The sequence below is a fragment of the Candidatus Woesearchaeota archaeon genome, from assembly GCA_030651135.1.
In the GTDB taxonomy this organism is placed as follows: Archaea; Nanobdellota; Nanobdellia; order Woesearchaeales; family JACPBO01; genus JACPBO01.
On record JAUSCS010000006.1, the window covers coordinates 57,672 to 170,473 of the forward strand.

Consider the following 112,802-nt stretch of genomic DNA (forward strand, 5'->3'; position numbering starts at 1 on the left):
TTTTAAAAATAGTCCTTCCTTCACTAATAGCGGATACTATTGTGCTAAAGTTATCGTCTTTCAATGTTAAATCGGCAACTGAACGGGAAACATCTGTACCGTTCTTTCCCATAGCAATCCCTATATGCGCCTCTTTTAAGGCAGGTGCATCATTAACCCCGTCTCCTGTCATTGTGACAATCTCTCCATTGGATTTTAATGCTTTTACTATTCTTAGCTTGTGTTCTGGCTTAACTCTTGCAAAAATCGAAATTACACTTATTACTTTTTTCAGCTCATCATCAGTAAGATTATCCAATTCACTGCCTTCCATTATTTTTCCATGCAATCCTATCTCTTTAGCAATTGATAATGCAGTTTCTTTGTTGTCACCAGTTATCATCTTCACTTTGATTCCTGCACTATGACATTGGCTGATGGCATCTTTTACCCCTTCACGAGCAGGGTCTTCCATTCCTGCGAAACCCGAGAATACCAAATCTTCTTCAAACTGATCTTTTGCAAATGTATTTACTTTTTTATAGGCAAAGGCTATAGTTCTCAGCGAATTAGAAGTCATCTTCTTATCAAACCACAGTATTTTCTTTTTTTCAGCTTCAGATAATTTGGAAATTGTCCTGTTTTTTTGAATGAATTTGCATTTTTTAATTAAATATTCCAATGCACCCTTGGAATAAACAACTTTCTCCTTGTTTATTTCGCACAATACTGACATCATTTTTCTTTCAGAATTAAAGGGAATTTCTTGAATCCTGTTGAATTTTATGTCCTCTTTAAATAATCCCGCCTTTACTCCCATAATTGAAAGTGCAGATTCGGTAGGAGAGCCAATTGTTCTGAACTCCATGTCATTTCCAGTTCTTTCTATTATTGAATCATTGCATAAGACTGCATTATATACCAAATCTCTTAAAGCAGTTTCATCATTGGCATCAATCCTTTTATGATTATGCAAAAAGTCTCCTTTTCCTTCATAACCTACTCCTGTAACCTCATAAATAGTGTTATTTGCAAAAACTTTTCTGACAGTCATTTCTCCTTTGGTGATAGTCCCAGTTTTGTCAGAACAAATAATTGTTGTTTCTCCTAGTGTTTCTATTATGGACATCCTATTTACTATGGCATTTTTTTTGGCCATATGATGCGCTCCTGTAGCCAAGGTTGTTATTAGAACTACAGGAAACCCTTCTGGAAATGCTGACACTGCCAATGCAATGACTAAAATCAAAACACTCAAGATTGCTTCTTCATTCAATACTGCGCTTCTTGAAAGCATAATTAAGCCTGTCAAAACTGAGATTACTATTGCTAAAACAACCATATACTTTGCAATCTTATTAACTTTTTTTTGAAGAGGCAATTCTTTTTCAATAGAAGAGATTAAACCAGCAATTTTTCCAAATTGTGTATTCATTCCAGTATGCATAACTTTGGCTACACATCTGCCATTGACAATATATGTTCCCATAAAAACCAAGTTTTCATCAATATACTTTTTCTCAGAACCTATTTTTTTGCTTACTTCTTTTGACTCCCCTGTTAGAACAGATTCATTTACGCGCAATTCTTTTTCTTCAAGCAATAAGCAATCAGCAGGAATCTTTTCGCCATTTCTTAGAAGTATCATATCCCCTGGGACAAGATTCATAGATTGAATCTCCTGCTCTTTTCCATCTCGGATTACTATTGAAACAGGAACAATCATGTCTTTCAATGCACTAATCGTCCTCTCTGACCTATACTCTTGGATAAATCCAGTAAATATAACCATAAGAATTATCACAAGAATAGTATACGCTATGACAGATTTGCCTACGAAAAAAGAGATAAGCATTGCAACAGTAAGCAGATATACCATAAAATTACTTTTAATCTGCCTCAATAGAATTTTTAAAGGGGTGGTTTTAGAAATATTTCTAAGTTCATTCACACCATATTTCTCAAGCCTTTTTTCAGCCTCTTTTTTAGTTAAACCTTTTTTCATCAGCATAATGCACGTATAAAAATAGGAGAATTATAAACCTTTCTTTTTCCGCAGAAAGGGCCCCCTCTTTTTCGTTTTAGTTCGTTATTGTTAAAATTGTCTCCTATCAGTTCGTGCCACTAAAATTTAATTGTGTAAAACGCGAGTTATTCCACCGATCTCAGAATCAAACAATGATTAGTTACCTAATAGTAGTTAGCAAACAGAAAGCTTTATATAGTAGTGCAAATGCATTAAACACAGAGCATTGACTATTCACGAGAAAGCACTTGATCATTTTCATGAACATTTCGCTTTTTCTAGTAAGTGCTGAATAAACATATAAAAATAAACATACGAATATACATGAGGTAAAAAATGAACTTATTTGAAGATTTTGGACTAAGCAGCCAGCTAATCGCAACAATTAAAAAATTAGGATTTACTGAGCCAACTCAGATCCAAATGCAATCCATACCCCACATTATGGCGGGAAAGGATGTAATAGGCGAATCAGCAACTGGTTCTGGAAAGACATTAGCTTTTGGCTGCGGAATTGCAGAGCATATAAGCCCTGAAGCAGGCTTGCAGGCATTAATACTCACTCCGACAAGAGAGCTTGCAGAGCAGGTAAAAGAATCATTAAAGCAGATCTCATACCATAAAAAACTTAATATTATTTCTGTTTATGGAGGGGTTTCCATTAGCCCGCAGATCAGCGAGCTGCACAGAGCAAATGTGGTGGTTGCAACTCCTGGAAGGATCTTAGACCATCTTGAGAGAAGAACAATCAATCTGTCAAAGGTTAAATTACTGGTGCTAGATGAAGCAGACCGCATGTTTGACATGGGATTCATAGAAGATGTAGAGCAGATTATCAGGGCATGCCCTGCTAAAAGGCAGACTCTATTTTTTTCTGCTACAATTTCAACGCGCGTAAAAGAGCTGGCCAATAAATATATGATCAAGCCAGTAGATGTTTCAGCTGAAAATATGGTTGATCCCAGCAAGCTTAAGCAGGTTTATTATGATGTTTCAAGAAATATTAAGCTGTCATTGCTCGTGCACTTATTGAAGAACGAGGATTCCAAGCTGGTCATGGTTTTTTGCAATACAAGGAGAACAACTGATTTTGTTGTAAAAAATCTTAAGGCAAACAATATTGATGCGATTGCCATTCATGGCGGCTTATCGCAGAACAACCGTACAAGAACTATTGGACTGTTCAATGACGCCAGAGTTAGTGTATTGGTATGCACTGATGTTGCTTCAAGAGGCCTGCATATTGACAATGTTTCCCACATTTATAACTATGACATTCCAAAAGACTCGAAAGACTATGTTCACAGAATAGGCAGGACTGCCAGGGCAGGAGAGTCAGGAAAAGCTATCAGTCTTTTGAGCGAGTATGATTATGACAACTTTTCCAGGGTTATGAACGATTATCATATATTCTCAATTGAGAAATTAGAAAAGCCGTATCTGGAAAGAATAATTTCCATCCGGACAGACAATTTCAGAAGGCCGCAAAGAAGAGAGCAAGGGTCTTACGGACGCAGAAGATAATGTCAGAAAATTAATTAGAAAATAAAAGAAAGAATTTATTGAAATATAACTTCTTAAACAAAACAAAAGAAAAAATTAATTAAAAAAGAAATAAAAATCTATTTCTTCTTCTTGCCCATCATCACAACGCCGATTATGATTGCAATCACAATTATTATCACTATCGTCCACACAATCCATGCATTGCTTGGCCCTGCTTCTGCTGCAGGTGTTGTCGCTTCTGGCGCTGCTGGCGGTGTTGTTGGTGTAGTTGGCGTTACTGGTGTTGTAGGCGTTACTGGTGTTGTTGTTGGTGTAGTTGGCGCTGCTACAGCGGTCTTTGCAACAACGGCAAAGTAGCTGAAGCCAGGCGATGCTGCTTCATAATAAACATATTTGTCGCTCTCTGTTGTCTTCTTCGTTGATAAGTCATTCCATTTATTGTCAGCATATCTTGCCAATACAATATCGGAGTCTTTTGCGCCCTTTTCAGTAAGCCATGTTTTCTCAACCCTGAACTGCATCTTTACTGCACCTATTGCTGCATCTGCAAGATTTGTCTTTGTGACCTGCAAGTTCTGGTATACAGTTCCTGCTGGAGCGCCTATTGCTGCTGGCGCTTCTGTAACTTTCTCAACTTTGATATTCACATTGTCAGCATTTGCTGTTACTGCAACCTGCACATTTGTGAATGCTATGGTCTCAGTTGTAATCGATATTGTCTTTGTTGCTCCAGATGATATGGTGAAGACAAATGATTGAGCTGTTGCTGTCGATGTTGATGGTGTGGTTGTTCCAGTGCTACTGCTGCTCGATGTCGTTGTTGTTGTAGTTGTTGCTGGAGCCGTATAGTTCAATGTAATTGTTACATTGTTCCCTGGCCCTACAGTTTCGTTTTCATTTCCATTATCGTCAATTGATGTTACAGCATAGAAGTATCCTGCTGTGGCTGTTACAGTATCAGTGGTTGTGTTTGTTGTTGTAGTTGTTATATTAGCTATATTTATCCAGCACGTTGTGTTGGTTGCGTTTCTGCATGTTGGTTCAGCTGTTCCTCTGTAAATCTTGTATTTTAATCCTGCAGTGTCATTTGTGCCAGTTATATCCGCTGTCACAACGCTCCATGTGAGGGTTGCTATTGCACCAGATCCGCTTACATTCAGATTCGTAACCTGCGCGGGCTTTACAGTGTCATTGACTGTTGCATTCTGAACTGCGCTGTCATTGTAATTTCTAGCTTCATCATAGCACCTTACTTTGTAATAATAGTTTGTTCCGTTTACAGCGCTGGTATCGTTATAATATGATACGCCCGTTAAAGATGATGCCAGTGTAGAGAACGATGAATTTGTAAGTGCGCTATTGGTGCTTCTTAATATGTCGATCCTTGTTGAATTAAACACGAGATCATTGCAATTACTCCAATTTATCACCACATGGCCGTATAGTGTAGCATTCGGCAGGAATGTAGCATTTGCTGGGTTTATCGTGTCAATGAAAATCCATGCTCCTTGTGATGCGTTTTGGTTTCCTGTCAAGTCCCGTGCTGTTACGTTTACTGAGTAATTTGTTGCTGTTGCAAGCTCATATGTTGTTAAGTTGCACATTGTTAGTGTTGTTCCGGTTGAGCCTGAGCAGAACACTCCTCCTGCCCCAATAAGGCTGGTATTTGTTGTATAATTATATGTAAATCCCTTTATTGTCACATTTATGTACGACAAATTAAGCCCGCCTGCATCATAGATGCTGAAGTTCAATGCTGTTGTGTTGTCATTTGTGAAGTTTCCGAATGGATATGTAGGATAACCATATGTTACTGATGGTCCTATTGAATCATTGACTTGTACAGTGAAGTTTGCCGTATTCACACAATAGCCTACTGCATCGCACAATTGCGCCCATAAAACATTTGTTCCGTTCCATGTGCTGTTTGTTGTTATGGAAAAGTTGATGGATATCATGCCCATTGTCAAGTTGCTTGTTGTGTTGTACAAATATGTTTTGTTGTAGATTGCACCATTGAGAAGCAAGGTTATGTTGTCTGGGTTTGCTTCTGTGAAATTAATGCTCATGTTAATGTAATCTCCTACAAGAGCCGATGATGGTGTGAAGTTCCAAGTAATTACTGGTACTATTGTATCAAGCACGAAGTATGTTGTGTTGCTTCCATTCCAATAGAATGTGTCATTCGCAAACACAGTAAGGTTATTCATACCCTCTGCCATAGTAAATATTGTGAGAGATGCCTCGTAATTCTTGGTTGTTATTGCTGTTGTGTTTGCTCCTTCATCAAGCCTCCACCATATTTTATTGATGCGGTTGTCTGTTACTGTCCAGTTCAAGGTAATTGTTGTTGAATTCGTGTAAGAGCTGTTCTTTGGCTTGTTAATCTGTACAAGCGGTGCGATACTATCTAGTGTAAAGTTAAATGTCAGGCTCGTGTTTGTATTTGTCGCGTTATCCCAGCAAGTTATGCTCCATGTATGGTTTCCCTGGCCAATACTTGCACGGGTGTAATTCGGAGTGATAGTTGTGCCGTTTGGAGCCGCTATATTGCTTATATTAACAAAGCTGTCAATCGTAAGGTTGCATGTCAGATTCGATGCCATATTGTCGATTATAGTCCAGTTAAAGTTAACTGCTGCAACTGTCAAGTTTGCTGTCTGGTTTGGCGCATTCAAAATTATTTCCTGTGACTTCGTATCCACAAGGTAGAAGGACGTATAATTCTGTATATTGCCCATCCAGTCTTTTGCTGTTATATTAACAGTATAGTTTCCATCTACCGATGAATTGGTTGTAAACCAGCATATCCTTGACATGTTGTTGCCTGTTGCTCCATTTGCACACGTGATATTTGCAATTGCGCTTGATGCATTGAACGGATAGCTGTAATTATACTGAGCCCCAACTATTCTTGTTATTGTTACATTTATCGAAGAGTCATTTATACCGAAGTCGCCTGCATCTCCAAGATCTGCTACTGTGAAGTTGATTGTTGTTGTGTTGTCATTTGTCCATGTTCCATTTGATGTCGGAGCATTCATAGTTATGTTTGGCGGTGTTGTATCATTTACTCCACCTACACCAGAGAAGTGGTCTAGGAAAATAAGCGTTCTTCCTGCGGTGTCATTGACAAAGCATCCCTTGTCTGTCGGTATTATGCCCGATTTATTTGCTATATTTGAAGTTGTATCTCCGCAAGGAGCTAGTCTTGTGTATATTGGCGCAGCCAGATTGACGCCGCTTGTTGAGTAATTGATGTAATATATTCTCTGGCCCTGATATGTCATATTAATTATGCCATATTCGTACATGCTGTCTTGAAGGAAGCCTAACATATTGAGCGTAGCATAGCTTTCGTTGCTCATACTTCCTCCTGGTGGCGGAATAGATGGCTGTGAAGCATTAGATGACATGTTCTGCATGTTGCTCATGTTTGCATTTGAAAGTGTAAAGTTCCATATCATTATTTGAATGACATCAGCTGTTCCAGCTACAGACCTATTGAACTTCCATACATATTGGTTCGAAGCTGGGTTCATTGTTCCAGTTGCCCTGGTAAGCGTTCCATTTGTTGCCAATGTAGATACAGTAAGCTCCATAAGTCCGCTTGCAGTTCCTCCTGCTGCGCCTCCAGTCAACATTAATGGCAACGCTGTCTCCATCTGCGTAATGTTTGCTGCAGTTAAGAATACTGCATAGCTCTTAGATGCTGTGTTATTTGCTGCATCCTTCAAGACAAAAGTAACGTTGTGAGCCCCGTTATAAAATTGGAATTCTGGTCCTAATAAAGCTCCAGTTGGTCCAGGTATTAAGACAGGTGGAGCTCCTCCCGGGCCTCCGCCAGTAAGGTTTTGGTCTAGAGGGGGGTTTGTTATGGATGTCCCATTAGATATGGAGCCGTTAACTTGGAGCATGGTGTTTAAATTATTTATTGAAAAGTTCTTTGTCAGCATAAAGCCTGCTGCCTGGTCAAGAACAATTGTTCCATTGAGGATTGATGAATTATCAACAATTGTATAGTTGAACATCATGTTTGCATTTGATGAATTGATTATATTGGTGATAGCAGTTCCATTCCATGCTAAATCCGCAAGGCCTCCAAGAGCACCGCTACTAATAGCGCCACCAATAGCAATACCTGTCCAGTTTACATAAATTGTTGGCGGAGTGGTATCAATTGTGAACGTCATGTTGACTCCGGAAACATTTGTTTCAACCGGGTCATTTGTTAAATAGTGCGTGCAGTTCAATGTCCAATTATAAATTCCATCTGCACCTACATTAAATCTGATAGTTGTAAGAGTTTGATTTAAAGCAACCGTCCTGTTGTCTCCGGTTGTATTGCTTCCAACCACGCCCCATGCAGCCCATGAAGCTGTATTGGCGCCCTGCAACAAAACTGAACAATTAAATTTTGTATCGTTTCCTGTAACGCTGAATGTCACATTTATACTTGAATTATAGTTAAAAAGAGAGCCATTCCCAGGCGCAAAAGAACTGGTATTTATGACAATATTTGCGCTTGCATAGCTCACGCTAAGTAAACTGATTAAGACGGCAACGAGAATGAACATTGAAAACTTAACTGTATACCGCCCGACTATGTCAGAAACTAACTCTTTACCCATTTTATCACCTTTTTTAACAGCTATCAACCCACTTAACCTCTTAAAAATGATTTATTTAATGTTTAGAGAAAGCGTTCATATTTAAATATTTCGGTTTTTAGGCCTTTTTCGACCCTTTATATGCTTTGTGAAGCAAAAGTCTATACGCAAATAACGAAAACCGCACTAATCCTCAGGCTAAAGCCAGAGGTATTTGTCGTGCGGTTTTCGGGATTGAAAATTGTCGGGCTGAAGCCCGAGGTATTAAACCGGCAATTTTCAATAAAAATTGAAAGAGAAAAAATGAATAAAATATAAACTCGCAATTTAACTTTACAAAAAGCGAAAGTTTAAAAACAATTGATTTTTCTTTATCGTGGGGTGTATAAGTTTGTTAAAATCGCTAACGGAAAATATAAAAAACTTTTACGATAAAAAATACAAAGTTCTGCTATTTATAATGCTCGCTGTGCTATTGGCTGCGATCATCCAGGTGGTTTATCAGGCAGCAACAACAGGAGATTTCATCAACAAAGGCATATCCTTAAAGGGCGGCCTGTCATTGACTATATTTTCTGAAAAACAGATGGGCGCAGCAGAGATTGAAAATTACTTAAGACAATCATTCACCAAAGCCGAGATTAGTGTAAGAGTCCTGGGAAGCGGCGGAAAGCAGACAGGCATAATAATAGAGGCATCCGGCGTTGATGAAAATGAACTGCTCTCATCCTTGCAGGATAAAATCGGCCCGCTGTCAAAAGACCAGTACACTGCTGAAGAAATGGGCTCTTCCCTTGGCCAGAGCTTTTTCAGGGAAACTATAACAACCATGATTTTTGCTTTTGTGTTGATGGGCATAGTTGTATTCATTTACTTCAGAAACCTTGTTCCATCATCATTCGTAATATTGTGCGCTTTTGCAGATATTGTCATGCCTTTGGCAGTAATAAATCTTCTCGGAGTTAAAGTTTCAACAGCAGGCATTGCAGCATTTTTAATGCTGATAGGTTATAGCGTTGATACTGATATACTATTAACAACAAGGGTCCTAAAAAGGAAAGAAGGAAGTATTTTAGTCAGGACTTTGGATGCAATGAAAACCGGCATGACAATGTCCTTAACTTCTTTTGCTGCAGTTGTTGTCGCATTCATATTCACAAATTCAGAAACAATAAAGCAGATAATGCTCATATTGGCAATAGGGCTTTTGTTTGATATAGTAAATACATGGATCACAAACGCAGGAATATTAAGATGGTATTTAGAATGGAAAGAAAAGAAGAGAGCAGGAAATGAATCTCAACAAGCCTAAGAAATTAATAAAGAACATCAGGGTAATAATATTATTGATCGCCATATTGGCAGCCCTATTCGCCATCAGCTTTAACCCGTGGAATGAAGGTGCTGCAATAAGAAACGTCATTCCAAACAGCTCTGCAAGCATGGCTGGAATAAAAAGCCCCTCTCCGAATCTCGCTCCAATGGCCAGAGAAAGGGTAATATCAATAAACAATATCCCTGTCAAAACTGTTGATGATTATTATAATATAACTAATGCGTTCGGCTACAACATAACATTTGCATTAAAGACTAACAAAGATTTTTACACACTAATAACAAAGCCGAAATTAAGCATAACGATTCTTAATGAGACTGAAATAAAAACAATAACAGAGGAATATTTTAATGCAACACTAAACAAGACAGTAAACAGGACTTATACAATTGAAGCTCCAAAAACAATTACAAAAATTATCGGCGTAGAAGACATCGGATTGGGAGTTTACCCTGCTCCTAAAACAAACATAAGAAAAGGGCTTGATCTGCAGGGCGGTGTTCGCGTCCTTCTAACTCCGGAGGAAAAGCTTTCTGCAGACAATATGGCTATATTGCTGGACAACATGAAAGAAAGGCTTAATGTTTATGGATTGAGTGACATAGTTGTTAGGGAAGCCGGAGATTTGTCAGGCAACCAGTTCATCTTGGTTGAGATTGCCGGCGCTAATGAAGAAGAAGCAAAAAATCTTATAGCGCAGCAGGGAAAGTTCGAGGCAAGGATAGGCAACGACACTGTTTTTAAGGGAGAGAAAAAAGATATCACCTATGTATGCAGAAGCGCAGACTGCGCAGGAATCGATCCAAATGCCGGCTGCAGCCAGTTTTCCGGAGGATGGTCATGCAGGTTCTGGTTCAGGATATCATTGAGCCCGGATGCGTCGCAGCGCCAGGCAGATCTTACAAGAAATCTTACAGTAAAAGTTACAGATGCCAGCGCATCATCCAGAGAGCAGTATCTTGATAAGCCATTGGACTTGTTCCTTGATGGAACGCTTGTTGACAGCCTGAATATAGCGCTTGGCCTGAAAGGCAAAGCAGAAACAGATATTGCAATATCCGGATCAGGAGTCGGCGCAACGCAGCAGGAAGCAATTAACAATGCATTGCAGAATATGAAAAGATTGCAGACAATATTAGTGACAGGAAGCCTTCCGGCAAAGCTTGAGATTGTAAAAACAGACAATATATCGCCTGCCTTGGGCGAAGAATTCCTGAAAAATGCCATCTTCATGGGCTTAATTGCTGTTTTGGCAGTTGTTGCTGTGCTCGTAATTGTTTACAGAAAATTATTAATTGCATTGCCGATAATGTTCACCTGCCTTGTTGAAATTTTCCTTGTGCTTGGCCTTGCAGCAGTGATTGGGTGGAATGTTGACCTGGCCGCTATTGCCGCCATTATTGTTTCTGTCGGAACCGGTGTTGATGATCAGATTGTCATAACAGACGAGATACTTAAAGGAGAAAAGTCAGAGGCTGCTTATGACTGGAAGAAGAGAATCAAAAATGCGTTTTTCATAATATTCGGAGCTTATCTGACATTGATCGCTGCAATGACTCCCTTATATTTTGCAGGAGCAGGGTTATTGAGAGGCTTTGCTTTGACAACAATACTTGCAATTTCAATCGGCGTGTTTATAACAAGGCCGGCATATGCAGTAATAGTCGAAGCATTGCTAAAGGATTAAATGAATGTTTATCCAATAAATTAAATGAAAATTACACCTATGGTGCCGACGAGGCAGGGGTTGCTCCCTGCGGGATGCCGAGTAGGGCATTTTCGAGCTTTGCGAGAAAATGACCGTAGGCACCACAGATGGGTGGAATTTTCTAAGAATAAAATTAAAACTTTTAAAGGTGCTTGATGGCAACAAAAGCATGGGCAATCATACTGATATTCATCGTTACAATTCTTACATCAGTTGCCCAGATTCTCTATAAATTGGGCGTCAATAAAATTGATTCTTTCAGCTTTTATTCAGTAATAACCAACTATATATTAATAGGCGGCCTACTGGTATACGGCATTGCAGCCATTCTTATGCTCATTGCCTTTAAAGGCGGCGATGTTTCTGTCCTTTATCCCATAATTGCAGCAAGCTACATCTTTGTCGGTTTGTTGTCGATCTATTTTTTCGGTGATGCCATGAATATGCTTAAATGGCTCGGTGTTTTATCAATTTTATTCGGAGTTATTTTCATAAACCTTAAGCCAGCAGGAGGGAAAAAATAAAATGGGTACGCAGTTATGGGCAATCGGCCTTGTGATATTGGGCACAGTCATTGCAGCATTAGCTCCAATACTCTGGAAAAAGGCTTCAAATGAATTTTCAGGCATAAAAGTATACATGAATTGGAAATTTATTGGCGGAGTTGTATTATACGGCCTCGGCACAGTTGCATTCATTCCTGCATTGAAAGGCGGCGAATTATCTGTGCTCTATCCTTTTGTATCGCTGAGCTATGTTTGGGTCAGCTTGCTGTCAATAAAATTTTTAAAGGAAAAAATGACTTTGCTCAGGTGGATCGGCATAGGATTGATTATTTTAGGTGTTAGCTTTATCGGGATTGGGAGCTGAAATGAAAACAACTGTTGTTTCATTAGGCGGTTCATTGATCGTTCCAGACAGCATAGATGTTGGTTTTTTAAAAAATTTCAGAGCTCTTGTTTTAGGCTTTATTAAAAAAAACAATAAAATAATAATTGTATGCGGAGGCGGAAACGTAAATAAGAAGTACAACACTGCAGCAAAACAGATAACCGATATTGATGATGATGATCTCGACTGGCTCGGCATAGCCTGCACAAAATTAAATGCAGAGCTTGTAAGATGCATCTTCTCTGATCATGCTTATGAAAAAGTTGTCAATAACCCGACTGAAAAAATAAAAACAAATAAAAGAATAATTGTTGCATCAGGCTGGGAGCCAGGACATAGCTCTGATTATGACAGCGTATTGCTTGCAAAAAATTTTGGATCAAAAACAATAATTAATCTGACAAATATAGACTATGTTTATGACAAGGATCCAACAAAATTCCCGGATGCAAAGCCAATAAAGGAAATGACGTGGAAAGACTACAGAAAGATTGTCGGCGATAAATGGACTCCAAGGCTGAACGCCCCATTTGATCCCATTGCATCAAAAGAAGCTGAAAGATTGGGGATAAAAGTTATGATTGCTAATGGAAAAAATCTTGATAATTTAAAGAATATATTGGATGAAAAAGAATTCATCGGAACATTAATCTGTTAATGGATATGGCACACATCAATATTGAAATCAAGGCAAAATGATTTGATCATGGCCGTATTAAAAAAATCTTAAAATGAAGCAAACAATAGTCTATTTTGTCAGGCATGGAACAATTGAAAATCCCGGAACAATACCGGGGGATTATGATTTTAACTTGAATTCAAAAGGAAAAGCTGAAATTCAAAAAGCGGCTAATTGGCTAAGCAATAAAGATATATCTGCAATATATTCAAGCCCGATAAAAAGAACTCTTGAGAGCGCGGAAATAATCCAAAAGAAGTTTTTGAGTCTTAGAATAAATAAATCTTTTGAGATCAGGGAATGGATTAGGCCCTGGAGAGGAAAAGCCTATGAAAAAGTCATTAAAACAAGAGAATGGCAGGTATACCTTAACAATCCTACAAAATTAACTGGCTACCAAGATCTTAAGGGGCTATCAAAGAGGATGTTAAATTTTTTAAAAAAGCTATTAAAGAAACATTCAGCAAAAGAAATTGTTTGTGTTACACATCGAGACCCAATCGTGGCATTAAGATTAAAGCTTGAGAGAAAACCTCTAGATTTACTAAACAAGATTAGTTGTGAAAGAGGTTCCATTAATATTCTTTATTTTAATGGCGGTAAATTAAACAAAATAAGATACGTAGAACCAGAATGATTTCACCTAAAGAATAGAAATTTGTTTTTATACGCAATCTGGAATGAATATCTAAGCCATCAATCTATGCTCTATTGTCTTATTCACTTTATGCCCATTGCCAATTATTGTACTGCTTATCTTGCCGTTGTTCCATGAATCATGGCCTGATCCCTTGAACTTCATCTTTATATGCACTTTTCTTCCGCAGCCGCAGATTAAAGTTTTATAATGCAGATAACCTTTAAATTCAGAATCCCAGATTTTGTCTTTTAAGCTAGAGCCGCAGTACAGGCATGTGTCCTGCTGAGCTTCTGATCTTGCGATATGATGCGGCATATCTTGCGGAAAAGGCAGTGTTTTATAAAGTTTGTGAAATTGAAATCGTCAGGTCTTTTACTCTCTTATAAAATCATAAATCTCTTGTTGCTTTTCTGAATTCAGTGAAATATGAACTTCGCCCGTGGATTGCTTTGTTTTAATAAAACCTTTCTCGATCAGATCTTTTATAGCATCGTCAGTTTCTTTTGCACCTCTTAAATGTGTTGGAATGCACTTTTTGAGGTTAGTTAGCTCAGTATGCCTGCCGCCCCAAATGCCCAAGTTGACTAATTTTCTTAAGAATCGTTTCATTATGAAAATTTTGTCCATTTAAAAAATAAGGAGATAAAACATTTATAAAGTTTTGTTCTTTATTTGAAACGTATATGTTCCAAAATAGAAACATTTAAATATGAGCTCTTCTACCTAAGTATAATGGAAGAAACAATATTCACAAAAGCAATTGGAAACACGCCTAAAATAAAGGTATTGGAATTTTTGATAGAAGGCAGAGAATTAGATTACTCCATTTCCGATATTGCAGAAGGTGCTGGCATAGGAAGAACCACCTTATTCAGAATATGGGACGACCTAATAAAATCAAATGTAATAAAACATACAAGATACATTGGAAATGCCAAGCTCTACAAATTAAACATTGCAAATCCTTTTGTAAAGAAATTAATTGATTTGTTTGACACATTAGTCATCGCGCCATTGAACAAAAAGAAAATCGAAGTGATGCATTAAATAAATTTTTATTGTTTTGTTTCCTTTTCAACCCATTTTCCATATTCTTCATTTACATCAACATTCATCTTCATAATGCACGGCACTTCATAAGAATGGATCTTCTTGACTTCTTTCTTTATTTTCTCATAATTTTCATCTATTGTTTTAGCCAATACAACATATTCATCTGTTTCTTCTATCTTGTCTTTCCACCAGTAAAAGCTTCTGATCGGAAACATATTAGTGCATGCTGCAAGCCTATTCTTAACCAGATGCATAGAGATCTTTCTTGCTTCTTCTTCATCTTTGCAGGTTATGTAAATCAGCATCATGGCTGTAAAGTTATTTCCATTGTTTTTATAGTTTTTGATTTTGTCCGAAAAATACAACAATATTTAAAAACAAGCCTCTATTCTAAAGGGAATATGGAAACCATCATTTACACAAGCTGCATCGGGGCATTTGCATTTGACCAGAACTTCAATCTAGTTGATAAGCTGGAGTTTGAGGATATAAAAAATATTGACTTCAGTGAATGGCTGAATGAAGAAAAAAACTTAATAAAGAAATATTCAAAAAACAAAGTGTTCTTCCTTGGTTTAAAAAAAGAGAAAATGCCCAATGTTATTCTGACGCAGGACATCAGAAAATTAGAGGCAGTATCGGAATTTTTAATGAAAAATAATTATTCCGGCAGGATAAGGGAGATCTGCATAAATAGGACAAAAGAAAAGGTCAAGGACTCTGTAACAAGCGATCTTCTCATAATCCAGGCAGTGAGCAGCATATCTGAAATTGAAAAAACAACAAGCACTTTAGTGAAAAGATTAAGGGAATGGTACGAGCTGCATAATCCTGAATTCTCGCGCTCAGTTGAGGATCACCAGAAATTCATCGAAGCTATCTTAAAGAAAAATAAAAAAGAGCTGCTGGGCGAAATAAAAGTCAAAATAACAATGGGGGCTGATTTTGAGAAAGAGGATCTGGATGCCATGTTTAATTTGGCAAAAGAGCTTGAAAATATTTATGCCTTAAAAAACAAGCAGGAAGAATACCTTGAAAAGATAATGAAGAAAGCAATGCCTAATGTCACAGAAATAGCAGGCTCATTTATCGGAGCGCAGTTAGTTGGGCATGCAGGCTCTCTGCAGAGGCTTGCTGAGATGCCTTCCTCTACATTGCAGCTGTTGGGAGCTGAAAAGGCATTGTTCAGGCATTTGAGAAACAAGAAAGCATTGCCTCCAAAATACGGAGTGCTGCACGAGCATCCTTTAATAGCAAAAAGCAAGAGATCAATGCACGGCAAAATAGCAAGGGCATTGGCTGATAAGATCTCATTGGCTGCAAAGCTTGATTACTTCAAAGGAGAGTTTATGGGAGATAAATTAAGGAAAGCGTTGGAGGAGAAGTTTAAATGAAGCCAACAAAATTCCCTGGAATATTTTTTGAAGAAACAGACGGAAGAAAAACATTCTACACTAAAAATCTCACTCCGGGAAAGCAGGTTTATGGTGAAAAGCTTGTTGCAGAAAGCGATATTGAATACAGGGAATGGGATATAAGAAGGAGCAAGCTTGCTGCTGCATTGATCAAGGGCATTGACCAGCTCGGCTTCAAGGAAGACTCTAAAGTTCTCTACCTTGGAAGCGCAACCGGAACAACTGTTTCGCATGTTTCCGATATTTGCGATAAAGGAATGATCTTTGCAATAGATTTTGCTCCCAGGGTAATGCGGGATCTGATGTTTTTGGCTGAGCGGAGAAAAAACATAATTCCGCTATTGGCAGATGCAAATAAGCCAGAAGAATATTACTCGTTTATTCCGGCAGCCGACATCATTTACCAGGATGTTGCCCAGAAAAACCAGGTTGAGATATTCCTGAAAAACATTAATTTGTTTCTGAAAAGCGCAGGCTATGCAATAATCGCTGTGAAATCAAGGTCAATTGACGTGACAAGAAGCCCGAAAGAAATATTCTCCATTGTCAGAAGAGAGCTTGAAAACAGCCTCATTGTTGTTGATTACAGAGTTCTCGATCCATTTGAGAGGGATCACTGCATGTTTGTCTGCAAGAAAAAAAATGCTGCCTAAAAAGATAATTGGAAAACGGATTTATTTAAGGCAATTAAAAAAATCAGATGCAAAACAGCTGGTTAAGATATGCCATGATAGGTCAATCCACAGATCCACCCGCGTGCCCTACCCTTACAGATTAAAAGATGCTCTGGCATTCCTGAAAAGAACAAGCGCAAGAAGAAAACATAGGAGTGAAATTGTTTTCGGGATAATCAGCAAGGAAACAAAAGAGTTGATGGGCACTGTTTCTTTTGTAAGAACGAATAATAGAGACAACAAAACAGAGATAGGCTATTTGATCGGAAAAAATTACAGAAATAAGGGCTATGTGAGTGAAGCTGTAAGATTGTTGCTTGATTTTGGCTTCAGAAAAATGAAATTCCACAAAATCTATATAAATTGCGCAAAAGAAAACAAGGCATCGAAGCGGGTTATTGAAAAAGTTGGCTGCAAAGAGGAAGCTTTATTAAAAGAAGATATTTTTGTAGGAGGAAAGTACCATGATTGTTATATCCACAGCATATTAAGGAAGGACTGGTTAAAATGCCATTAAAGCTTTTCAACACATCGATAAGGAAAAAAGAATTATTCAAGCCAATAAATAAAAATGAAGTAAAAATGTATTCATGCGGACCAACGGTATATAATTACCCGCACATCGGCAATTACCGGGCTTATTTGGCTTCTGATCTATTAAGGCGTTATCTGGAATATAAAGGATTTAAAGTAAAGCAGGTCATGAATCTTACAGATGTCGATGACAAAACAATAAGGGACTCGCAGAAAGAAGGCATAACGCTTGATGAATTCACAATAAAATACAAAAAAATCTTCTTTGATGATCTTGAAACATTAAACATTGAAAAGGCAGAATACTATCCTGAAGCCACAAAGCATATCAGGGAAATGGTTGAACTAGTCAAGGCATTGCTAAAAAAAGGCCATGCTTACAAAGGCGAAGATGGGTCAATCTATTATGATATCTCAACATTCAAGGAGTATGGAAAATTGGCCCATATCAAAGTTGATGAATTAAAAGCCGGAGCAAGGGTAAAGCATGATGAATATGCAAAAGAAGAAGCATCTGATTTTGTTTTGTGGAAAGCATGGGACGAGCATGACGGAAATATTTACTGGCAGAATGAGCTTGGAAAAGGAAGACCAGGCTGGCATTTGGAATGCTCTGCAATGTCAATGAAATATTTGGGAAAAACATTTGACATCCACACAGGCGGCATTGATCTTATTTTTCCGCATCACCAGAATGAGATTGCGCAAAGCGAAGGAGCAACTGGAAAGAAATTCGTGAATTACTGGCTCCATAATGAATGGCTTCTTGTCGAAGGCAAAAAGATGTCAAAGTCATTGGGAAATTTCTACACTTTGAGGGATGTCATAAACAAGGGCTACAAGCCGAAGGCAATAAGATATTTGTTGATCTCAAATCACTACAGGCAGCAGCTTAACTTTACTTTCGATGAATTGAAATCTGCAGAATCAACAGTTGAAAAGTTCAGGGATTTTATTTTAAGCTTAAGAGATTACAAAGAGGTAAAAAAGGAAAATAGTAAAAAAATAAAATTATTGATAAAAAAATCAAAAACAGGGTTTGAATCTGCAATGGACGATGACTTAAACATTTCAGTTGCATTATCGCATATTTTTGATTTCATGAGAGAAATAAATATTTTGTTAACAAACAAGGAAATGAGTGAAAAAGATGCAAAAGTGATCCTTGATTTCATTTTTTCAATTGACAAAGTGCTTGGCATAATGGAAGAGAAAGAAGAAGTGCTGCCTTCTGCAATTAAAAAATTAATAGAAGAAAGGGAAACTGCAAGAAAAAATAAGAATTGGGCAGAAGCAGACAGAATAAGGTCAGATCTTGCCAAAAAAGGAATTCAATTAATGGATACTCCAGAAGGCGCAAGGTGGAAGAAGATATGATCAACTGCATCAACAAAACAAAAAACGAGAAAGAATGCACATGCCCTGACACAGACTGCGAAAGGCACGGGATCTGCTGCGAATGCATAAGCTATCACAGAAAACACGGTGATGGGCCTAATTGCTTGTTATGAAAATGAAAACTTCAATCAGGAAAGGCTTTGGTTTCGGATTGACATCGGGCATTATAACCACTCTCGGCTTGATTGTTGGCCTTAATTCCAGCACTCATTCTTCATTCGTCATTATCGGCGGCATTCTTGTGATAGCAGTAGCAGATGCCTTTTCAGATGCATTAGGAATGCATATGTCTGAGGAATCTGAAAACAGGCACACAACAAAGCAAATCTGGGAATCCACAATCTCAACCTTATTCTCTAAGTTCATTTTTGCATCAACGTTCATAATCCCGGTTTTATTATTTCCACTATCCACTGCAATAATTGCCAGCATACTTTGGGGCCTGTCATTGATAGCAATATTCAGCCACTACATAGCCAGAAAGGAAAAAACACAGCCTTACAAAGTGATCATAGAGCATCTTGCTATTGCTATCATGGTCATAATTATAACACATTATGTCGGAGATTTTGTGAAAATTGTTTTTGGCGGATTATAAATCAATAACATTCTCAAAATCAATCTTAGAATCCTTCTTCAATTCTTCATAAATCATTTCCTGAACTTTTGCCGTAGCAATTATATCTTTCTCAACCTTTTTGAAATCTTCTTTTGAAATCTTCCCTCTTAAGATCATCTTCTTAACCGGCTCTTTCAAGGAAATCTTCTTCTCGGATTTTGCCTGCCTTGCAGCTTCAACAGCATAACACACTAATTCGCCTATTTTTTCAGCATTTTCATCAATCAGTTTTTTATCGCATTCAGGCCACTCTGAAATGTGTATGCTTTTTGCTTTCTCTTTGTCCGCAAAATATGTCTGAAAGATTTCTTCTGTAATGAAAGGCATTATTGGCGCCATGAGTTTTAATATTGTCAATAATGACATGTATAACGTATACTTGGCAGATTCAACAGCATCTTTTGAATAAGTCCCTACATTATACAACCTGTCTTTTATAATTTCAAGATAATAGTCGCAGAAAACATGCCAGAAGAAGTTTTCTGTTTCAGCTTTTGTTTTTGAATATTCATATTCATTAAATGATTCAGTGGCATTTTTAATGATCTTGTTCAATTTAGACAGCAGCCACCTGTCAATCATCTCCAATTTTATATTTTTGCCTTTTTCATATTTTTCCAGATGAATAAAGCAGAATTTTGATGCATTCCATAGTTTTATTGTGAATTTCTGGCCTGTAACCAAATCTTTCTCCTGGTAAGGCAGATCCTCTCCTAATTTAGAGCCAGCTGCCCAGAATCTAAGGCAGTCAGCGCCATACTTGTCAACCAAAGACTGCGGCTCAACAACATTTCCCTTGCTTTTTGACATCTTTTTGCCATGCGGATCCTGCGCATGCCCTGCAATCATGACATCTTTCCAGGGGTTTATTTTGTAATGCAATTGCGATTTAACAACAGTATTGAAAAGCCAGAATGTTATTATATCATGCGCCTGCGGCCTTAATGACATCGGATAAAGCCTTTTCTGTATTTTTTCAGGCATCAGCTCAATTGCGAGCCTTGGCGTCAGTGATGATGTTGCCCATGTATCCAAAACATCTTTTTCTGGAATAAATTCATCACAGCCGCATTTAGGGCATTTTTTTACAGGCGGATTGTCTTTCAGAGGATCAACCGGCAATTGCTTCTCCTCAGCTAAAATTACTTCATTGCATTTCCTGCAGTACCATAATGGAAACGGAACTCCAAAGAACCTCTGCCTTGAAATACACCAGTCATACTTAAGGCCATGAACCCAGTTTTCATATCTTACTTTCATATATTCCGGGTGCCAATTAAGCGCATTTCCCCATTTTATCATCTCGTCCTTCAGGTCAAGATATTTGATAAACCATTGGTCTGTTGTCAGTATCTCAATATCTGTGCCGCATCTTTCATGAACATTAACCACGTGCCTTATAGGCTCTATTTTTTCAATCCTTTCTTCTTTTTTCAGGTCATCTGTAACAGCGCTCCTTGCCCGCTTTATAGCCATTCCTTTGTATTTTCCTGCTTTTTCATTTAATGTCCCGTCTTTATTTTCAATCTCAATAGCAGGGATTTTTTCTCTCTCAAGCCATACTACATCATCCATATCGCCAAAGGTGCAATGATAAACAGCTCCTGAGCCAAAATCCATTGCAACATCCCTGTTTGCTTTTATCGGAACCTTTCTGTTGTAGAATGGGATAATTGCTTCTGCTCCTATGAACTCCTTGTATCTTTCGTCATCAGGGTGCACATGAACCATTACGCATGCCCCCATCAGCTCTGGCCTTGTTGTTGCTATTATTATCTGCTTTTTTATTGTCGTATCGAATTTCATGTATATTAATTGAGAATCCTGTTCGCTGTCTTTCATTTCTACCTGGGCTATTGCCGTCTGGCATTCAGGGCACCAAAAGAACGGCGTCCTCTTTCTGTATTCTCTGCCTTTTTTGTATAGGTCTATAAAGCTTTTTTGAGATATTTTCTGGCAATGCTTGTCTATCGTAGTATAAAATATAGACCAGTCGCAGCTTATGCCTATTCTTTTCCAGTCTTGCAGATATGAAGGCCTAAGCTCCTTTTCTAATGTTTCAAGAACCAGATTTATGAATCCCTCCCTGCCTAAAGCAACATCCTTTACTTTCTTTTCTTGTTCTATTAGCCTTATTGTTGCCAGCCCGTTATCATCTGTTCCGAAAGGATAGAAAACATTCTTGCCGAGCATTCTATGGAATCTTACAACAAAATCCTGCTGAGAATAGCTGAATGCATGCCCAAGATGCATTTTCCCGCTGACTGTTGGCGGCGGAGTGTCAATTGAATAGATCTCCCTCTTTTCATCATTTGGATCAAACTTGTAAATTCCTTCCTTCTCCCAGTATTCATTCCATTTCTTTTCAGCTTCTTTGAAGCTGTAGTTCTGCGGTAGTTCCATAGCAATAGAATTTAATCTGTTGTTTTTAAAGATTTTGAAAAATTTATGGTTTATTTTAGAAATTTATCAATTATTTTCTTAGCTTCATCAATATCACGATATTCAGCAAGTGTAATTTTTGGACAACCTGCAATCATAGCAGACACCATTTTTACAGCTTGCGGGTGGTACAGGCACAGAACGCGCTTGTTGTTTTCCACAGCCCTGCCTATTTCATACCCCACTCCCAAGCTCGGAGTTGACACTTCTGCGATTAAAATATCTGAAGAAAGAATCCATTTTAAATCCCTGTCATGAATATGGCCGTCTGTTATTCCGTCTTCATCAAAAACTTTAAGGTTTTTATCCCCTACATGCTCGGTAAGGACCTCTCCATGCTGTTTAAGATGATCTATCATCTGAAGATACAGGTCAACATCATGCCTTCCGCCGCGGATTGATCCTGCAAAGTAGATTTTCATAAGACATTATGAAAAAGAACATCTATATAAAATTAATCAAAAATTCATCGCCATTCCGTTTATCATCTTAGGCACAGAATTGTTATACTGCATAACCAAAAATGATTTTTTTAGCTTTTTTGTTTTACAATATAACAAAGCTCAGCAATCTAAAAATTCATCGCCATTCCGTTTATCTTCTCAGCCATCCTGAAATAAGTTATTGTCTTGTCTCTCTGTATGTTGTTTATCCTGTCCTTTACGCTTGATAAGAACTTGGTCATCTTGTCTATGATCTCTTCATCATTCAACCTTACAACAACTATTCCGCCAAGAGGCCCTTCCTCATCGTCAAAGCTCTTCTCCTTGATCGACTTCTTCATCTTTGACAGGATGTAAAGCGCCAGATCCCCTGGATTTCCTATCTTGTCCTTTTTAAGAAATTGTTTTTCCTGCCCGTTATTGTCTATTGTTATTTTAATGTCCATAATGGTCTCCCTTGGAGAATAATTGCAGATCTCAATTTTCTTGAATTTAACATCTATTGTTTTCATCTTGCCCTATGTTTGTTTTTATTTCATTGTTTATATGCTTTATTATTCTGCATTTCACATATTCCAGTATAAAAACCTTAATAAACAAACAGTCATTACTTCCCTTATGGAAGAGTTGTGGGCCAATAAATATCTGCCGAAGACAATTTCTGATGTTCACGGCCAGGATGCAGCTTTAAAGCAGCTGAAGGACTTTGTCTTTAATTTCAAAAACAAGAAAAAAAGGGCTGCCATCGCTTACGGCCCGGCAGGAAGCGGAAAAACAGCTGCTGTCTATGCAATTGCAAATGAAATTAATTTGGAGATTGTTGAAACAAGCGCTGCTGACTTCAGAAACGAAGAGCAGATCAACCTTAAAGTCGGCAATGCAGTGCATCAGATGAGCTTATTCTCAAAAGGAAAAGTTATTTTGATTGATGAAATTGACGGATTAAGCGGCAATGAAGACAGGGGCGGAATACAGGCAATAATAAAATTGATTGAAAAAACAACCTTTCCCATAATCCTGATTTCAAATGATCCATGGGGCAACAAATTCAGCTCGTTAAGGAGCAAATCAGAGCTTATTCAGTTTAAATCTCTGGATGTTTCAGATGTTTTTAATGTTCTCAAAAAAATAGCTTCAAAAGAAGGCATAAAGTATGAAGAGCCTGTTTTGAAGAGCCTTGCAAGAAGAGCTGCTGGCGACTTAAGGGCAGCAATAACTGATCTTCAAATGCTGGCAGATGAAAAGAAAGAATTGGTTAAGAAAGATGTGGAAGATGTTGCAGAAAGAAACAAGCAGGAATCCATACTTAATGCGCTTGTAAAGGTGTTCAAGATCAAAGATGCTAATATCGCTGTAACAGCATTTGAAAATGTTGACGAGGATATTGATAAATGCTTTCTATGGGTTGATGAAAACCTGCCGAAAGAATACACTGATCCTGAAGACCTGGCAAATGCTTATGACATGCTCAGCAAAGCAGATGTTTTAAGAGGCAGAATCTCAAGATGGCAGCATTGGCGCTTCCTCGATTATATAAACACTTTATTAACAGCAGGTGTTGCTGTTTCAAAGAAGCAGAAAAACAGCGAATTCATAAAATACTGCCAGACAACAAGGATCCTCAAATTATGGCACGCTAAAATGAAATACATGAAAAGGAAGGACATAGCGAAAAAGATCGCATTGAAAACACATTCTTCGCAAAAAGAAATAATCAAGGATACGCTGCCTTATATGCAGGTCATATTCAGGAAAAACAAAAAAGAAGCAGAGAGGATTGCAGATTATCTCGATCTAAATGAAGAAGAAAAAGATTGGTTGGGAAAATAAAGCGAACTATAGACATTCTGTCAAAAACCACCCATCATAGATGGGTTGCATGTAGCTACGTTACATCGTATCAGGTGGTTTTTGAGCATGCTCAGAATTTTCCACATACAAAAAAGTTGGCTTTCTGCCACCAGTCAAAGACTGGATGGAAAATTCTGACATTTATACTTCACCTAGCATTATCTATCACTTCAATAATGTCTCTTTCTACCTCTTCGGCTTCCTGTCTACTTATTTCTGGGAAGAATTGTGAGATTATAGTCGGCTTCATCCCCATTATTTTCACTTTTCCTTCATCCTCCAAAACATTGATTTTACAAGGCATACAAAGAGAGGATAGTTTGTTCTTGTTCAAGAATTGATTGGCATATTTTCCAGAACAGATTTCAATGATCTTTAACGGTTTCTGTTTAAATCCCTTTACCGCCAATATTTCTTTGTAGTCATATACTTGGAATATTGCCCAACCTTTATTTTCTACAGCCTTTCTTACTGAAACAACTGCTTCATCAAAACTCTTTTCTGTTTCAACTATATGTGCAAAATCTTCTATTTTCATTTTTCACCTGCCTAATTCTCTCTTCATTTCTTCATACTGCTTTTTTGTAATTTCTCCAGAAGCATATCTTCTCTTCAGGATTGTTAATGAATCTGACCAATTCTCCTTGGATTGACTTGCATTGATTAAGGTAACTATGAGCCAAATGATAAGCCCCCAGAAGAGCAACATAAACAAAAATCCAAAACCCATCATGCCATAGCCGCCCATTCCAAATCCTGAGAAAAGAAACAACAGAATAACTGCAGCAATTACAACCCATAACAATGTATTTTTATCTTTTTCCATCACTATCGCCCCATTAGCTCTTTTTTCATTCTAACATCTTACAAATTCTTGACAATTCTTCCATTTTCCTTTAATTTTTCAGTCAAAACTTCCCTTATGATATCAAACGCCTTAATGATTTTTGGATTTGTGAGTTTGTAATAGATATTTTTGCCTCGTCTATTTGATGTAACAATGCCTTTAGACTTCATAATAGACAAATGCTGAGAAATATTTGATTGACTTAATTTTGTTTTCTCTATCAATTCAGTGACTGAAAATTCTTTATCTCTCAATAGGTTCAATATCTCCAGCCTAATTGAATTTGAAAACACCTTGCACATTTCAGCATGAATTTCGTATAACTCTTTCATAATAGCATATTAGAATATTCTTATATTTAAATATCTTTCGGTTAAGAACGATGGAGGGGGCATATAAAATTTTGAATCAGCATTTAAAGAAAACTGGCGATTTTACCTTAAATGGATCAGTATAGGCATTATTTTTGCTTCTATTGTGGCTTTGACAAGATATTACAAATAATTAAATCATATCCAGCAGACTTGACAGCTCAAATAAAAGCAAATTTTAAATACCCCTTCTGTTTTCAAACGTGCTATGGCATTGACAATCGCTGACATGGCAACATTCTGCAAGAGGAAAGGCTTTGTTTATCCTGATGCGGAGATCTATGGCGGAATGGCTGGATTCTGGGATTACGGCCCATTGGGAGTTGAATTAAAAGGCAATATAAAAAAAGAATGGTGGAAAACATTTGTCCAGCAGAGGGAAGATGTCTTCGGAATTGACGGAGCAATAATAACAAGCGCAAAAGTATGGCAGGCATCCGGCCATGCTGACTGCTTTACAGACATCTTGGTTGAATGTAAAAAATGCCATGCAAGAATCAGAGGCGATTCATTGGTTGCAGATCTTCTCAATATCGCTGCAGAAGGATTGTCAGCTACAGACATTGACAAATTAATAAAAGACAACAACATAGACTGCCCAAACTGCCATGATGATTTTGAGAATGCAAAGCAGTTCAATTTGATGTTCAGGACAAACATCGGTCCAATTGAAAACACAAATTCTCTTACTTATCTAAGGCCGGAAACAGCGCAGCTCATCTTTACAAATTTCAAATTAGTCCAGGAAAACTCAAGGGCAAAGCTGCCTTTCGGAATAGCGCAGATGGGAAAGGCATTCAGGAATGAAATAAGCCCAAGAGACTTCTTATTTAGGTCCAGGGAATTCGAGCAGATGGAGATTGAATTCTTCACTCATCCGGATAAAACAGACGAATGTATTTTCTTCAGCGAAGTCCAGGGCATGAAAGTGAATGTTTTAACAGCAGATGCCCAGAAAAAAGGCGGGCAGCACAAGGAAACAACAATAAGCGAGCTGGCTGAAAATAAGCTTGCAAACAAATGGCACGCTTACTGGTTAGCATCATTCTACAAATGGTTTACCGATTTGGGCATCAAAAAAGAAAACTTAAGATTAAGGGAGCATAAAGAAGAAGAATTAGCTCATTATGCCGGAGCATGCTTTGATATCGAATACAAATTCCCATTCGGCTGGAAAGAGATACACGGAAACGCTGACAGAAAGCAGTTTGACCTGAAGCAGCACATGAAATTCTCGAAAAAGGATCTGGGTGTTTTCGATGAAGCTACAAAGCAGAAGGTTATTCCGTCTGTTGCATCTGAGCCCTCGCAGGGAGTTGACCGTGCCTTATTGGCATTCATGTTTGACGCATACGAATACGATAAAAAGAGAGAGAATATTGTTTTAAAGCTGCATCCAAAATTGGCCCCAGTAAAAGCAGGCATCTTCCCATTAATCAAAAAAGAAGGCCTTGACAAAAAAGCAAAAGAAATCCTGAATGATTTAAACAAAGAATTCAACTGCTTTTATGATGAATCAGGCAGCATAGGAAGAAGGTATGCGAGGCAGGACGAAAACGGAACTCCGTATTGCATCACAGTTGATTTTGACAGCCTGAAAAACCACGATGTCACGCTAAGAAACAGGGATGATACAAAGCAAATAAGAGTAAAAATCAAGGATTTAAAAGAAACACTAAGACGGCTGGTTAATTCTGAGCTTGAATTTGAATATGCAGGCCACCCATTGAAATAGATTCAGCTCCTATATGCTTTATATAGGGAGACATTTTACCATTCTTTATGCAGGGCTTGGCTATTGTGAACAAAGGCATTGAAAATACTGCCGCTTTGGAAATTAAGGAATTGATTAAATCAAGCCCTGAAATAAGGGAAAGCTGTGTTATTTTCGGCATTAAAGATTTTGATGATCTGGCCAAATTATGCTATACAGCCCAGAGCGTCAACAGGATTCTCTTTTTATTGGATTCTTTTAAAATAAATTCTGTTGAAGATATCAAAGAAAGGATTGAAAAAATAAACTTTGATAAATTTTTAAATAAAAACAGGACCTTTGTTGTAAGATCTGAAAGAATCGGCGAGCATAGCTTTACAAGCTCCGAGATTGAAGCAGAAACAGGCGAATTCATCATTGAAAAAATAAAGAAAGACAAAAAATACACTCAAAAAGTCGATCTGAACAATCCAGGTATTATTGTTTTCGTCTACATCTATAATGATGACTGCTACATGGGCATAGATTTTGCAGGAAGAGAGCTTGATAAAAGGGATTATAAAATATTTTCAGCACCTAATTCATTAAAGGGAACAGTTGCATATGCTCTTGTAAGAATCGCCGAATATAATAAAAAAGAAATAATTTTAGACCCATTCTGCCTGAGCGGCGAGATTCCAATAGAAGCAGCGATGTTTGCCAATAACTTTCCGGTCAATCATTTCTCAAGAGACAAGTTTGCATTCAATAAGTTTTTGAAATTTAATTTTGAGAAGATCGATAAAAAAATAAAAAAGGCCAGATTAAAAATAATGGGCTTTGCTTCGCTTACAAATCTCAAATCCTGCCAGAAGAATGCGAAGATTGCTGGAATTGAAAAATCAATCGGCATTACAAAGATAGATGTTGACTGGCTCGACATAAAACTGAAGAAAAACTCAATAGATAAGATAATAAGCTATCCCCCCCAGATAAGCATTGCAAGAAACAATGAAAAAGACATTGAGAAAATATACAAAGAACTATTCTACCAGGCAGAATATATCCTGAAGAAAAAAGGCATGGCTGTTTTATTGACAAGGAAAGATGAACTGCTGAAAAAATATGCCGAAGAGTATAAATTCAAGCTGATCAATGAAAAGACCATTATGCAGGGCAAAGAGGAAATGAAAGTTTTGATATGGGAGAAATGAATCAGAATGTATAAAATTCTCAAAGAAGACCCAAAAACAAAAGCCAGAATAGGTAAATTAAAAACAAGGCACGCTGCAGCTGAAACTCCATTTTTCATGCCGGTTGCGACAAAGGCAAGTGTAAAATTAATAACATCTGACGAACTTAAGGAGATGGGTGCAAAAGCGATAATCTGCAATTCTCTTGTCTTGTTTTTAAGGCCTGGCCTTGAAATAATAAAAAAAGCTCATGGCCTGCACAAGTTCATGAATTTCAATGATGTGATTTTTACAGATTCTGGAGGGTTTCAGACAGCAGATAAGTCATTTGCACCAGTTATAACAAACAATGGAGTTTTGTTTAAAAGCCCTTTTGATGGGGTGCCTCATCTTATAACTCCTGAAAAAGCAGCCAATATACAGGAAGAGCTTGGCTCAGATGTTGCAATGGTATTAGATGATATGCCTCCTTACGGGAAAAGCAAGGACTATGTTATTGAATCGCTAAAGAGAACTCATGACTGGGCATCAAGGTTTAAGAACTTTCACAAAGATTCAAAACAATTGGTTTTTGGCATAACGCAGGGAGGAACTTTCAAGGATCTGAGAAAAATAAGCTGCGAATTGATTTCAAAGCTCGATTTTGATGGAATTGCATTAGGCGGATTGTCAATTGGAGAGCCAAAAAAATTAATGTACGGAATGATTGATTACTCTGAAAGATTTCTGCCAAAAGACACGCCCCGCTATCTGATGGGAGTTGGATCGCCAGAAGACATCATTGATTGCGTCAGCCACGGCATTGATGTTTTTGACAGCTGTATGCCGACAAGGAATGCAAGGCACGGAACATTGTTTACGTCGAATGGCAAAGTCCTGATTGAGAATAGGGAATATAAGGAGGATTTTCGCCCATTAGATAAAAACTGCGATTGCTATGTCTGCAAAAATCATACAAGAGCATATCTAAATTATCTGATTAGGATGAAAGAGCCGACAGGATTAAGATTGGTAAGTTATCATAATGTCTATTTCGTACAAAATTTAATGAAAGAGATCAGGACAGCAATAAAAGAGAACGGGTTTGAAAAGTTCAGGAAAGAATTTTTGAAAGGGTATTTGAAAAAGAAATAGATATGATCATTTTTCTCCAAAAACCAAAAGGTTTATATAGGGGTATACCATACCATATGGTGTGTCAGAACTCATATTCAGCCACAAGCACAGGGATAAGAATTACATAGTTGAAATCGACATTTACAAGGTTGAAAAAGATGAGTTTCACCCAGAGGGATTCCAGTATTCGCTTGCTTTGATTAAAGACGGAAAAAGAATATTGGGCTATGACAATCATGAAAGAAAAGGCCACCACATTCACAGAGGCAATATGGAGCTGCCTTACGATTTTGTTGACGAATGGAAATTAGTTGAAGATTTCCAAAAGGAAGTTGAAAAAATAACAAAAGGCGAGGTAAAATGAAAATCAAAAACATAACAGTCGAGGTAAAGCCGCTTAAGGATGTTCTGAAGGAAGCGGCTGAAGCTATGAGTGAAGTTAGAAAAGGAAAAAGTATAAAGGCCAGAAAAGGGCTTAGTTTTGGCAGCGTGGAATCCTTCAGGGAATTTTTTACTCCGAGAAGAATCGAGCTGCTGCAGGTTATAAGGCATAAACATCCGAAATCGATCTATGAATTGGCTAAATTAACAAACAGGGATATAAAGAGCACAGCAGTTGATATTAAGATTCTTGAAAAATATGGCTTAATAGATACGAAAAAGGTGCATGTTGAAGGCGGTGTAGGTTACAAGGTGATGCCTGTCTTTGATTACGACAAGCTGACAGTTGACATTGCTGTGTGATATGTATTAAATTCTGTAAACATCGGAATCTGTTAAACGCCCCGAGCGAAGCGACGAAGAAGTGCGAACGCAGGGGTTCAGTAAAGTTTTTATAGAAGGTCATCTATTGACGTATTATGACATCGTTTTTAGCAAGAGGAAAAAGAACAAAAACTAAGCGACCTATTAGTTTTAGAACTTCAAGTGGTCAGAGAGTTAGTTTTGGAGCCAGAAGAAGACCAAAAAGAAGAACAAGAGTTAGTTTCTAAAACCTAAATTGGGGCATTTTATTTGATTGTTGTATTCCAAAAGGATTTGCAGGTTTTCTTGGACTTTTTCTAGTTTTGGATTTCTTTGTACTTTCACTTTCAGATTTAGGGAAATATTTTTTGTATCTTTCGGGATAGATGTTTTTCATATAAACTTTCATGTTAGTTTTCGACATCCCTAGATTACATTCAGTACAAACAAGTCTGGAATTTTCAGGGGTATAAGTCCCGCCAGATGCTCCAGCCTTAATTCTCCCAACGTGGACAGCAGGAGACCAACTAAGGCTTTCCCCACAACAAAAACATTTTCCCTTATATTTATCAGCTCCCCACCAACGTTTTCTTATCTTATTTCTCGTTGTTGAAGGACACTTCTTTTTACTTTTAGAATTAGGTTCCCAAACATTCATAGGTCTTGTTCCAAAATCAAATAGGTTTCTTGGCATAATAGTTCACCTCTATCTTCAACATAAACTAACTGGTATTTAAATATTTCTTCAAAATTTTTACAAAATCCTCACATCTCCTTTATACAGCTGCCTGAATTTCTCAGCATCATTTGCAGATCCGACAATTGCTCCGTAATGCATCGGCACTGCTATCTTCGGATTTATGATCTCAGCAGCCTTTGCCGCTTCCTCTGCGGTCATCACATAAGTTCCAGAAACCGGCAATAATGCGACATCGATATTTGTGATGTTTTTCATTTCAGGGATCAGATCAGTATCTCCAGCGTGATAGATCCTCTTCCCTTTGATTGTTACAATGAAGCCGACCCATTCGTTTTGATTCTGGTGAAACGGCAGCCCTGGTGCCCTGAACTTGTTTACATTATAAGCGGGAACTGTCTCTATAGAAACATTGCCGATTGTCAGCTTTGCTCCGGGCCTTACAATTTTCACTCCCTTAATTCCAGAAACAACAGTGGACAGCTTTGACTGGCAGTCTGCAACTGTAACTATTGTTGTATCCTGCTTAACAAGCTTCTGTATGTCTTTTATAGAGCAATGATCATAATGCTCATGCGTTATCAGAATAATGTCTGCTTTTTCATCTGTATTCACATTAAATGGATCAATATAAATTGTATCGCCATCAGTTATCTTAAAGCCAGCATGGCCAAGATGCTCAATTTTGACACCATCTATGTTCAGTACATTCGACATATTGCTCACCACATGATTTTCTATTTTATTTTTAGCACAGCCAATGAAAAATATAAAAAGTATCAAAACAAAAATTAAAAATACATTGTTATATAAGTAATTTGCCATTTTTCATTATGACTTTTCCATCAACTTCTATTGTTGGCCTCTTAAAAACCCCATCCAAGTGTACAGGCACATTTACTTTGCCGCCATATGACGCATTGTTGCCCAATGCAATATGCGCAGTCCCAAAAACTTTTTCATCCTCTAAAACATTGCCTATGATCTTCGCCTTGTCGTTCATTCCAATGCCGAGTTCAGCGATATTATATGCATTTTTATTTTTAATCTTTTCCAGTTCTTTTTTCAGCTTTAATGTAGTTTTTCCGCCTTCAATCTTCACAGCAAATCCATTCTTAACAGTTATTCTTACAGGCTTGTCAACTTTTCCCAAAATAGAAGCGTCAACAATAAAAACGCCATTTGATTTTCCTTCATTCGGAGACAAAGAAACCTCACCTGCAGGAATATTTCCCCATGTCCCTTTTTTAATGTAAAGCCCAGCAACATCCCCGTGCAGTTGCCTGTTTTTTATATTCAATGCAATGTTTGTTCCCAATTTTGTTTTTATTTTCACAATTTTCTTGTTTTTTAAAAAAGAAATCAGCTTTTTGCTTCTTTCAGAAATCTTTGAATAATTAACAGAAGCTGCTCTTAGAAACATATCATCATTTATACCGGGCATTGAAGCAAGCCTTGCTCCTTTTTTAGTTGCATTTCTTCTTGCTTTTGTATGAGACAGGGATTTTGTTGTTGCAATCATTATTATACTGTGCTTCAGCATCTCTTTTGCAGCATGCAAAGGCGGCTCTTCTCCATGCTGCTTTCCAACCGGGATCTGCAGCAATTTTGCCTTAGAAATTCCTGATGCAGCCTTGAACAAGGCATCTGCGATGCTTTTCTTATTTTCATCAAAAACAATCAGGCAGGAATCCTTTTTAGCCAGGCCCATGCATTTTTTAAGTATTTTCAACGCTGCTTTTTGCAAATCATTTTCTTGCAACATCATACTCCATTTCTTCCAGCTTTTTAAGGTTCCACTTTATTTGGTCTGCCTTTTTCCTTAAATCACCGTTTCTTAAATCAAACTTCAAGAATTCGCCATAAATTTCATCAACAAGATCCTTTATTTTCTTAGCTTCGCTATACCTTTTATTTATCACGTCCTTCACAGCTTTTCTGACCAATTCGCCAGTCAGATCGCAAAGCCCCATCAGATAAGCTGTAGTTTCAGCTCCGAGCTCTTTTCGTGAAGGCATCTTATTATTCTTAACAAACTCATAAAATACAACAGCTTCAACAAGCTCCTGCATTGCAACAGCATCCATCTCAGTATCATAAAACTTCAAGGGCAGTTTCTTTGCTTTTTCCTTTATCTCTTTTACCAGCGCATCAGCAGAACTTATATCGTCCCTTTGCACAGCATAAATTATCTGCTTGGAAAGCTGTATTATATCTCTGGATTGCCTTATTGTCTTCTCTCTTTCTTCATCAAATTTCTTCAGTTCTTTAATTATGTCTTCAAATTCTTTTTTATTCAGCATTTTATATCAAAATGCATAAAATCTCCCCTCTTTATAAACCTTTTTAAAAACGAAAAGTTTATATACGAACTATAATAGTAAGACACTTAAATATGGCAACCTCTACATTTCGCGGAATAATAGAGTTTTTTGACAAAATAGGCATTTACGATGTAGTTCTGCCTTTCCTGCTTGTATTTACAGTTGTCTTCGCAATTCTTGAAAAAACAAAGCTTTTCGGAACAGAAGATGTTGGAGGAACAAAATACACGAAGAAAAACCTCAATGCAATGATGTCTTTTGTTGTTGCTTTCCTTGTTATTGCTTCAACAAAGCTTGTAGCAATAATAAACCAGGCATTGGGCAATGTTGTAATATTCCTCATCATCATCCTGTCATTCCTGCTTTTGATAGGCTCGTTCTTCAGCGAAGATGAAAAAGTATTTCTTGAGAAAGGCCCCTGGAGAACAACATTCATGATTGCGACTTTAGTGGGCATAATACTGATTTTTCTGGCAGCAATACCTATGGACTCGGGAGGAAGCTGGCTCGAATGGTTCTGGGATTGGATGAATGATCACTGGCAGAATGACTGGGTTGCAGCGATAATTTTCATAATTGTAATAATTATCTTCATCGCCCTGATAACAAGAGGGGGCGGCGGGAAGAAAAAAGAGGAAAAGAAGGAATAAAGGAGGTTAAAATGGTAAGTGGCGTTTTGGCAGATGTTATAATGAGGCTTGAAGATTTGGGCTTAACTGATGTTTTGCTGCCTTTCTTGCTGATCTTCACAATAATATTTGCGATATTTCAGAAATCAAAGATACTTGGAACTGACAAGCAGAATTTTAATGTGATCATAGCATTGATAATTTCCTTGCTTGTTGTTATACCGCACGTTACTGATAGCTATCCTGTAAATGCAGATCCTATCCAGATAATAAACCAGTCAATCCCGAATGTTGCTGTTGTTATAGTGGCAATATTGATGGTGCTTATGCTGATGGGTGTGTTTGGGGTTGAGTTTACATGGGCAGGCAGGGTCACAGGCGGAATAGTGATCATAGCATTGATAATTGTAATTGCGATTTTTGGAAAAGCAGCAGCATGGTGGGGGGAAGGAGTTTCGCTTCCGTGGTGGCTCAACTGGCTGGAAGATCCAAATACCCAAACACTGGTTGTGGTCCTTATTGTGTTCGGCATCATAATCTGGTTCATCACAAGAAGCGGAGAGCGAAGTCAAGGAACTGGATTACTTGAAGAATTCGGTAAATTGTTCAGTAGAAAGTAAACATGGCAGATATTTTATCCGGATTTAACCTGCTGGCGAATTTTTCCAGCATTTTTTCTTTTATTTTCATCCTGATTATTGTTTATGCTGTCGCAGAGTACACAAAATTCTTCGGAGACAACAAAGGCATACATGCAATATTGGCATTGTGCATTGCGGTAATAACTTTGATGCTATCGGGCGTTATTGCAGTCATAAATTTAATTGTTCCCTGGTTTGCCCTGATGTTTATTTTCGCAGCGCTCGTAATAATGGCTTTCAAATTCTTTGGCGTAAGCGATGAGAATCTTCTTAGCACAATAGTCGGAAAAGATAAGGTTGTTTTATGGTGGATAGTAACTATTGCTGCCATAATAATCCTTGGAGCACTCGGCAGGGTGTATTTCACAAGCGGCGGCTTGATTGAGCCAAGAACAAACGAATCAATGATAGTAGGCACAAACGCAACAAGTGTCAGCACAATCGGTCAGGGAGCATTCTGGGCAACGCTGTTTCACCCAAAGATCTTAGGCTTGATACTTATACTGCTGATAGCATCATTCACAATAAGGCTTCTAAGCGGGTATGAGAATAGATAAATTATTTCTTAGTGCTCTTTTCTTTTGCCTTGTCAGTTAATCTGGAAAGCTCTCCAATGCTTTCAGTCAGCTGAGGCAGCACTTTCTGGAACACTTTGTCCATTGCCTTCACTTCAGCCCCGACATTCTGGATATTTTTATCGTATTCCTCAACCTTTCCTATTATAGTCTGGTGGATTGTATTAAGGTTGTTTCTCAGGTCATCAATCGCCTGCTCTGATTTGTTGATTCTCGCTTCAGTCTTTGTTTTCCATTCAATGACTTTGTTTATGTTCTTTACAAGCTCGTTCCATTTTTCATCAATTATTGCCTCTGCGAGTTCCTCTATTCTTTCAACATCAGTTGCAGCCTGCATTTGAGGCTGCTGCATGAATTCCTGCTGCGGCATCTGCATTTCTTGCGACATGGGATTTTCCAGAGGAGGCATCTGATAAGGCCGGGCAGCTTCTACGCTCCCCTTTATATCTGCCTGCGACATTGCGTCAAATATCTGGTCAGAAGCATAGCCGTCTCGCTGCAATGCCTGTATTGTCTGGTCATTTGAAAGCCCTTGCGCCCTCATATTGAGAACTTGGTCAACAGGTATTAGTGGCGGTGCTTGGGAAGCTGGTTTTTTGCCGAAAAGAGGCATTGTCTATCACCTTTTTTTGAATATATTTTAAATATAAATACCATTACTAATATTTGTTTAAATAACTTTCTATTCTTTGCTTTGTTCTAGATTTGCATCTAAAATCTCTTTTACAATTTTTTTAACTTCATTTCTCGTAACAAAATTAAGCGGCTGCCAAAGCTCTATATATTTCTCAAGCACTCTGACATCTTCATCTTTTGCGCTGGACCGCAGCTCTTTTATTACCTCAAGCATCTTTTCTTTTACGTCTGCTATTTCGTGCTTTATATCGAGTATATCTGCATTTATTGCTTTAATCTCATCTGCAAATTTCCTGTTTGAAGACAGCATGTTTTGGTCGCTGACCTGGACTTTTTTTCTTAAATTGATGTAGCTCTCCTCCAAACTTCTTAATCTGCTGCTCATTCCCGTAAGCTGCATTATCATATCAGAAGGCGCGCTAGGCGCAGCTTTTCCTTTTTTTTGATCCATCCCGGGCGGAGGAGCCATTCCAGTTACAGGCCCCATTCCAGGAGGAATCATGTTTCCATTCGGCATAGTAAAGTTATGATGGCTGTTGGTATTTATATTTTGCGATTATATGATGTCAGTTGGCCTCGCACGTCTTCCCAGTCCAGCATCTGTCTGCTCCGCAGTCGCAGCCGTCTGTCATTGCAGTTGTGCAAAACAATGGTTCCTTGCTTCTCTCCAGAGAGCATGAATCAATGCAGCCATTGCTGAATATTTTCCATTCGCCGCTGACTCTTGCGCATTCAGCTCTAGGATCATCTAAAACGGTTGAGCCATCTATTTCGGTTTTTTGCTGGCATCCGCTGATCATACTAACTGCAAAAACCAGGCCCAGCAACCAAACCGAAATTGATTTTTTCATGTTCTCTTTTTTTTGATTTCTGCTCTTGCCTTATCCACAAATATCCACTCATCAGGCCATTCTTTCTTCATTACTCCATCACTCATATTGATTGAAGGCAGGTAATTATGGTGCCTTCTTATGGTGTCTGTTACCCTTGTTGTTATCACTTCTTTCACTGCATCTTCTCCGATTTTTTCTCTGATGTGGTGTATTATTCTGTTGCTGAATTCATCTACTAATTCGCTCTCAGTCTCAGCATCTAAAATCAGAATTAAAGCCAAATGTCCGTCTTTCTCACCCAGATAAGACAGCGAGATATAATCTGCATTAAAACTCATCCATTTTTTGTCATACTCAACGCTTTCCAGATATTGCTGCCTTGTTACACCCAACTTAAACTTGACAATATAGAGCTGTTTTGCCTTGAACATTCCAGTTCCATGCTCGCCTGTATCAAAACTTGTGAAATAGTTTAGCAACCCCTCTTTTTCTATTTTTTTTCTTTTCCTGTTCACAGTCATTACAGGCACATTTGTTTTCTTTGCAATCTGGTTATCACTTATTCTCGTATTTTTTATGAGTTCTCTCACAATTTTTACTTCGCTTTGGTCTAATTCTCTCATTTTAGCTAGTTTTTTGTTATGTTTGTAACAAAATAAGAAGAGCAGATATATAAATGTTATTGTCATAGACTATATGTACAAATGCACATTGATTACAATAAATGGGGACAGCATACGCTAGCAGAGGCCCGTTATAATGGAAGAGAATCTGCAATACATATCAGGATCCCTGCTAAAACTGTGATGGAAGCAAGAAGCTCCTTCAAAAGCAAAGATATTATTCAATTTGAGCCCCATATCGATTTAAAAAAACAGCCTTATCAATTCCACATTTTCAACGGAACAAACGGAGACTCGTATATCGCCAATGTTCCTTTTGAATATATCAAGCATCTGCTCTGGTACCTTCACAAAAATCAGCCAGAAAGGGATATGATGCTTAAAACTAACAAGGTTATTCAATTTAATGATTTTAAGAAAGAGCACGAATTTGTATTTTCAAAAAATCCGGGAAAGGTTTGGCTGCATGTCGGCCATGAAAAATATGGCTTGTTTGATCTTACAACTAAAGATAGATTTTTCATATTGCAGCTCCACAGGGCAACTCTTTATGGAACTTTCTTAAGGGATTTGGATTACATCTTCAAAGAGAAAGATATCAGCGATGCTCTGCCTAATGATGTTAAATGTGATGTAGAAAAAGGGGTTTCATTGAGGAATGCTGTTGAGCGGTCACTTGATCTTCGCGCTGACGGCGAATACACAGTCCATTCTGTACTCGAATCCCTGAGCTTAATTGTCGACGAAGAAGATCCAAGATTGAAAAAAAGCAGATTACAGGTCTGCAAAGAGCACAACCCCGAAATATACTGGACTGATTACAAAGGGAGGAGAATATACAGACTAATTGATCCTGGGCACCCTGAAAAAGACAGGATTAAAAAAGAACTTGAAAACATTGTTGAAAAAGAATGCCCGATTTGTGAAGAAGCTAAGCTATTAGTTTGACTTTCTCCCCGCCGTTGATTGCGTTTATTATGATCTGCCCTATCTTGTTGTCTTTCTTTATCTTTATGATCCCTGTTTTCCCCACCTTTGCCGTCAATAGAAAATCATCGCCGACATAAACATCCACATCCTTGTTCTGCATCGTGATGTCAAGGTAGAAAATAACCATGTTCTTTTTTATTCTTACATCATACTGCAATTGGCGCTTCTCTGTGTTCTCCGCTGCATTGCCTGTTTCTTTTTTAGCTCCTAATTCCTGCACATCAATGCTGATCCCAAGCCTTTTCTCAATCTCCGAAATAGTTTTTCCTTCCTTGCCGATTATCCGTGCAATATTATTCTCAGGAACTCTGACAATGCACTTTCCCTCGCTGACAATATCCACTTCAACATCATCTGCATATCTCCTTAATTCCTGCATTATTGTTCTTGCAGCAAGCTCATGCGTTGCTGATCTTGACTGCACGCGCACAGGAACAACAACAGTTTCCTCTCCATAGCTGTAAAGCTCGTATTCCAGCTTTTTAGTTTCAAAATCTGTCACAACAACAACCGGCCTTGCCAAATCAGCTTCTGTCATTCCTGAAGGAACTTTGACAACCATCTGCAGGCCTAAAACTTTGTTTATGAAGCCGTTTTTAATGAAAATAACAGTATCAATGATCTGCGGAATGACTCCGAGCTCAATTCTTCCGACAAATCTCTGTATTGCATCTATGGGATTTGTTGCATGCACAACACCTGCCATTCCAACTCCCGCTAATCTTAAATCAGCGAACAATTTAAAATCACTCGTATTTCTCATTTCATCAAATATGGTATAATCCGGCCTTGACAGCAAAAGAACATCATGTATTTCCTGGGCATCTCCGTGCGAGATCGAATACTGCGTTATATTGTCCGGCAGAATCAAGTCGCGCGGAGCTTCAACAGTTTTTATTATCTTGTTTTGGGATGCGTAATATTCTGCAAGCGCCATTGCAAATGTTGATTTCCCCATTCCTGGGGCGCCGGCAATCAAAATGCCTTCTGCCTGCTCTGCAACCCTCTGCTTCAGCTTGTCGCTCATTTTATAATCATCAAGATTCAGTTTTTTAACCGGCTTTACAGCAGTTATCTCCCACCCATCTGAGAATGGCGGCTTTGTGACAACTACCCTGAACAATCCGAGCTGCACAATTGTGCTTCCAGGCCTTTCAATCTCAATAAAGCCGTCTTTCCTTATTCCTGCTTCCTCGATTATCTCCCTGCTTATATCCTGGATATCATCCCTTGTCAAAAGTTTCTCGCCTATTGCAATAAACTGCCAGTTTCCAGGCATTCCCTTTTTCGCAAAAGGCAGCACATTCTCCCTCAGATGGACAGACATTGTTGTTTCATCAAAATAACCTTCGAGCCTTATTTTCTTGATCTGCTGCTCAAGTTTTACATAAATTGTTTTTATGCTCTTTGTTTCAGCAATCCTTGACTGTATCTTATCTGATGTGAACAAAGTGCCGTCAGCTTCATAGGCAAGATCGCGTATCATCGCATCTATCTCTCCCAAAGAAGCGTATTTTATCTCTGCTGCGCTTGGCTTCTTTCCGGAGAACTCTAATTTAAATCCGAGCTTTAAGGACAGCTCCTTTATCTTCTGAAGCTCTTCAATTCCAAGGAAACCCATTGCCTTGTTCTGGTTTGCCTGATGCTCAAGCTCTGCAATAACCGCTTCATGAATTATGATCGTTTCAGGGCTTATTTCGCCTTTGTTTATTTTTTGGGAAACTAAGCCTTCAATTATCACAGATGTGTCTGGAATTAGTTTTTCGATTATGTTATTGCCTTCAGTTTTTTCTTTTTGAATTGATTTTGTTTTTTCTTTGGCCATATTATCTGGTTTTATTGTTTTGTTTATTAATGTTTTTATTATTTAAAAAAATTTAAAATAAATCTCTGAAAAACATCCTTATCTTCTGCCACAATGTAAGATTCACAAGCCTTATCTTGAACTCCTTTTCTTCCCTGTAGCTGCTGCCTTCTTTGTCCTCATAAGTTATTATTATTTTGATCGTATTTTCCTTTGAAAGCTCTGCTCCCTTAACTCCGATCTTGATCTTCTGGTCATTTGCAAGCTCTCCTAATTGCCATTTCTGCAGATCCTTATTTCTCCAGTAATCTACTGCAGCATTTTTTGGATTTGAGAGCGAATTTTTCTTTATCAAAAATGAAATATTGGCAATATCATTGAATTTCATCTCTGCAGGATATTCCAGATCATCTATCGATAAAGAAGGCTTGTCCAAGCCCATAATCTCCAGATAAGCTGCTTTTGAAACATCGTCATTGTTTGCTTCCACAGTTATTGTATTTTTTCCAACTCTATCAACAACAACTTCAAAAAGTATTTCTTTTTCCTCGCTTATTCCCAGATTCAGGGTTCTGCAGTCATCTTTGACACATACATTAAGATCAGCAAGTATTATATTGCCTGTATTCTTTATTCTGCAGTCAACATCAGCTGCTCCAAGATAAACTTCTTTTTCAGAGCTGCAGTTCAAAGCAACAATTTTTGAATAAACCTTTTTTTCCTCTTCTGTTTTTTGCTTTAATATGCTGTTTACTTCATCATAAGAATAAGCATACTCATTCGGATAGGCATTAAATTTTGTTTCCGTGCTTATGTTCTGCGAAGAATAAACCAGCATGGGAAATTCAAAATAAACATTGCCCTGCTGCAAGTCTTCATCAACTTTTATTGGCCAGTAAAGCGCCTTTTTTTCAAATGGCTTCAGCAATATTTTCTGCTCCCTTGCAGTTATATTTTGGATATTTGAAGTTCTTGCAAGCAAAAAAGCCTCTGTTACATAATAGCTCATTAAATTTTCAACTTCTGCCTCAACAAGATTGTAAGAGCCATAGCCGACTTTGTCATAAAGCATTTTTGCAGAAATACTTACATAATTCGGATTCTTGCTTCTGTAATCAATTATTGAAGCCTCAACATTTAATTTGCCAGCTTCGAGCTGTATATTGCGGCCGCTTGACTCGTATTTTGTAGATACATCTTCAGGATCAACTGCAGCATTCAGCTTCATATGGCCTGCATCTATGTAGCCATACTGCCCGTATGTCGGATCAAAAGGAACCCACCCGTATTCCGGGAAATAAACTTCAGTCCAGCCGTGAAATCCCCATCTTTCTTTGAACAACGGCGAATTGGTGTAAGAAATGCCGGAAACAAATCTTGCAGGGATTCCTAATGAGCGGAGCATTGCAATAAGCAAGACGGACAGTTCATCGCATACTCCTTCCCTGTTCTTCAGCACCCAGGAAGCATTCTGGCTGACATCTGCAGTCAATGTGCTTAAATCATACTTTATGTTTTTTGTAACCCATGATGCAGTCTTATAGACAACAACATACAGGTCAGTTTCCCCTTCTGCAAGGCCTGATGCCAGGCTTATTATATCAGGATCACCTGAGTCTATTTTTGTTGATGGCTTTGTATAAACAAGGACATCTTCAGGCAGGGCTTTAATTGGGAAATCTGCCTTTTTCCTTATTTCAAGATAATTGCTGCTTGTTTCTATCTGCGAATTAAACGCAAAGCTCAAATTAGTTTTTTCAGGATTTTTCCACAAAAATTTTAATGAATCATTTTCTTCTGTTGCAGCTGGAATTGTTATCAGGCTAAGAGTTTTCTGCCTATAATCATCTCCGGGTATGAAAGGCAGCAGAACAGAAACATGGTCAACGTAATATGAAAGTGATGTAGGCATTATAGTAACAGTGGAGCTTAGCTGAAGGGTTATGGTCAGGTATCTGCTTTCCTGGACTATCCTGTCTTCAGATAAAGCTGAAACTATGAATATGTTTGCCAAGAATAAGAACATTAAAATAAACGAAAGGTTTTTCACAATAAGGTGTGCCCTTATTTGATATTTAAACATTGTGGAAAATAATGAAAATTGGAATAAGCTGGAACGAAACTGAAAATAGATTCTATCTGACTGTCGGCAATAGTGGAATGAGGCCAGTTAGGAAAAAAGAAGACATTATGCCTTATTGTCTGAATATTTTAAAAAATCTTCCTTATGAAAAAATAGAAACATCTTTAGCTGTATCTGCTTGTGAAAAATCAGATATAGAAAAAATTATAACTGATATTGATGAAGTGTGGAAAAAAGAAGGGCAAAAATGATCGAAAAAATAGCTGCTGCATATCTTTTATCATTGTTATTAACAACAAATGTTAATGCAAACATACCGAAAGAAGACTTAAAGCCGGATTTGGAAAAAACATTAGATAGCGCTTTAACAAGCGAGGGGCATTCAGATATTGCTTTTTATTATCATGAAAAGGGAGATTATGACCTGGGATTAGAAGAAGCAAAAAAAGCAGTTAAAGAAGCTCCAACACACTATAATTATCTTCTTCTTAGTTCAATGTACTTTGCAAAAGAGGATATGATCAATGCTCTGAACTCGCTTATTGCCGCATATTACTATGACCAAGATGATAAACATGTAAAAAGAGCTTTATTGAAGTTAAAAGAGATAATGGGGCTTGATGACAGCCTGTTTAACCGGGCAATAAAAGTGAAATTCTTGGAGCTCGATCGTGAAAACGACATTTTTTTGCAATATGACAAATTCAAAGATAAATTTAAATAAAATGGCGTTTTTTCCTTATCCATGTCTAACGAAGTCATCAAAGCGATCAAGGAAAGAAGGGCTGTAAGAAGGTACAAAAATAAAGAAATCCCTGAAAACATAATAAATGAAATAATTGAGGCAGGCCGCTATGCCCCTTCTGCAATGAACAGGCAGCCATGGAAGTTTATTGCGATTACAAATAAAGCCCTTATTAAGGACTTATCTAATGTTTTAACAAAAAAAATCTTACCTACATCACCGCTTACAAGGGAAAGGATGAAAACTATGGAAGATCCTTTATTTTACTCTGCCCCAGTTCTTATATTCCTTCTTGCTACAGAACATAGCGGATGGTCCTATGCAGACTGCGGGATATGCAGCCAGAACATGATGCTTGCTGCTTATTCTCTTGGAATCGCAAGCTGCTTCATTGGAATGGCAAAGCACATTGAAGGCGAAAAGATCCTAAAGAAATTGAACATTCCAGAGGGTTATAAGGTGATCAACGCAGTTGTATTCGGCTATGCAGATGAGAAGCCCGAGCTGAAGGAAAGGAAAAAGGATAATGTGTATTGGATTAGATGATTATTTTGCGATATTATTCTGAACCAAATACTCTGTCATCAAGAGACCACTCGTCAGTTTTAGTTATGTTTTTTAATCTTTCTTTTATTTTTTCAATACCCGCAACCGATATTTTTTTGATATTATGGGGATTCCACCCTAAAGAATCAATAATGCCCTCTGGCTTCGTAATTTCATCTGTGTGTTTCGCATAGATGAATGGCCACAGATACTTTTGTATGCACAAACCTTTTTCATCAATAAGGGTTAGAATTTCAAGATCACTACCATTAAACTTCCACACATCAAATTTTCCTCCTCCTTTTTTTAAATAACTTCTAAAATTGGGTGAATTAAAATATTCCATACAAACGTCATATATTTTCTTTGTGTGCTCTGGTGCATATCCAAAATTTTTGAAATTCTTCAATTCGTATTTTACAAATTTAAGCATTTCAATAACATCTTGGGGCCATCTTGGCCAATTTGAAAATAATAAAAAAATATCATCTGGTTTTTTGATCTTATGTTGCATCAGATTACCTCCAACTTTACCGTCAAAGTAAAGACCGTCTTTTTTGAGATTAAAGCTCCAAAATTCTCTAAATATGGGTCTTTCTACACACCAAAATTTTAATTTTCCATCATAATATTCATTTTCCATAGTTTTGTGAAAATATTGACTATCGAGACAACCGATACACAACCCATATATTTCTTCTGCCACTTTAAGTGATTTAGCAATTACTGTTGGTTCGAGATCAGACCATATTTGATATATGTTTTCAAGATTTTTTTTCATTTTCAACGCCTGTTGATTAGCCTAATAAATCATCCAATATTCTTTCAAGCAGTTTGTCTTTTCCAAGCTTGCTTATTTCACATAAGGAACCTAAAAGACCATATCTATCTGGTCCAGCGTACATTGTGGACCACGCACTTATTACCTCTTTCGCATTATTCTCATCCAATACTTTTGAAAATAAAGGGAGCATATCTGAATCATTTGAATAGTATATTTTTGCTTCATCTATATATATCACATACTCTGATAGCACGCCACAATCACGGTCTATTGTGATCTTGTCAAACATAGAATAAGTTGCTATTTGAGGCATTTGTACGACTTCCATTAAAATATTAAATCCCCTTAATGCTTCATTTAAACATTTTTTTCTTCCACTATCTCCTCTCTTATATTCTTCTGCTAATTCTTTGTTCTTTTTTCCAAGTTCCAATAACTTTTCTTGAGTAGGCGACTTCTTCTTCTTTTCTTGTTCTTTCATTTTAAATCACTTTGAAGTAGTATTACTGGTTCCTTCATATATATTGTGGGTAAACTTCTTTACCACAAATAGAAAGCTTTAAAAACATAAAAGGATCTTCAGGCATCATGATCGAAACAGAAGCATTGGAAAGCTTAGGCTTGACAAGAAACGAGGCAATAGTTTACATTACGCTATTGGATCTTGGCAAAGCCCATATTGGCAGGATTGCAGAAAAGACAAGGATGCATAGAAGAACAATCTATGACTGCCTGGAAAGGCTTATAGACCGCGGTCTTGTAAGCTTTATAATGGAGGGAAAGGCCAGATTTTTTATTGCTGCAAACCCGCAAAAATTAAAAGAGATCATCAAGGAAAAAGAAGCAAACATTGAGGGTATTCTGCCCAAGCTATTTGAAATAGCGCAGCAGTCAAAAGCAATAACTGATGTAACTGTTCATAAAGGCAAGGAAGGCTTAAAAAATATAATGGAAGATATAATCAAGAGCAAGCCAAAAATATGGTATTCCTTAACATCTGCTGGAAAAGCAACTGAAGTTCTTCCATTTTACCTTCCGCAATTCCATGAGAGAAGAATAAAGGAAAACATTAAGCTGGAGATAATCTTCGGCAGAAATGAGCAGGCAATTAAAAGGTCAAGAGAGCTTAAAAAACTTAAATTAACAGAAGCCAAGCTCATTGGCACAAAATATGTTATTCCGATATCAATTTGGCTCTACAATAATAAAGTTGCCTTTATGCTTTGGGAGTCTGAAACAGGAATTTTGATCGAAAATAAAGGAACAGCAGATACGTTCAAAAATTACTTTAAAGTTCTCTGGAACGCATCAAAATAAAAACGCCGAGGGGATGAGAAAATTAAGCGAGTCAGCGAAGGATGTAAAAACGTGAAAATCACAATATTTTTAAGGTAGCATAATTAAAAGATATTTATGTACCGCATATTTAGAACTGATTGGTATGAAACCAAGTTTAAGAGGTTAAGCAAGCCTGAACAAGATAGGGTAGTTAAGTTCGAGCAAGAATTAAAACTTCAGCCATATGACGGTAAACCATTAGGTTACAAGTTTTTCAGAGAGAAAAAATTTAATGGTAAGAGGCTCATATTTCTGGTGTATGAATCGCATGAGGTTGTTTTCCTGATTACAATCGCCGATAAAAAAGTTCAACAGCAAGAGATAGAAGTTATAAAAGCAAATTTGGATGTATATAACGACATGGTAGAAAATACATTGAAAAACATCAAATCTCCTTAATATTCCCTCTTAGAACGTCTTTTATGCCCCTAGCTATGTCTTGAAGCAAGTCTATATCGAGTTTTTCCATTTTCTTAAGTTTTTTATATTCTTGTTTGGGTATGGTTATGGTTTGCATAATCTAAGGATAAAATCATTTATATATAAATCTTTTTGTTTTCTAATTAAAGAAACGCCGAGGGGGAGATTTGAACTCCCGAGCCCTTGCGGGCACTGAATCTTTACGGTACTTGTGGCGATCATAAGCACTGTTGTACTTAGCAATCTTCCGCCATGCTTCAGATTGAAGGCATGTCAGCGCAGTACCAGGTTGTGCCACCTCGGCATAAGAGTCAGATATTCCCCATTGTTTATAAATATTTTTGTTATGTGTTGCGCTTGATTATTTTTACAACGCCTTTATAAGCATCAACTTCAATTTCATCGCCTGTCTTCAGGGCCAAGGTTATATGCTTAATTCCAACAATGCAGGGTATTTTCATCTCTCTGCTGATTATTGCTGCATGGCTGGTTATGCCTCCTTTTTCTGTAATTACTGCTTTTGCTTTTTTTAGGAATGGAACATAATCTGGCGTTGTATTTGATGTTACAAGTATTTCTTTATCTTTTAGTTTGTGTAGCTCTTTTACGCTCAAGATAACATTTACTGCGCCTCTTAGTTTACCCCTATAAGCGGGCCTGCCAAAGAAAGTTGTTTGGCCAGATATGCTGAAAGGTGCAATTTCCTGTTCAAACTTACATCCATCATCTCCTGTGCGCATTTCGTAATTGCCATCGTGGTAATAGCATACAATTTTTTTCTTTCTTTTGATCAGCTCTTTCCCTGAGATTGTAATTGTATCTAACTGGATTAGCTCTTGGCCAGTCAACAGAGATATTTCTTCTTTACTCAGCCCCTTCTTCGCGCGCATCTCATCAAGAAGTTCATTTATGTAATAGCTGGCTTCTATAGCTGTTCTTTTCCTCGTATCCTGCACAAAGGTTATGAATTCTACCATGTTGGCCAGGGTTTTAAGCCGTTTATATTTACCGCCTTCTAATGAATTTAAAAATTTTTTCTTGTCATTCATATTGTGCTCTTCAGTTAGTTTTAATGACTTGAGCTTGTCAAGGAAAAATCCCTCGCCCAAGTATTTTGTATCCACATAATTGTTGTTTAACCAAAAATAATTCTTTACATGCTCTTTGATAAGTTGCCTGAAATTTGGCTTTTTTGATATTGCTAGCAATTCTTTTTCTTCCCTCAGCAAAAAAGAGTCTCTGGGAATTGAAAGCAGGTCTATCACCTTGTTAGCTTCTTTCCCAAATAGACTTTTTACCTCTTCATCAAAATCTTTCTCAACAAATTCAATAGAAAGTTCGGGTATCATGACTATGGCGAAGTACCTGGCATATTTATCATAAATTTCTTTGAACAGCACACTCAATGATTTTATGCTTCTGTCCTTTATAGTTTCAACTTTTCTTGAAGAATTCAGCAATTGACTGCCTCGTTCTATCATGATCCTTTCAGTTTTCTTCAGAAATTCAGTATTTTTTATGCATTTAGCCAATAATTTCTGTGCGCCTTCTCTTAAATCAGGCTCTGAATAACAGGCCCTTGCAGAATACACATCAGTAATGCTGAACATCAGGTTTCTGATTTTTCTATTATAGTAGCTGTCATGCTCTTTTAAGCAGGCGAGCAAAACGCTCACAATATACAAGGTAATTCTCTGATTTGGAACATCATGATACCAATTTTTATTTTGAAGTTTTGCCATAGTTATGATGCATTCCTCTTGATTATTTTTGCAATGCCCCTGTTTGCATCTATCTTAATGCAGTCACAGGCCTTGCCTGCAATATGTAGATCTTCCCGCCTTCGATTGCCCATTCAATATCCATTGGAATGCTGTAATGCTTTTCGATCTCCTTTGTGAACTTTACCAGCCCCTTAGCTTCATTTTCATTCAGAACTTCGATATGGCCGTGGCTTATATTCCTTTTCTCTGTTTTCCCGCTTTTGCTCCTGTAATATCCCCACTCCAGCTTCGATATGCTTTTGTTCTTAACTTTATGAGTTTTCTTGTCGATCACATAAGAGTGAGGAGTCAATGCTCCAAGCACAACAGCCTCTCCGAGGCCATAAGCTCCTTCAATGATTATCTCTTCCTTGTTCTGCGTTACAGGATTTATAGAAAATATAACCCCTGCCTTGTCTGCATTGACCATCTTCTGGACAACAACAGCTAAAAACACATTTTCGTGCGGAAAGTTATTTCTAACCCTGTAATAGATCGCCCTCGGCGTAAACAGCGAAGCAAAGCATTTCTGCACAGCTTCCAAAACCTCTTTTTCACCTTTAACATTCAAAAAAGTTTCCTGCTGGCCTGCAAAACTCGCATCAGGAAGATCCTCTGCTGTTGCCGAGCTTCTTACTGCAACAAAATCATTCATTCTTGAATATTCTTTCTTTATATCTTCGATAAGCGCCTTTGGCATGCGTGACTTCATAATAAGCCCTCTTACTTTTTCCGCTGTCTTATTCAGCTGACCTGTATTTTCAACATCAAGAGCTTTAAGCAGTTTATGGATCTTCTCATTAATTCCTGCTTCTGTTACAAACCTTTCATATGCCCTTGCCGTAATTACGAACCCGTCAGGAACAGGAAGCCCCATGCTTGCCAGCTCTCCTAAATTTGCAGCCTTGCCTCCAACAATAGGAATATCTTCTTTCCTTATATCCTTGAATAGTTTTATGTTCGGCATTAGATCCTCACTTTACTTTTTTGCCTATAAATCTTTCTATTTCTTTTTCAATATCCTTACAATGCCCTTATTGGCATCAATTTCAACAAGATCGCCATCTTTCAAGACCTTTGTAGCTATTTTAGTGCTCATAATGCTGGGGATTTTGAATTCTCGGGCAACAACTGCAATATGAGAAAGCGCACCTCCTTCATCTGTAATTATGGCTGCGAATTTACTAAGCAGAGGTGCATCATCTGGTTTTGTTATGCTTGTCACTAACACATATCCGGGTTTAGCGATTTTTACTCCGTGGAACACCTTATAAACCTTCCCCACCACCTTTCCAGGATAAGCAGTTATTCCTTTTAAAACGCCCATATTGCGTTCAGCATCAATAAACTGTCTATAAACACTATTAACAATTTCCTTATCAGCAGTAATATTGTCCTTATTTTTGTGAAAAAGATACAAATAACCTGCCTTTCTTTTCGATAATTCAGATAATTGGGTCTTAGAGATTTTTTTCTCTTTCAAAAATTTCTTAAACTCTTTCAATGTCAAATACCTTAATAAATCACCCTCAAAGATAGATTTCCCGATTTTTTCTGCGCAATTTTTAATTAACGGTTCTATTTTAAGATATATCAAGTTGGCAACAGCATCTTTATCTTTAGCAATCAAATGGGTGAATTTTCCCAATTTTTTGGCCCTGTCTTTGTCATTTTTTACATATCTCATTATTGAATTATAGAACCCAATTTGGGCAAGAACCTCAGGATATATTTGGAATGTGACTTTTAAAACTTTGAAAACATCTCTTTCTTTTTTTACTTGCTCAAAAAGATGATTGTCTTTATCGAAGAGGGCTTTTAATTTTTTATTTAAAGACCTCAACGCGCTCACTTTAATTTTTTTATTAAACAAGTTTCCTGCCTTTTCTTCATTAATTAAGAAATAAGCCATGTCACCTTTCCCTATGTTCCCCATAGTCCCATAAGAATATCCTATTTCTTTTTTAAGAATATTATTATAGCCAAAAAATATACAGCTGGCAGTTATTAATGGAAGTTTTCTTGAGCTTGCATGGACCAACCCAGCATCTTTAATGATTTTTATATACTCCTCTGCCTTCTTCATTTTTATCCTTTCCGTGATTGTTCCTCGTTCTTTATTAATTTTCTTATTTTTTCTTTAAAAATCCCATTCAAAAGAAAAACGCTTATAAATAAAACACACATTCTCTTCTATATAGCGGGGTAGGGCAGTCAGGAGACAGTAATGCCTCAATGCCCGTTGGGCTCATAACCCAGAGGTCGGAAGTTCAAAATCCGAAAGGATGAAATTCTTCCCCCCGCTATTATTTTTTCAGTCTTTTCTGGATCTCTTCTGCAACACCCTCGATCTCGTAATCTTCATCAAGATCCAGAATTACATCAGCATACTTTCTGTAAAGAGGCAGCCTTTCCTCAAAAAGCGATCTTAATCCTTTCCCCTTCAACCCGACTATTCCTCTTGTAAGGCGGTTCTTTACTTTATCAACTATCTTGAAAGGGGCATTCAAAAATACAACAACGGATATCTTCTTCAGAAATTCCATAGCATTTGCAGAATAAGCCGCGCTGCCTCCTGGTGAAATAACGCAGTTATTCAGCTCACCCAAACCCAGAATTGTTTTTTCTTCTATTTTCATAAACTCTTCATCTCCAAATTCATCAATTATCTGCTGCAGCTTCAGTTTGGAATTTTTTTCAATTATTTCATCAACATCTATAAAATTGTAATTAAGCCTTTTTGCCAGCACTCTCCCCACTTTGCTCTTTCCGACTCCCGCCATTCCGATCAGTGTTATGTTCATTCCTAAGTTTTATTTTCAGGAATATTTAAATCTAATCATTATGTTATATGTTAAGTAAACTAAAATATGGCACATAGTTAGAAACTTTACTTAACACATTATGCAACAATAAACTATTTAAACACTTGCCCTTATCTTCACTTATGATAATCTGCGGTGTTGAAGAGGCTGGGCGCGGCCCTGTTATAGGTCCCATGGTTATGTGCGGCTTGGCTATTGACGAAAACAAGATTCAGCAGTTAAAAGACATCGGCGTAAAGGACTCAAAGCTTCTTTCACCTCATGAAAGAAATCGCCTCTTTGATAAAATTCTAGAACTTGCAGACAAATGTGAAATCACAATAATCCCTCCTGAAGAAATAGACCGCGCAGTCGGAAGGGAAGAGGACATCAATTTAAACTGGCTTGAAGCAAGAAAAACAGCTGATATGATCAACAAGCTCCATCCCGACAAGGTTTATTTGGACTGCCCCTCTCCAAACTGCGAGAAATACGCGGAATATATCAAAAAACTTTTAAAAAATAAAAATCCCGAGATCATAGCAGAGCACAAGGCAGATGTCAACTATCCTATTGTAGGAGCAGCATCAATAATAGCGAAAGTCACAAGAGACAAGGAGATCGAAGCTTTAAAAAAGAGGTTCAAGGTTGACTTTGGCTCAGGCTACCCTGCTGATCCTTTTACTGCTCAGTTTTTAAAGGAAAACTATGCAAAATACCCTTTTTTCAGGAAAAGCTGGTCAAACTATAAGGACGCGGCTGCGCAGAAGAACCAGAAAAAACTTTTTGAGTTCAGGAAATAAACAATAATTTTAAATAGTGTATTTTAATCAAAATTAACAAAATGACAAAAATAAACAAAATAGTAATGCACGGCTTTAAGTCATTCGCAAAGCACACAGAGCTTTTATTTGGAGATAAGTTTAACTGCCTCTTGGGGCCAAACGGAGCAGGCAAGTCAAACATTCTAGACGCGCTCTGCTTCGTGCTGGGCAAAAGCTCAAGCAAGTCATTAAGGGCTGAAAAATCTTCTGATTTCATCTACAACGGCTGGAAAACAAAAAAAGCATCGCCTTATGCAGAAGTTTCAATCTATTTTGACAACAGCAAAAAGATATTCCCGTCCAATGAGAGAGAAGTAAAGATATCAAGGATCGTAAAGCAGAACGGCCAGAGCAAATATAAAATCAATGATAAGACAATGACAAGGCAGCAGGTCTTAGATCTCCTCAACATAGCAAGAATCGACCCGGATGGCTACAATATAGTTCTTCAGGGCGATATTGTCAGGTTTACAGAGATGCCGACTGAAGAAAGAAGAAAAGTCATAGAAGAAATTGCCGGAATCTCAGTTTACGAGGATAAAAAGCATAAGGCTGAGCTTGAGCTTCAAAAGGTAGATGAAAGGCTTAACGAGGCAAATGTTATTCTGAAGGAAAGGGAAACATATCTTAAAGAATTGAAGAAAGACAGGGATCAGGCATTAAAGTATAAGGAATTAAACGATAAGATAAGACAAAACAAGGCAACCTACATTTATACGCAGATGGATAGGGAAAATAAAAAGAAAAAAGAGCTTGATGAAAAAATCCTTAAGCATAAGGAGCAAGTAGAAGCTCTGCAAAGGAATATTTCTAATTTAAAGAACGATATTCTTGACAAGCAAGGGGAGATAAAAAAAATAACTGAAGAAGTTGAAAAGCGCGGATACAAGGATTCTCTTGATTCAGAAATACAGCAGCTTAAAGTAGACACAGCGGCAAACAAGACAAAAATGGAAAGCTTTGAAACTGAGATTTCAAGAATAATGCAGAGAAAAGAGGGGCTGCAGGGCAGTCTTTCGCAGACTGAAGAAAAAATTGAATCATTGAACAAAGAAAAGCTTGGCTTGGAAGAAGAAAAGTCAAGAAAGCTGAAAGAGATAAATGATCTGGTAAAAAAACTGGATGAATTCAAAAAGAGAAACAAGATTGGAAAGGATGTTGAGGATATTGAAAAAGAAGTTGAGGCAATTGACAAGTATCTTGAAGAAAATCAGAACAATATACAGCGGCTAAGAACAGAGCAGCAGGAGCTCTTGAGAAGAAAAGACTTGCTCGAGTTCAGCGTAAAATCGATAGATGAGTCAATCAAAAAAGTGGAGGAAATTGAAAAAGAGCACAAAAAAGACATTCAGGATTTAAAGAGAAAGAAAGAAGAGCTTAAGAAGGCATCGAATGAGCTGAGCCAGCTGCTGAATGAAGATTCTTCACTGGCATTGCAGCTATCAAACTCAAGGGAGAAATTAACAAGATTAGTTGAGGAGCTGTCCAAATTAGAAGCAAGAAGCGTTGGCAGCCAGGAGAGATTTTTTGGCAATATTGCTGTCAAGAAAGTGCTTGAAAACAAAAGCAGGCTCGGCGGGATATACGGCACTGTGGGCCAGCTTGGCAAAGTAAATTCAAAGTATGCCCTTGCCCTGGAAATTGCAGCAGGCCCGAAAATAGATGCTGTTGTTGTGGAAGATGACAAAACAGCTGCAAAATGCATAAAATATCTCAAGGAAAACAAGCTCGGCGTGGCAACATTCTTTCCTTTAAACAAAATAAAGCCAACTCCAATAAAGCCCGAAGTTGAGAAATTAAAGTCGAGCAGCGGCGTGCATGACCTTGCTGTTAACCTTGTTTCTTATGAATCAAGATTCAAGGATATTTTCTCGCATGTATTCGCCAACACGCTTGTTGTTGATAATATTGACGTTGCAAGAAGAATTGGCATCGGAACATCAAAGATGGTGACAATTGACGGCGATTCTGCGGAATTAAGCGGAGCAATGCATGGCGGATTCAGGCACAGGACAAAAGGCATTGGCTTCGAGGAAGAGGACGTAGCCAAAAACATTGAAGACAAAAATGAAGAGGCTGTTGAACTAAAAACTCTTGTTTCCTCTCTTGAAAAAAGAAGAAAAGAAGTTGATGATAAGGTAGTTTCTTTGAGGACATTCAAGGCAAACCTTGAAGGGGATGTAATAAAAATTGAGAAAGGGCTTCACCTTGAAGATTCTGATCTTGATGCCAGCAAGAGAAAGAAAGACTCGCTCGCCGCTGAAATCAAAGACGTTGATAAGAAGCGGGATAAGCTCGAAGACAGCATATCTGCCCTGAATAATGAGATGGCCCAGAACAAAACAAAAAAACAGGAATTGAAAAACAAAATAAATGATTTGAGAAATCCGAAGATACTGGCTGAGTTAAATGCTTTTGAAGAAAAGAAAAAAGAGCTCGATGCTGATGTTATAAACAGGGGCCTCAATATAAAGAATATTGATGACCAGGTACAATCAATACACATCAGGGATAAAGAGAACACAATAAAAATCCTGAAGCAGAATGACAAGGAAATTGAAGGCTTTAAAAAACAGATTGTTGATTTGAAAGACAGGATAAAAAACCAGTATTCTGCTCTAAAGGAAAAAGAGGACAAGCAAAATGAATTCTATTCCAGATTTGAAGCTCTTTATAAAAAAAGAACCAAGCTGACTGACGAGATTTCAGAGTCGGATAAAAAAACAGAGTCTTTGGCAGCAAAGTTAAAAGAGGGCGGGGATGTAATAAATGGGCTTTCTATCGACGAAGCTGCAATAAAAGCAAGGCTTGCTGGATTAGATGAAGAGTTCCAGCAGTATGCCGGCGTTAAGCTCGCTTCACACAAGTCTGAAGAAGACCTAAAGAAAGAGATAAATGAATTTGAAAAGATGAGAGACAACATAGGAAGCGTCAATATGAGGGCATTGGATATCTATGAGGCTGTTGAGAAGGAGTTTAATGCGCTTATTGAGAAAAAAGAAAAACTCAGCACAGAGAAAAAAGATGTGCTTAATATGATGGCAGAGATTGAGGGCAAAAAGAAAGACCTATTCATGAACACAATGGTTACAGTAAACGACCATTTCAAAAAAATATTTAGTTTGCTCTCAAACAAAGGGGACGCATTCCTGGAGCTTGAAAATGAGCAGAATCCATTTGAGGGCGGTGTTAAGATAAAAGTAAGAATAATTGGAAATAAATTTTTAGATATCAGAAGCCTGTCTGGCGGAGAAAAAACACTCACAGCGCTTGCATTCATCTTTTCGATACAGGAGCATCAGCCGGCATCCTTCTATGTTCTCGATGAGGTTGACGCTGCTCTTGACAAGCACAATTCAGAAAAATTTGCAAAGCTGATAGGCCAGTATTCTGAAAAAGCCCAGTATCTGATGATCAGCCATAATGACCATGTTATTTCAGAAGCAGATACTTTATACGGAATAACAATGGATGAAAACAAGATAAGCAAGGTTGTCAGCATGAAAATATGATTCATAAGCTATATAAAAGAAACAGAAAGAATAAAACTGTGATTTTATGGCGAAAATAAAGATAATATATGACAAGGAAGCGTGCATCGGCTGCGGAAGCTGCGAAGCTGTATGCCCGGAAAACTGGAAATTAGAGGGCGATAAGGCAATTCCTAAGAAGCTGGAGCTGACTGATGTTGGCTGCAACCAGGAAGCAGCAGACAGCTGCCCTGTTTCAGCGATAAAGATAGTTAAAAAATAAGGTGAGAAAATGAAAAGTAAAAAAACAACAAAAACAAACAAAACAAAAATAAAAAAATCAAAGGCAATAAAAGATAAAATCACAAAGAACATGACAATCGGAGAAGTTGTTCTGAAATATCCCAATACAGCAACTGTTTTCATGCAGCACGGGCTTCATTGCATTGGCTGCGGAGTTGCCCAGTTCGAGACAATAGAACAGGGAGCAGCTGCGCATGGGATCGATGTTAAAAAATTAATGGCAGATCTCAACAAAGCGGCATCCAAAAAAGAATAACAGACTCAGCTATAAAGCTCCAGCACTCTTTTTACCTTGTAAATAGTTTTTTCCCACGAAAATTTCTCCACTATTGTTCTTCGCGCTTCTTCACCAAGTGCAGCCCTCGCTTCAGGGCTCTTTATAAGAAACTCCAGTTTTTTAGATAAGATGTAAGAGTTCTGCTTTGGAAACAAAAGCCCGTTCTTCCCGTCCCGGATATATTCTTTTACAACACCCACGGGCGTGCATACAACCGGCAGGCATGCTGACATAGCTTCCATTGTTGACAGCGAGCTCGTCTCTGTTAAGGAAGGCAGGACATAAATATCCATTGCCTGCAGATAAGGCACAACATTATTTACCGCGCCGCTCAAAATTATGCTTTTTCTTCTTCCGAATAATTCTTTCAATTCTTTTCTTCCTTCCCCTACAATAAGCAGCCTAATATTCTGGTAAGATCTTTCAAGCCTTATGAATGCCCTGTATAATGTAAGCAGGTCTTTTTCAAATCCGATTCTTCCGACAAAGCCTATAATGATGCTGTCTTCGGCCAATCCCAAATTCTTCTTCGCTTGTTTTTTATTTGTTGAGGGGATAAATTTATGAACATTCACGCCCAGCTGCACAACTGTTTTTTTTGTCTTTATCCCCTGCCATGTCAGCAATTCAGCAATCTGTAAAGAAGGAACCATTATTATGTCGCATTTATTATAAAGAAACCATGCAATTATCTTGACTATAAAATACGTCCACCACCCGATAAATCTGTTTCTCGATGTGCTTTTGCTTACAAGTTCCCATTCTATTGAATGGATATATGCTATTGCTGTTTTTTTCAGCCTCTTTGCAATAAAAATAGTGGCTGCGCCGATTGGCCCGATTGTCTGTGTCCAGACTAAGTCAGCATCTTTTACAAACTGCTTTATGCTCTTATAAACAATCTTTGGAGGGTTATAATCGCCGATCTGGAATTCGTGCACTTTGAGCCTTATCACTTTTACATTTTCTATCTCCTTGTACTCTCCTTTAAAATCCGGCGCAAGCACTGTAACATCATAATCGTCTTTTATGGCGGGCAGTATCTCTGACAGAAATCTTGAAACGCCATCCCATCTTGGCAAAAATGAGTCTGTTGCAATCAAAAGCTTTGGTTTCATCTTGTTACCTTTCCTTCCAAAACACCTCTGCAAACCTGCATTTATTTTTTAGGCCATTGACTATTGCCTTCAAATAAACGCTCCACAAAAGGAATAATAGCGAGAGCTTCTGGCTTTCAAAGCAGTTAAGTGCGTTTATCTTTGTCTTGAATGTATCTGAAATATCAACAACAAGCTTCGGGAGGTTCCTTTTTCCTATCTTTAACGGATTCCAGATTGCAAAGCTGTAAACATCGCCCTTATAGCTTAATTCATCTGCAATCTCCATTACAAGCTGGTATGTTTCCCGATGGTCTTTATGAGGATCATCTGATGTATGCGTGAATATCTTCGATGGCTTTATTTTTTTAATAATTTTTTTAATGTTCTCTTTCATATTTTTTTCTTCTGCCTGCAGCCTGAATTTTCCCTCTTTCAAGCCGATAAAAACAACGCCCTTGCCGCCAATGACTTCATCTGCCTTTTTTGCTTCATCAACCCTTGTCTCAACTGCCACTTTCCTTTGAAAATGAGGATGGCTGCTCTCGCCGTATGAAAGGACAATCGTATATATTTCCTTCCCTTCTTTCGCATATTTTGCCAAAGTGCCGCCTGGACCGAATATCTGGTCATCAGAATGGGAGCATATTACAATTATTGATTCTGTTGGCATAAGCCTTGTTTTAGGGGAAGTTATTAATTAATCTTTCTAAATCCGGCCTTGAAAATAAAAAGATTTATAAAGGGAAAATACGGGTTCGTGTATGGCCGTAAATCCTATTTAGGGCTTCTAAAAAAAGAAGATGAAACTTTCAAACAACATAATTGAAAATGTAGTCAAAGAAGTCGCTGGCGAAGACACGATTCCTTTAGTCAGATATCTAAAGAACAAGAAAAATGTCTCTGAGTTCAAGATAGCAGAAGCTGTAAAGCGGGAAATAAACGAAACAAGAAATATGCTTTACCGCCTCTATAATGCGAATATGGTCTCTTTTAACAGGAAAAAAGACAAAAAAAAGGGGTGGTACATCTATTATTGGACTTTCGACAATAAAAGGGTCAAATATCTCTTTTTTGATTTAAAAAGGAAGAAAATAGAGAAGCTTAAGGAAAGGCTCATAAGGGAAAACAGCGGCATTTTTTTCATCTGCAAAAACAAGTGCATCCGCCTTATTTTTGAGCAGGCTGTTGATTTCAGCTATAAATGCCCCGAATGCGGCCAGCTTCTTGAGCAGGAAAACAACAGCAAAACAATAGAAGATATAGAAAAAGAAATAAGAGATTTGGAAAAAGAGCTAAAAACGAGTTAATTTATTTCTTTTTGCCCTTAACTGCCTTTTCTATTCTGTATTCCTCTTTAACTATCTTGTTGGCCATGTTTTCTATATGCATTTCTACCCTGGCTATTCTCCTTTCCATAAGAACAAGCACGCGCAAACTGTAGACTATTGCAGCCAATGTCCCAATTATAATGGCTAATGTTATCCTAATCACGGCATCTGTTCCTGCTAAAGCAACCATCAAAATCACCTCTTTTATACACTATGATAAACACTTATAAAAATCCGTAGTATATAAATTTTTGGTTTTTTTAAACGAGAACAAATAACTTTATAAACTAATTATAATTTCTGGCTGCTATGAACGTAAAAGATCTGGAATCAAAACAAGGCAATGTTGACATTGTGCTTGACATAGTTGAAGTTTCACCTCCCAGAGAATTCAGCAAGTTCGGAAGAACCGGGAAAGTTGCAAATGTAATTGCAAAAGACCATCTCGGGGATAAAATAAAAATAACGTTGTGGAATGACCAGATCGAAACAGTTAAAGCAGGAGATAAGGTTCATATTAAAAACGGCTATGTAAATGAATGGCAGGGAGAAAAGCAGCTTACAACAGGCAAGTTCGGAACATTAGAGGTTGTTAGTTCTTCTGCACCAAGCGAGAAGAAAGAACCTGAAGAAAGCAAGGAAATTTTTTCCAATATAGTCAAGGAAAATGAAGGGGAAGATATCGATCTTGAAGAAGAAGAGATATAATTTTGTTTTAAAAAATTCTGTTTTTCTTGAAAAAAAGCGAAAACAATATAAATAATCATAAAATCAAGATTCTATAGCGGGGCGTTAGCTCAGCCTGGGTCTGCAATACGCAGGAAAGAGCACACGGCTGAAGACCGTGGTGTCAGGGATTCAAAAGAATTATGCTGAAAGTTCCCTACGCCCCACTTCTTATATTGCGCCACCTGTTCCTTGAAGTGAAGGCAAAATCTGTACAGTAATCAGGGTGAATATTACTGTGATTATCGCTGCAACAATGCAGTAAAGTATTAGGCTCTTCATCATATTGTTCCCGAGAAGATATTTTTCATTTAATGAATCAGATCCGTTCTCTATTCCATTCTCAAGCACAGTCAGCAAATAAATTATCTGAACTATGTAAATCCCAACAACAAGCTGGAAGTAATATGGCGGAATCCCTGGGTTGTCGAAGATGTTGCCCAGATTTTGTCCTCCATCTGCAACAGTTGGCATTATTTTTGCGATAGCCCCAAGTATTGATGTTATCATTGCCGTTATTCCTATCACAATACCGGATATCACAGGAGTTAGAAAATTTATCTGTGATTTCATCGACGATATTATGTCTGCCATCAGGTCCTTCAGCCTTTCATCAACTTTATGTATTTCTTTTATGTAACGAGAAACATTTGTTAATGACTGCGCAGCAATCATTGCTCCTTTTTTTGAGCTTTCAACCAGCACTTTCATAGAGCTTTCGATTATATTTGAGGGAAAAGACAGCAATGCTCCGTATTTTGGATCGAATATTGCTTGCTGAACGCTCATGCCAAGCCTTCTTATGTTCTGATCAACCTTCTGGAAAAAGCTCCCGGAAACCGTGCCTTGCATATCTTCAGCTACTTTGCCAAAAGCAATCTCTGCAGGCAGCCCATCTCCAAGGCGGGATCCAAGTGCAAATAAAGCAGATGCAAACTCAGTTTCCAGGCGTTTCGAATCCTCTCTTATTTTCATTAAATGATCTGATCTCAGCTTGAAGTAAATTCCAATTGCGATTCCTAAGCCGAGAGGCAGCAATAAGCTGAATAAAGCTGCTACAGGGCTATATGGTCCGGTTTCAATTCCCGTAGTTTTTTCAGGCCTATAATCGAGAAGTTTTATGTCCAAAGCGCTACCACCGCCGACTTCCATTATTATTGGGTCAAAGCCCGGAAATATTATATGATATATGATTGGCGTGAGGCCAATAATAAATAAGACCGATGCAATAATAACCGATGCAATGATCGGGCTGATTAAAATCTCAGACTTTCCGATTTTTATAACTATATTTTTATATCTCCTGAACTGCGGATTGAACTCAGATATATCTGTATCACCATAGCCAGTTGGCCTTTGCGACAGTATGTTTTTTCCCATATAAAAAACAGCTATTGGCAATGCAATATTATAAAGAGCCGCTAAATGGAACCACTTCACGCCTCCCATAAAGCTGACAACTAAAGGCAGTATGACCAATCCGAGTATTGGCAAAATTATCCCCATCATATGCAGCATTGTAATGGGTGATTGAAGGCCGTGCGCATAATGCAGCATTTTCTCGTAAGTTTCTTCAAGAATAACCGATAATGACTTATCAAGCAAACCCTGTCTTCTTGCCTCATCTCCCTCATATAATGATGATTCAATTAAATGTATTGCTTCAATAAACTCCATATTCCATTTTCTCCATGATTCGAGATATGCCCCCATGGAATCCTTTACCGACTTATACTTCTCAGTTTCAACATCCCACAAAACCTTTTTTAAATCGAGTGAAAGCGGCGGCGTAAGATGATTTGATGCAAATTCGATTGCGAGCTCCAAGTTTGAAGTGTGCCTCATATAAGTCACAATATAGAATACGCACAGCACCATCTGGTTGCTTGCCTTCATTCGCCAGCCATTGGCGAGGTATTCTGGAATCTTTTGTAGCGGCAAAATCATTATCAGGGCAGCCATTACGAAAAACATTACGAAAAACAATCCGCCAGTCAGCACAAATCCAAATACAGATCCGAGCAGGGCAACAACCAAGGGCATCAGCAGCGAAAAGCTTTGAACGCCGGCAGGAGTGACTTCAAGATGCGCTATTTTTATTGATTCTTCAATTGCAGGAAGGGCTTTCTTGCTTGGCTGCATCCTGAGAATTTTCTCGCTAATATTGCAAAGCTGCTCATAGATCGTATATTGCCTTGGCATCAGCTCTTTTTTGAATGTTTTATATTCACGAGAAAGTACTTTTGGCGCGCCTGTTTCCTGCTTGCCTTCTATGGCTAGCTTTATCTTATCCTCATACCTCTTTTTCAAATCATCAAATCCCAGATTATCCATTTTAGCTTTGCTTGACGGCCCTCTTCAGCCATTCATTCCAGTCAAAAAATATTCTTTTCGAATCTAAAAATCCGACTTCTTCTTTTACAGCATCAGATATTTTGTGAAATTTGTCATTTGCCAGAACAACAAACTTTGCTTCGAGCAAATCAGGCGTTTTCGTCTTATCAGCTGCATCAACTATTGCTTCTTTTATTTTAGCCCTTAGCAGTATATTGTCCCATACTGCATCCCAGTTGCCAGCCCATTCCTTGACATTGCCTGCTATTGCTTTCAATATGTCAGAATCTCCATTTACCAGATCCTTGCTCGCTTCTAAGCTGTCTGTTTTTGAATTGTATTTCATTAAATCGACAAACCCGCCTTCAGTCAAAGGATCATCTTCCCAGAATTTCCTGACTTCAGTTATTTGCGTAACTCTTCTCCATCTGTGAAGGCCGTCTGCTGATCTTATAGGATTTGCAACAACTATGACATCAGTTGCCTTGAAGCTTGTTCTTGGCACTCCAAGATCATTAACAACCCTGTCAAATACGCCATAAGGTGAATCGCCATGTATTGTTCCTGCAACAACATTTGCTAATGCGCCCACTCTCATTGCCTCATATAGTGCTTTTGCTTCTGTCGAACGAACTTCTCCTACAACCAGCGCAGAATCTCCTAATCTGAGCGTTGATCTTATTCCCTCATCCGCAGAAACTTCTGTTGTTCCTTTGGTTAAAGCGCTTGCCACTTTCATTGACTGTATGTTATAGCCCAGATTTCTAAGGGCAGAAACCGGGAGTTCTAAGGTGTCCTCAATAGTTATTATCCTGTATTTTCTCATGATATCAACCATAACAGCCCCCAGCAGTGATGTTTTTCCTGCAGATCTTGTTCCTGCAACAAGCATTGTCCTTGATCCATCTATTATGAAACTAAGAATTCCTCCTGCAAGCGGATTTATCATTCCATTCTTGATGAACAATGGCAAAGTCCAGGGCTTATCCCTGTGCCTCCTGAATGCATATGCCAGTCCAGTTGGGTTAAGAGGGGGAGAAATAACACCGACTCTTGCCCTTGCCCCGGGTATTGAAATTTCTGTATCGAGAATCGGATTTGCTTCATCCAATGGCCTTCCGGAAAGCATCCTTAATTTTGATGCCCATGATTCTGCTTCTGTGCTTGTCGGAATGATGTTTGTCATGCAGTCCCCAAAATCCTGGTGCACAATAAACATAGGAGTCCTACCCATTGGGCTGTTGATTGTAACATCCTGCACTTTCTCGTCTTTCAGCAAGACTTCAATAAGCCCGAATCCGATTGTATATCTGACCAGAATGCTTGCCAATTCGCTGATCTCCCTCTCCCTCATCTTCATATTTTTGTAAGATGCAAGTTCCTCTATCAAATCCCTTCCGACATTGAAGAAAACTTCCCTCATTCTTTCAGGGTCTGTGAACTCTGCTTTTGTCGGCTTATGCTCGGCCATTATCTTTCTTGCAGCATCCAGCACATCATACTTTTCCTCGCTTAGCTTAAATTCGGGCGGAGTCATATGATAAAGGTACTGTACGGTGTCAGGAAACCCGAATATCATGACTTCGGTGCCGTCAATATCGTAATTATCCAGCTCTTCGCCATTTTCAGGATAAGCTGCCATTAATTTTGTGAACATGAAATCCGGCTTTATTATCGGGTTGAATATCTTTCTGTAAACAGCCCTGTCCCCTCTTTTGTATCCTGCAAGATAAGGCTGCGCAAGAGCCATCATCTTTGTTTTGCTTAAAAGCCTCAGCACATAATTCAATATTGAGAGGTATTTTTTAGAGCATGGAACATACCGCTCGTCAATGGTTTTTTCCAGTATTATTTTTTCATGCCTTATTAACCGCTTGATTTCAATATATGCGTCTATCGGGTCAGATTTAAGCATCTTAAAAACAATATTCTGCGTATCAGCATACCATTTATCCGCGTAAGCCCTGCAGTAGGGATCTGATGCAAGATTTTCATAGCCAAAAACATCGCGCTGCTTTGTCAGATGCTTGTAAAGCCTCGCTATCTCTGCCAGCAGCCTGGTTTGCGCATAATCATACTCATAATCCCTTTTCTGCGAGAATACTATCTTCGTGATATTGCCTATCTCAGTTAATACATCTACTGCGCGGGACATGCATGCTGATGAATCTTCCAGTGAAGGGGCAAAATCCCAGTTTTCGGCGTTGAACTTAAGCACAGTATCCTCGCCTTCCCTTATTACATCATAATCCTCGTCCGGCATATTATTTCCTCTTCTGGTTTTGATTTTTTAATGTTTCAAGAGCAATCTCAATCAGATGCGACTTATTCCTGTATCTTGTCTTGTCTTTTAATTCAGAATCGATCCATTCGATCAGGTCTTCTTCAATTGTCGCGCTGATTGGCTTTTTCATTGCATTTTCAGATCATCATCTTGCAAGGCATTCATATTGTTTATATTATAAAATATATTTTATAGTATTTTATTTATTTTATAATATACTTGAAAGAAGAAGTATTTAAGGATTGCGGTTTTTTGAAATTTGGCTAAGAAAAGGGTTAAATGCACCGGCCGGGATTTGAACCCGAATAAATGGCTCGCTTCTAAGCATTGGCTAGTGGAAGGCCATTGTCATGCCATTAGACCACCGGTGCACAGCTTGTGAAAAACCACTTTATTTTATAAAACTTTTCATATTCGCGCTAAAAAACAAAATCTTTTTATACTTCCTTATCAAAAACGCCCTTATGGCGGAAAGAGATATACGGTCGCTTCAGAGGGAAAGAAGAAGGCTGGGCAGAACAATAAGGTCGCTTAAAAGAGAGAATATATTGAAAAGAGGCGATGAAGCTGCAAGGGGTAAAAAAAGAGGCGGATTTGGGTTTGTCTTTTTGCTTATGCTGATTGCAGTATTTATTCTGTGGTATTGGTTCTTTTATCTGAGAAAGTGATTGAAGTTCTCCATAAACCTTTCAAAATCCTTTTTCTTTATATTCGCTCCGCATGCCATCTCATGCCCGCCGCCATAACCGTCAATGCCGACAAGCGCCTTTTCGAGAACATCTCTCACATTTATTTTTGACGCCCTGAAGCTAAGCTTAACTTCTTCTGATCTTTCCCGCCCGATAACTATGATCTTCTCAGGATATTTGTGAAGGAAATAATTTGACAGCTCTTTTGTAAAGCTAATTTTGACATCTTTATATATACATAGGAAAGTCTTGCCTTCAGCTTTTGTTTTTAAAGCCTCTTCCAGCAATTCTTCATACTCTTTGTTTATTTTTTCATACTGATGATAGATGAATTTTCCCTGCGGCGTGCTCTGATCCAAAATCTCATAAGGCTCATTTATTCTCGTCAATATCTTTATGCATTTGTTGGCATTATCTGTGTCGCCTTTTATGACAAAGGAAAAGATTTTCATCAGCTCTCCAAGCTTTGTTTCAAACATTATCTTTTCAGGGTCTTTTATATTCTCGGGCAATAAGTCAGGATATTTTTCAGAAAATTCTTTAGCATATTCAGGATAAAACCAGTCAGCTGCTGCCCCTAATGTAGCAAGCCACAGGTCGCCACCTGCAGCTTTATAACAGATATACGTTACCGGGACATTCTTACCCTCAAGCCTTGGGTTAAAATAAATGATTTTTTTCTTTTCCAATGGCTCATGGTGATCAATCATAACTATCTTTGTCTTAACAGCATCTATGAACTCATCATCAATCATTGCAATATCCAGCACAAAGATCTTGTCTGGCTGATACTCCTCTACTTTTCTTATGAATTTGCTGTCAATCCTGGGCGTGGCTTTGACAATAATTCCTTTCCCTTCCTTTATGAACTTGTAAAACAGCAGAAATGAGCATATTCCATCTGCGTCATCATGGAAGAAAAACAGCGGCTTTGTGCAGCTTTCAAGCTCTTCTTTGATCTTGGCATAATCCATAGCATTATGAAATAGAGTGTTTATTTAAATATTTACCTTAGTTGCATTGGACATCTCTGCTGCTTAACTTTATAAACCCCAAAAGCATTCCCTCTTTATGAACATTCCCTGCATCAAGTGCAAAGGAGCGGATCCTCTAAACGCCTGCGGAAGGTCATTCTGCCCTATAATAGCCAAATCTGAAGCAATGTTTAAGGTAAAGGAAACCATGGCCACAGACAGCTTCTTTGGAAGCTCTCCTGCTCCATTTGTAGGCAGAGTGGGTTATCCTTTTGTCAACATCGGCATTTTGAGCCCACCTGAACATAGAGATGATGCCTGGCTTTTTGATGCTCCTAAGCATTGGGCAAATGAAAACTTCAGTATCCCTGAAATAATAGATTTTCGTTCTGCACTGATCAACTCAAGGTTTACAGCAAATGTAAGGGACAAAAGCAAATTCCTTGAAATAAGCCGGGAAGTCGGCATGGCTTCTAAGCCTGTTGATATTGAAGTCAAGCTGAAAGACAAGCCAAGGTTCAAATTAAACACAGACCCTTATGTTGCGCCAATGGGCCCAAATGCTGCATTGAAAAAGATTGAAATTACCGAAAATCCAAAGATTGACTTTAAAGTTGAAAAAGTTGTAGATGATTCTGATTTAAGGGCAGGCGATGCATTGATTTACCTTTACAAGCACGATTTTGATGAGAATTTTTTAAGCAGGTTATTGAGTGTTGGAACTTTAGGATTAAAGACGGACAGAAAAGTGGTGCCGACAAGGTGGAGCATAACAGCAACAGATGACAATATTGGAAAATTCCTAATAAATAAAATAAAAACATACAATCAGGCAGATTATTGCGCATATTTCGGAGGTTATCTTGGAAATTATTATCTGATTCTTGTATTCCCGGAAGTATGGAGTTATGAATTATTTGAAACTTATCTGCCAAGAGCATCATGGAACGTAAACAGCAACGAAACATCATATATGACTGATTTTGAGTCTTATGGTGGAAGAAAGAATTATGCCGAGAATACTTCAGGAGGATATTACGCAGCAAGGCTACCAATCCTTGAGAAGCTAGACGCGTTAAAAAGGCAGGCAAGCATACTTGTCCTCAGATTTATAACAGGCGAATATGCTGTTCCGCTTGGCGTGTGGGTTTGTCGCGAGAGTGTAAGGAAGGCAATGCAGGCAAAGCCCATTAATTTTGCATCAAAAGAGCTGATGCTAAAATATGCTGAATCGCTTGTAAAGAAGAAATTCGGATATGATCTGAACAATATTCTGAAAAACAGCATTTTATTGAGAAACTTAAAGAAACAAACGAAATTAAACAGATTTCTAACTGCACAACATTTATAAAAACACCGTAATTATTCTCCTTATGGCAACTTTAGCGTTTGAAAATCTTGAATTTCTGGAAAAAGAAAATGAAGTAGTTGTTAATTTCATGAAATACTTCTATTTTAAAATCGAAAAAGAAGATCTTGAAAAAATAGCTGATTTTAAAATAAATAAGAACAGCATAGATTTCGAGAAAATTTCTGAAAGCTCTGCATCAAATAAGTTCAATATTCTGCTTTCAAAAAAAATAACAGGATTGAAAAGCAAGATATCTGGCAATAAGACAATCTACATCCACAAAAACTCAGGCATTCCATTGATTGGCTCGAACAGCTTCGGCCTGGTTGACCGGGGAACATCATTAATAGAAATTAAGCCAATTACTGGCTGCAATCTTGGCTGCATATTCTGCAGCGTAAATGAAGGCATTGGCACAAACAAGGCTGTTGATTTTGTCGTCGAAAAAGATTACATTGTTGAGGAATTTAAGAAATTAGTTGCCTTTAAGGGCATCAAAGATATTGAAGCGCATATAAATGCGCAGGGCGAGCCGCTGCTTTACTCCAACCTTATAGATCTGATTAAAGATTTGAGAAAAATAAAAGAAGTTGATGTTATTTCAATGGACACAAACGGCGTTTTATTAAATAAAAAGCTTGTTGATGAATTAGTGGATGCAGGATTAACCAGATTTAATCTTTCTCTCGTGGCATTAGACAAGGAACTGGCAAAAAAGCTTGCAGGAACAATCTATGATGTTGAAAAAATAAAAGAAATTGCTCGCTACATAGCCAAAAAATCAGAATTATTGGTTGCTCCTGTTTTGGTGCCGGGCATGAATGACAGCGAAATACCAAAACTAATAGAATTCTGCAAGGAAATAAATGCAAAAATAGGCCTGCAGAACTTCCTTAATTACAAATATGGAAGAAACCCTGTAAAGGCAATTCCGATGGAGCTTTTCAGAAAAAAACTTGGAGAATTGGAATCAGAATATAACATAAAGCTTCTTTTGGCCAAAGATGATTTTAACATAAGGGAAACTAAAAAGCTTCCAAAGCCGTTTAAAAAAGGCCAGATAATAAAAGCAAAAATAATGTGCGAAAGCAGATTAAGGCAGGAAAAGATCGCTGTTGCTGACGAAAGATGCATTACAGCGCCAAACTGCAGCCAGGAGAGCGGCATTGTAAAGCTGAAAATAACAAGGGATAAGGACAATATTTTCTATGGCGGACAAGTTTAACACAACATAGTAGTGAAAACCGAAAGGTTTTTAAATAAAGCCATAAATCTGCTTCTATTGGGATTTTTTCTATTTGGAAAGATTCTAAGGTTTTTGAAAAATGAAAGAAATAAATGAGAGATGGCTGGCTAATGGATCGATCAATATAGGTGATATTACATCAAAATCCGCTTTGCTGGGCAAAGCCATAGATGACATTCTTAAAGAAGATGGCATTGAAAAGCCAACAACACACAGGATTCATAGGGAGATGGCGCGCATTTATAGAGGAAAACTTAATGATGCCATTAAAGATGATAGCTTCGTCAGAGCAGAAATCATAACGCAGACCATGATCAACTCTTACAATCCTGCAGAAATCATGTTTTGGTATGACAACCCCGATTTCAAAGATGAAGAAGACGGCGATTATCACCATAACAGTGCTGGGAAAGACAAAATAAAAAAGATAAGAAGCTGCGCTGAAGACCTGCAGGCAAGCTTAGGATCATTCGAAGATAAACTCTATGCAAAGCGCCCTTGGGAAACCGAAGGTATATTTAAGAAGATTATGGGGCATATATGCAAAACCGATGTAGAAACGCATGCTAAGGCTGTAAAAGATGATATTGTCGGAAGCGAGTATAAAGCATTTATTTCATCTATAGAAGACATCACATATGACGTAAGGCGAGCCATAGTAAGGAAAGAGGGCGGAACTTCAGATTTGAAAACAGCGCTAAATAAAATAGATGATTTACACAAGAAATATAATGAGAGATTTTTAGGGGAGAAATATCACGATGTCTGTAAAAGAACGAGGGTGGCGGCTGAGAAATTTCTAATAGATGTGGCGCTTTTGAGGACTGTGATCATGAGGTATTTGAATTATAAAGATGGTCAGAACTCTCTATACGAGGCGCGAATTAATAAGATGTATATTATGTGATGTAAACGAAATCATAGAACTCTGTATTATTTAATTTAACTAACCTTTAGACCTCTCTCAAGTTCTCATTAAAAATTAAAAGAAAAAAAGTTATCAAACCTTATTGCGCAGCTGCTACAGTTATGTCTGTCAAGCTTGTGCCGGTTACAGTTACTTCTGCTCCCTTCACTATGCGGTAAGAGCCCCATAATCTCTGAAATAGGCGAAAGGTTTATATGTATGTACACATTTATTATGCGTATATACATATGGAGGAATAAAAATGGTAACCATGACTTTAGCAGTCCCGGATGAATTAAGGCATAAAATGGAAACGTTTCCAGAAATTAATTGGTCCGAAGTAGCTAGGCAAGCATTTAATCTGAAAATCAGTGATTTGGAGTTTTTAAGAAAATTTAAATCCGAAAGCAAGTTTACGGAAGAAGGTGCTCTAAAGCTAGGTGCAGAAGTGAGTAGAAACCTCGCTAAGAGATTCGCCCAAAAAAGAGGCAATTAAATGGTTACTAATAAAGGCAGGTATAAATTATATCGTTTGACAGAATAGGATGAAAGGATAGTGAATATTATTGCTAAGCCCTAATCAATTAACTCTTCAATCTCCCTTATTTTCTTAGGATTCAGGCTGACTTCCAACCCATAATGAGTGGGTTTGGATAAAAGTATCTGCTCACTAAGAAGCTCTTCTATTGCCTTTTTAACCTCTCTGGAAACCCTTAATTCATTAGATAACCCTTTTGGAAGGTTATTGATGTTTGTATGCTTATGAAGCCACATTCTTTTTCTGTATAATTTCCTAACAATGAACTTTTTTATAACCTGCCTTTCATCCATGCAAATCTATGAAAAGGAGCACTCATATTTATAGTTTTCGTTTTGTAAACCATGGTTATTAAAATAGAAACATTTATATACTTTTCTCATTTACTTCGCGTTAAGGTGTTCAACTTGAACGAAAAACAAACAGAAATGGTGGAAGAGAAAAGCGTATTTGTAGAATACTTTGGAGATTACCCTTTGATTAGGGTGTTGGATTTCTTAATTTTAGGCAGGGACATGGATTACAGTATGACGGATATATGCGACAATTCATGTGTCGGTTGGACAGCCTTTTCCGATATATGGCCGCGTTTGGTTGAAAAAGAGATAGTAATCTTCACGAGAAAAATAGGAAATGCAAAATTGTTCAGATTGAATGTAAAAAATCCCTGGGTAAAAGAACTTATAAGGATGGACCACGTTATTACAAAATTGGAAACGGAAAAATTTATTTCTACAGAAGTTACAGTTTAGCCATATAACAAATTTTGTTTAATAATCGCAGTGCGCACCACCAAAAGCATTTCAGTTAACTGATCTTTAGTCTTCTCTCAAGTTCTCATTAAAAATAAAAGAAAAAAAAGAAAAAAAGGTAAAAACCTTTTTATTGCGCAGCTGCTACAGTTATGTCTGTCAAGCTCGTGCCGGTTACAGTTACTTCTGCTCCCTTCATGCTTGAAGCATACTTGCTCCACTGCGAAGCTACTCTGCTGGCTCTTCTTGTGTCTTCAGCATTGTATCCAGCAACTAGCATTGCAACTTTGCCTGCATTTTCATACAGCTTTACCATTGCTTTGCCTTCTGTGAAATCTTTGCCGCATGGGCTTGGACTTCCCATTATTGCTGCTGCTGCTGTGTTAGCACATGGTCCGCCTATAATGATGGCGTTCTGAGCTTTTATGTCAGCAACTTCGCTGTCTAGCTTGGCAGTTCCAACATTCCAAACATTGACTGTTTGTGTTGTAGTTCCGCCGCTTGTGGTTGTTGTTGCTGCAGTTGGTGCAACGAATACAGTATATGCTGTTGCTGCGGAAGGATATAACAACTCCAAAATATCAGTGTCTGTGTTGTACTTCACATATGTACCATATTGGGACATACCCCTCTGGTCATATGTGCTTCCAATTGTGCCCATCGCTAAACCATCTCCAGTAGGCGTAGCAACCTGCATATCATACTTGCTGTCTGCAATTTGGTTCAACGTAATGTTGATGTCGTTACCAGCATCACCTAATTTCTGGTTAGAAGTGCCAGCTGCAGTCAAGTTGTAGTAGTCTCCATCATTGTACTGTGTCTCTTGCGTAATGGTAATGTTGCAACTAACAACACCACTTACCCCTGTCAAGTTAGCTGGGAACGCTATCTTTTCCCCGCCTTTAGCATAAACGTAGTTCTGCAAAGCTTTTCCACCAGAAGATGTTGTGACGTTTATACCACTATTTGTGGCATTTACCATAACATTGTAGGTATACCCATCTAAGCTGAATGTTGACGAGTTTGTCGAATCCAAGCTTAATGTCAGGGTGTCACTGCCAGATGCTATGTCTTTTATCTTCACTTCAGGCGAACTTGAACCTGCATTTATCCTTTTTACTTGCATAATGTGCGAATAACCGCCTTGGTCGATTATGAAGTAATCGTTTTCTACCATTGCAATTTGTCCACTAGCAAAAGATAAATTTGTCCACAATTTATAGCTGTCTACTCCAAGATCACAGTTCGCAGTTCCACTGGTTGCTGTTCCTTTTAAGAACTTAGTGGAGTATTTTTGGCCTGCTTTGTTTGTGAACTCTATCGCTGCAGTATCTTCGCCAGTTGGATAGATCTTTATCACATCTCTGCTTGCGTCATCAAGTGCGGGTGTTGTCCCAGTAAAAGACCACTTGAATGTGCCGAATACAGGGTCTGTAAACGATTCACCGCTTTTCAGATATCTGAATTCTGGGTCCATATTGTATGGCTCTACTGCTATTGCAAGCTTCGTTATCGTAGAACCACTAACGCTTGCCACCACCGTTGTTCCATCTATGTCTGAAGATGCCATTCTTGCAGCTTCTCCATTTCTCAGTATTAACTTGTCTGAGCCGATGAACAATCTTACAGCGCCGCTTGTTACTGGTGTTGTATAAGCAAATATGTCTCTTACATACACTCTTATTCCGCCTAATACAACTACTTCGCCAGCTGTTACTGAAGCAGATTCTCCATTAACTTTGATTGTTGCAGTTGAAGTTGTTGTTCCTGTGTTTACACCTGTTACTTCAACCGAAACATCTGTTCCTGCAACTGTTACAGTTATAGCTTCTCCTGCAGAGAATGTTTGGTCTGTTCCGCCGCCGAATAATACAAGCCCAGTTGTGCTGTTTACAACTAATTCAGCATCAGTTCCTGCAAATGTATATTCTTTGCCGAATAATGTTATCAGCTTGTTGTTTAGCTTTGTTGTTGTAACTGCTGAAGGAAACTCTATTTGCGCGACATACTTTGCCCCGCTTGGCAAATTAAGATACACTTGAGGATCGTTTGATAATCCTGTTGGTGTTCCAAATGTAATTTTCGCTGTCGAGTTAAGTATGTTTATCTTTTGGTTATAGTCCCAAGCTGTGCCATCTTCATCTGTAATAGATCCGCTAGCCAATACCTTTGTCAAATCAGATGATGTCAGTGCTGTTTTAACAACACTTAATGTCTGGCCCAGATATAGCTTCTGTCCTGCTGTCTCGACTTTTACACCGCCTTCCAAAACTGTTGTTGTTGCTCCTGATGTTGTTGTTGTAATAGATGCTGCTTGCAATGCTGTTGCAACGTCAATAGCACCTATTATGTCTTCTGAAGACGCAGCTTTGCCAACTACAAGTAAGGCATTAAACTTTCCATCAGTCCCAATAAATAATGGGCTCGGGTACTGACTCAAGTCAGCTGCTGCTACTGCACCTAGGATTGTAGCGCCTAACATTGCTGCGCCGGTTCCTATTGCAGCGATCCTCTTTATTGCTTTTTTTACGTTCATGCTTAAACACCTCCGTGTTTTACTTAGCATTATTCCAAAAAGGGAACATCGTTCTCTTTTTTCACAAACTTAGATGGCTGTAGGAAGCTTGCTCTTCTGCAAACTATTCCTATTTCTAAGTTCTTATCATCTACAGTAAGGAACTAGTTTATAAACCTTTCGTAAGCAAAGGCACACTATAATCGTTAAACTTAGCGATAAAGCGTATCTCGTTAAAATTTTTAGTTTCTGGATAGTTGTTACCTACAAATAGAGAATCAAGAAAACATCCAAAAAACAGCATTTTCAAGCCCATTTTAAGCCACATAGCGCACCAATATTTTGTATATCAGTATACAAAAAATATGCGGAGTGCAGGACTTTCAGTTGCTCTGCAACATTCGAACCTGCGTAGGGACTGACCCAATAGGTGTCTTAATATCATTGGAAGCTGCTTCCTCAACACACCTAAGCTTGGATGATCTTTCGATCTCTATCCCGTTTGGCCACTCCGGCAACTCCGCATAGTACTGATAAAAACCAACTATTATATATAATTAACGCATTGGGGATGCTGAATTAATTGTTATTCTTGCTTAAGAAATTCCACAATAAGAATTACGTAGTTATTGCTTATTTATAAAGGTTTCCAATATATTGGAAACCCTTGGCTATTGTTTATAGTTCTATCAAAAACCACCATTCTCAGCTATATCTGATAATGAATATTCCAATCCTCTGCCCTCTATTAATAAGTCTAAAACTCTTATTGCGGGTGAATCTTCAAATGCTTCTCTAAATGCCATTTTCCCCAATGAGCCCTTATCTATTTCCCAGGCTTCTTCCAGTTATACTTCCTTAACCTGGCGCTTGCTCCATAGCCGCATGAGCTGCATTTGTGCTTGCTCATGTGAAATGTCCTTTTCCCGCATCTGCGGCAGTATATCATGTTCTTCTTGCCGCTCTTCTTGCCCATTGAAGCTGTTCCCTTGACCATTTTGACCTTATGCAGAACTAATCAGAATTATCGTGTCGCCTCTTACAAAGGCCGCTCCAATCTTTCTTTTGGTTTCCCCGGCTTCTCTTTCCTCAGCCTCATCAAGAACAACGTTAATGTGGATGTCAAAAGATCGTATAATGCCAACAAGCTGCTTTCCATTTTTCAGCTCAACTATTACTCTTTTATCGCGCCACTTGTTCAGCGCATCTAACGGCCTTGATTGCTCAATCATTTTTACCTCCAAAAAAACAAAATTAATTAAAAGCATGAAATTGGCAATTGTATTTAAATCTATCGAAAACTGACTGTTAAATCCAAGAAAACAGCTTTGCAAGCCACTTAAGGAATGCTCTTTTCCTTGCTGCCCAAAGCAGCATATTTATTTCCAGATCAAAGATGCCGGGTATTCTTTTGCCGGTTTCCAAAAGTTCCATCAGGGTTTCCTGCCTTTTCTTCATTTTTAAGATTTCTTCAATCCCCTTTGGCCCATAGTTTTTATCTAAAATAAGCTTTGCAGCATCTTCTGCGCTTTTCAATGCAAAATAAATCCCCTGCCCTGTAAAGCCAGAGGCAAAGCCGGCAGCATCTCCTACCAGGAATTTGTTCCCAAACCTGTATCCTTGGTAGTCGAAGTTTATAATAGCTCCTTTCAGCTTTGAGTTGTCTGCTTTAACATTGATTTTTCTGCAGAAATCATAAAAATGCTCCTTTAGGTTTTTTGGGCTGGTTGAGCCGGATCCTATTGATGTATAGCCTTTGTGTGGGAATATCCAATGGTAGCCAAGCCCATTTTCAAAATTTGTATACGCCACTAGCTCATTAAATTTCTTTTTTGTTGAATATTCTAATGTAAAATGAAGCCTTTTTGTTTTTAGGCCAAGATGTCTTCTGACAATTGAATTAGAGCCGTCTGCGCCAATAAGATATCTGTAAAAATATTTTTTATTGCCAGCTGTCACGAAATTATCAGCCACTTTGGAAACTTGTGAATTTTTCAATATCTTTGCGCCATTTTTTAAGGCGCTTTCCGCAATAATCCTGCATAATTTCTTTTTGTCTACTGTTATGATGAGTGGTTTTTTTGTTCCTTTGAACTCATATTTTTTATTTTTATGATTCAAGTATATTTTCCTGAAGTTTCTCTCAATTATGCGTTCTGGGATCAGCCTTAAATCATATCTTAAAACTCCTGCTGCGCATGGCTTAAGGCAGAAATCGCTGTCTTTTTCCAGAACAATGACTTTCTTTTTTCCTTTTGCAAGAACTTCCGCAGCTTTCAGGCCAGCCAAGCCAGCTCCAACAATGACAGCATCGTATTTCATCTTATCTTCTTAACAATTCCCTTTTCCATATCAATCTCAACAATATCCCCGCTCTTCAGGATATCTGTTGCAATTTTTGTCCCGATTATGCAGGGAATTTTTAATTCTCTGCTTATAATTGCAGCATGTGTTGTTATGCCGCCTTCATTTGTTATGATTGCCTTTGCCTTTTTCATCAAAGGAACAAATTCAGGCCTTGTCATCCCTGTTACAAGAATCTCCCCGTTGTTGAATGTGTCTTTGACAGGGTCAAAAACAACCCTTGCCTTGCCTTCTATAAGCTTTTCCCCATTGCCTATTGAAGCAATAAAGCCCTTTATAATGCCTTTTTTTGCTATTTCCTCTCTTTGTTTCTTGAAGAAATCCCGAACATCTAAAGCATCCTTGCCGTATAGCATGATAGTTTTTATTTCTTCCCCTTCCAGATATGAAAAGCAAGCAATATGCTCCCGCTTGCTAATCTCGTCCTTGCTGACTAATCTGCCGCTTTCCAATATTGCCATTACTTCATCAAATAAGTAATTATATGATTCAGATTTTTCAACATTAAACCTCTTTTCAATTTCATCAAATATCTTGTCAACTGAGAACACCAATCTTTGTATACTTTCTTTTCTGTCATCTTGGAATGTTGAAAAAAACCTGACCAAGTCAAAAAATAGCTTGGCATCCGGGTCTGGTCGGTAATTTTTATACACTGCATTTATTTCTTTTTTGGCAGTCTTGTGCTTATTCTCAAATTTGTTTATCTCATTTTTAATTGTTTCAAGGTTTTTTGCTTTAATCAGATCCGATATTAAATTTAAAAAATAACTTTCACTCAAATAAAATGCCTTAAGAAAGCTATTCTGAATCCAAAAATAATTTTTTGCATGCTCCTGGAGTTTTTTAAAGAAATGGGGAAATTTTTTAATTTCTTCAATGGAATTGCTTATAACTGCTTTCTTTAAATTTTCATTTATGAAAACAGCCTTGGCAAACTCCAAAAGAGCTATTTTTTCCTTTTCCAGAAAGCTTAATTTTTCAGGAGTGCTTAATATTCTGATCACTTCAGGCGCATCCTCTTTTTTTACTGCAGGCAATAGCTTTAAATAATCCTGCTCTTCCAGCAGGTCCATTCCTTCCATAATCAAGGAATAGCCGTATTGCCTTTTCATCAAAGAAAAAATCCTGGAAAACAGGTTTTTTAGCTGTGTATTTGTAAAATTTTGTATGCTCTTGTCTCTCATTATTTTAAAAATTTCTTTAATCTCTTTGCATACTTTTTCAAATTCCTTGTATTTTCTTATGAAATAATGCCTGTCTTTTTTATACATATCCAATGCCCACTTCAGCATATTTCTAGACTCATCAGCTGAAACCCATTCATAGCCGTAATTATTTGACAGATAATATGCTGAAAACGTGTAGAGTTTTCTTTTGTAGGCGTATTTGCCTTCCAGATGGCATGTCTTGGCTAGATCCAGTATTATAGGAGAGACCTGGCTTTCTTCCTCTTTCCAGTCATGCTCATTTAACACTTTAAAGATGTCTTCTTTGTTCATTTTATTATTTTGATTACGCCCTCGTTTGCATCGACTTCTATAAGCTGCCCGTCTTTTATTGCCCGTGTAGCTATCTTAGTTCCTGTTATGCAGGGAATCCCGAGCTCCCTGCTGATTATGGCAGCATGGCATGTGATCCCGCCTTCATCTGTGACTATGGCAGCTGCTTTTTTCATAGCAGGAACATAATCAGGCAAAGTCATTCCGCAGACAAGGACGTCTCCTTTTTTTATTTTTTTAATTGCTTCTTCAACCCCTGCGCATACTCTTGCAATGCCCTTTGCAATTCCAGGTGATGCAGGCTCGCCTCTTATTTCCACAAGAGCATAAGTTTGTTCAGGAGCAACTTTCTGTTTTATCATGATGGCATCATTGCCGCTCCATTGCGTAATCTCTTTGTTTTCTATCAGGACAGCAATGCCTTTTTTTCTTCTCTCCACTTCTTCCTTATCGAGGCCCTTCCCTCGCAATAATCCTTGAACCTCTTCATGCCAGAGCCATTCAAGGTCATCTGTTTTATAGTTCTTTCTTCTTGCGGTCTCGCAGAGCAGGACATGAGCCGCATATATCGTCTTAACCTGCATCTCTTTCCTTCTGTCATGCCACAATGCATATTCGTCAAATAATTTTATCTTGTATTGCAGTTCTTTTGACAATCTGTATTTTCTTGTCAGCTTGTTTCTTTCTTTTTCTGCATTTTTCGCATAATTTTTGATCTCTTTCAGGCGTTTTTCAATATCGTCTTCCTCGAGATGCTCTTTTATCATGCCTGCGAAGCTCTCTTCTGTATTTGGCTTTACGGTCTCCCATCCCAGGGCAGTCCACCAGAATCTGCTGACCAGAATTTTTAACTCGTTTACATCAGAATAGCCTCCTTTCTCGAATTTCTGTCTCAGCTTGTTGTTTTTCTTCAGCCTTTTTGCTGCCTTTAGCACAAGTTCCTCCTGGCCATGAACATAGCTCTTATGAACAGGCGCTGTCAGCTTGTTGTAGACTGAAATAAAAGCCTTTTCGCTTATGTTGTTCAGCTCTTTTCTCAGCATTTCTTTGAGAACTTCGACCGGATAAACATCAACAGCATCTATATCCACGCCAAGGAATGCTGATGCAGGATAAGCCTCTTTTTTCAATAAATCATAAAGCCCGATAAGCTGCTGGCTGCTTGATTTTCTTAGGTTTTTTTTAAGTATCTTATGAGAGACATTTATCGCCATCTGCCAGACTTTCTTCATCAGGCCAAAATATCTCTTTTTTCCTTTCTCATCATTTGTCTTTTCCAGGATGAGCCTGCCAACTGCATTTATCTCATCTTGGTCCCATGACCACCAGAGCTTCGGGCCCGTGTTTATATAGAAGACTGTTCCGAATATGGCGCCATAATATTTATGAATGTCTGTGCTTATGACCTTTAGAGTCAGATCTAATCTATGAAGAGGTATTGTTCCTCTTGTATAAATGAGCCAGTTATGGTTAAGATTCATAGATCACCTTATGATTTTTATAACCCCTTCATTGGCATCAACTTCAACATAATCGCCGTCTTTCAACACCTTGGTTGCTATTTTAGTTCCTACAATGCACGGTATTTTCATTTCTCTTGATACGATCGCCGCATGGCATGTTACCCCGCCTTCATCAGTTATGATCGCTGCTGCCTTTTTTATTGCAGGGACAAATTCAGGCCTTGTCATGCTGGACAGAAGAATTTCACCAGCTTTCATTTTGCCTATATCTTCCACGCCGTGTATTATCCTTATCTTTCCTCTTGCTTTTCCAAGAGAAACTGGCAAACCCTTAATCTCTTTTGTAGCCTCTAAATCAAAATCCGTTTCTTTCTTAAATATGCTTTCTGCCTCTTCACCGGCATAATACTTCCATATGCCTTTTTCAGTATCAATATAAAGGAGAGCATTTTTCAGAAGTTTTCTCATATATTCCCTGTCCAGCTTCTTGTTATTTTTTAATTTCAATAGCTCTTCAATCTGAAAAACAGATAATTCTTCTTTCGTATATCCATATCGCCTGGCAATCTCTGCTCTTGCAGTATCCAATGTGTAAACAATTCTCAAGAACAGCTCTTTTCTTCTGTCATGCAACGGAGCAATTACATCTGCTGCCTTTAGCAGTTTTTTTGTTTCATCATCAATCGGCTTTTTTGACAGGATTCCTTTTTTTATCTTTTCCTCGTCTTTCCTGAAGTTTTTTAATTTTTTAAGCTCTTTGTCTAGATCCTTTTCTTTTAGTTCATTCAGCCTTTCTTCAAAATAAGAAAAAGGAAGGTCTTTTCTACCCACATGGGCTGACTGCAGCCATCTGTATTTATAGGCGTGTTTTTTCAGAAGTTTTTTCTGCTTTTCCTTTTTTTCTTTGGCAATCCTGATTAATTCCTGCGTTTCTTTGTTGAGAAAAGTTATATCTGCAATTGCCATCATATCTGCAATCTCAGATGTGCTATGGCCCTGTTTCATAAGCTTTGACCTTATAAGGGAAGGCATGACAAAATCCATTGGCTCGATTATAAATCCAAAATCAAAGATCCTTATATAGAAATCTGTGGTTTTTTTCAGTGTATCAAACAACTCGCTGCTGCTTAATTCTGAAAAATCTTTTTCATCCAGCCTGTTTAATTCTCTGACCACTTTTTTATACAGTATCCCGTAATCTTTGACAAACCTGCCGGCAAAGCTTTTATCTGCAAACCTTTCAACAAGAAAATTGCCCACTTTCTCATTCTCTTTTTCTAAAGTGCACCAGTGAAAGAGATGGCCTTTGCAATAGCACATATGCTCTCTGAATTTTATGCCTGTCTCTTTCTCCATAGAGCCGCATAAAGATTTAGCTGCTTCAGCAGCTATCCATAAAACGCCATTCAGCTTATCTACATCCCACTTCAATTTCCATCACTCTTGGCATTAACCAGCATGGCGCAGCTGACAATCATATTCCTGATGACGCTCACAGGAACACTTCTGCCCAATATCCCAACAGGCTTCACCAATCCTTTCAGAATGGCAAATTCAAGCTTCATATCAGAAAACTGCATTATTCCGTGAGCAAAAATATTTGACGCAGTAAGGTTGGGAAATATGAGCGTATTTGCATCCCCTTTCAGAGGCGAGTCTGGGCATTTTCTTTCTGCCCCGAATTTGCTTACTGCCGCATCAACCTGAAGCTCGCCGTCAATTAAAATGCTTTTATCTTTTTCTTTTGCAATTCTTACTGCATCTTTCACAACCTGTATTGAAGGGTGCTCCCCTCCGCTTCCCTTTGTTGAGAATGACAGCAAGGCAACTTTTGGATCTAATGTGAAATCCCTGGCGCATTCTGCAGCATTCAGGGCAATTTGCGCAAGCTCTTCTGCATTTGGCTCGATATTAAGGCTGAAATCGCTGCCAAAAAGTATTCTGTCATTTTTAACATCATTCAATATGGATACTTCTGAAACAAGGGCATCTTTTTTCCTCAATATCTGCAGCGCGGGCCTCATTAATTCTCCTGTGGGGCATATTGCAGAGCCCACTAAAGCATCTGCATAGCCGCAGTAAACATACATGCAGCCAAAATAATTCTCATTCTGGACTAATTTTCTTGCTTCTTCTATTGTCATGCCCTTGTGCTTTCTCAGCTCAGTTAACTTTTCTGCAAGCTCTTCCTTTAATTCAGAATTTTTGAAATCAATTATTTCTGTCTTGCCTATATCCAGGTTAAACTCTTTAACTTTTTCTTTGATCAAATTAAGATCTCCTAAAAGAATGATCTCTGCAAGCTTATTCTTTGCTATGCTTTCAGCTGCCCTTAAGCACCTTTCATCCCATCCCTCGCAGACAACAACCTTGACTGGTTTTTTTCTTGCGAGCTTTTCCATGACGCTGATTATGTCTAGTTTCATTTAAACCTCCCCATAAAATTTTATGCTGCCTTTTCATATTTATATTTGTTTTTTGAATATCCGGCTAATTCATTTATATATATTTCATTTACCTTCCTGTGTCCGCCGCTCATTGCAAGATGAGTTCCTATTGGACCACGAATTACTTTGTGTGTTTTTGCATGGCCATATACTGTATCAGCCGGTGGCACTAATGCATCATATTCGCCCGCTATAACGTGAACAGGAACCAGTGGTTTTATGGTTGCCAGTTCAGCGGCATTCCTTTTACCCAAATCAGTTCTGGTATCATCAGCTTTTGCAAACGGCAGAATTAATCTTTGAGCCAATGTTAATCGCCTTCCTCCAATCCCATAAGGAGTAGGACCTCTTGCCTGCACACCTTCTGTTAGTCCATACTGCAAAATTCTTTTATCACCGGCCATATACTTCCCAACCACTGCTCCGCTGCTATGGCCACTCAAAGAATCCCGCCTTTTATAAGGCTCTTCAAGCTTGACTTCTTCCTGAAGTCTATTTATCTGATCAAAAGCCTTGTCTGCTACTTTTTTAGGCCCCAGATAATGAAGTGCTCCTAAATGAACGGCTATGTCGCCGGATTTATTTATCTGACTTGCAAGTTTCCATTGAGAACCTCTATTACCAAGAGACCCATGCATGAGATACCTGATATGTTTCGTGGTTTTAGGGTTTTTCTTGAGATATTTTTTTGCAGCATAATCCTGGTATTTCGCTATTCCAAAACCAACTGTATTATCAAATGCATAGTTCATAAGATACGCAGGTGTTCTTACACCTGCGTTTATCCTTCCTGCAGTAGATGGACGGGATGCTTCTGCTCTATAAGGCTCAACTCTTTTTTGTAGCGCAGCAAAGGTTCTTTCAACATTCGTGTCTGCAGAATTTTTACCGGCAGTCGATTTACCTGTATCTGCTTTCTTTATCTTGCCTTCCAGGCTCATAAAAAATAATAGCAGTTTAATCATTTTAATCAATTTAAACATTTTAAACAGCTTTTTTTACAAATTGAGTGGGGCTTCCTCCCCAAACTTCATTTGCAGGTATTTCTTTTTGCGCAAAACTGTATGGCTCTATGATGCTGTTCTCACCTATTGTTGTTCCTGTCCTTATTAAAACATGTTCTTTTATTACAGCATTCTTTTTTATTAAAACCCTGCCAAAAACAGTTTGGGTTGTGGTATATTCGTGCCCTGCTATTTCACTATCCTCTCCTATTACCACATTGTCTTCAACAGTTATTGTATCCGGGTAAATATGGTCAAATGTAACGCCCCTCTTTATCATTACATTTTTGCCTATCTTTGCACCAGCCATTCTTAACAAAAAGGTCTTTAATGGCGATGGCCCCATTATTTTTGTGGTTTCTATTATGACGCCGTTATATAATATCCTGAAGACATTTCGCGCTCTCCACCAGTCATCTCCTGCATTAAGCCTTTTCCCGTTATAATGAAATTTAATGAAATTAACATCTTTGTTTTTTTGGAACTCTCTGACTTTTTTATTAAAATCCGAGTAATATTCCCTGTACTTTCCGTCGCTTGGCTTGAAATACTTTTCAAGCTCTTCTTCTGTGAATTTTTTAAGCGTTTTTGCCGGCTTGCCCCCCCATAATTCTCCAGGCGGCACTTCTGAATGCAATTCAGAGCCAAGGTTAAGTATGCTGTTTTCATTTATAACAGCTCCGGGCCCTAAATAGGAAAAGCCTCCTACCAAAACTCTTTTTTCAACTATAACCTTTCCAATTGTAAGTTTATTATCCTTATATTCATGAGCCATCAGTTTACTTGGACTCCCTACTAAGGCTCCATCCTTGACCTCGATCAGCTCCGGAAAATAAGGGTCAAAAATAATATCATTGGGCAGGCAGACATCACGGCCTATCTTCAATCCTGTAAGCCTCACCAGCCAGTTCTTGAATCCTGAAGGAATAATTTTTCTGGACAGCAGTATAATGAGCTTGTTGAACAAGATCTTGAATGGATGTATGTTGTAGCTCTTTATTGGCATGTCAATAGTGAATTTTTTATTTTCAGGATCAGCTAGCAGCTCCCTGAATTTTTCCTTTATTATTTTTTTATGATTCATTTTCCACCTTCATCATAGACCGCTCTACTTGATAAATTTTTTCAAAATAGCCATAATGCTGTTTCCGTCAGCCTTTCCCCTGTACTTAGCCATGACAATGCCCATATACGCGCCTGCGCTCAATCCCGGCTTTTCTTTTATTATTTTTTTGATCTCTTCTTCAATCTCTTTATTATCAGCAGCTTCATACTTTTTGGCTATCTCTTTTAATTCTTTTTTATCAGCAAGCTCGAGCAGGATTTCATTTACACCAGATTTAGGTATTTTTTTATCGTTCAATAGCTCTAAAACAGCCACAATCTGCTCTTCAGTCACTTCCTTATCATAGCGCGCCTTTATGTCTTTTGGCATTAAGATCAAAGATGATGCTATAAAACCCGGCTCAATGTTTTTTAATTTTCCAGCATATCTTTCGAAATCAATCTCTTCCTTTACAAGCTGTGTTGCCAGATCCTTGCTTATTTTGTATTTGCTCTCAACCTTGCTTATTTTATCCTGTATCAATTCAGGCAGCTTTATATTTTTAATATCGCATTTCACAGGAACAACATCAGTTTCAGGATACATTCTTTCTGCGCCCGGCATTGGCCTTAAGAAAGAGGTTGTAAGATTTGGCTCTGCTTTTCTCACCTCTTCATTCAGTTTTTTTCCTTTTTTAATTTCCTCTAATTGCCTTTTGACTTCATATTCCATTATCTTTGGTATAGACCTCAGCTCCTGGAATCCTTTTATCTCCACTCTTGGATGCCCTTTTATTGACAAATTAATGTCCTGCCTTATTGTTCCGATTCCTCTTTTGCAGCCTCCTGTGCTTCTTAAAATCATTCCAAGCTTTTCAGCTGTTTCCCTAGCGTGCTCCGGATCTTTCAGTTCAGCTCCAGTTGCAATCTCTATCAACGGTATGCCTAATCTATCTAATCTGTATTCTGTGAAATCTTTGCCTTCTTTTATTTTCTGGGCAGCTTCTTCTTCAAGGCAGATTGTCGGAATGCTGACATTGCCTTTTGAAGTTTCAATAAATCCGTTTCTCGCAATTAGCGCTGTTCTTTGAAATCCAGATGTGTTTGATCCGTCAATAACAGTTTTTCTCATCACCTGAATTTCATCAACAACCTTTGCATTCAGCAGCAAAGCAACTTGCAGAGCTATATATAGTGCATCTTTGTTTATTTGATGCGGAGGTTCATCATCGTATTCTACTAGGCAGGTATCTTCAGAGCTGCTTTCATAAAGGAATTTTTTCCCTTTTGCCATCTCATACTTTGCAGCTTCATCTATTATGCCAAGCTCGCCGGCAACTGCCCTGAGCTTTCTTTCTGCTTGTATATCTGCTTCTTTGCCGGAATTCAGTGTCAGGCAGTTGCAGAACAGCTTTTTGCCTTCAAGCTGCTGATGGATCTCCAGGCCTGCCTTAAAGCCAATCTCAGCATAGTTGCTCTCCATGCATAAGGCTTATTCTATATTGTTTAAATATTTTTGCATAAAAAATAAAAAAGAAATAGATCCAACCCTTTCGGGTTGGACAAGGTTTCGTTGGAGGCATTAGTTAATCAGAGAAATCTTCAATTTCATCTTCAGTATAATAATCGTGATTCATATTGACCACCTCTTGCTCATTTGAAAATCAAGCGCATTTTCTTTTTCAATGCTGCAGGTTTTAGCTGTAAGATCCTTGATCTGCTGGAAAAACAGGCTTCCTATTGTCTGCAGGCTGAGATCGATTTTGCTTATCATGATAAAAATACAGATGACCTTATTTAAATACCTGGCCACCGCATCTGTCCACTGGTTTTTCTGAAATGTCTGAAATGCCTGAATTTCAAAGAGTTAGGGCTTGTTTGCAGTGGACATCGAGGAAAAACAACAAAAGGTTTATATACCGCTCTTGAATTACATCCTCTATGATGTGGCAGTATACAGTTGAATTTGGTAAAGTGCCTGAATCTGATTTTGAACGTAATGGAATGTTCATCAAACCATTTGAAACCTTTTCTTCAGCATTAGATATATTAGAGATGCTTGGTTTTATTCCTGAAACATTCCAGCAAACTTATTACGCAGCAGACGAGGGCCATTTAAGATCAAAATTTAAGAATATTGATGTTCCTCTTTCTGCAAGAATATGTAATGATGAGAGAGGATATTCATTAAAAATAATCAACACCAGTCTACATAGAGGTTTTTGGAAAGAGCCAGAGCCAAGCACACCTAAACATGTTGGAGATATTGTTAGCTTTTACAATTTTGTGAAATGGGAGAGTCCTAAGCCTTTTGAATCTTCTTCAAAATTTAGAGTCATCAAACAGGATAGAGATCTTCATAGGACTTTAATTATGGCTGACAGAGATGGCTATATTCCAGGCAAGATCAAACAAACAGAGGGTGCAGGCGGGGATGCTCATTTAGTTCTTCACAATAAAAAAACTGAATCAGAGAGCTATGGACTAATAACCTCAGAATTATTTGATGGGAACATATGGTATGTTTTTTATGAGCCTGTGTTAGAAACTTGTAAAAAAGAACTTATTTGTAAAAACTAGAGCTGTTATCAAAATTCCGTCAATTTCTTTGTTGTCTGGTATGTTATTATCGACGTGCTTCCGCCTGATCCTATGATCTTCTTAATGTCCACAAATTTATTCTTTTCAAGATCAGCTATCTTCCTCTGGAATGTCTTGTAAGATAACTGTCCGCTTTTCTTCTGGTAAATATCAAACAAATCACCTATTTTTTTCCCGGAATTCTGCTTTATGATGCTTAATATGAGCTTCTCATCATCTTCCAATGAGTCGCTGCTTTTTATTGAAAAATTTTCGAGCTTTTTTAATGCTTCTTTTGCATGCTCTATCTTTATTTTTCTGCTGCTTTTGTTTTCAGCGCAGTTTCCTGCCTCTTTCATTAAAAACAAGCCCGTTCTTATGTCGCCGAGCTCTGCTGATTTTTTTGCAATTATGCCGAATGCATCTTCATCCCAAACCCCGGAAACAAAGGCATACTCTAATCTGCGCTTCAAAATTTCATAAGTTTCTTTTTCATCATAAGGCGAGAATTCAACCAATTCCGGCAGCAGCCTGGACTTCAGCCTTTCATCAAGCTGCTCAAGCCAGGATTTGTAGTTTGTTACTATAATTACTGTTTTCCTGTAAATGTTTTCCAGGATGAAATAAATAAAATCAACATCCTCTGCCTTGTCGATTTCATCGAAAACAAAAACAGCGGATTTTTTGTTGAGAATTTCCTTTACAATGTCAAACAGCTCGTCTGTTTTCTTGTTCTGCGTGAATTTGTAATCGAGCTTGCTGCATAGCTCCAGCATAATCTTATAGCTGCTGTTCCGCTGCCAGCAGTTTATGTAGATCGGGATAATGTCAACTGTTTCCTCTTCAAGCTCATTCACAACATGCCTTGTTGCAACTGTCTTGCCGACACCTGGCCTGCCATAGATGAGAACATTCTTCCCGTTTCTTTTCTGGAACAATGGCTTTATGCACGATGCAATGAATCGCTGCTCTTTCTCGCGGAATGGAACGAGCTTCGGAATATAATCATAATCAAGGGCAACTGTATCCTGGAATATTGATTCATCTGATCTTAATATGTCTTTGAATAAGGCCATATCTTAATTAAAAACAAATAGATATATAAAAGTATTTATTGCATTATTGCAAAGAAAATAAATAAAAAAATAAAATCTAGCTGGTGGAGTTTGTTGACGCTGCACAAGCTCCATTCTTGCATCCATTGGGGCAGGCATACATCTCAGTGACCCTCGTATCATTCTGGCAATAATTCTCAAGCACAAATCCAGTAGGAATAGGATATGAAGAACATGCATCTATATAGATCACTCCACCATAAGAAACATTACCATATGTCCCATAGTTTTTCCCGCCATCAGAATCTGTGCATGTCGAAGATAATAACAACTTCGTTTTTATGATATAATAATTATCATCCTCTCTTAATTGCAAAGCTAATTTAATATTTTGTTGGGATACACAAAAAAGCCTATAACCATAAGGTCCTTTAAATCCAGATTGAGAGAACTCATCACCAGTACATTCTTCAAATGAGATATCATCAATACCAATACGTGGCTGATTTTGCATTTGCATCTTATAACCTTCTGCCCACAATATCGCACATTCATTTGCCACCCCTTCGATTCCATAGGTACAAGAAATAGCAAAATTATCCTGCGAAGGTTTCTGATCTGACACCTTAAATCCATCCTTATCAAAAGAAACATATTTTATTTTAGTGCCATTGGTTTTTTCAAAGATAATCTCCTCCTTAGCCCATACACAAGCGCCATCTTGGCAGCCATTGGGGCATTCAGTTGGATAATTAGCTACATTGCCATATTCGTCACAAACATGCTCTATAACCCCTGTTGTTCCACCCAGTTCTTGTAGTATTTCATAAGGGAGAATACCTACATTAGACATGTTGATACAAAAATCAGAATGTGGTCCTGAATAGGAATTTCCGCCATTTGTAAATCCCTTCACATAATAATTCATTCCGCCATCAGAGTCTGTGCATGTCGTTTTCTTTAAAATCACATTTATTTTGAATGTTTTTCCTGCATAAATATTCAAAGCTGTGTAATAAGTCTCGTATCCTGACTTGGCAACATTAATTTTATGCACACCAGCAGATAAAGATATTGTCTTAGGCGTTGTTCCCTTATAGACGCCATCTGCGTTAATAGCTGCTCCGCTCGGGTTTGATGTTACATATAAGCTGCCTGTTTTTATTTTTGCAGCTTCTCCAACAGTGCAGCCAACCAGAAAGACTGCAATAAACAAGAATGCCAAAGCCAGAAACATTTTTCCTTTCATTTTATGACCTTTTTAAGCTATTATGTGTTCTTCTCTATTCTTTCTGAAATCGCACATATATATATCTTTCGTTTTTTCGAAAATGATATAATGTTGTTAAAACATCCAGCGAATCATCCCTGAAAACAGCAGCATGCTCCCAAGATCTGCCACAGACGTTGTTATCGGAATCAGCATGTCATCAGGATCTTCTTTTCTATGGTAAACATAAAGCCCGCCGATAATTGAGATCAAGAATATTATCGCAACGAGCAAGATTGTTGTCAGGACAACCAGCCCGATTATTTTTAATAATAAAATAAGATCAAAATTAAAGCCCCTCATATATGCAATAAAAACTGACAAAACAGAAATGTAAACAGCAGAGATCAATGCAATCGGAATTATGACCTTGTAAAGATGCTTCACAAAATGCGAGTGCCACCAAGGCCTTTTAATCTTTCTTTCATATAATGCTGTTGTGAATTTTGCAGTTATTACGATGCCGTAATTTCCTATCATTCCGTTCAATGATGGCAGAAGTATGAGCAGGGGCACCAGCATTACTAATTTATTTTGGACACTCTGCAAGCCAAGCCCTCCGATGGAGCTCAATATTGATGCCAATATCAGCACCTTAAAGCTCTCTTTGACTATCTTGCCGATTATCATGCAACCACCATTATTGCGAGCAATATTGAAAACACGCTTATTATGTCACCCGTTGTTGTAATGTACGGTCCCATTATGTTGTCAGGGTCATACCCATGCTTGAAAAGCCAGAATGTGCTTATCACTGTTAAGGATATTTCAATGATATTGGAGAGAATAGCTGCGATTACAGCAATATATATTATTGCCGGATTGTTTATATTAAAAATAAAAAAATTGGCAAGGTATGCAACAATGCCCAATATGAAAGCAACCAAAACAACAAGCAGAGAAGAAGCAACAATGTTGTCTTTTAAAAGAACATTGTTTTTAAACTTTAAAGCGGGCTTTAATTTTTTCAGATGTAGGTCAACGCTCAATCTTCCTGCCAATGATCCGCTTATATTGCCACGCATCTCAAGGAATCCCGGAAGCAGGATAAGCAATCCTGGAATGAGAAATAATTTATTGACAAAAACAGCAAGCATTGTTCCTGCAAATAAGCCGCCTGTTATTGAAATTATCTCGCTGAAAAAGATTTCCTTGAATTCTTCGTCCATTTTAAATCTTGTCAATCTTCTTTATTCCGTTCATATAAGGAACTAGAACTTTCGGCACAGTTATTGTTCCGTCTTTATTTTGGTAATTCTCAAGAATTGCCCTCATTGCCCTTGATGTGGCGATTCCTGTATTATTCAGAGTGTGCAGATATTCTCTTGTGCAGTCTTTTCTCTGCAGTTTTATGTTAAGCCTTGCTGCCTGGTATGCTGTGCAGTTTGAATTAGAGCCTACTTCAAAATACTGCTTTTCCCTTGGGGACCATGCTTCAATATCATATTTTTTTGCAGCTATTACGCCAATATCCCCTGTGCACACGCTCACAACCCTGAATGGAATCTCCAATCCCTTATACATGTCTTCTGAATTCTTCTGTATTTCCTCATGCATTTTCCATGAATCCTCGGGCTTGCAGAATACAAACTGCTCGATCTTATTGAACTGGTGCACTCTGAATAACCCTCTTGTATCAACTCCGTGGCTTCCGATCTCCCTTCTGAAATTCGTGCTCATGCCGCAGAATCTTATTGGAAGGTCTTTCTCATCAATTATTTCACCAGCATGCATTGCTCCCATTGGGTGCTCTGATGTTGCAATCATGTAAAGATCCTCATCCTGTATCTTATACATTACTTTTTCAAAAGCTTCAAGCTCAATAACTCCTTCATAGCTTTCCCTGTTCATCATAAATGGCGGCTCTATAAGCGTAAATCCGCGTTTTATCAGAAAATCAATTGCAAATCTCTGCAATGAAATATCAAGCAATGCTAATGCTCCCTTAAGATAATAGAAGCCTGTTCCTGCAATCTTTGCCGCTCTTTTGAAATCCGCAATATTCAGCTCTTCCATGAGCTCGCCGTGCGGCTTTACTTCAAAATCAAATTTCTTCGGCTTGCCGACCGTCCTGATAACAGCATTTTCAGAGGCATCCTTGCCATAAGGCACAGAATCATGCAGAATATTCGGGAGCCTCATAAGATAATAATGTATCTTCTCCTTTAACTCAGTCTCTTTTTCCTCGAGTTTTTTTATTTTATCCGGAATTTCCTTTATTTCTTTTATAAGCTTTGAAATGTCCTTGCCCTGTTTTTTTGATTCATTAATTTCCAAAGAAGCCTTGTTTCTTCTTGCCCTCAGCTCATCAGCTTCCTGCTTTGCCTTTCTCCATTCTTCATCTTTTTTTAGAAGGTCATCCAGCCAGTCGATCTTCTCTTCATCGTGCCTTTTCTTAAGATCTTTCTTTACAATATCCGGGTTTTTCCTTATGAAGTTTATGTCAAGCATTTTAATTATTCTTTATACTTGGGCTTAAATAGTTTTTGTTTTTATAAGCCAAGTAATTGTCTTATCTGCTCATTTGCTGAATTTATAACATCAGCATTGCCATTAACCTTAACAACAGTTTCGTCTTTTTTATAGATGGTTATCTTTTCAGGCAAAGAGCTATTTTTACCTTCATATACCAGCAGCAGCTCCATATCGTTGAATTCCCTTCCATTCAGCACTTCAATATTTTCTTCAAGCCTCATCCCTTTAGGATATTTAATCAAAACCATTCTTGGCTTTTCTTCGCCAAAGATCGCTTCTGCAATTTTATAAATAAGATCTTCTGTCAAACGCACTCCGCCATTATTGTAATACTTTGTTTCGATGAGCATTTTTGATCACTTTGTTATTGGGTTTTTTAATGTTTTTATTTTGATTTTAAAAAACAGATAAAAAAACATGAATTTAAAACAATGAAAGCAGCCTAACAGCTGCTTATAGAACAAGACATCCAGCAACCAAATATTTCATTCATAGGCTAAAGAATACAGGGCAACTATATAAATTTTTTCAATAACTTTATAAATCAGCCCACTTTTCCCTGCTTCATTACCAAAACTGTGAGGTTATAAAGACGCAGCAAATTCTGCTCGTTTATGGTAATTAAGCTGAACAAACAGGTGAATAATATGACAACTGAAGAATCGTTTTTAGTTCCGCAGGACATTTATCTGAAATCAGGAATACATATAGGAACAAAATTCAAAACAAAATATATGGAGCAGTTCATCTACAAGACAAGGCCTGATGGATTGTCAATCTTAAACTTACAAAAAATAGACGAAAGAATAGCGGCTGCTGCAAGGTTCCTTGCCCAATTCGCTCCTGAAGATATAATTGTTGTTTCAAGAAGGGAAAATGGATGGAAGCCAGTTAAGATTTTTGGCGATATGACTGGAGCAACAGTATTTGCAGGCAGATACCCTCCAGGAATGCTCACCAATCCTCAGCTGGAGATCTATAGGGAAGCAAAAATGCTGCTCGTCACAGATGCATGGCCTGACAGAAATGCTGTTATGGATGCCATCAAAATCGGAATTCCGGTTATTGCATTATGCGACACAAATAATCAGTCTAATTTCATTGATTTGGTTGTTCCGTGCAACAACAAAGGTAAGAAAAGCCTGGGCCTTTTGTTCTATATATTGACAAGAGAGTACATGAAGCTTAGGGGCATTATAAAAAGCAGCGAGGAATTCACCAAAACAGCGGATGACTTTACAGAAGAGTAGCTTTTATAATTCCTTCATTTTTTATTTCGAAGCACACTTCTTTTCCTTCTTTTATTGATCTGTGCTTTTGCAGAACTGCTTTTCTGCCAAAATTGTCTTTTCTTAGTTCAATCAGGCATTTGCTCCCGTATTTCATTATGTCGCCGCCAACCATATTTACTTTTGTCTTGTCTTCAAAATCCGCATAAACCTGATTAGTTAACAGAACAGGTATATTTTTATCGCGCGCAATCTCGCTGAGAAAAGAGATCTGCTGGACAAGCGCATTATTTACATTATAGCCGTTTTCAGCTGATGCGAGCTCCAGCCTGTAAAGCATTGAAATTGTGTCAACAATAACCAGCCCTATTTTTTCGTTTATAATGTCTTTTAACTTTTCAAAAACTTCTTTTTGCTGGATAAAATTCATCGGCTTCAGAAACAGGATGCCATTAAGTATATTTTCATAATCAGAAGTTATCTGCTTGAATCTTTCAACAGAAAACCCGCCTTCGCTATCAATAAAAATTACTTTCTTGCCTTCTTTTACAACACTTATTGCAGCAAGCATGCACGAGCATGTCTTCCCTGAGCTTGCCGGGCCATATAAGGTTGTTATTATGCCTTTTTCATAGCCACCTTCCAGAAGAAGATCAAGAGCATCAGAGCCTGTGCTTAGGATGTTTTTCATGAGCATATAAATGCAGCATCATTTATTAATTTTGCCCTTAAACCACGAAATAGTTTCTTTTAACCCTTTCTCCAACTCACAACCTGCTTTCCACCCAAGCTCTTTTTCAGCAAGCTTAACATCGAGGTAGATCCTATACACTTCGCCAGGAATTGCTGCTCCATGACTTGCTTTTGCATCTTTGCCGAGAAGCTTCTTTACTGCATTAAAAAGCTCATTAACAGATGTTTCTTTTCCTGCCCCTATATTGAAAATCTTCTCTTTTGTATTTCTTTCAAGCGCCATTAAATTAGCTTTTGCAACATCCTTCACATAAACAAAATCCCTGGTTTGATCCCCATCGCCATTTATAATGCATTCTTTTCCATCGAGCATATTATTCAAAAAAATTGCAACAACTCCTGCTTCTCCATTCGGATCCTGCCTTGGCCCGTAAACATTGGAATAACATAAGGCAGAGTAATCAATTCCAGCATCGCTGCAAAAAACCCTTAATAAATGCTCTGCAGCATATTTTGAAACCCCGTAAGGTGAAATCGGCGAACATGGATGTTTCTCATCGCAGGGCAGGTATTTAGGCTCTCCATATCTTGCCCCTCCAGAACCGGCATAAACAACTTTCTTAACTTTATATTTCTTGCAAAGAAGGAAAACATTAGCGCTTCCAATCATATTAACACGGGCATCAAAAATCGGATCTTCCATTGATTTCCTGACGCTTACCTGAGCAGCCTGATGAATTACGAAATCTGGTTTTTCCCTGCTGAAAACTTCATCCAGTTTTTTTTCATCCAGAATATCAACATTATAGAAAACTGCTTTTTCATTTATATTTTCTTTAACGCCAGCTGACAGATTATCAACCGCTGCAACATTATAGCTATTTTCAGCCAATAAATCAACTATGTGGCTGCCTACAAATCCTGCTCCGCCAGTTATAAGCACAGTCTTCATAAGCCTTGATTTTCAGCGCTTTATATATATTTTTCTAAAATTATTTAAAGTAAGGCTTACCTATGCACTATATGGAGATAAAGAAGCATGTTTGGGTGTTGATTGCCATCTTCATCATTATACTAGGCATAAGGCTGTTTTTTGCATTCTCCACTCCTCACTTCTCATCAAGCGAGGCATATTTCAATTTAAAAGAGATTGAAAAAATAAGGCAAACCTGGCTGCCGTCATTCTATGATGATCTCAGCTTTTCAGGAAAAACAAATGTTTATCTGCCGACTTTCCATTACATAATTGCCTTTTTTGCCCTCGTCATGCCATTAACCCTTGCTGCAAAACTAATTCCAAACATAGCTGCAGCATCTCTGGTTTTCGTAGTTTTCCTTTTAGCAAAGAAATTCACAAAGAATAACAAGGTGTCATTGCTGACTGCATTTATCTCTGGCTTTATTCCGATATTCTTCAAGCAGACAATAAACAGCATTTCCATCTATTCTTTTGTTATTCCGCTGCTGTTCCTTGCCTTTTATTTCTTTATGCAGGTTACTGATAATAAGAAATACCTGCCTCATTATCTTTTTCTCATGGTGCTGCTGACATTCCTATATCCGACAATGCTTTTATTTGTATTCGCCCTTGTCATTTATTTGATTTTCATGTTCATTGAGAGGATGAAATTAAGCAGGTCTGAGCTGGAAATCTCCCTCTTTTCATTGTTTTTTGCATTCTGGTTTTATTTTATCTTCTTCAAAAAAGCTCTTTTAATGCACGGCATAATGGTGGTTTGGCAAAACATACCTATGCAGATACTGAGAGATTATTTTGCAAGCGTAAATATACTTGAAGCAATTTATAAAATAGGCATAATTCCTTTCATTTGCGGGATCTATGTAATATACAGGTATCTTTTCAGGGAGAAAAACAGGCAGATATACCTGCTTACAGCATTTGCAATTTCAGTTTCTCTCCTCTTATGGCTGAGATCTATACAGCTCGACATAGGGCTGATTTTTTTAAGTGTAACCTTGCTTGTTTTATTCAGCCAATTCTATAGGGATTTTCTCGATTATATCAAAAAAACGAAATTTGCAAAATATGAGAATTATGCCTTTATTTTAATTGTGCTCTTATTGTTTTTATCATCTGTGCTGCCCTCCGTTTCTTATGCTTATTCGGAAATTAAAAATACGCCAAGCGCAGATGAAATAAATGCTCTTCTCTGGCTGAAATCAAATACTCCTGAAAGCAGCGTAATTCTTGCGTCAGTGAATGAAGGCACAATGATAAATGCAATCGCAAAAAGAAAAAATGTGGTTGACACAAATTTTCTGATGATTGAAAACAGCGCTGAAATATTTGATGACGTGAAGAACATATTCACTGCAAACTCGGAAATAACTGCATTAGAGCTTTTAAATAAATACAATGTTAATTACATATTTTTTTCAGAAGAAGCAAAAAAAGAATTCAAAATAGAAAGTTTAAATTTCATAGAAGAAAGATGCTTTGAATTGGTCTATAACAATTCTGTTCAGGTATACAGGCCGTTATGCGCGGTGGAGGAAAAATGAAGCTGACAGAAAGGAATTCCTTGCTTCTGCTTTTAATAGCAGCAGTTCTCATATTGGCGCTTCCGCAGGTAATCAGGTATTTCTTTTATGATGGCATTATGATTGGCACGAGGCCTTATTATGAAGCAAGAATGGCATTGGCAATTGCAGAACAAGGCATACCCTCGCAGGACAATATGGTTTTTTCGCCAAAGCCCTATATCTTCAATCCCTATCACGTGATTTTATCTAAATTATCCTTCATCGATGTAGAATTGATTTCAAAAATAATGCCATTTATCGCAGGAATTCTGTGCATCATTTTATTTTATTTAATTCTGAAAAAATTGAATATGGGCATCAAGGAAAGATTTTATATTTTGCTCATTTTCATAATATCTCCAATATTTGTCTATCTCTTTGTCGTTTCAAATTCCGATGCTATTGCCTTGCTATTGAATCTCCTGGCATTCTATTTTTTCATCCAGGATAAAAGGATGGCTTTTATTTTATCCGGGCTGATTTTTGCCACAATACCTTTTTTCGGGTTATTTCATGCCCTTATTGCGCTGCTAATAACCCTGCCTTATCTCTCATTAAACAAGGAAAAGAGAAGAGATTTTTTAATAATTGCAACCATAATAATTGTACTCAGCCTCGTCATTTATCTGCCTCTTTTGGTGAATTTTGGAGTCCCGCGCAGCATAAGCTTAAGGCAGAATCTTCTGCAGAACTTCGTATCTGATTTCGGCTCCCTGACAGGCCTGAGCATATTTGGCATTTTGCTTGCGTTGGCTGGATTGGCCATAACATGGAAAAAAAACTATCATTATTCCTCCTTTTACCTTATTGTGATCATGTCATTTGTCCTTTCTTTCTATGCAGATATTTTCAGATTCTATATTAATTTCCTTGTTGCAGTTTCATCCGGCTTATGCCTGGTGTACATTTCAAAAATGAAATGGCAGTTTAAGCTGATAAGAAATCTCACTGTTCTTATTTTGGTTTGCGGCCTGCTGTTTTCATCAACTTCCTTTATTGCGAGGTTAAGTGCTTATCCTCCGACTGAAGAGATGATCAAAAGCCTGGAATGGCTTAATGGCTATGATGATTCGGCCAATACTGTGCTTTCGCATTACAAAAATGGCTTTTGGATAGAATATTACGGCAAGAAGGCTGTACTGGACAAAAACTTTTATTTTACGCCAAATCTGCTGCTCACTTATAATGAAACTGAAACAATATTTTATTCAAGAAATCTCGAAAGAACGGCAAAACTTTTAAATAAGTATGATGTAACATATATCTGGATAACTCCTGAAATGAAAAATGGCGAAGTATGGAGCAAGGAAAATGAAGGTCTGCTTTTCCTGTTCAGAAACAAGGAATTTTTTGACAAGATTTATGATGAGAATTCAATAGAGATATGGCAATATAAAAGAGGTTGAAATGAATTTTGATGCGCTGCTAATATATGTGGTTTCTTACTTTGGCTTATTCACCGCCATATTTTTCTTTTCCACATTGCTCGACTATAAAGACAGGCTTAAAACCCCGAGAATAAAGGAATACGCCAAGGTTTCAGTTATAGTGCCCGCTTATGATGAAGAAGCCACCATATTAAAGACAATAAAATCCCTGCTTAACCTGGATTACCCGAAAGACAAACTGGAAATTATAGTTGTTGATGATGGCAGCACAGATGGCACGCTTAAAGTTGCAAACTCAATTAAAGAGCCGAATGTAAGGGTATTCACAAAGAAAAACGGCGGCAAGGGATCTGCCCTTAATTTCGGGCTGAAAATATGCACAGGTGACTTCGTAGCTGCCTTGGATGCAGATTCTTTTGTGATGAGGAATGCCCTTAAAAAAATGCTGGGTTATTTTGAAGACAAAAATGTTATGGCTGTTACGCCTTCATTGAAAGTCTATAAGCCAAAAAACTTTTTGCAAAGAATCCAATTAATAGAGTATCTTATAGGCATCTTCCTCAGAAAAATATTTGCCATTCTTGATTCCATCCATGTTGCTCCTGGCCCGTTCAGCATATTCAGAAAGGAATTTTTTGACAAATATGGCGGCTATGATGGAGATAATCTTACAGAAGATATAGAAATCGCTTTAAGGATAAAAAGCAAGAAATTCAAAATAGAGAATGCTGCTGATGCAATAGTCTATACGCTTACACCGCCCTCATTTATGAGCCTTTTAAAGCAAAGATTAAGGTGGTATTATGGGTTTATAGAAAATGTACTGCAATACAAGCATCTCTTCAGCAGAAAATACGGCGACCTAGGCATTTTCATCTTGCCTGCAGCATTCATCTCAGTTGCTCTTGTCATTATTGTCCTTTTCTACACAATATTCCGTTTTATTACAAGAACGCTAATTCAAAATTATAAAAATCTCAGTTCAATAAATTTTGACTTTGCAAAGCTGTTTGATTTTCATTTTGACCTTTTTTTCATAAATTTCAACTCAGTTGCTGTGCTCTCCATATTGTGCCTGATAATAGGCATATGCATGATTATTATGGCAAAAAAGATTTCAAACGAGACATCTAAGATAAAAATGTCCTACCTGTCTTATCTGCTGTTTTACTGGGTGCTGTTCGGAGTCTGGTGGCTTACTGCTATTTTTTACAAGCTGTCCGGGAAAAAAGTAATTTGGAGGCATAAGGACATATGATGAAATCAAGATCCAGGTATTTTTTTGTTTTCGCTGCAACTACGTTGATATTCCTCATAGGCCTGATAATTGGCGCAAAGACTGCTGATACAAAGCTTTCAAAGCTCGGCGACCTTGAGCAGGATATGAGAATTGACACGATGGCTGTTGAAATCGAGTACTTGCTTGTCAGCGAGGATCCGTGCAGATGGATAAATTCAACTCCGCTTACTGATGACCTCTATCAAATAGGCTCAAAATTAGACTATATGGAAAATCAGCTTGGAAAAAACAACATGGATGTGATAAGGCTCAAAGAATATTATTCCCTGCTGGAAATAAGGCATTGGCTTTTTATGCAGAAGACGAATGAGCAGTGCAAATCAAACAGAACGCTGATCCTCTATTTCTATTCAAATTACAAGGACTGCGATAAATGCGAAGAGCAGGGATTCGTTTTGAACTATCTGCATAAAAAATATCCGGCAATGAGCATTTACTCCTTCGACATAAACATAGACAATTCTGCAATCAATGCTATCAAAAGAAAATACAGCATAAAAACAGCTCCGAGCCTGATAATAAATGACGTTGCTTATGAGGGATTTAAGACAAGCGACGAAATAGATGCCTTAATTTAAGACCCTGTAAATATAGGCTTCCTGGCTGCACTCCCCATCTATGTGCTTTTCTAATTTTAACCTGTTGTTTTCATCCAGTGTTGTCCTGTTAAATGGCACGCCGACTAAATTATTGTAGGCAAAATAACTGGGCTGAAACTGGTCAATAAGTGCATCGATGTCTTCGCTCCATATCGACTGTATCCTGAAATTTCCGTAATATCCGAACCATGGCCAGAAATTGCTGATTACATATCGGTCTTTAGGCGCAAATTCCTTAAGGTAATCTGCGCTTTGAATTATGGCTCCGTCTTTTTCACAGCTTCCACGAGATGATATTTTGTCAAAACCAAAAAGAATGGCTGTTAAAATGGCAAAGACGATTACTGCAGCATAAAAAAATCTTCTATACTGTACATCTTTGATTTTTTCCATTAAAAACAAAAATCCAGCATAACATAAAATAAATAAAAAAGCCAGATCTGCAAGGTAATACCTTGAAAACTTCAGCCTTACAAAAAACAGGTAATAAGCAAAGAAAATAATTGTATAAAATATCATAATCCAATTTTCCTTTCTTTTTTTAATCAAAGGATGAATGCCGAAAGGCAAAAATATAGAAAGTGCTGCCATCACAACAAAGAAATTAGCTATCTGCTGCATTATTGGCTCATTCACAGTATACTGCGCTATGACAGACATCTGCATTACTAAATCCCATAACGGATTTTTGTAAGTGATAAAATTATAAATCAGCCAAGGCAGTAATGCTATGATGCTGCCTGTTGAAAAATAAATGAGCTTCCTGTATTCCTTGAAAAAAATGAAAAAAACCGCAGCTGCAAGGCCGAAAAGTGCATTTGGGAATTTTGCCATAAAAGAAAGTCCGCTCAAAATACCTGCAATTATGACGAACAGTGCAATAAATCTGCTTTTTTGTTTCATAAGAAGGTAAAAAGACAAGATTAAAAAAAACAAAGCAGGGATTTCAGTGTAAATCTTAGATCCCCATTCAATCATTAAAGGGCAGATTGAAAAAAGTGCTGTGATAAAAAGCGCATGCTTGTGCTCGAAATTCTCTTTGGCGATTAAGTAAAAAACATATATTGTTGCCAATGTAAAAAATATCATGATCAGCTTTGCAATAAAAATGCTTTCTCCAGTGAAGAGCCAAAAAAATGCAATTATATACTCCACTAAAGGAAACCTGAAATCTTCTGTAAAGTTTGACTGCGCAATATGGCTTCTTGCATTTCCAAGATAAACATTCTCATCCCAAAGGAGAACAGGATCGATGAAATTAAGGATTAAAAATAAAGCGAGAAAAAAAGCCAGTAAAATAAAGATATGATGTTTTTTATTCATTTTCTTGCAATTTTATATTTTATCAGTCTCGCCAATGTCACTACATAGTTCAGATATTCCCCTGCACCAAGCTTGCTTTTTCCCACTCTCCTGTCCTTGAAGATGTAAGGCACTTCTTTTACAGTTTTGTAGCTGCCTTTAACCAGGATTTCAAGGCATATTTTGAAGCCTTTTGAGTCGAATTTTATTCCTTTAATCACGGATTTTTTCAGGAAAAACAGTCCGCTCATTGGATCTTTAACATTGGTTACGGTTTTTGCCAGCAATGTTGCGCCTTTGCTTATGAGCTTTCTTAATAAAGGCCAGTTCTCAATTCCGCCGCCTTTAACATGCCTGCTTCCAATCACAAAATCAATGTTTTCATTTAAAATCGGCTTTATCAGTTCAGGGATTATTTCAGGCGGATGCGAGAAGTCCGCATCCATAACGCCAAGAATAGAACCTTTTGCAGCTTTAAACCCGGCAACAACAGCGCTGCTCAATCCCAACTTTCCTTTTCTGTGCAGAACTTTAACAGAGTATTTCTTGCTTAAATTTTCAGCGATCTTCCCTGTCCCGTCTGGCGAGTTGTCATCAACTATTATGATCTCGCCTTTGATCTTGTTCTTTTTAAAAATATTTGAGATTTCAGCAATAAGGTTTTTTATGTTCTCTTTTTCGTTGTATGTCGGGATTATTATTGAGATCATTTTTTTATCTTCACGAAATCCCCTAATGTAAAGCTGTCTGCTGCCTTTTTTGCTTCCTTTTTATGAATCTCTTCATGCTCTTCAACCAGCTTTATTTTTAAAAATCTTTCAAGCTTTCTTGCAAGCTCAACATTTGGCTCAAAATGCCCTGATTCGATCTTGTGGATCAAAGAAGCCTTCTCATTTATTTTTTTGGCAAAATCCTCTTGTTTTAAGCCAAGCGCTTCCCTTTTTGATTTTATCAGTTCAGGGTAGTCTGGAACTATTACTTCCATTAGCTCCTTTTCTTCAGCCATTATGCTTTGGGTTTTTTGCTTTTTTGGATCAATCTGGCTTATTCTGATTTCGCCCAGGGTCTTGCCGAATTTGGAGCATTGATCGCATACAAATAATTCGCTTCCTTCAACTAATGCCTTGAATCTTGCCTGTTTCCCGCACATATCACATTCCATTCTAGCCTTCCATCGTTATTCTTAATACAAGGCAGAAAAACAGGGAAAATATAAAAAGGTTGTTATTTATAGCTTCAACTTCATTCAAAGCTTCCGCAAACTATTTAAAAAGCACTCCATATGCCAACCATATGTCAAGAGAATCGTTTTTATTGGTGTCTTTGAAAGAAGACAAGGCAAAGCGCCTTGCCGAGGTTGTCAGCAACGAATCCTGCAGAAAGATCCTTGATTATCTTTCGGAAAAAGAAGCTACAGAAACAGAACTGGCGCAGCATCTTAATCTGCCGTTGTCAACAGTGCACTATAACCTTAAAAATCTGACAGAAGCGGAATTGGTTATAGTTGAGGAATTTCATTACAGCGAAAAGGGCAAGGAAGTCAACCATTACAAGCTGGCAAACAAGTACATAATCATTGCGCCAAAAAGCACATTCGGCATAAAAGAAAAGCTGAAGCACATACTGCCTGTTGCAGTGATTGTGGTTGCAGCAGCAGCTCTTATCCGTGTTTTTTCTTCAGGATTTGGAAGCCAGGCATTTGGAGCAGTAAAAACTGATCTGGTGAAAACAGCAGCAACAGGTGCAAGTGAAAATGCGCTGATGGCAGCACCTTCAGCACAATCAACAGCAGCATATTTAACACCGCCAAACATTGCAATGTGGTTTTTGTTCGGAGCTTTATTCGCAATCTTGGTTTACGCAATTTGGGATTGGATCAGAAAAAAGTAAAATATCTTGAAAATGTTCTATAACTTCTCGAGAGTAGTCTCATTAAATTTATTAATCAGCTTTTTTATCCTATATATATGAGCAGCAGTATTGCCGTAAAATTCGATAATGTAACAAAGAGATTCGGAGATAATCTTGTTCTGAACAAAATAAACCTCAATATCAATGAAGGCGAAATATTTGGCATCATAGGAAGAAGCGGATCAGGAAAGACAACAATGCTGAATCTTTTGATCGGCTTCATGCAGCCACAGGACGGCGATATTCTCTACAACATAACTGAAAGCGGGGTTGAAAGCTTCAAGTCAGTTTTCAGAAATCCTTTTGATGTAAAGAAGAAGTTCGGATTTGCTGCGCAGACGCCTTCTTTTTATCCTAAACTGACTGTAATGGAAAATCTGAGGTATTTTGCAGCCCTGTACAGCATATCAAAATCAGGCATAAACAGCAAGGCAGATGAGCTGCTTGAAATGACAAGCTTAACCAAATTCAAGAATCTGATTTCCCAGAATCTTTCAGGAGGTATGCAGAAAAGGCTGGATATTGCATGCTCTCTCATCCATAATCCTTCGCTATTGATTTTGGACGAACCGACAGCTGACCTCGACCCTATTTCAAGAAAGCAGATATGGGATCTTATAAGAAATGTAAATGACAGGGGGGTTACAATAATACTGGCGAGCCATTTCCTTGCAGAAATGGAAACTCTGTGCACAAGGGTTGCAATACTGGACGATGCAAAGATAGTAAGATCAGGAACAGTGGATGAATTAAAGACCTTGTACACAAAAGAAAAGGAATTGATTCTTGAAACCAGCTCAAGGAATTATGATGCTTTGATTAAAAACTTAAGAAAAATTGGAATTAAGAACGTAAAAGTAGAGGAAAACAGGCTCATCATCTACACGCTTGAAGGCGAAAAAACACTCGCAAAATTATTAAGAATGCTCAGCAAAAAGGAATCCCTGCTCGGAGTTGAATTAGGCAGGCCGTCTTTGGATGAAGTATTCGTATCATTGGCTAAAAAATGAAACTATTCAGCATAATAAAAAAGAACTTTAAGCTTTTGCTTAGGTCAAGGACTTCTGCTTTGATAGTTATACTTGGGCCTTTGTTAATAATCCTTCTTGCAGGAATAGCATTCAACACATCAAAATCATACAGCCTCAATATTGGAACTTATTCTCCGAGCTATAATGCGCTGATCAATTCTTTCATAGAACGATTGACTGACAAGCAGTTCGCAGTAAGGCAATTTGAAACAGAAAATTCATGCATAGATGCCATTAAAAAAGGCACAATACATACATGCATTGTTTTCCCGAAAGATCTTGACTTTGAAAACCCCTCTATTGAGAATGAAATAACATTTCATGTTGATTACTCCAAGATTAATTTAGTCTGGATAATCCTTGATATTGTCTCTTCAAAAATATCTTCAAGGTCAAGGGAGCTGAGCATTAATCTTACAACTGTTATTTTAGATAAGCTGGACAGGACAAAGCAGGAATTGCAGAATGACCTGATTGTTATTGATGCTCTTGTATCTGAAAACAAGGATGTGAATGACAAAGTTTCAGAGGTTAAAGCTTCTTTAAGCTCAATGCAGCTTTCTTTCAATAAAAATGATCTAAAGGCAGATGAGATTGCAGCTAAAACAGCAGAGGTGAACAGCAAAGTAACCTTGCTGCTAGGTTACAGTTCTGCATCAATTGCCACAACACAGCAATTGATTGATAATGTAAATAACGCAGCAGGGATGATGTCTGCAAATGCAAGCGGCAAAGGCATACTGGTAAGTTCTGCCAACGATGCGCAAACACAGGTTACAGATCTGTCTTCAAGCATAAGCAACATCAGCAGCCTTATCTCTTCATACAATTCAGACATTGCTTCTTTGCTGTCTGTTATGCAGGCAAGCTCAGATGATTTGCAGGCAAGGCTTGACAAAGCAGCTTCGCTTAAAAGCTCAGCTTCGTCAAAGCTTGATGTTATAAAATCAACATTGGACAAAGCAGCTTCAGAGCTTAGCGCAGTCAAGAATTCTGTCCGCAATATAATTGCAAATATCGAAAGCACTAAAGTCAAGGATGCCCAAAGCATTGTAAGCCCTGTCAAGACAAAAATATCACCTGTAACGCCTGAAACAAGCAACCTCAATTATGTATTCCCGAGCCTGATAGTTCTTGTCATAATGTTCATAAGCATATTGCTTTCGTCGACATTGGTTATGATGGAAAAGATGTCAAGAGCTTATTTCAGAAACTTTGTAACTCCGACAAGAGATGCAACATTCATATTTTCAGCTTATCTTACCAATATGCTGATCCTTGTATTGCAGCTAATAATCATCCTTGCAATCTCAACAATATTCTTAAGGGAGATTGTGCTGCTGGGCCTGTTAAAATCCCTTCCTTTACTGCTGCTGATAACAACAATATTCACATTCATCGGAATCTGCATAGGCTATTTGTTCAATTCAGAGGAAACATCAACAATGGCTTCAATATCTGTTGGCGCGATAATGATCTTCCTGTCCAACCTCATACTGCCGCTGGAAAGCATGCCGGATTATGTCAGGCAGATAGCTGCTTATAACCCATTTGTAATAAGTGAAGTAGTGCTTCGAAAATTAATGGTGTTCAATTCACCTTTTATTGTTATTAAAAATGAGATCGGGATGCTTATAGCTTTTGTTGTGCTTTTCATTGGTTTAACGCTTGGAGCTCAGCAATTGATGAAGCACCGCTTTTTGGCAGAGGGAATAAGCATTTTCAGGAAGAAAAAGAAAGAAGAGCCTAAAGAAAGTGAAGAGCAGAAAGAGACAAAGCTGAGTTTCAAATCAATAGGAGAGCTTGTCGGGAATATCTTTTCCATGCCGGATCATGACTTTGAAGAAGCGATCAAAGAGAAAAACATCTATGCAGAATGGGTATTGGAAAGTTACAAGGATGAAGCACTGTACAGCAAGTTAAAGGATATAAGGAAGAGAACGCAGTTCTTAAGCATTATAAAGAAGCATTTGGAAGAGAAAACAAAGTAGAGCATGTGTTTTATTTTACCACAACTTAAATCAAAATGAGATGTTTCTTTCAGGATTATATCCTTTATAATCGATCTTGAGCCCTAGTGTTGTTAAAATTTCTACATCTCGCTTCATCTCTTCTTCCAGACCTTCCCAACTACCTTCCCAATAAAAGTGCATTGGAAATAAAGTCCATTCCCACCTTTCAATATCAAAATAAAGTGTGAAATTTCTTGATTTGGACTCCTTGCCCCTTATCGCTTTTTCAATTGACGAACCATAACGGCCAAATTCAACGTGAATTGTCCTTTGTTTTAAATCTTCGAGTTCTTGTTCTTTTTCTCCTCTTATATCGGTGTAAGCATCAACAATATTTGTGATTTGGTTTCCTAAGAAACCTAACTTACTTTCTACTATCAATCTTTCAATCTGCTCCAATACTGAATTTAACGCCATAGCAAACAGGAATACTCTCTACTTTTTAAATATAACTCAAAATTTTTAAACATGACATACTCCCAAAATAAATCCAGCTAAAGCTGGGGGTTTCTCACGCAAACCATTTTACTTAAACTTTTCCCTCTTGCGAGGTCGCTCATCAGCTAAAAGTTTAATGTATGGTTCGCTAAACGAGAACCCCTAACGATACAAGCAACCACCTTCAGATTGAGGTGGTCGCTATGACTAAAAACATATATCAGCACTTTAATCCAGAAGTGCACAAAATTGAAAGTAAAATCGCAACGGTGAGAACGTCTCATCATTGCAAATACAACGTCAATTATCATATTATTTGGATTCCAAAGTACAGAAAACCTGTTCTTGTAGATAAAGTCAAAGAAGTGCTAAAAACAATTATTGACGGACAATGCCAAGAATTAGGCATTTATAATCTAGCGTTAGAGATTATGCCAGACCACTTGCACTTATTCGTAGGTGCAAAGCCAACAGTAACACCATTTAAGATAATCCATAAACTTAAAGGAAACACAAGCATACAGTTAAGACGTTGCTTTCCAGAGTTAAGGTATCTCGGATACAAACAACATTTCGGAAAAGGATTTGACAATCTCTGGGCAAGAGGTTATTATTGCGGCTCTGCTGGGCATGTTTCGCAAGAGCAAGTCAAGAGATATATTCAAGAGCAGATGGGCAAAGACGTCTTTGAATATGATATTTTTGGTTGCCCAACAGAACTGAAAGGGCAATTAAAGATAGGAGATTTCATAAATTGATTTAACTAATCTCTTATTTTCTAAACCTTTTTAATTTGTAACAACTAGGGAAGTTAAAATTACAAAATATAGATAAAAATTTAGATAAGTTCGGCAGTATCGCTTTCAAGCATTTTAACCAACAAATATCTTATTTCGGAACAAAGTCAGACATTACATTCTTGTCCAATGCTAGTCTTGCAATCAGATATGCGATTGTAGATTCTGCACCTTGATTTAAATTAACTGAGAATTGCCCTATTCCATCATGGCATCCTCCTGAACTATGGTCATATAATGCTTGGTTTAATGAATTTTTGCCTAAAAACCACTGGAATGCAATAATTGCAAGTTTTCTATATTTCTCATCTTTTGTTACAGAATATGCAACTTGCAGTGTTTGAACCATCGAAGCAGTATCAACCGGCTGTTGATCAAAATATGCCCTATGCCCTTCTTTGATGTACCATCCTTTCTGACCTATGGGAGCAAAACGATTTTTTTCAAAGTTTATAGATATCAGGAAATCTAGCGACGATTTTGCTGCTTGAAGGTATATTTCGTTTCCAGTTGCAGGATATGCATAAAAAAGCGATTCAGAAAGTTTACTATTACTATAAGTTAGATATGGCTCAAACCATTTCCACTCATTTGAGAGATTGTCTTTTTGAAGAGAAACTAAATGGTCAGCTAATGCTATTATTTTTTTCCTTATCTGCTCTGAAGGTTTTGCAGAATTAAGGTAATAAAGCCCTAATATTGTGAATGCTATTGATCGTGGAGATTTTTTTAGATCTATATGTTTGATGGCTTTGCGAAAGATTGTTTCTGCATCATCGACAATTTCTTTTGGAAGGCTATCAATTGATAATAAATAGCCCAAACACCATATTGCCCTTCCATGTGCATCTTGGCTCCAGTCATCATAATTAATTTTTTTATCCTTATCTACATAATTAAATAGCCTGCCATCTTCATGTGCAACATACTTAATAAATTCAAGGTATTTTTTTATTGATGATATTAATGATTCATCTTTAGATTTTTTATATTGCATACACTCTACAAGCATTGCTCTTGCATTATCATCCAGCGTATAGCCTGAAGAGATGTCAGGCTCTTTTAGATTTGCAAATTGGATGATTCCAAAATTATCTGTCATCTTATTTAGGTGATTTAGATTTAGATGTGGCAGGGTCAATCCCTCTTTCTCTTCAAATATTGCATATCTCCTAAATACATCCATATATGATTTGACAACATTAGGCCATACCATCTGCCTTGTAAATGCGTAAGCATTCTTTTCCATCTTTTCCTTTAAATCATCGTCTGATAGAATCTTTAGGATTCCTTCACTAATTGAATCAGGATTTTTAAAATCTGCCAGAACTCCTCGTTCAGGAGTTACTATCTCTTTTGCGTGCAGGAAGGGTGTAGAGACTACAGCTCTTCCTGCGCCCATTGCATATACAAGTGTACCGCTTGTTATCTGGTTTGGCTCGGTGCTAGATGATATATAAACATCAGTAGCCTCCAAATACTTAATAATTTCGCTAAGCTTAACATACTTATTATAAAATTTTACATGCTTCTGTATCTTCAGCTCTTTTATCTTATTTTGGAGCATGTTTCTGTATTGCTCTCCTTCTTTTTGCCTGATTGCTGGATGGGTTTCTCCAACTATTATGTATAGTATACTTGGAAATTTTTCTAGTATCTTAGGGATTGCTTCAAGAACATATTCATAACCTTTGCCAGGACTCATCATGCCAAAAGAAGATAAAATAATCCTTTTCCCGTAGTTCAGTTTAGCCTTTTCCTTGTGGCTTTGAACATATTCCACAGTTGGAATACCATGAGGAATGAACTCTATCGGTTTTGTAATGTTGTAATCATTTCTCAAGATATCAATCGCAGTATTAGCCATTACAACAATGCATACACATTTTTCTGCAAGTGACTGCACAACCTTTTTCAGTTTGTCGTTAGGTGATGGCTGAACAGAATGAAATGTGATTACCATAGGCTTGTTAATTATTTCCATAAAGGCAATTAGATAGCTTCCGTATTCCCCACCAAAAATTCCAAACTCATGCTGGATATTTATAATCTTTATGTTGTCATTATCATTTATTTTTTTTGCAGCGTCAATATAATCCTGAAGGTCTGAGTCATTTATCTCTGCAATGACATCATCAGGATAGTTATAGATGTTAGTAACATCATTATTCATTGCAACCACTTTTGATTTTGCAGAATGTGAAAATGCCTTATCCATTGATGTCACTATATCTTTTGTAAAAGTTGCAATTCCGCATTCTCTTGGCGGGAATGTAGATACATATAAAATCCATGATGTTTTTTCTCTCATAAAACTAGAAAAATTTTATTTTTTATAAACTTATGCCTAATTTTATCTGATTTTTATGAACAGTTGTTCTTCTATCATTAATAATAAGCTACGCAATTGAAGGAGCAATATACTAATAGTTATTTTCAGGAGCTCTTTAAGAGTTCATTAAGAAGTTCATTTAAGCTTAAGGATACTGCTGCAATTCTCTTGTCAGCTGCCCCATAATAAATATATAATCTATCGCCGAAAATCGCTGTACCCGTAGGAAAAACCACATTATTGACATCTCCATATTTTTCATAATCTTCTTTTGGAGAAAATAAAGGATAGTCAAGCCTGCCTATCATCTTATAGGGATTGTTCTTGCTAACTAAAGCTGCGCAGGCCCTGTAAATCCTTCCATTAGGTGAATTTTCGATTGCATGATAAATCAAAAGCCACCCTTTATTTGTTTCAATTGGAGGAGCTCCTGCGCCAATTGCTCTTGACTCAAACCAATATCTCTGATCAATTACTTTGCTCTCTCCTAACTTAGAAAGATGTTTTTTCCAATAGCTTTTTGTTAAATCCTTGAAATCTCTAAAAGTTATTGCTTGTACCTCTGGAAGGACCCTATGCAGCAGATAAAATTTTCCATTTATCCTTTTAGGAAATATAAAAGAATCTTTTCCCCAGATATAAACATTTTTAGGAGTATCTATCTCAGATTTGTCATAAATATCCAAATTAAAATATCTTTCTTCTAGCTTTGCCTTGATAAATATGTTCTTAGCTTCAGCATATGAGATTAAATAGGATATAGGGCCTTTTTTCTCCCATTTTTTAAGATTTTTGCTGATCGCATATGCTGTAACAACATCTTTACCATTATAAGCCATATAAAACATATAATAGATGTCATTAAACTTTACAATTCTTGGATCTTCGATGCCATGCTTCTCATAATCATACTCAGGTGCGAGTATTGGAATTTTGCTTCTTTCAATCACTTTTAGCGGACCTTCAAGTTTACAGTAGCCTATGCTAGAATAGTTGCCATTTCTTACTGCCCTATAAAACATGTGGACAATGTTACCATCTTGGACTATTGATGGGTTAAGGACTGCATGATTTTCAAATTCATTTTCAGTTGATTTGAGAACTATGCCTTCTCTTTTTATTTTAATCATATCACCTAAAACTCTAACGTCATATAAATACTTTTTGATAATTTTCATAACTAAACCTTCCAAAATCATTTAACCCCGATTTAATAAATCCTCCTAAAGCATTTTTTGCAACTCATCTTTTAGAAAATGGCACAGATAGGGGATATATCCGAGATTTACTGGATCATTCAGACATAGGCAAAACATTAATCTATGCGAGGATATCCAATAAAGATACTAGTAACATTAAAAGTCCAATGGATGATTAACCAAATTTTGTTTTTTGGCAAATTATCTATTGTCACACAAACCAAAGGCAAGTTTAATGTTGCCTCTTAAAGTACATTTGATAGAGGCACAGCATTCATCCCACAACTAAAGTTGCGGGTATTCTGCCTACGATTTTATAAATCATCAACAAATTTTTACATAACTTCAACCCAAATCAAACGCTATTGGCGAGCATCTGTGCTGCCTACTCTCTGTGTTTTAGGGTGAGGCGCTAATAACAACCTTTCTTATACCGCCCGCATATTCCAGAGTTATGGTTGTATCGGCAGAGTTGGACACCTCTTTGATTTGAACACTCTGGCCATCCACCTGGGCTGTGAAGTTTCCTCTGACAAGGGTCATCGGAATCTTTATGGCTGCAGACCCAGTCGTCCCAATGGAGTCGGCGACTGTGAAGGTGATTGCTCTTGTACTCTGATTGAAAGTCAGAGCCGAAACAGAGGAGGTGGAACTTACGAAAATATGCTCACAATTGCCATTTGACGAAACCAAATAATCGTAGGAAGGTTTCTGTTCCTTCAAGAAGAGCGTTCTGGCATTGCCACTTAGGATATTGAGAGCAGAATTGTAGTCTAGGTTAGAAAGGAGACGTGTCCAGTGTCCGATGGCGTTAGGTGTGGCACCCTCACTTGTTTGGTCTGCATAGTTAAGCCATCTCTCCTTGCCATTTGCGCCTCCTCCGGCATCTGAACCGAATAGGATACGGGTGTTCCATGTTTCAAAGAACTGCCTCCATTCCTCATTCAATCGACCACCATTTTGATTATCAGTCTCACCAGGATCTTGCTGGCTTTGTCCCTGACTTGGTGCTTGTTGAGTCTGCGGTCCTTGACCATCAGATTGATTTGCGAGCACCCCCCAATTAGAGCCGAGTTGTGGTGGAGGGTTTTGCAGTTCCTGAACCCCAGCCGTGTCGAAATACAGATTAGGATATCTCAATAGGAAGTCGTTTAGCGTGGCGCGGTTGAATAGCATCTCGGCGAATCCGATATGAGCCCAGATGATAATCGCGTCTTTGTTGTAATTCAACATTTTTTCGAAGGCGGTGTTCGCAACAGGGTCGTCAGGTACGAAGTGAACCGAGACAGGGACGTGATACCTAGCGGACAGATCCACCAGCTGAAGCCATAGCGGATTATCTGGCGCAACATAGATGTTCGGGGGCGAAGTGTGGGGATTATCGCCACTGTAGAACCTTAGGTTAGCTTCGCCTATGCCATAAAATTTTCCCGTCTTCAACTGCGTTTCAGCAGATGTGAAGAATGATTGACCTTGCGTTAACCAGATAGAGTGTTGCGGCGAGTCAGGAGTATCTACAAATGTTATAAATCTACCCGGGTATTTAGATATGGCTTCGAGCGAACCTGAATATAGGTTCGACATGCTCACACCTGCCTTATCCATCTCTAAAATTATCTGAGTTGCACTTATTGTAGAGGGTATGTGAACATGGGAATCGAAAATATCCATCTTCTCAGTGTCAGTAGGTTTGTTGATGCATGAATTGTCGGGCGTACTTATTGTCGTGACAGTCACATTCGGCATTCCCGCTGAAATGTTAGTTGTGGCTGTCATATTTAGTGCCACCGCTGAAACGTTCTCACCACTTATGGGCAGGGTTGACATGGTTTGCTGCTGTTGCTGCCCTATACAACCGCTGATGAAGAGAATGCCGGCCAATAGAACCAGAAATGAAAGATAATTCACCTTCTTTTGTACGAGTTTTAACTTCATATTGCCATTATATATTCTGCAAGTATATAAATATTTACTTGACCATTTGTCAAGAACCACCCATCAAAGATGGGTGGAATGTTGCCACAATTCACCGCATCAGGTGGTTCTTGAGCATGCTCAAAAATTTTCCATAAGCGAAAAAAGTTGGCTTTCGGCCACCAGTTAAAAACTGGTAGAAAATTTTTGACATATTTAACTCAGAAGCAGTCAAGCATAGCCAATAGCTTCAACCCAAATCAAACTTATCGATGGGTATTTATATATGCCCGTCTCTCCATACTGCATGATATTAAAACATATAATCAATTTGCCCAAAAGCGGAGAATAAAATGACTGTAAGCAAATTAGCCAAAAGCGAGGTATGCCGATCATGTGCTAGGTGCTGTAAAACATTCGGCATGCTTTTTGACAGAGATACTGCTAAACGGTTTATTATGATGGATGAAAGAAAAATAAAAGTTGAGGAAATTGAAGTATCTGAAGGCAATTTTTATTACCTTGTTACTTTTAAATACCCTTGCAATAAATTGAAGCATGACAGGGAAGGAAAGTATTATTGCAGCATCTATGATGATAAAGAATCAGATAGGCCGCAGTTTTGTAAAGAATATCCTGATAATATACCTATTTCATTAATCGAGCATGATGCTAAAGAATGCCCGCTTTTGGACAAACTATTAAAAGCTAAGCTTTCCAGATTATAATTTTGAATAAGACGAATAGGAGGTAAAAATGAAAGGAATAAAAATAATGTTTGCTTTATTGATTATGGTGCTGATGGGAGTTATTATCTTTTACCCTGAAGCCAAGGTTTCAAGTGTTGATCTGAAGAAGTTCTCTTCGTATGAAGAAATGAAGGATTTCATAAAGACAAACACGCAGCGCAGTGATTTTGGTTTGTTTGAACAAAAAGTAATGATGACTGGTGTGGTCTCGCAATTTGCGGAATCTGCTGGCGCAAGCGATTATTCAACAACAAACATACAGGTTGAGGGAGTTGATGAAGCAGATATTGTAAAGAATGACGGCAAATACATTTATGTTGTTTCCGGAAACAAGGTCTTTATTGTTGATGCATATCCTGCTGAAAATGCAAAAATATTATCTGAGATGGCAATGAGGGGAACTCCTCAGGAAATATTCATAAATAAAAACAAGCTTATTATTTTCGGCCAGGAATATGATAATTACATTCTGGAAAGCGAAGCAGCCACATCAAGCGCAAAGATGAGCGCAGAATTTATTCCAAGGCGATATTCGTCAAATACATTTATAGAAGTTTATGACATTTCTGATAGGGAAGCTCCTGTTCTGAAGAGAAACATAAGCTTGGAGGGCAATTATTTCAATTCAAGGATGATCGGAGACTATGTTTATGCCATAATAAACCAGCCTGCCTATTATACAGACGACAGAATTCCATTGCCCATGATAACTGAAGGAAGCAAGACAAGGCAGATACAGCCTGAAGAGATTTATTACTTCGATATTCCTGATTATTCCTATAACTTTGCGAATATTGTTTCGATAAATACTCAGGACGATGATGAAAAAACAGGAGATGAAGTATTTTTGATGGGATCAGCTCAGAACATGTATGTTTCATTGAACAACATCTACATAACATATGCCAAAGGAGGCTATTATCCAATCAGAATACTGGCAAATATAATGCCCGAAGATTCTGGAACTGAGAAAACAGTAATTCACAAGATATCCGTAAAAGATGGGATAATAAAATACAAAGCTCAGGGAGAAGTTCCAGGCCATATCCTGAACCAGTTTTCAATGGATGAATACAATGATTATTTCAGGATTGCCACAACTGTCGGCCGTGTTTCAAGGTCTGCAGAAGCAAGTTCTGAAAACAATGTGTATGTGCTGGATGAGGATTTGGAAATAGTTGGAAGCTTAGAAGACTTAGCTCCTGGCGAGCAGATTTACTCTGCAAGGTTCATGGGAGAGAGGGCATATCTTGTGACATTCAAAAAAATAGATCCGTTGTTTGTCATAGACCTTAAAGACCCGAAAAATCCTTCTGTGTTGGGAAAATTAAAGATTCCAGGATATTCAGATTACCTGCACCCTTATGATGAGGATCATATAATTGGAATCGGCAAGGAAGCAGCTGAAGCAGAAGAAGGAAACTTTGCATGGTATCAGGGAGTTAAGATGGCAATCTTTGACGTAAGCGATGTTGAGAATCCCAAGGAACTGCACAAGGTTGTTATTGGAGACAGAGGAACTGATTCTCCTGTGCTATATGATCATAAGGCCTTTTTGTTTGACAAAAAGAAAAACCTTCTCGTTATACCAATAACATTGGCTGAGATAAAAGGAGAGAAAACAAGAGACAATCAATATGGCGAGTTTACATTCCAGGGAGCTTATGTGTATGATATATCGCTGGAAAAAGGATTTGATCTTAAAGGAAGGGTAACGCACTATGAAGATGATGATGCATTTATGAAGAGCGGCTATTATTTTAGGGGAGATCGCTCAATCCAGAGAAGCCTTTACATCGGAGATGTGCTTTATACTCTTTCAAGCGCAATGCTTCAGATGAATGATCTAAGTGACCTGGAAAGATTGAATGCAATAGATTTTAATTGATTATGAGCCGCGTTATGTTGAAAAAAACCGAAAGGTTTAAATGTAGTATATACTTATACCATGATATAAAGTTATAGTATGGTAATCAAGATGCAGCAAATATTGCATTATCCTAGATTGGATACAATTTTGAAAATTGAAAGAGTGCTTAAATTTGCAAAAGAACCCCTTTCAAAGAATGAAATAGATAGAAGGCTAGAGGCGCAGATCATGAGGCCTACGTTAAACCTTATCTTGGAGTATTTGGAACAGAGTGGAAAAATAGCAATACTTGAAAAAGGGGTTATTTGGATTTATTCTCAGGATGCTAGCAAAAAGCTAAAAGCCAAACTTCAGAAAGCCGTAACTGTGATGTAAATGAACAAAGAAACAGTTGTTCAATTTGATGCAGATGCGTATAAGGAGTATACTGAACTGCAGGAAGCTGTAGCTCAAGGCAAACATTCTTGTTCAAATCCAACTTATGAGCAGCTATTATCTTCTATAAATAATGCAATCAAAAATATCAAAGCAAATTCATTCTGCGGGGATTTGATACCTAGAAAATACATCAGTAAAGGTACTGTCAATAGATATGGCACTGATAAAATATTCAGAATCGAACTCGTAGGATATTGGAGATTGCTATATACCGTCATAGGTGATGAAACC

At 37.8% G+C, this 112,802-nt stretch carries 118 protein-coding genes and 4 tRNA genes (2 of these 122 cut by a window edge); 57 read left to right on the forward strand and 65 right to left on the reverse strand.

Translation table 11 applies throughout. The features are described from left to right. Window positions 1–1,990 carry the 5' portion of a cation-transporting P-type ATPase gene (locus Q7J54_00535; GenBank protein MDO8740042.1) on the reverse strand. Its footprint begins 653 nt before the window's first position, so 1,990 of the gene's 2,643 nt are visible here — the first part of the coding sequence; its start codon is at window positions 1,988–1,990; the stop codon falls past the left edge of the window. Between the two features lie 351 nt (window positions 1,991–2,341). Here Q7J54_00535 and Q7J54_00540 point away from each other — a divergent pair, with 351 nt between their 5' ends. Continuing rightward, window positions 2,342–3,529 (forward strand): DEAD/DEAH box helicase, encoded by a 1,188-nt coding sequence (locus tag Q7J54_00540; GenBank protein ID MDO8740043.1) that lies wholly within the window; start codon window positions 2,342–2,344, stop codon window positions 3,527–3,529. A gap of 98 nt (window positions 3,530–3,627) precedes the next feature. On the opposite strand, the gene Q7J54_00545 is transcribed toward Q7J54_00540, so the two are convergent. Continuing rightward, entirely contained in the window at window positions 3,628–8,142 is a 4,515-nt protein-coding gene (locus Q7J54_00545; GenBank protein MDO8740044.1) for a PGF-pre-PGF domain-containing protein, read from the reverse strand. A 439-nt stretch (window positions 8,143–8,581) separates the two neighbouring features. Here Q7J54_00545 and Q7J54_00550 point away from each other — a divergent pair, with 439 nt between their 5' ends. From Q7J54_00550 to Q7J54_00575, 6 genes are all read left to right on the forward strand, one after another. Then, entirely contained in the window at window positions 8,582–9,433 is an 852-nt protein-coding gene (locus tag Q7J54_00550; GenBank protein MDO8740045.1) for a protein translocase subunit SecF, read from the forward strand. Next, entirely contained in the window at window positions 9,414–11,144 is a 1,731-nt protein-coding gene (locus Q7J54_00555) for a hypothetical protein (GenBank protein MDO8740046.1), read from the forward strand. Before Q7J54_00550 ends, Q7J54_00555 begins: the two co-directional genes overlap by 20 nt. A 176-nt stretch (window positions 11,145–11,320) precedes the next feature. Continuing rightward, window positions 11,321–11,689, forward strand: coding sequence for an EamA family transporter (locus Q7J54_00560; GenBank protein ID MDO8740047.1), 369 nt, complete (start codon window positions 11,321–11,323; stop codon window positions 11,687–11,689). A gap of 1 nt (window position 11,690) precedes the next feature. Continuing rightward, a complete protein-coding gene (locus tag Q7J54_00565) occupies window positions 11,691–12,035 on the forward strand; it encodes an EamA family transporter (GenBank protein ID MDO8740048.1) in 345 nt (114 codons plus the stop codon). Between the two features lies 1 nt (window position 12,036). Continuing rightward, on the forward strand, window positions 12,037–12,714 hold the full coding sequence (pyrH, locus tag Q7J54_00570) for a UMP kinase (protein MDO8740049.1): 678 nt from the start codon (window positions 12,037–12,039) through the stop codon (window positions 12,712–12,714). A 73-nt stretch (window positions 12,715–12,787) separates the two neighbouring features. Further along, complete coding sequence (locus tag Q7J54_00575) at window positions 12,788–13,372, forward strand: histidine phosphatase family protein (protein MDO8740050.1); 585 nt, start codon at window positions 12,788–12,790, stop codon at window positions 13,370–13,372. A 51-nt stretch (window positions 13,373–13,423) separates the two neighbouring features. On the opposite strand, the gene Q7J54_00580 is transcribed toward Q7J54_00575, so the two are convergent. Both Q7J54_00580 and Q7J54_00585 read right to left on the reverse strand, forming a co-directional pair. Further along, entirely contained in the window at window positions 13,424–13,690 is a 267-nt protein-coding gene (locus tag Q7J54_00580) for a hypothetical protein (protein ID MDO8740051.1), read from the reverse strand. 57 nt (window positions 13,691–13,747) lie between these two features. Then, the gene (locus Q7J54_00585; protein ID MDO8740052.1) at window positions 13,748–14,002 is read right to left on the reverse strand and encodes a hypothetical protein; all 255 of its coding nucleotides are present in this window, start codon (window positions 14,000–14,002) and stop codon (window positions 13,748–13,750) included. A gap of 105 nt (window positions 14,003–14,107) precedes the next feature. Here Q7J54_00585 and Q7J54_00590 point away from each other — a divergent pair, with 105 nt between their 5' ends. Continuing rightward, entirely contained in the window at window positions 14,108–14,422 is a 315-nt protein-coding gene (locus tag Q7J54_00590; GenBank protein MDO8740053.1) for a hypothetical protein, read from the forward strand. An 8-nt stretch (window positions 14,423–14,430) separates the two neighbouring features. On the opposite strand, the gene cutA is transcribed toward Q7J54_00590, so the two are convergent. After that, window positions 14,431–14,736 (reverse strand): divalent cation tolerance protein CutA, encoded by a 306-nt coding sequence (cutA, locus tag Q7J54_00595; protein MDO8740054.1) that lies wholly within the window; start codon window positions 14,734–14,736, stop codon window positions 14,431–14,433. 93 nt (window positions 14,737–14,829) lie between these two features. Here cutA and Q7J54_00600 point away from each other — a divergent pair, with 93 nt between their 5' ends. From Q7J54_00600 to Q7J54_00625, 6 genes are read left to right on the forward strand one after another with little or no spacing between them, the layout of a single operon-like run. Next, window positions 14,830–15,822: an NOP5/NOP56 family protein gene (locus Q7J54_00600; protein MDO8740055.1), complete on the forward strand. Its 993-nt coding sequence runs from the start codon at window positions 14,830–14,832 to the stop codon at window positions 15,820–15,822. Then, complete coding sequence (locus tag Q7J54_00605; GenBank protein ID MDO8740056.1) at window positions 15,819–16,496, forward strand: fibrillarin-like rRNA/tRNA 2'-O-methyltransferase; 678 nt, start codon at window positions 15,819–15,821, stop codon at window positions 16,494–16,496. Before Q7J54_00600 ends, Q7J54_00605 begins: the two co-directional genes overlap by 4 nt. Continuing rightward, window positions 16,486–17,034, forward strand: a complete 549-nt coding sequence (locus Q7J54_00610) for a GNAT family N-acetyltransferase (protein MDO8740057.1) — start codon at window positions 16,486–16,488, stop codon at window positions 17,032–17,034. Before Q7J54_00605 ends, Q7J54_00610 begins: the two co-directional genes overlap by 11 nt. Then, on the forward strand, window positions 17,025–18,428 hold the full coding sequence (gene cysS / locus Q7J54_00615; protein ID MDO8740058.1) for a cysteine--tRNA ligase: 1,404 nt from the start codon (window positions 17,025–17,027) through the stop codon (window positions 18,426–18,428). The genes Q7J54_00610 and cysS overlap by 10 nt, the downstream gene beginning before the upstream one ends. Beyond that, a complete protein-coding gene (locus Q7J54_00620; protein ID MDO8740059.1) occupies window positions 18,425–18,562 on the forward strand; it encodes a hypothetical protein in 138 nt (45 codons plus the stop codon). The genes cysS and Q7J54_00620 overlap by 4 nt, the downstream gene beginning before the upstream one ends. Window positions 18,563–18,564: 2 nt before the next feature. Further along, window positions 18,565–19,047: a hypothetical protein gene (locus tag Q7J54_00625; GenBank protein MDO8740060.1), complete on the forward strand. Its 483-nt coding sequence runs from the start codon at window positions 18,565–18,567 to the stop codon at window positions 19,045–19,047. Here Q7J54_00625 and Q7J54_00630 read toward each other — a convergent pair. The 3 genes from Q7J54_00630 to Q7J54_00640 all read right to left on the reverse strand — a co-directional run bounded on the left by Q7J54_00630 (window position 19,042) and on the right by Q7J54_00640 (window position 22,465). Continuing rightward, window positions 19,042–21,471: a valine--tRNA ligase gene (locus Q7J54_00630; GenBank protein ID MDO8740061.1), complete on the reverse strand. Its 2,430-nt coding sequence runs from the start codon at window positions 21,469–21,471 to the stop codon at window positions 19,042–19,044. The genes Q7J54_00625 and Q7J54_00630 overlap by 6 nt on opposite strands. Before the next feature lie 50 nt (window positions 21,472–21,521). Next, a complete protein-coding gene (locus Q7J54_00635) occupies window positions 21,522–21,932 on the reverse strand; it encodes a nucleoside 2-deoxyribosyltransferase (GenBank protein MDO8740062.1) in 411 nt (136 codons plus the stop codon). Between the two features lie 149 nt (window positions 21,933–22,081). Further along, on the reverse strand, window positions 22,082–22,465 hold the full coding sequence (locus Q7J54_00640) for a hypothetical protein (GenBank protein MDO8740063.1): 384 nt from the start codon (window positions 22,463–22,465) through the stop codon (window positions 22,082–22,084). 106 nt (window positions 22,466–22,571) lie between these two features. Between Q7J54_00640 and Q7J54_00645 the strand changes: the two genes are divergently transcribed. Then, window positions 22,572–23,783 (forward strand): replication factor C large subunit, encoded by a 1,212-nt coding sequence (locus tag Q7J54_00645; GenBank protein MDO8740064.1) that lies wholly within the window; start codon window positions 22,572–22,574, stop codon window positions 23,781–23,783. 169 nt (window positions 23,784–23,952) lie between these two features. Here the strand turns inward: Q7J54_00645 and Q7J54_00650 are convergent, their stop codons facing one another. Genes Q7J54_00650 through Q7J54_00660 form a run of 3 tightly spaced genes read right to left on the reverse strand, consistent with a single transcriptional unit; the run spans window position 23,953 to window position 24,983 of the window. Beyond that, complete coding sequence (locus Q7J54_00650; protein ID MDO8740065.1) at window positions 23,953–24,342, reverse strand: DUF302 domain-containing protein; 390 nt, start codon at window positions 24,340–24,342, stop codon at window positions 23,953–23,955. A 3-nt stretch (window positions 24,343–24,345) separates the two neighbouring features. Beyond that, entirely contained in the window at window positions 24,346–24,630 is a 285-nt protein-coding gene (locus Q7J54_00655; GenBank protein ID MDO8740066.1) for an SHOCT domain-containing protein, read from the reverse strand. A 38-nt stretch (window positions 24,631–24,668) separates the two neighbouring features. After that, complete coding sequence (locus tag Q7J54_00660; GenBank protein MDO8740067.1) at window positions 24,669–24,983, reverse strand: metalloregulator ArsR/SmtB family transcription factor; 315 nt, start codon at window positions 24,981–24,983, stop codon at window positions 24,669–24,671. 247 nt (window positions 24,984–25,230) lie between these two features. Here Q7J54_00660 and Q7J54_00665 point away from each other — a divergent pair, with 247 nt between their 5' ends. The 5 genes from Q7J54_00665 (at window position 25,231) to Q7J54_00685 (ending at window position 29,768) form a co-directional block, all read left to right on the forward strand. Beyond that, window positions 25,231–26,757 (forward strand): glycine--tRNA ligase, encoded by a 1,527-nt coding sequence (locus Q7J54_00665; GenBank protein ID MDO8740068.1) that lies wholly within the window; start codon window positions 25,231–25,233, stop codon window positions 26,755–26,757. Between the two features lie 47 nt (window positions 26,758–26,804). Further along, entirely contained in the window at window positions 26,805–27,929 is a 1,125-nt protein-coding gene (locus Q7J54_00670) for a THUMP domain-containing protein (GenBank protein MDO8740069.1), read from the forward strand. Between the two features lie 6 nt (window positions 27,930–27,935). Further along, entirely contained in the window at window positions 27,936–29,042 is a 1,107-nt protein-coding gene (gene tgt / locus Q7J54_00675; protein MDO8740070.1) for a tRNA guanosine(34) transglycosylase Tgt, read from the forward strand. A 61-nt stretch (window positions 29,043–29,103) separates the two neighbouring features. After that, window positions 29,104–29,388 carry a DUF6516 family protein gene (locus tag Q7J54_00680; GenBank protein MDO8740071.1) on the forward strand — a complete coding sequence of 95 codons (285 nt, stop codon included), beginning with the start codon at window positions 29,104–29,106 and terminating at the stop codon, window positions 29,386–29,388. Continuing rightward, the gene (locus Q7J54_00685; GenBank protein ID MDO8740072.1) at window positions 29,385–29,768 is read left to right on the forward strand and encodes a hypothetical protein; all 384 of its coding nucleotides are present in this window, start codon (window positions 29,385–29,387) and stop codon (window positions 29,766–29,768) included. The genes Q7J54_00680 and Q7J54_00685 overlap by 4 nt, the downstream gene beginning before the upstream one ends. A gap of 244 nt (window positions 29,769–30,012) precedes the next feature. Here Q7J54_00685 and Q7J54_00690 read toward each other — a convergent pair whose 3' ends face one another. From Q7J54_00690 to Q7J54_00705, 4 genes are all read right to left on the reverse strand, one after another. Then, window positions 30,013–30,462 (reverse strand): HNH endonuclease signature motif containing protein, encoded by a 450-nt coding sequence (locus Q7J54_00690; GenBank protein ID MDO8740073.1) that lies wholly within the window; start codon window positions 30,460–30,462, stop codon window positions 30,013–30,015. 60 nt (window positions 30,463–30,522) lie between these two features. After that, a complete protein-coding gene (locus Q7J54_00695; GenBank protein MDO8740074.1) occupies window positions 30,523–31,182 on the reverse strand; it encodes an MBL fold metallo-hydrolase in 660 nt (219 codons plus the stop codon). Between the two features lie 88 nt (window positions 31,183–31,270). Next, window positions 31,271–32,233: an aminopeptidase gene (locus Q7J54_00700; protein MDO8740075.1), complete on the reverse strand. Its 963-nt coding sequence runs from the start codon at window positions 32,231–32,233 to the stop codon at window positions 31,271–31,273. Further along, entirely contained in the window at window positions 32,214–32,768 is a 555-nt protein-coding gene (locus tag Q7J54_00705; GenBank protein MDO8740076.1) for a hypothetical protein, read from the reverse strand. The genes Q7J54_00700 and Q7J54_00705 overlap by 20 nt, the downstream gene beginning before the upstream one ends. A 92-nt stretch (window positions 32,769–32,860) precedes the next feature. On the opposite strand from Q7J54_00705, the gene Q7J54_00710 reads away from it, so the two are divergent. Genes Q7J54_00710 through Q7J54_00720 form a run of 3 tightly spaced genes read left to right on the forward strand, consistent with a single transcriptional unit; the run spans window position 32,861 to window position 34,616 of the window. Beyond that, the gene (locus Q7J54_00710; protein MDO8740077.1) at window positions 32,861–33,439 is read left to right on the forward strand and encodes a hypothetical protein; all 579 of its coding nucleotides are present in this window, start codon (window positions 32,861–32,863) and stop codon (window positions 33,437–33,439) included. Window positions 33,440–33,450: 11 nt separating this feature from the next. Then, entirely contained in the window at window positions 33,451–34,038 is a 588-nt protein-coding gene (locus Q7J54_00715; GenBank protein ID MDO8740078.1) for a hypothetical protein, read from the forward strand. 2 nt (window positions 34,039–34,040) lie between these two features. Beyond that, on the forward strand, window positions 34,041–34,616 hold the full coding sequence (locus Q7J54_00720; protein ID MDO8740079.1) for a hypothetical protein: 576 nt from the start codon (window positions 34,041–34,043) through the stop codon (window positions 34,614–34,616). 1 nt (window position 34,617) lies between these two features. Here the strand turns inward: Q7J54_00720 and Q7J54_00725 are convergent, their stop codons facing one another. The 4 genes from Q7J54_00725 to Q7J54_00740 all read right to left on the reverse strand — a co-directional run bounded on the left by Q7J54_00725 (window position 34,618) and on the right by Q7J54_00740 (window position 36,726). Then, a complete protein-coding gene (locus Q7J54_00725; GenBank protein ID MDO8740080.1) occupies window positions 34,618–35,247 on the reverse strand; it encodes a hypothetical protein in 630 nt (209 codons plus the stop codon). Window positions 35,248–35,316: 69 nt separating this feature from the next. Beyond that, window positions 35,317–35,787: a hypothetical protein gene (locus Q7J54_00730; GenBank protein MDO8740081.1), complete on the reverse strand. Its 471-nt coding sequence runs from the start codon at window positions 35,785–35,787 to the stop codon at window positions 35,317–35,319. Window positions 35,788–35,836: 49 nt separating this feature from the next. Continuing rightward, entirely contained in the window at window positions 35,837–36,121 is a 285-nt protein-coding gene (locus Q7J54_00735) for a hypothetical protein (GenBank protein ID MDO8740082.1), read from the reverse strand. Next, entirely contained in the window at window positions 36,118–36,726 is a 609-nt protein-coding gene (locus tag Q7J54_00740; protein ID MDO8740083.1) for an Lrp/AsnC family transcriptional regulator, read from the reverse strand. Before Q7J54_00740 ends, Q7J54_00735 begins: the two co-directional genes overlap by 4 nt. Before the next feature lie 81 nt (window positions 36,727–36,807). On the opposite strand from Q7J54_00740, the gene Q7J54_00745 reads away from it, so the two are divergent. Beyond that, window positions 36,808–37,674, forward strand: coding sequence for a hypothetical protein (locus Q7J54_00745; protein MDO8740084.1), 867 nt, complete (start codon window positions 36,808–36,810; stop codon window positions 37,672–37,674). On the opposite strand, the gene Q7J54_00750 is transcribed toward Q7J54_00745, so the two are convergent. Both Q7J54_00750 and Q7J54_00755 read right to left on the reverse strand, forming a co-directional pair. Further along, entirely contained in the window at window positions 37,658–39,541 is a 1,884-nt protein-coding gene (locus Q7J54_00750) for a PINc/VapC family ATPase (GenBank protein MDO8740085.1), read from the reverse strand. The two genes, Q7J54_00745 and Q7J54_00750, sit on opposite strands and share 17 nt — an antisense overlap. A 52-nt stretch (window positions 39,542–39,593) precedes the next feature. Next, the gene (locus Q7J54_00755; protein MDO8740086.1) at window positions 39,594–41,570 is read right to left on the reverse strand and encodes a transglutaminase domain-containing protein; all 1,977 of its coding nucleotides are present in this window, start codon (window positions 41,568–41,570) and stop codon (window positions 39,594–39,596) included. A 44-nt stretch (window positions 41,571–41,614) separates the two neighbouring features. Between Q7J54_00755 and Q7J54_00760 the strand changes: the two genes are divergently transcribed. Genes Q7J54_00760 through Q7J54_00770 form a run of 3 tightly spaced genes read left to right on the forward strand, consistent with a single transcriptional unit; the run spans window position 41,615 to window position 42,894 of the window. Further along, window positions 41,615–41,854, forward strand: coding sequence for a hypothetical protein (locus Q7J54_00760; GenBank protein MDO8740087.1), 240 nt, complete (start codon window positions 41,615–41,617; stop codon window positions 41,852–41,854). Then, the gene (locus tag Q7J54_00765) at window positions 41,851–42,327 is read left to right on the forward strand and encodes a hypothetical protein (GenBank protein ID MDO8740088.1); all 477 of its coding nucleotides are present in this window, start codon (window positions 41,851–41,853) and stop codon (window positions 42,325–42,327) included. Before Q7J54_00760 ends, Q7J54_00765 begins: the two co-directional genes overlap by 4 nt. Before the next feature lie 21 nt (window positions 42,328–42,348). Beyond that, complete coding sequence (locus Q7J54_00770) at window positions 42,349–42,894, forward strand: nitroreductase (GenBank protein ID MDO8740089.1); 546 nt, start codon at window positions 42,349–42,351, stop codon at window positions 42,892–42,894. Between the two features lie 13 nt (window positions 42,895–42,907). Here Q7J54_00770 and Q7J54_00775 read toward each other — a convergent pair whose 3' ends face one another. Continuing rightward, entirely contained in the window at window positions 42,908–43,675 is a 768-nt protein-coding gene (locus Q7J54_00775; protein ID MDO8740090.1) for a hypothetical protein, read from the reverse strand. Window positions 43,676–43,691: 16 nt separating this feature from the next. Next, window positions 43,692–44,159, reverse strand: a complete 468-nt coding sequence (locus Q7J54_00780; protein ID MDO8740091.1) for a hypothetical protein — start codon at window positions 44,157–44,159, stop codon at window positions 43,692–43,694. Window positions 44,160–44,266: 107 nt separating this feature from the next. Here Q7J54_00780 and Q7J54_00785 point away from each other — a divergent pair, with 107 nt between their 5' ends. Further along, window positions 44,267–44,995, forward strand: coding sequence for a helix-turn-helix domain-containing protein (locus Q7J54_00785; GenBank protein MDO8740092.1), 729 nt, complete (start codon window positions 44,267–44,269; stop codon window positions 44,993–44,995). Window positions 44,996–45,091: 96 nt separating this feature from the next. Further along, entirely contained in the window at window positions 45,092–45,415 is a 324-nt protein-coding gene (locus Q7J54_00790; GenBank protein ID MDO8740093.1) for a hypothetical protein, read from the forward strand. Here Q7J54_00790 and Q7J54_00795 read toward each other — a convergent pair. The 5 genes from Q7J54_00795 to Q7J54_00815 form a co-directional block, all read right to left on the reverse strand. Continuing rightward, window positions 45,402–45,533: a hypothetical protein gene (locus Q7J54_00795; protein ID MDO8740094.1), complete on the reverse strand. Its 132-nt coding sequence runs from the start codon at window positions 45,531–45,533 to the stop codon at window positions 45,402–45,404. The two genes, Q7J54_00790 and Q7J54_00795, sit on opposite strands and share 14 nt — an antisense overlap. 55 nt (window positions 45,534–45,588) lie before the next feature. After that, window positions 45,589–45,740 (reverse strand) — tRNA-Ser (locus tag Q7J54_00800). 40 nt (window positions 45,741–45,780) lie between these two features. Beyond that, on the reverse strand, window positions 45,781–47,178 hold the full coding sequence (locus Q7J54_00805) for a PEP-utilizing enzyme (GenBank protein ID MDO8740095.1): 1,398 nt from the start codon (window positions 47,176–47,178) through the stop codon (window positions 45,781–45,783). Between the two features lie 49 nt (window positions 47,179–47,227). After that, window positions 47,228–48,166 (reverse strand): PEP/pyruvate-binding domain-containing protein, encoded by a 939-nt coding sequence (locus Q7J54_00810; protein MDO8740096.1) that lies wholly within the window; start codon window positions 48,164–48,166, stop codon window positions 47,228–47,230. Between the two features lie 36 nt (window positions 48,167–48,202). Beyond that, complete coding sequence (locus tag Q7J54_00815) at window positions 48,203–49,285, reverse strand: PEP-utilizing enzyme (protein MDO8740097.1); 1,083 nt, start codon at window positions 49,283–49,285, stop codon at window positions 48,203–48,205. Between the two features lie 113 nt (window positions 49,286–49,398). Here Q7J54_00815 and Q7J54_00820 point away from each other — a divergent pair. Next, window positions 49,399–49,505, forward strand: a tRNA-Met gene (locus Q7J54_00820). On the opposite strand, the gene Q7J54_00825 is transcribed toward Q7J54_00820, so the two are convergent. Then, complete coding sequence (locus Q7J54_00825; GenBank protein ID MDO8740098.1) at window positions 49,506–50,003, reverse strand: shikimate kinase; 498 nt, start codon at window positions 50,001–50,003, stop codon at window positions 49,506–49,508. Between the two features lie 143 nt (window positions 50,004–50,146). On the opposite strand from Q7J54_00825, the gene rnhB reads away from it, so the two are divergent. The 4 genes from rnhB (at window position 50,147) to Q7J54_00845 (ending at window position 54,856) form a co-directional block, all read left to right on the forward strand. Next, entirely contained in the window at window positions 50,147–50,806 is a 660-nt protein-coding gene (gene rnhB, locus Q7J54_00830) for a ribonuclease HII (protein ID MDO8740099.1), read from the forward strand. A gap of 41 nt (window positions 50,807–50,847) precedes the next feature. Next, window positions 50,848–54,339 (forward strand): chromosome segregation protein SMC, encoded by a 3,492-nt coding sequence (gene smc / locus Q7J54_00835; protein MDO8740100.1) that lies wholly within the window; start codon window positions 50,848–50,850, stop codon window positions 54,337–54,339. A 46-nt stretch (window positions 54,340–54,385) separates the two neighbouring features. Then, the gene (locus tag Q7J54_00840; protein MDO8740101.1) at window positions 54,386–54,580 is read left to right on the forward strand and encodes a ferredoxin; all 195 of its coding nucleotides are present in this window, start codon (window positions 54,386–54,388) and stop codon (window positions 54,578–54,580) included. A gap of 90 nt (window positions 54,581–54,670) precedes the next feature. Continuing rightward, window positions 54,671–54,856 (forward strand): DUF1858 domain-containing protein, encoded by a 186-nt coding sequence (locus Q7J54_00845; protein MDO8740102.1) that lies wholly within the window; start codon window positions 54,671–54,673, stop codon window positions 54,854–54,856. A gap of 5 nt (window positions 54,857–54,861) precedes the next feature. On the opposite strand, the gene Q7J54_00850 is transcribed toward Q7J54_00845, so the two are convergent. Then, window positions 54,862–55,995, reverse strand: coding sequence for a glycosyltransferase family 4 protein (locus Q7J54_00850; GenBank protein MDO8740103.1), 1,134 nt, complete (start codon window positions 55,993–55,995; stop codon window positions 54,862–54,864). A 4-nt stretch (window positions 55,996–55,999) separates the two neighbouring features. Further along, window positions 56,000–56,647 carry a PIG-L family deacetylase gene (locus Q7J54_00855; protein ID MDO8740104.1) on the reverse strand — a complete coding sequence of 216 codons (648 nt, stop codon included), beginning with the start codon at window positions 56,645–56,647 and terminating at the stop codon, window positions 56,000–56,002. 130 nt (window positions 56,648–56,777) lie between these two features. Between Q7J54_00855 and Q7J54_00860 the strand changes: the two genes are divergently transcribed. After that, the gene (locus Q7J54_00860) at window positions 56,778–57,284 is read left to right on the forward strand and encodes a hypothetical protein (GenBank protein MDO8740105.1); all 507 of its coding nucleotides are present in this window, start codon (window positions 56,778–56,780) and stop codon (window positions 57,282–57,284) included. Window position 57,285: 1 nt separating this feature from the next. Here the strand turns inward: Q7J54_00860 and Q7J54_00865 are convergent, their stop codons facing one another. Then, window positions 57,286–57,495 (reverse strand): hypothetical protein, encoded by a 210-nt coding sequence (locus tag Q7J54_00865; protein ID MDO8740106.1) that lies wholly within the window; start codon window positions 57,493–57,495, stop codon window positions 57,286–57,288. Between the two features lie 119 nt (window positions 57,496–57,614). On the opposite strand from Q7J54_00865, the gene Q7J54_00870 reads away from it, so the two are divergent. Then, complete coding sequence (locus Q7J54_00870) at window positions 57,615–58,013, forward strand: hypothetical protein (GenBank protein MDO8740107.1); 399 nt, start codon at window positions 57,615–57,617, stop codon at window positions 58,011–58,013. Between the two features lie 78 nt (window positions 58,014–58,091). Next, window positions 58,092–58,198 (forward strand) — tRNA-Phe (locus Q7J54_00875). A gap of 4 nt (window positions 58,199–58,202) precedes the next feature. On the opposite strand, the gene Q7J54_00880 is transcribed toward Q7J54_00875, so the two are convergent. The 4 genes from Q7J54_00880 to Q7J54_00895 form a co-directional block, all read right to left on the reverse strand. Then, the gene (locus Q7J54_00880) at window positions 58,203–60,365 is read right to left on the reverse strand and encodes a hypothetical protein (protein MDO8740108.1); all 2,163 of its coding nucleotides are present in this window, start codon (window positions 60,363–60,365) and stop codon (window positions 58,203–58,205) included. Window position 60,366: 1 nt separating this feature from the next. Next, window positions 60,367–62,628 carry a type II/IV secretion system ATPase subunit gene (locus Q7J54_00885; GenBank protein ID MDO8740109.1) on the reverse strand — a complete coding sequence of 754 codons (2,262 nt, stop codon included), beginning with the start codon at window positions 62,626–62,628 and terminating at the stop codon, window positions 60,367–60,369. A 1-nt stretch (window position 62,629) separates the two neighbouring features. Continuing rightward, on the reverse strand, window positions 62,630–62,779 hold the full coding sequence (locus tag Q7J54_00890; GenBank protein ID MDO8740110.1) for a hypothetical protein: 150 nt from the start codon (window positions 62,777–62,779) through the stop codon (window positions 62,630–62,632). Window positions 62,780–62,929: 150 nt separating this feature from the next. Beyond that, window positions 62,930–63,020: transfer RNA gene (locus Q7J54_00895), tRNA-Gly, on the reverse strand. Window positions 63,021–63,113: 93 nt separating this feature from the next. Between Q7J54_00895 and Q7J54_00900 the strand changes: the two genes are divergently transcribed. Then, window positions 63,114–63,317, forward strand: coding sequence for a hypothetical protein (locus Q7J54_00900; GenBank protein ID MDO8740111.1), 204 nt, complete (start codon window positions 63,114–63,116; stop codon window positions 63,315–63,317). On the opposite strand, the gene Q7J54_00905 is transcribed toward Q7J54_00900, so the two are convergent. Beyond that, the gene (locus Q7J54_00905) at window positions 63,302–64,312 is read right to left on the reverse strand and encodes a DHHA1 domain-containing protein (protein ID MDO8740112.1); all 1,011 of its coding nucleotides are present in this window, start codon (window positions 64,310–64,312) and stop codon (window positions 63,302–63,304) included. The genes Q7J54_00900 and Q7J54_00905 overlap by 16 nt on opposite strands. 97 nt (window positions 64,313–64,409) lie before the next feature. On the opposite strand from Q7J54_00905, the gene Q7J54_00910 reads away from it, so the two are divergent. The 4 genes from Q7J54_00910 (at window position 64,410) to Q7J54_00925 (ending at window position 68,312) form a co-directional block, all read left to right on the forward strand. After that, entirely contained in the window at window positions 64,410–65,663 is a 1,254-nt protein-coding gene (locus Q7J54_00910; GenBank protein MDO8740113.1) for a hypothetical protein, read from the forward strand. A gap of 22 nt (window positions 65,664–65,685) precedes the next feature. Beyond that, window positions 65,686–66,888: a radical SAM protein gene (locus tag Q7J54_00915; GenBank protein ID MDO8740114.1), complete on the forward strand. Its 1,203-nt coding sequence runs from the start codon at window positions 65,686–65,688 to the stop codon at window positions 66,886–66,888. Between the two features lie 100 nt (window positions 66,889–66,988). Beyond that, entirely contained in the window at window positions 66,989–67,816 is an 828-nt protein-coding gene (locus tag Q7J54_00920; GenBank protein ID MDO8740115.1) for a hypothetical protein, read from the forward strand. 262 nt (window positions 67,817–68,078) lie between these two features. Further along, entirely contained in the window at window positions 68,079–68,312 is a 234-nt protein-coding gene (locus tag Q7J54_00925) for a hypothetical protein (protein ID MDO8740116.1), read from the forward strand. 80 nt (window positions 68,313–68,392) lie between these two features. Here the strand turns inward: Q7J54_00925 and Q7J54_00930 are convergent, their stop codons facing one another. Continuing rightward, the gene (locus Q7J54_00930; protein ID MDO8740117.1) at window positions 68,393–68,647 is read right to left on the reverse strand and encodes a hypothetical protein; all 255 of its coding nucleotides are present in this window, start codon (window positions 68,645–68,647) and stop codon (window positions 68,393–68,395) included. A 114-nt stretch (window positions 68,648–68,761) separates the two neighbouring features. Here Q7J54_00930 and Q7J54_00935 point away from each other — a divergent pair, with 114 nt between their 5' ends. Next, complete coding sequence (locus Q7J54_00935; protein ID MDO8740118.1) at window positions 68,762–69,106, forward strand: hypothetical protein; 345 nt, start codon at window positions 68,762–68,764, stop codon at window positions 69,104–69,106. 130 nt (window positions 69,107–69,236) lie between these two features. Here the strand turns inward: Q7J54_00935 and Q7J54_00940 are convergent, their stop codons facing one another. The 12 genes from Q7J54_00940 to Q7J54_00995 all read right to left on the reverse strand — a co-directional run bounded on the left by Q7J54_00940 (window position 69,237) and on the right by Q7J54_00995 (window position 83,219). Further along, window positions 69,237–71,642 (reverse strand): S-layer protein, encoded by a 2,406-nt coding sequence (locus tag Q7J54_00940; GenBank protein ID MDO8740119.1) that lies wholly within the window; start codon window positions 71,640–71,642, stop codon window positions 69,237–69,239. An 805-nt stretch (window positions 71,643–72,447) separates the two neighbouring features. Further along, window positions 72,448–72,618, reverse strand: a complete 171-nt coding sequence (locus Q7J54_00945; GenBank protein ID MDO8740120.1) for a 50S ribosomal protein L37e — start codon at window positions 72,616–72,618, stop codon at window positions 72,448–72,450. A gap of 7 nt (window positions 72,619–72,625) precedes the next feature. Then, window positions 72,626–72,853 (reverse strand): RNA chaperone Hfq, encoded by a 228-nt coding sequence (locus Q7J54_00950; protein MDO8740121.1) that lies wholly within the window; start codon window positions 72,851–72,853, stop codon window positions 72,626–72,628. Window positions 72,854–72,929: 76 nt separating this feature from the next. Then, complete coding sequence (locus tag Q7J54_00955; protein ID MDO8740122.1) at window positions 72,930–73,943, reverse strand: NAD(P)/FAD-dependent oxidoreductase; 1,014 nt, start codon at window positions 73,941–73,943, stop codon at window positions 72,930–72,932. Beyond that, window positions 73,940–75,487: a PEP-utilizing enzyme gene (locus Q7J54_00960; protein ID MDO8740123.1), complete on the reverse strand. Its 1,548-nt coding sequence runs from the start codon at window positions 75,485–75,487 to the stop codon at window positions 73,940–73,942. Before Q7J54_00960 ends, Q7J54_00955 begins: the two co-directional genes overlap by 4 nt. Then, window positions 75,484–76,968: a PEP-utilizing enzyme gene (locus Q7J54_00965; GenBank protein MDO8740124.1), complete on the reverse strand. Its 1,485-nt coding sequence runs from the start codon at window positions 76,966–76,968 to the stop codon at window positions 75,484–75,486. Before Q7J54_00965 ends, Q7J54_00960 begins: the two co-directional genes overlap by 4 nt. Before the next feature lie 3 nt (window positions 76,969–76,971). Then, entirely contained in the window at window positions 76,972–78,381 is a 1,410-nt protein-coding gene (locus Q7J54_00970; protein ID MDO8740125.1) for a PEP-utilizing enzyme, read from the reverse strand. Continuing rightward, window positions 78,378–79,376 (reverse strand): phosphate acyltransferase, encoded by a 999-nt coding sequence (locus Q7J54_00975; GenBank protein ID MDO8740126.1) that lies wholly within the window; start codon window positions 79,374–79,376, stop codon window positions 78,378–78,380. Before Q7J54_00975 ends, Q7J54_00970 begins: the two co-directional genes overlap by 4 nt. A gap of 20 nt (window positions 79,377–79,396) precedes the next feature. Next, window positions 79,397–80,362 carry a hypothetical protein gene (locus Q7J54_00980; GenBank protein ID MDO8740127.1) on the reverse strand — a complete coding sequence of 322 codons (966 nt, stop codon included), beginning with the start codon at window positions 80,360–80,362 and terminating at the stop codon, window positions 79,397–79,399. Between the two features lie 19 nt (window positions 80,363–80,381). Next, a complete protein-coding gene (locus tag Q7J54_00985) occupies window positions 80,382–81,485 on the reverse strand; it encodes a hypothetical protein (GenBank protein ID MDO8740128.1) in 1,104 nt (367 codons plus the stop codon). Between the two features lie 24 nt (window positions 81,486–81,509). Further along, the gene (gene gatE / locus Q7J54_00990; protein ID MDO8740129.1) at window positions 81,510–82,928 is read right to left on the reverse strand and encodes a Glu-tRNA(Gln) amidotransferase subunit GatE; all 1,419 of its coding nucleotides are present in this window, start codon (window positions 82,926–82,928) and stop codon (window positions 81,510–81,512) included. A gap of 150 nt (window positions 82,929–83,078) precedes the next feature. Continuing rightward, window positions 83,079–83,219: a hypothetical protein gene (locus tag Q7J54_00995; protein ID MDO8740130.1), complete on the reverse strand. Its 141-nt coding sequence runs from the start codon at window positions 83,217–83,219 to the stop codon at window positions 83,079–83,081. 167 nt (window positions 83,220–83,386) lie between these two features. Here Q7J54_00995 and Q7J54_01000 point away from each other — a divergent pair, with 167 nt between their 5' ends. Beyond that, window positions 83,387–84,025 carry a hypothetical protein gene (locus Q7J54_01000; GenBank protein MDO8740131.1) on the forward strand — a complete coding sequence of 213 codons (639 nt, stop codon included), beginning with the start codon at window positions 83,387–83,389 and terminating at the stop codon, window positions 84,023–84,025. Window positions 84,026–84,033: 8 nt separating this feature from the next. Here the strand turns inward: Q7J54_01000 and Q7J54_01005 are convergent, their stop codons facing one another. From Q7J54_01005 to Q7J54_01030, 6 genes are all read right to left on the reverse strand, one after another. Next, on the reverse strand, window positions 84,034–85,101 hold the full coding sequence (locus Q7J54_01005; GenBank protein ID MDO8740132.1) for an AAA family ATPase: 1,068 nt from the start codon (window positions 85,099–85,101) through the stop codon (window positions 84,034–84,036). 76 nt (window positions 85,102–85,177) lie between these two features. Next, a complete protein-coding gene (locus Q7J54_01010; protein MDO8740133.1) occupies window positions 85,178–86,329 on the reverse strand; it encodes a PEGA domain-containing protein in 1,152 nt (383 codons plus the stop codon). Window positions 86,330–86,425: 96 nt separating this feature from the next. Further along, window positions 86,426–86,980, reverse strand: coding sequence for a magnesium transporter (locus Q7J54_01015; protein ID MDO8740134.1), 555 nt, complete (start codon window positions 86,978–86,980; stop codon window positions 86,426–86,428). Then, window positions 86,977–87,519 carry a magnesium transporter gene (locus tag Q7J54_01020; protein ID MDO8740135.1) on the reverse strand — a complete coding sequence of 181 codons (543 nt, stop codon included), beginning with the start codon at window positions 87,517–87,519 and terminating at the stop codon, window positions 86,977–86,979. The genes Q7J54_01015 and Q7J54_01020 overlap by 4 nt, the downstream gene beginning before the upstream one ends. A 1-nt stretch (window position 87,520) precedes the next feature. Then, window positions 87,521–88,801: a serine--tRNA ligase gene (gene serS / locus Q7J54_01025; protein MDO8740136.1), complete on the reverse strand. Its 1,281-nt coding sequence runs from the start codon at window positions 88,799–88,801 to the stop codon at window positions 87,521–87,523. Window positions 88,802–88,842: 41 nt separating this feature from the next. Next, window positions 88,843–89,175 (reverse strand): hypothetical protein, encoded by a 333-nt coding sequence (locus Q7J54_01030; protein MDO8740137.1) that lies wholly within the window; start codon window positions 89,173–89,175, stop codon window positions 88,843–88,845. A gap of 264 nt (window positions 89,176–89,439) precedes the next feature. On the opposite strand from Q7J54_01030, the gene rpsB reads away from it, so the two are divergent. Next, the gene (gene rpsB / locus Q7J54_01035; protein ID MDO8740138.1) at window positions 89,440–90,075 is read left to right on the forward strand and encodes a 30S ribosomal protein S2; all 636 of its coding nucleotides are present in this window, start codon (window positions 89,440–89,442) and stop codon (window positions 90,073–90,075) included. Here the strand turns inward: rpsB and radB are convergent. Together radB and Q7J54_01045 are read right to left on the reverse strand one after the other, a co-directional pair. Continuing rightward, window positions 90,062–90,745, reverse strand: a complete 684-nt coding sequence (gene radB / locus Q7J54_01040; GenBank protein MDO8740139.1) for a DNA repair and recombination protein RadB — start codon at window positions 90,743–90,745, stop codon at window positions 90,062–90,064. The genes rpsB and radB overlap by 14 nt on opposite strands. Before the next feature lie 18 nt (window positions 90,746–90,763). Continuing rightward, window positions 90,764–91,699: an NAD-dependent epimerase/dehydratase family protein gene (locus Q7J54_01045; protein MDO8740140.1), complete on the reverse strand. Its 936-nt coding sequence runs from the start codon at window positions 91,697–91,699 to the stop codon at window positions 90,764–90,766. Window positions 91,700–91,761: 62 nt separating this feature from the next. Here Q7J54_01045 and Q7J54_01050 point away from each other — a divergent pair, with 62 nt between their 5' ends. Genes Q7J54_01050 through Q7J54_01065 form a run of 4 tightly spaced genes read left to right on the forward strand, consistent with a single transcriptional unit; the run spans window position 91,762 to window position 96,557 of the window. After that, window positions 91,762–93,270 carry a hypothetical protein gene (locus Q7J54_01050; GenBank protein ID MDO8740141.1) on the forward strand — a complete coding sequence of 503 codons (1,509 nt, stop codon included), beginning with the start codon at window positions 91,762–91,764 and terminating at the stop codon, window positions 93,268–93,270. Next, entirely contained in the window at window positions 93,267–94,697 is a 1,431-nt protein-coding gene (locus tag Q7J54_01055) for a hypothetical protein (GenBank protein MDO8740142.1), read from the forward strand. Before Q7J54_01050 ends, Q7J54_01055 begins: the two co-directional genes overlap by 4 nt. 1 nt (window position 94,698) lies before the next feature. Further along, window positions 94,699–95,937: a glycosyltransferase gene (locus Q7J54_01060; protein MDO8740143.1), complete on the forward strand. Its 1,239-nt coding sequence runs from the start codon at window positions 94,699–94,701 to the stop codon at window positions 95,935–95,937. Next, a complete protein-coding gene (locus Q7J54_01065) occupies window positions 95,934–96,557 on the forward strand; it encodes a hypothetical protein (GenBank protein ID MDO8740144.1) in 624 nt (207 codons plus the stop codon). Before Q7J54_01060 ends, Q7J54_01065 begins: the two co-directional genes overlap by 4 nt. Here the strand turns inward: Q7J54_01065 and Q7J54_01070 are convergent. The 3 genes from Q7J54_01070 to Q7J54_01080 are packed head-to-tail and all read right to left on the reverse strand — an operon-like array spanning window position 96,549 to window position 99,042. Then, complete coding sequence (locus Q7J54_01070) at window positions 96,549–97,901, reverse strand: glycosyltransferase family 39 protein (GenBank protein ID MDO8740145.1); 1,353 nt, start codon at window positions 97,899–97,901, stop codon at window positions 96,549–96,551. The two genes, Q7J54_01065 and Q7J54_01070, sit on opposite strands and share 9 nt — an antisense overlap. Further along, on the reverse strand, window positions 97,898–98,590 hold the full coding sequence (locus tag Q7J54_01075; protein MDO8740146.1) for a polyprenol monophosphomannose synthase: 693 nt from the start codon (window positions 98,588–98,590) through the stop codon (window positions 97,898–97,900). Before Q7J54_01075 ends, Q7J54_01070 begins: the two co-directional genes overlap by 4 nt. Further along, on the reverse strand, window positions 98,587–99,042 hold the full coding sequence (locus Q7J54_01080; protein MDO8740147.1) for a multiprotein bridging factor aMBF1: 456 nt from the start codon (window positions 99,040–99,042) through the stop codon (window positions 98,587–98,589). The genes Q7J54_01075 and Q7J54_01080 overlap by 4 nt, the downstream gene beginning before the upstream one ends. A 131-nt stretch (window positions 99,043–99,173) precedes the next feature. On the opposite strand from Q7J54_01080, the gene Q7J54_01085 reads away from it, so the two are divergent. The 3 genes from Q7J54_01085 (at window position 99,174) to Q7J54_01095 (ending at window position 102,813) form a co-directional block, all read left to right on the forward strand. After that, window positions 99,174–99,770, forward strand: a complete 597-nt coding sequence (locus Q7J54_01085; GenBank protein MDO8740148.1) for a helix-turn-helix domain-containing protein — start codon at window positions 99,174–99,176, stop codon at window positions 99,768–99,770. Window positions 99,771–99,847: 77 nt separating this feature from the next. Continuing rightward, the gene (locus tag Q7J54_01090; GenBank protein MDO8740149.1) at window positions 99,848–100,801 is read left to right on the forward strand and encodes an ABC transporter ATP-binding protein; all 954 of its coding nucleotides are present in this window, start codon (window positions 99,848–99,850) and stop codon (window positions 100,799–100,801) included. After that, a complete protein-coding gene (locus tag Q7J54_01095) occupies window positions 100,798–102,813 on the forward strand; it encodes an ABC transporter permease (GenBank protein MDO8740150.1) in 2,016 nt (671 codons plus the stop codon). The genes Q7J54_01090 and Q7J54_01095 overlap by 4 nt, the downstream gene beginning before the upstream one ends. A gap of 30 nt (window positions 102,814–102,843) precedes the next feature. Here the strand turns inward: Q7J54_01095 and Q7J54_01100 are convergent, their stop codons facing one another. Continuing rightward, the gene (locus Q7J54_01100; protein MDO8740151.1) at window positions 102,844–103,251 is read right to left on the reverse strand and encodes a hypothetical protein; all 408 of its coding nucleotides are present in this window, start codon (window positions 103,249–103,251) and stop codon (window positions 102,844–102,846) included. A gap of 224 nt (window positions 103,252–103,475) precedes the next feature. Here Q7J54_01100 and tnpA point away from each other — a divergent pair, with 224 nt between their 5' ends. Then, entirely contained in the window at window positions 103,476–104,030 is a 555-nt protein-coding gene (gene tnpA, locus Q7J54_01105; protein MDO8740152.1) for an IS200/IS605 family transposase, read from the forward strand. A 130-nt stretch (window positions 104,031–104,160) separates the two neighbouring features. Here the strand turns inward: tnpA and Q7J54_01110 are convergent, their stop codons facing one another. The 3 genes from Q7J54_01110 to Q7J54_01120 all read right to left on the reverse strand — a co-directional run bounded on the left by Q7J54_01110 (window position 104,161) and on the right by Q7J54_01120 (window position 109,535). Continuing rightward, window positions 104,161–106,380, reverse strand: a complete 2,220-nt coding sequence (locus tag Q7J54_01110; GenBank protein ID MDO8740153.1) for a glycosyltransferase — start codon at window positions 106,378–106,380, stop codon at window positions 104,161–104,163. Window positions 106,381–106,505: 125 nt separating this feature from the next. Next, on the reverse strand, window positions 106,506–107,531 hold the full coding sequence (locus Q7J54_01115; protein ID MDO8740154.1) for a pesticidal protein Cry7Aa: 1,026 nt from the start codon (window positions 107,529–107,531) through the stop codon (window positions 106,506–106,508). Between the two features lie 468 nt (window positions 107,532–107,999). Next, window positions 108,000–109,535 (reverse strand): hypothetical protein, encoded by a 1,536-nt coding sequence (locus Q7J54_01120; GenBank protein MDO8740155.1) that lies wholly within the window; start codon window positions 109,533–109,535, stop codon window positions 108,000–108,002. A 332-nt stretch (window positions 109,536–109,867) separates the two neighbouring features. On the opposite strand from Q7J54_01120, the gene Q7J54_01125 reads away from it, so the two are divergent. The 4 genes from Q7J54_01125 to Q7J54_01140 form a co-directional block, all read left to right on the forward strand. Further along, window positions 109,868–110,242, forward strand: a complete 375-nt coding sequence (locus Q7J54_01125) for a YkgJ family cysteine cluster protein (GenBank protein ID MDO8740156.1) — start codon at window positions 109,868–109,870, stop codon at window positions 110,240–110,242. 28 nt (window positions 110,243–110,270) lie between these two features. Further along, on the forward strand, window positions 110,271–112,151 hold the full coding sequence (locus tag Q7J54_01130; GenBank protein ID MDO8740157.1) for a beta-propeller domain-containing protein: 1,881 nt from the start codon (window positions 110,271–110,273) through the stop codon (window positions 112,149–112,151). A 90-nt stretch (window positions 112,152–112,241) separates the two neighbouring features. Then, entirely contained in the window at window positions 112,242–112,508 is a 267-nt protein-coding gene (locus Q7J54_01135; protein ID MDO8740158.1) for a hypothetical protein, read from the forward strand. Continuing rightward, window positions 112,509–112,802, forward strand: the 5' portion of a protein-coding gene (locus Q7J54_01140) for a hypothetical protein (protein MDO8740159.1). Its footprint extends 75 nt past the window's final position; only the first 294 of its 369 coding nucleotides appear in the window; the start codon lies at window positions 112,509–112,511; its stop codon lies beyond the right edge, outside the window.

What these genes read in the sequence shown, in the direction of transcription:
- Q7J54_00605 (MDO8740056.1), top strand. Translation starts at nt 15,819, where the DNA reads ATGAAGCCAACAAAATTCCCTGGAATATTTTTTGAAGAAACAGACGGA.
- radB (MDO8740139.1), bottom strand. Translation starts at nt 90,745, where the DNA reads ATGAAAAACATCCTAAGCACAGGCTCTGATGCTCTTGATCTTCTTCTG.
- Q7J54_00545 (MDO8740044.1), bottom strand. Translation starts at nt 8,142, where the DNA reads ATGGGTAAAGAGTTAGTTTCTGACATAGTCGGGCGGTATACAGTTAAG.
- Q7J54_00905 (MDO8740112.1), bottom strand. Translation starts at nt 64,312, where the DNA reads ATGGATTATGCCAAGATCAAAGAAGAGCTTGAAAGCTGCACAAAGCCG.
- Q7J54_00590 (MDO8740053.1), top strand. Translation starts at nt 14,108, where the DNA reads ATGGAAGAAACAATATTCACAAAAGCAATTGGAAACACGCCTAAAATA.
- Q7J54_00930 (MDO8740117.1), bottom strand. Translation starts at nt 68,647, where the DNA reads ATGGATGAAAGGCAGGTTATAAAAAAGTTCATTGTTAGGAAATTATAC.
- Q7J54_00750 (MDO8740085.1), bottom strand. Translation starts at nt 39,541, where the DNA reads ATGGCCAAAGAAAAAACAAAATCAATTCAAAAAGAAAAAACTGAAGGC.
- Q7J54_00655 (MDO8740066.1), bottom strand. Translation starts at nt 24,630, where the DNA reads ATGGAAAAAGATAAAAATACATTGTTATGGGTTGTAATTGCTGCAGTT.
- cysS (MDO8740058.1), top strand. Translation starts at nt 17,025, where the DNA reads ATGCCATTAAAGCTTTTCAACACATCGATAAGGAAAAAAGAATTATTC.
- Q7J54_00960 (MDO8740123.1), bottom strand. Translation starts at nt 75,487, where the DNA reads ATGAACAAAGAAGACATCTTTAAAGTGTTAAATGAGCATGACTGGAAA.
- Q7J54_00865 (MDO8740106.1), bottom strand. Translation starts at nt 57,495, where the DNA reads ATGGTTGCTTTAGCAGGAACAGATGCCGTGATTAGGATAACATTAGCC.
- Q7J54_01000 (MDO8740131.1), top strand. Translation starts at nt 83,387, where the DNA reads ATGATGTGGCAGTATACAGTTGAATTTGGTAAAGTGCCTGAATCTGAT.
- Q7J54_00765 (MDO8740088.1), top strand. Translation starts at nt 41,851, where the DNA reads ATGATCGAAAAAATAGCTGCTGCATATCTTTTATCATTGTTATTAACA.
- Q7J54_00550 (MDO8740045.1), top strand. Translation starts at nt 8,582, where the DNA reads ATGCTCGCTGTGCTATTGGCTGCGATCATCCAGGTGGTTTATCAGGCA.
- Q7J54_01005 (MDO8740132.1), bottom strand. Translation starts at nt 85,101, where the DNA reads ATGGCCTTATTCAAAGACATATTAAGATCAGATGAATCAATATTCCAG.
- Q7J54_00790 (MDO8740093.1), top strand. Translation starts at nt 45,092, where the DNA reads ATGTACCGCATATTTAGAACTGATTGGTATGAAACCAAGTTTAAGAGG.
- Q7J54_00805 (MDO8740095.1), bottom strand. Translation starts at nt 47,178, where the DNA reads ATGGCAAAACTTCAAAATAAAAATTGGTATCATGATGTTCCAAATCAG.
- Q7J54_00725 (MDO8740080.1), bottom strand. Translation starts at nt 35,247, where the DNA reads ATGCCTCTTTTCGGCAAAAAACCAGCTTCCCAAGCACCGCCACTAATA.
- tgt (MDO8740070.1), top strand. Translation starts at nt 27,936, where the DNA reads ATGTATAAAATTCTCAAAGAAGACCCAAAAACAAAAGCCAGAATAGGT.
- Q7J54_00845 (MDO8740102.1), top strand. Translation starts at nt 54,671, where the DNA reads ATGACAATCGGAGAAGTTGTTCTGAAATATCCCAATACAGCAACTGTT.
- Q7J54_00695 (MDO8740074.1), bottom strand. Translation starts at nt 31,182, where the DNA reads ATGTCGAATGTACTGAACATAGATGGTGTCAAAATTGAGCATCTTGGC.
- Q7J54_00890 (MDO8740110.1), bottom strand. Translation starts at nt 62,779, where the DNA reads ATGAAAAAGCCAATCAGCGCGACAATTGAAGAAGACCTGATCGAATGG.
- Q7J54_01080 (MDO8740147.1), bottom strand. Translation starts at nt 99,042, where the DNA reads ATGGAATGTGATATGTGCGGGAAACAGGCAAGATTCAAGGCATTAGTT.
- Q7J54_00880 (MDO8740108.1), bottom strand. Translation starts at nt 60,365, where the DNA reads ATGGATAATCTGGGATTTGATGATTTGAAAAAGAGGTATGAGGATAAG.
- gatE (MDO8740129.1), bottom strand. Translation starts at nt 82,928, where the DNA reads ATGGAGAGCAACTATGCTGAGATTGGCTTTAAGGCAGGCCTGGAGATC.
- Q7J54_00910 (MDO8740113.1), top strand. Translation starts at nt 64,410, where the DNA reads ATGAACATTCCCTGCATCAAGTGCAAAGGAGCGGATCCTCTAAACGCC.
- Q7J54_00855 (MDO8740104.1), bottom strand. Translation starts at nt 56,647, where the DNA reads ATGCCAACAGAATCAATAATTGTAATATGCTCCCATTCTGATGACCAG.
- Q7J54_01135 (MDO8740158.1), top strand. Translation starts at nt 112,242, where the DNA reads ATGCAGCAAATATTGCATTATCCTAGATTGGATACAATTTTGAAAATT.
- Q7J54_01010 (MDO8740133.1), bottom strand. Translation starts at nt 86,329, where the DNA reads ATGAAAGGAAAAATGTTTCTGGCTTTGGCATTCTTGTTTATTGCAGTC.
- Q7J54_00980 (MDO8740127.1), bottom strand. Translation starts at nt 80,362, where the DNA reads ATGATTAAACTGCTATTATTTTTTATGAGCCTGGAAGGCAAGATAAAG.
- Q7J54_00925 (MDO8740116.1), top strand. Translation starts at nt 68,079, where the DNA reads ATGGTAACCATGACTTTAGCAGTCCCGGATGAATTAAGGCATAAAATG.
- Q7J54_00860 (MDO8740105.1), top strand. Translation starts at nt 56,778, where the DNA reads ATGAAACTTTCAAACAACATAATTGAAAATGTAGTCAAAGAAGTCGCT.
- Q7J54_00985 (MDO8740128.1), bottom strand. Translation starts at nt 81,485, where the DNA reads ATGAATCATAAAAAAATAATAAAGGAAAAATTCAGGGAGCTGCTAGCT.
- Q7J54_01075 (MDO8740146.1), bottom strand. Translation starts at nt 98,590, where the DNA reads ATGATCTCAATAATAATCCCGACATACAACGAAAAAGAGAACATAAAA.
- pyrH (MDO8740049.1), top strand. Translation starts at nt 12,037, where the DNA reads ATGAAAACAACTGTTGTTTCATTAGGCGGTTCATTGATCGTTCCAGAC.
- Q7J54_00610 (MDO8740057.1), top strand. Translation starts at nt 16,486, where the DNA reads ATGCTGCCTAAAAAGATAATTGGAAAACGGATTTATTTAAGGCAATTA.
- Q7J54_00585 (MDO8740052.1), bottom strand. Translation starts at nt 14,002, where the DNA reads ATGGACAAAATTTTCATAATGAAACGATTCTTAAGAAAATTAGTCAAC.
- Q7J54_00955 (MDO8740122.1), bottom strand. Translation starts at nt 73,943, where the DNA reads ATGAAATACGATGCTGTCATTGTTGGAGCTGGCTTGGCTGGCCTGAAA.
- Q7J54_00715 (MDO8740078.1), top strand. Translation starts at nt 33,451, where the DNA reads ATGGTAAGTGGCGTTTTGGCAGATGTTATAATGAGGCTTGAAGATTTG.
- Q7J54_01115 (MDO8740154.1), bottom strand. Translation starts at nt 107,531, where the DNA reads ATGATTAAAATAAAAAGAGAAGGCATAGTTCTCAAATCAACTGAAAAT.
- Q7J54_00630 (MDO8740061.1), bottom strand. Translation starts at nt 21,471, where the DNA reads ATGGAACTACCGCAGAACTACAGCTTCAAAGAAGCTGAAAAGAAATGG.
- Q7J54_01065 (MDO8740144.1), top strand. Translation starts at nt 95,934, where the DNA reads ATGATGAAATCAAGATCCAGGTATTTTTTTGTTTTCGCTGCAACTACG.
- Q7J54_00735 (MDO8740082.1), bottom strand. Translation starts at nt 36,121, where the DNA reads ATGAAAAAATCAATTTCGGTTTGGTTGCTGGGCCTGGTTTTTGCAGTT.
- Q7J54_01120 (MDO8740155.1), bottom strand. Translation starts at nt 109,535, where the DNA reads ATGAAGTTAAAACTCGTACAAAAGAAGGTGAATTATCTTTCATTTCTG.
- Q7J54_00600 (MDO8740055.1), top strand. Translation starts at nt 14,830, where the DNA reads ATGGAAACCATCATTTACACAAGCTGCATCGGGGCATTTGCATTTGAC.
- Q7J54_00965 (MDO8740124.1), bottom strand. Translation starts at nt 76,968, where the DNA reads ATGAATCTTAACCATAACTGGCTCATTTATACAAGAGGAACAATACCT.
- Q7J54_00640 (MDO8740063.1), bottom strand. Translation starts at nt 22,465, where the DNA reads ATGAAAACAATAGATGTTAAATTCAAGAAAATTGAGATCTGCAATTAT.
- Q7J54_00975 (MDO8740126.1), bottom strand. Translation starts at nt 79,376, where the DNA reads ATGAAACTAGACATAATCAGCGTCATGGAAAAGCTCGCAAGAAAAAAA.
- Q7J54_01060 (MDO8740143.1), top strand. Translation starts at nt 94,699, where the DNA reads ATGAATTTTGATGCGCTGCTAATATATGTGGTTTCTTACTTTGGCTTA.
- rpsB (MDO8740138.1), top strand. Translation starts at nt 89,440, where the DNA reads ATGGTAATTAAGCTGAACAAACAGGTGAATAATATGACAACTGAAGAA.
- Q7J54_00730 (MDO8740081.1), bottom strand. Translation starts at nt 35,787, where the DNA reads ATGCCGAATGGAAACATGATTCCTCCTGGAATGGGGCCTGTAACTGGA.
- Q7J54_00620 (MDO8740059.1), top strand. Translation starts at nt 18,425, where the DNA reads ATGATCAACTGCATCAACAAAACAAAAAACGAGAAAGAATGCACATGC.
- Q7J54_00635 (MDO8740062.1), bottom strand. Translation starts at nt 21,932, where the DNA reads ATGAAAATCTACTTTGCAGGATCAATCCGCGGCGGAAGGCATGATGTT.
- Q7J54_00940 (MDO8740119.1), bottom strand. Translation starts at nt 71,642, where the DNA reads ATGAACGTAAAAAAAGCAATAAAGAGGATCGCTGCAATAGGAACCGGC.
- smc (MDO8740100.1), top strand. Translation starts at nt 50,848, where the DNA reads ATGACAAAAATAAACAAAATAGTAATGCACGGCTTTAAGTCATTCGCA.
- Q7J54_00670 (MDO8740069.1), top strand. Translation starts at nt 26,805, where the DNA reads ATGCAGGGCTTGGCTATTGTGAACAAAGGCATTGAAAATACTGCCGCT.
- serS (MDO8740136.1), bottom strand. Translation starts at nt 88,801, where the DNA reads ATGCTTGACATAAACTTCATAAGGAAAAACCCGGATATTGTAAAGAAA.
- Q7J54_00560 (MDO8740047.1), top strand. Translation starts at nt 11,321, where the DNA reads ATGGCAACAAAAGCATGGGCAATCATACTGATATTCATCGTTACAATT.
- Q7J54_01030 (MDO8740137.1), bottom strand. Translation starts at nt 89,175, where the DNA reads ATGCTCATCGAAACAAAGTATTACAATAATGGCGGAGTGCGTTTGACA.
- Q7J54_01050 (MDO8740141.1), top strand. Translation starts at nt 91,762, where the DNA reads ATGCACTATATGGAGATAAAGAAGCATGTTTGGGTGTTGATTGCCATC.
- Q7J54_00710 (MDO8740077.1), top strand. Translation starts at nt 32,861, where the DNA reads ATGGCAACCTCTACATTTCGCGGAATAATAGAGTTTTTTGACAAAATA.
- Q7J54_00745 (MDO8740084.1), top strand. Translation starts at nt 36,808, where the DNA reads ATGCACATTGATTACAATAAATGGGGACAGCATACGCTAGCAGAGGCC.
- Q7J54_00650 (MDO8740065.1), bottom strand. Translation starts at nt 24,342, where the DNA reads ATGAAAATAGAAGATTTTGCACATATAGTTGAAACAGAAAAGAGTTTT.
- rnhB (MDO8740099.1), top strand. Translation starts at nt 50,147, where the DNA reads ATGATAATCTGCGGTGTTGAAGAGGCTGGGCGCGGCCCTGTTATAGGT.
- Q7J54_00540 (MDO8740043.1), top strand. Translation starts at nt 2,342, where the DNA reads ATGAACTTATTTGAAGATTTTGGACTAAGCAGCCAGCTAATCGCAACA.
- Q7J54_00760 (MDO8740087.1), top strand. Translation starts at nt 41,615, where the DNA reads ATGAAAATTGGAATAAGCTGGAACGAAACTGAAAATAGATTCTATCTG.
- cutA (MDO8740054.1), bottom strand. Translation starts at nt 14,736, where the DNA reads ATGATGCTGATTTACATAACCTGCAAAGATGAAGAAGAAGCAAGAAAG.
- Q7J54_00995 (MDO8740130.1), bottom strand. Translation starts at nt 83,219, where the DNA reads ATGATAAGCAAAATCGATCTCAGCCTGCAGACAATAGGAAGCCTGTTT.
- tnpA (MDO8740152.1), top strand. Translation starts at nt 103,476, where the DNA reads ATGACTAAAAACATATATCAGCACTTTAATCCAGAAGTGCACAAAATT.
- Q7J54_00740 (MDO8740083.1), bottom strand. Translation starts at nt 36,726, where the DNA reads ATGAGAGAATTAGACCAAAGCGAAGTAAAAATTGTGAGAGAACTCATA.
- Q7J54_00660 (MDO8740067.1), bottom strand. Translation starts at nt 24,983, where the DNA reads ATGAAAGAGTTATACGAAATTCATGCTGAAATGTGCAAGGTGTTTTCA.
- Q7J54_00945 (MDO8740120.1), bottom strand. Translation starts at nt 72,618, where the DNA reads ATGGTCAAGGGAACAGCTTCAATGGGCAAGAAGAGCGGCAAGAAGAAC.
- Q7J54_00795 (MDO8740094.1), bottom strand. Translation starts at nt 45,533, where the DNA reads ATGCAAACCATAACCATACCCAAACAAGAATATAAAAAACTTAAGAAA.
- Q7J54_00645 (MDO8740064.1), top strand. Translation starts at nt 22,572, where the DNA reads ATGGAAGAGTTGTGGGCCAATAAATATCTGCCGAAGACAATTTCTGAT.
- Q7J54_00825 (MDO8740098.1), bottom strand. Translation starts at nt 50,003, where the DNA reads ATGAACATAACACTGATCGGAATGGCGGGAGTCGGAAAGAGCAAAGTG.
- Q7J54_00870 (MDO8740107.1), top strand. Translation starts at nt 57,615, where the DNA reads ATGAACGTAAAAGATCTGGAATCAAAACAAGGCAATGTTGACATTGTG.
- Q7J54_00780 (MDO8740091.1), bottom strand. Translation starts at nt 44,159, where the DNA reads ATGAAAGAACAAGAAAAGAAGAAGAAGTCGCCTACTCAAGAAAAGTTA.
- Q7J54_01045 (MDO8740140.1), bottom strand. Translation starts at nt 91,699, where the DNA reads ATGAAGACTGTGCTTATAACTGGCGGAGCAGGATTTGTAGGCAGCCAC.
- Q7J54_00720 (MDO8740079.1), top strand. Translation starts at nt 34,041, where the DNA reads ATGGCAGATATTTTATCCGGATTTAACCTGCTGGCGAATTTTTCCAGC.
- Q7J54_00665 (MDO8740068.1), top strand. Translation starts at nt 25,231, where the DNA reads ATGGCATTGACAATCGCTGACATGGCAACATTCTGCAAGAGGAAAGGC.
- Q7J54_00555 (MDO8740046.1), top strand. Translation starts at nt 9,414, where the DNA reads ATGAATCTCAACAAGCCTAAGAAATTAATAAAGAACATCAGGGTAATA.
- Q7J54_01055 (MDO8740142.1), top strand. Translation starts at nt 93,267, where the DNA reads ATGAAGCTGACAGAAAGGAATTCCTTGCTTCTGCTTTTAATAGCAGCA.
- Q7J54_01090 (MDO8740149.1), top strand. Translation starts at nt 99,848, where the DNA reads ATGAGCAGCAGTATTGCCGTAAAATTCGATAATGTAACAAAGAGATTC.
- Q7J54_00690 (MDO8740073.1), bottom strand. Translation starts at nt 30,462, where the DNA reads ATGCCAAGAAACCTATTTGATTTTGGAACAAGACCTATGAATGTTTGG.
- Q7J54_01110 (MDO8740153.1), bottom strand. Translation starts at nt 106,380, where the DNA reads ATGAGAGAAAAAACATCATGGATTTTATATGTATCTACATTCCCGCCA.
- Q7J54_00705 (MDO8740076.1), bottom strand. Translation starts at nt 32,768, where the DNA reads ATGCTGAATAAAAAAGAATTTGAAGACATAATTAAAGAACTGAAGAAA.
- Q7J54_01095 (MDO8740150.1), top strand. Translation starts at nt 100,798, where the DNA reads ATGAAACTATTCAGCATAATAAAAAAGAACTTTAAGCTTTTGCTTAGG.
- Q7J54_00685 (MDO8740072.1), top strand. Translation starts at nt 29,385, where the DNA reads ATGAAAATCAAAAACATAACAGTCGAGGTAAAGCCGCTTAAGGATGTT.
- Q7J54_01125 (MDO8740156.1), top strand. Translation starts at nt 109,868, where the DNA reads ATGACTGTAAGCAAATTAGCCAAAAGCGAGGTATGCCGATCATGTGCT.
- Q7J54_00565 (MDO8740048.1), top strand. Translation starts at nt 11,691, where the DNA reads ATGGGTACGCAGTTATGGGCAATCGGCCTTGTGATATTGGGCACAGTC.
- Q7J54_00850 (MDO8740103.1), bottom strand. Translation starts at nt 55,995, where the DNA reads ATGAAACCAAAGCTTTTGATTGCAACAGACTCATTTTTGCCAAGATGG.
- Q7J54_00700 (MDO8740075.1), bottom strand. Translation starts at nt 32,233, where the DNA reads ATGATGTTGCAAGAAAATGATTTGCAAAAAGCAGCGTTGAAAATACTT.
- Q7J54_00900 (MDO8740111.1), top strand. Translation starts at nt 63,114, where the DNA reads ATGGCGGAAAGAGATATACGGTCGCTTCAGAGGGAAAGAAGAAGGCTG.
- Q7J54_01020 (MDO8740135.1), bottom strand. Translation starts at nt 87,519, where the DNA reads ATGGACGAAGAATTCAAGGAAATCTTTTTCAGCGAGATAATTTCAATA.
- Q7J54_00950 (MDO8740121.1), bottom strand. Translation starts at nt 72,853, where the DNA reads ATGATTGAGCAATCAAGGCCGTTAGATGCGCTGAACAAGTGGCGCGAT.
- Q7J54_00920 (MDO8740115.1), top strand. Translation starts at nt 66,989, where the DNA reads ATGAAAGAAATAAATGAGAGATGGCTGGCTAATGGATCGATCAATATA.
- Q7J54_01100 (MDO8740151.1), bottom strand. Translation starts at nt 103,251, where the DNA reads ATGGCGTTAAATTCAGTATTGGAGCAGATTGAAAGATTGATAGTAGAA.
- Q7J54_00885 (MDO8740109.1), bottom strand. Translation starts at nt 62,628, where the DNA reads ATGCCGGACGAGGATTATGATGTAATAAGGGAAGGCGAGGATACTGTG.
- Q7J54_01070 (MDO8740145.1), bottom strand. Translation starts at nt 97,901, where the DNA reads ATGAATAAAAAACATCATATCTTTATTTTACTGGCTTTTTTTCTCGCT.
- Q7J54_00580 (MDO8740051.1), bottom strand. Translation starts at nt 13,690, where the DNA reads ATGCCGCATCATATCGCAAGATCAGAAGCTCAGCAGGACACATGCCTG.
- Q7J54_00840 (MDO8740101.1), top strand. Translation starts at nt 54,386, where the DNA reads ATGGCGAAAATAAAGATAATATATGACAAGGAAGCGTGCATCGGCTGC.
- Q7J54_00810 (MDO8740096.1), bottom strand. Translation starts at nt 48,166, where the DNA reads ATGCCGAACATAAAACTATTCAAGGATATAAGGAAAGAAGATATTCCT.
- Q7J54_00770 (MDO8740089.1), top strand. Translation starts at nt 42,349, where the DNA reads ATGTCTAACGAAGTCATCAAAGCGATCAAGGAAAGAAGGGCTGTAAGA.
- Q7J54_00575 (MDO8740050.1), top strand. Translation starts at nt 12,788, where the DNA reads ATGAAGCAAACAATAGTCTATTTTGTCAGGCATGGAACAATTGAAAAT.
- Q7J54_01015 (MDO8740134.1), bottom strand. Translation starts at nt 86,980, where the DNA reads ATGATAATCGGCAAGATAGTCAAAGAGAGCTTTAAGGTGCTGATATTG.
- Q7J54_01130 (MDO8740157.1), top strand. Translation starts at nt 110,271, where the DNA reads ATGAAAGGAATAAAAATAATGTTTGCTTTATTGATTATGGTGCTGATG.
- Q7J54_01085 (MDO8740148.1), top strand. Translation starts at nt 99,174, where the DNA reads ATGTCAAGAGAATCGTTTTTATTGGTGTCTTTGAAAGAAGACAAGGCA.
- Q7J54_00815 (MDO8740097.1), bottom strand. Translation starts at nt 49,285, where the DNA reads ATGAAGAAGGCAGAGGAGTATATAAAAATCATTAAAGATGCTGGGTTG.
- Q7J54_00785 (MDO8740092.1), top strand. Translation starts at nt 44,267, where the DNA reads ATGATCGAAACAGAAGCATTGGAAAGCTTAGGCTTGACAAGAAACGAG.
- Q7J54_00915 (MDO8740114.1), top strand. Translation starts at nt 65,686, where the DNA reads ATGGCAACTTTAGCGTTTGAAAATCTTGAATTTCTGGAAAAAGAAAAT.
- Q7J54_00775 (MDO8740090.1), bottom strand. Translation starts at nt 43,675, where the DNA reads ATGAAAAAAAATCTTGAAAACATATATCAAATATGGTCTGATCTCGAA.
- Q7J54_00625 (MDO8740060.1), top strand. Translation starts at nt 18,565, where the DNA reads ATGAAAACTTCAATCAGGAAAGGCTTTGGTTTCGGATTGACATCGGGC.